The organism is Paenibacillus sp. GCM10028914 (assembly GCF_042666275.1).
Lineage (GTDB): Bacteria > Bacillota > Bacilli > Paenibacillales > Paenibacillaceae > Paenibacillus_AQ.
The window spans coordinates 1-115,343 of record NZ_JBHTFO010000007.1 but is presented as its reverse complement, the minus strand read 5'-3'; the positions used below and the strand labels follow the sequence as shown (position 1 = coordinate 115,343).

Sequence of the window (115,343 nt, the reverse complement as noted above, 5' to 3'; positions counted from 1 at the left end):
TTACGAAAAAAATACAACAGCGGGATTGCTAGAAGCATCATGCCATTCGTAACTTTAAGATCGAAGAAGTAGTGGATCGTGAGCGGAGGTCTTTCATCTTCCGGGAATTCATTCAGTCCGATCACTTTTGTATCAGGCCGATTTCCCGCAAGAATACTCAATGCGTAAGGAATTTTCAAAGCATATTTGATATCATAATTCTCATCCAGCACGCCTCCGAATATAAGAGGTGCTTTCTCCATCGTCTCAAAATGCCATTCCGCTGCAGCCAGCTTCTCCGGCTGATATTTAGCCAAAAACTTTCCAGAAAAATCTCCGATAGCCACCGTGGCCACAGCAAAAACAAACGTTGAAATAACCGTCAGTTTCAGCGCCTTTTTAAAATAAATGTGCTTACTTCCTCTCAACATGCTATAGGCTGCAATGCTCGCAAGCACTGCTGCACTTGTTGTATAGGCGGAAGCCAGCACATGACTAACCTTCGTCGGTGTAGCAGGATTGAACATGGCTACAAACGGATTCACATTCGTAATCATTCCATCCACCAACTCAAAGCCCTGAGGCTGGTTCATAAATGCGTTCAAACTAGTGATGAAAAAAGCTGAAGCTGAGGATGAAATCGCTACGGGGATCAATAATAATAGGTGAGTCATTTTATTTTTGAAACGATCCCAAGTGTACAAGTAAATACCTAAAAATATCGCCTCAATGAAAAATGCGAAGGTTTCCATGAATAGTGGCAAAGCAATTGCTTTACCCGCAACTCTCATGAAGGTTGGCCATAACAGACTGAGCTGCAGTCCAATAGCCGTACCTGTTACAACGCCGACTGCTACTGTAATAACAAACCCTCTAGCCCAGCGACGGGCCATGAGCGTATAGTAATCATCTCCTGTCCGAATACCACGCCATTCCGCCAATGCGAGCATAATAGGAATCCCTACGCCGATTGTAGCGAAAACGATGTGCACAAATAGTGTTAATGCAGTTAGAATCCGACTCATCAAAACAGGATCCAGTGAAGACATAAGGTTCACTCCTTGTTGTTATAAGCTTTATAAGAATCCCTCCAGACTAGCTGAAGTAATGCAGGTAGCGTATACAGGCTTTTATTGTTCCGTAAAGCATGATCACCGCAACGACGAAGCAGACCACTGCCAGCTTTTTCTCCTGTTTAACCGACATATATATACAGCCTCCTTATTCAGGCATTTAAAAGCTTTGAAAATAGTTATAATGATTAGATGAAGACAATATCAGTTTTACAATCCTTTCCTCTTTTTATCCAAGAACCTGCTAAAAAGTTTCCGCTACCTAGGGGTTAAAGTTTGTTCCTGCCTGGAAAAGAGGTACAATAGGTTAGAATGAAGAGGAGGTTAAAATAGATGAAAATTACGTTTATCGAGCCTACCCCGAGTCCGAACTCTATGAAGCTTCATCTGGATGAGTCACTCGAACCCGGGATTCGCAAAACATATACGACCGAGAATGAACGTTCCGCACCTGCATGGATTCGTGAGCTTTTACATATCCCTGGCGTGAAGAGCGTGTTCCACACCGCTGATTTTATTGCTCTTGACCGTAAAGGAAATGCCGATTGGCCTTCGATCCTTGGAGAAGTCCAGGAAAAATTCGGCCAACAGGGTCTACAGACAGGACTCGAAGACACCGTTAATGAAGGATCGGGTTTCGGAGAGGCTGAGGTATTTGTGCAGCAGTTTCGGGGCATTCCGATGCAAATTCGTGTAAAAGGAAATGGCCAGGAAGAGCGCATCGCTCTCTCCTCCCGATTCACTCAAGCTGTAACCGAAGTAGCGTCTGCCACACTGATCAAGGAACGGAAATTGAAAGACTACGGTGTACGTTACGGTGAGCTTGCTGATGTTGCGCGTGAGGTGGAACAGGAAATTGAAGCTGCATATCCGCAGGAGCGTTTGGACAAGGTCGTAGCACAGGCTATCGCCCATGGTGCGGGAGAAGAGGAATTTGTGGAGCAACGCGGCAAACGGACAGACGAGGAAATAAAAGCGGCGCTCGAAAATCCAGACTGGCGCGTAAGATATGCAGCTTTTGAACTCTTGGAGCCAAAAGAAGAACATATCTCAATTATTCGCACCGCTTTGAAAGATCCAAAAATGCAGATTAGACGTCTAGCTGTTGTCTATCTGGGAGATCTCAAAACACCAGAAGCAATGGAGCTTCTATATGAAGCCATGCGCGATGACACACCTGCTGTGCGCAGAACAGCTGGAGATACATTGTCCGATATTGGTGACGCAGCAGCTACACCTGTTATGATTGAGACACTGAAGGATAGCAGTAAGCTCGTTCGCTGGCGCGCCGCACGATTCCTGTATGAAGTCGGTACTGAGGATGCTCGACCTGCTCTTGAGGAAGCCGCACAAGATCCTGAGTTTGAAGTTAGTCTACAGGCCAGAATGGCGCTCGAGAGAATCGAGTCAGGTGAAGAAGCTGCAGGAACCGTATGGCAGCAGATGGCCAAACGTTCAAAGAATTAACACAGAATGTAATATATAACCATTGATCCTGTTGCAGATTGTGCTTTATACTAAGGTCTCTTCCAAATATAAAATAAAATAATTCAGATAGCCTCATCATTCCACGATGAGGTAGAGGTTGCGAATGTGATCAGTAAACGTGCTTAGGTGAAGAGACACCGATTGAGGCACGATTGAAAGGCACCTTCGCCGAAGTAGGCGTTATGCTCTTGTAACGCCCGCTGGGTCCGCTCCCGAAAGGGACGGAACTGTCACGGGAATTCTTCCCGTGTTGTGCTATCTTCATGGGGGTTGATGCGGTATACCTAGAGCCGCAGGTAATAACCTGCGGCTCTTTCTATGTTTCTTTGCCTTTTTGGGTATATTCAAGATAGAAGGAGTGTTCAACATGAGACCTAAGAAAGCACCTGCTACTTCTCTAAAGCCCAGTCTTAAAGCACGTCATATGACGATGATCGCCCTGGGTGGCTCGATCGGAACTGGCCTGTTCCTTGCAAGTGGAGGCGCCATCGCCTCAGCTGGACCAGGAGGAGCTCTGATCGCATATGCGGCGGTGGGAGTGATGGTATATTTCCTGATGACAAGTCTTGGCGAGCTCGCTACTTATCTGCCGGACTCCGGATCTTTCAGCACGTATGCAACGCGCTTTGTTAGCCCTGCCTTCGGCTTTGCTGTCGGCTGGAACTTCTGGTACAACTGGGCTGTAACGATTGCTGCTGAGCTTGCAGCCGCGACCGTAATTATTAAATTCTGGTTCCCGGATAGCCCGTCCTTCTTATGGAGCCTTCTATTCCTTGCTATCATGTTCGGCCTGAATTTCTTGTCAGCTAAGGGATACGGGGAATCGGAATACTGGTTTGCCATGATTAAAATAGTAACCGTCATCCTCTTCCTCATAGTCGGTGTTTCGATGATCTTCGGAATTCTTGGTGGTGAAGCAGTCGGCTTTACGAACTTCAATATGGACGGCGGTTCGGTGCATGGCGGATTCTTTGCTCTAGTTGGTGTGTTTATGGCCGCAGGTTTCTCATTCCAAGGTACGGAGCTGATCGGTGTAGCCGCTGGAGAAAGCGAAAATCCGCGGCAGAACGTTCCTCGGGCAATTCGCCAAGTATTCTGGCGTATTTTAATCTTTTATATTTTTGCGATCCTTGTCATCGGCTTGCTTATTCCTTATACGGATCCAAGTTTGCTTCAGTCCGGCGTGAATAATATTGGGGTCAGCCCGTTTACGTTGGTCTTTGAAAAAGCCGGGCTTGCTTTTGCCGCTTCCGTTATGAACGCAGTTATTCTGAGCTCGGTTCTATCAGCAGGTAACTCGGGTATGTATGCCTCCACACGTGTCTTGTACGCGATGGCCAAGCAAGGTATGGCACCAAAATGGCTGAGCCGTCTCAACAGCCGCGGCGTTCCAATAAACGCCTTGTTAGTGACCTCTGCGGTAGGGATGCTCGCATTTCTTGCTTCCTTTTTCGGTGATGGGGTTGTCTACATCTGGCTACTGAACGCATCTGGAATGTGCGGATTTATCAACTGGCTTGCGATTGCGGTTAGCCATTACCGTTTCCGCAAAGCTTATATTGCACAAGGGCATGATCTGAAAGATCTGCCATTTCGGGCTCGCTGGTTCCCGTTTGGTCCTCTCTTTGCGTTCATACTCTGTCTGATTGCAATTATCGGACAAGGTGATTTTAGTGGAGAAACGGATTGGTACACGCTGATCGCAACATACTTCAGTATCCCGCTCTTCCTATCGATCTGGTTCGGTTACCGTCTATTTAAGAAAAGCCGAATTGTTCCTCTTAAAGAATGTGATCTGAGTACAATAAAATAAAATACTTGTTTGAATTCGAGGAGTAGACATAAACAAGGGATGTTCTAAAGGCTTATCACCTTCAGAACATCCCTTTTCGTTTTACCATGAAATATGAACCTTCAAATCATCCGTGTCATCTAAAAGACTGTGATAGTATTGAATCGCACCCACACCTGATTTACGTTGAAGATTTTGCAGCACAACCAACAAGTCCGCTTCTTTCCCATCAAACCGGAATAAAAGTTCCGACTTGCCTGCTTTGTTCGCTGACTTTACCCTTCCTTGTAAATCACTATATGTTCTTACGATTCCTTCTTTCTCGTATAAATGATATTCCAGTTCATTCATCAGCTTCTTGTAGAGTCCAGCTTTACTTGATCCCTCTGAAACTAATGTCTTCAAGGTATTCCGGTATAACGTATTCGCCTGGGGATATGACTTGATCCACGTATGGTCTTTACCCATCTGGGCATCATTCTTAAGGTAATACGCATAGGATACCTCTCCGTCCCGGTTAGGAACCGGATCATTCCATGTCGTATCCAGGTGATACCATTTCCCATCAACAAGAACGAGATTCCAAGCATGCAACTGTCCCTGAGGATTTCCCTCAGCGTAAGCTGTTCCTTCAACGATTTTATTCTGGATTCCCGCTTCTTTCAGGAGCTTATATGTCAGCAATGAGTAACCCTGACATACTGTGCTTCCTGAGCTTAATCCATCATAGGCTGTATATTTCTGAAGTGACGTATCATATTTCAGATTCAAAATCACCCAATCGTTGATGACCTTAACTTTCTCGTGATCGTTCATTCCTGGCTTCAATATATCCTTCAAAATCGCCTTTACCTTGTGATTAACATATGCGGTCTGCTCCGCAGACTCACGGTATGTTAGGCGAATCGTAACATCGGCGGAGCTTGATGTTCCGCGATAATCATAGCTATAACTTGCAATCGTGTAGTGAATATACGGATCGCTATCCATCGTCTGGTCCAGCGCTTCCTTAAGCTGTGTCTTTAGTTCCTTTGTCTGGCCCTGATACACAAAACGAACGGTCGACTCCCTGTTATTCATCGCTGCGAGCAGCTTCTGCTGAATCCCATTAACGGATTTCACAACCTCTTTATTAGAACTAGCATATCCATCAATGATTTCAAGCGGTTCAGGAACTGCGGCTACGGTTACCGCTAATGTCCCAACCAGCAGCAGCTTCATAAATGACGACCGACTTAGTTTCATTCGGTACACCCGCCCTTCGTCTTCCACACTCGTTTACATATATTGTATCATATTACCTTTGGGCCGGAAGCTTCTAGTTTTGTCGACCAAGTACGAAATAAGGATAGCGCCAGCAATTCTTTACCACATGTTATCGTTCATGAACGAATCGCTTTTACCTACTAAAGCCGACAATCCTAGAAGTACTTCAGCAGCCTCTGCACGAGTAACCACCCGCTCAGGCATGAATTTTCCGTCAATCGCAGGAAGTAATCCTAGTTTCATCGTGATTAAAGCCGCTCCCTTGTTGACAATAGAAGCCGAATCACTAATACCTGGTACTTCCCCACTCTTTGTGATTGTTTCTCCCAACTTCTCATATTTCAACATCTGAGTCAGCATTAAAGCCAGCTCATCCCGGGTTAGCTTACGTTCTGTACTGAAAGAAGCATCCGGTTCAAATGGGAGCCAGTTCCGAGACAGCAGACTCTGAACTGCATTGTAATATTTACTTTCTGGTAGCAGACTGCCGTAAGGCTCCGTATTGCCTCCAAAATTTTGATCAAGAGATGGACTCAGCGCTCTAGCAACAAACAAGTACCAATCCCCCGTCGTGATGTCCTGATCCGGCAGTATCTTTAGATCTGCATCCGGAAGCATGACACGATACTCCACCATTTTATCAAGGGCAGCCTTAGATTTATGTCCCACTGTATCATTCGCTGGAATAACTTCCTTACCGATATAATCGGATGGTACTGTATTACGCCACTTTCCTGTTGTAGCATCCAGTGGTAATACAATTCCATAGAGTTGATAATCATTATCTTTGCGTACTGGAGAATACACTAATTTCGTGAAAAACTCAGCAGATCCACCACTCGACGAATAACCACCGTACTGAGCGAATTTAAGTTTCAACTCCGTGTCCTTTAAGAACGCTGCTTTTGCTTCTTCTGCCGAAATCACCGGTTTGCTGTTTAGCGGCAGTTCGGAGAAATCCACAAATGAAGAATTATAGTATTGTTTCACCTTGCCATCCGTACCGATTGAAATAGAAAGAGTTTCACCTAAGATCGATATTTCTCCTGCGTAGCGGGAAAATGAGAAATCAAAATTCTGATAAGGTGTATTCTCTCTTGGCTCCGTAACATTCACGAGCTTCCATTCCTTCGTAGCATTGGGAGCTAACTTAGAAATGGTGCTGAATGCAATTTGTTCCGCATCCTTCTTCGATATGCTGGTCGTTGAAGGTTTATTCTGACTTTCGCCCCTACCATAATAGTATTGATACTGGTTATACATGTGAATTTTCCCGGTCGTGGCATCGACCTCTACCGAAATATCCATGCCAGCATTCGAAGCAGTGTCATTCCAATTGATATTCCACACTTTGGATTCCTTGTCATTCCAACGCTGACCTAATCGCTTCTGGACGGCCTTGTACCCCTTCGGGATCTCTATCTGAGACTCTACCCACTTCGCTGCTTCATCTCCGCTTGCCAAGGATTTAGAAGACGGCGTAAATACATCCTTGCTTGCAGGGATTACAATGGGCTCGAATTGCTTCTCTTTAACCGGTTCACCTGTATAGTCAAGAATGCTGCCGGTGTTAGCATCGATGGCTAAATTAGATTTATTATTCGGAACATATCCTAGAAAATAAGGACCCTTGGTTACTCCAAACTGTATGGAAGGAATATAGGAAAGCTCTGCTACAAAAGCATCCTCATACTGCTTCCTCGCTGCTTCTGCCGATATTTTAGCTTCAGAAGATGGTGTTGAGGCTGCATATTGCTGTCTGTTAAACGAAGTCACATTCCCCTGATGATCCATACTCAGCCTGATTTGGTCTGCATCAGATGGAATGCCATTAACCGTTACATTGTAATAGAAGTCATATGATAGCGGGCTGAATAGAGTCTTCTCCATTCCTATGTATTGTTTGTTTTCAGACAAGTCATTTACATTGACGCTCTTTATGTTTTGCTTGATCCAGTTCAGTGCTTTCTGTGAAGCAGCTTCTCGGCTAATTTCCGGACCCGCATCCCCTCCCGAAAGTAATAATACATAACGTGGAAGATAGACAGATACAATCTCGCCCGTTATTGCATTTACAGAACCGCTAAACCCGTAACTGCTGTTTCCTCTTTTAAGAGTGAACTGCAACTCCCATACTTTCACGCCAGTGCTTACATTATTCAGTTCGGTGAATTCAGCATTGTCCACGGTCGCTTTCTTCAATTGTGGGAACAATCTCTTAATGTTCTCTTCCGCCTGGACGGAAGAAATTTTGGCTCCATCCGGAATCTCCGACCTTATTTTCTCTGATGTTTGCTCTGCAGCATTGCTTGTGGATACACTCTCAGTGGCACTCATCGTGTTTGTATCCCCCCATACGGGTTGAGCAAGACACAGCATCGCTGTTACGGCACATACAGTAGATTTCATCTGAATTGATTTCTTAGAATTTCTTTTCAATTCTATATCGCTCCCTTCACATGGTTGGAACCGTACCATGCTCTTACATGCAGCGGTGTATTCTACATCGAAAGAGGTTCAGTGCAGCAAGATCATAACAGCTCTCCAATAATAGGAACGGTTTTAAGGGTCGTTTGGTTACGCCCTGTTCCTAACATATTTTTCTAAGTTCAAAGGAACTCATAGCGTGTCACTTTATTTCTTATGTTTGTAATCTCGGAATAATGACCTGTTTGTCCAAACAAGCGAAAACATTCAATAGAAAAACGCCGCCCCTTACACAGGGACAGCGTTTATAACAGTTTATCATTATTAATCTAATTAACCACGAAATTCAGCTAATTGACTGTTCAATTGCTCGGTTGCACCGTAAACATTTTGATATAGCGGAAACAGTTTGTCGTAAATGGCTGCTGCTTCCGGATTCGGCTTATATGTTTGCGCTGGACGCAAGAATGCGGACGCGCATTCCTGCAGACTTGGAAACCATCCACAGCCGTATGCTGCCAGCATAGCAGCGCCCATTGCCGGACCTTGCTCGCTTTCAAGCTTAATAATCTCAGCATTAAAAATATCAGCCTGCATTTGAAGCCAGTTCTCGTTCTTCGCGCCACCACCGATTGAAATAACCTTATCAATCTTTGTTCCCGAGGCCCGTAGAATATCTATCGATTCCCGAAGTGAGAAGGTAATTCCTTCAAGGACTGCCCGGGCAAAGTGAGACAGCTTATGACCTGCATCCATACCGATGAAACTGCCTCGGATGTTGGCGTCCGGATGCGGAGTACGTTCGCCCACGATATACGGAGTGAATAACAATCCACCGCTTCCTGCCGGTATTTCGCCAACTCCACCGAGCAACTCGTCAAAAGACACGCCGGGAGCGAACGTTTTCTTAAACCATTCGAGACTGTATCCAGCAGCTAAGGTTACCCCCATAATATAATAGGCATCTTGCTGGCCATGATTAAAAAAGTGAACCTTACCTTCAAAATCAACCTCTGTGCGTTCCTCGTAGGAAAGCACAACTCCAGATGTCCCTATGCTGCACATTGTCTGACCTTCGGCAAGAATGCCTGCTCCAATCGCTCCGCACGCATTGTCAGCTCCGCCTGCAAACACTTTCGTCTCAGGCAACAGACCGGACTGCTCTGCAATCTCTGGAAGCAGCACGCCACATAGATCGAACGACTCAACGAGGGGAGGACATAAGGTGTGAGGCAATTGGAAGGCATCTAAAATTTCGGTACTCCAATGTTTACCCGCTACATCCAGCAGCAAAGTTCCCGCTGCATCGGAATAATCCATCGCATACTCCCCGGTCAGCCGGTAGCGTACATAGTCTTTTGGCAAAAGAAACTTCGCTGCTTGATCCAGCACATCAGGTTCAAATTCCTGAACCCATAAAATCTTGGGTAACGTAAACCCTTCCAAGGCCCGGTTGCGAGCGATGCGAAGCAGATCATCACCCAATGTGTCCTCAATCCGGCGGCACTGGGCCGTTGTCCGGGTATCATTCCACAGAATAGCAGGTCGAAGTGCTGCTCCCTCTTCATTTACAAGCACCAAACCGTGCATTTGCCCAGAGAAACTCATTCCTTCTACAGCAGACGGCTCAATCGCTGTCTCTTCCATTAATCGCTTCAAGGACAGCAGCGTTTTCTCTACCCAGTCCTCAGGGCGCTGCTCACTGTAACCTGGCTTTGGCTGGCTCAGCGGATATGCTTCTGAGTGCTCTGCTACCACTTTTCCACTGCGGTCGATCAGAACAGTCTTCACCGCACTTGTGCCAAGATCGACTCCGATTACATAACTCATCACAATTCCTCCTCAGGTTGGTTGCTCCATTTCAGATCAATTGCTCCACAGAAACCATAGGGTGAAACAACTTCACCGGCTGCCCTTTCGGGAGCCGGTGAAGTTTAATTTTCTCACAGATCCTAGATTACCTTAGAGTATCTACTCTCCTTAATCGGCAAGAATGTACTGATTGAGCAATCCTTTAAGCATTTCCTGACGTCCGGATTCATTCTTACGCGGTGTCTCGTTATTCAGCGCATATTCAGCCAAAGAAGCCAGTGTCGCTTTACCATTTACAACATCAGCCCCAATACCTTCCGAGAAGCTGCTGTAACGTTTAGCAATGAAATCTTCGAATACGCGGTCCTCAATTAACTTAGCAGCCACCTTAAGTCCTTTAGCATAAGTGTCCATACCTGCAATATGTGCTAGGAACAGATCCTCAGGCTCGAATGATGGACGGCGTACTTTGGCGTCAAAGTTCACACCACCACGACCCAGTCCCCCATTCATAAGCACTTCGTAAAGTGTCAGTGTCGCGTCGTAAATGTTAACCGGGAACTCATCCGTGTCCCAACCGATCAGCATGTCACCTTGGTTCGCGTCAAGCGATCCGAGCATTCCGTTTAAGCGAGCCACGCGAAGTTCATGTTCGAAAGTATGCCCAGCCAAGGTAGCATGGTTAGCTTCAAGATTCAGCTTGAAGTGTTTGTCGAGACCGTATTTCTGCAAGAAGGCAATCGTCGTAGCTGCATCAAAATCATATTGGTGCTTTGTCGGCTCTTTCGGTTTAGGCTCGATTAGGAATTGAGCATCAAAACCAATCTCCTTCGCATAGTCAACTGCCATATTAAACAAACGGGCCAAGTTGTCCAGCTCAAGTCCCATATCTGTATTCAGCAGTGTTTCATAACCTTCACGGCCTCCCCAGAACACATAGTTCTCAGCACCAAGGCGTTTACCTACTTCCAAGCCTTTCTTCACCTGTGCTGCTGCATGTGCATATACATCGGCATTACAAGTTGTCGCAGCACCGTGCATGTAGCGTGGGTTCGTGAACATGTTAGCTGTGTTCCACAGCAACTTCTTGCCGCTCGACTTCATATGTTCCTCAATCTTGTCAACGATGGTATCGATATTGCTGTAGAATTCACGGAGGTTGTTTCCTTCCGGAGCGATATCTACATCATGGAAACAGAAGTACGGCAGGTTTAATTTATCCATAAATTCAAATCCAGCTTCTACACGAGCTTTAGCCAGATCCATGCCAGAATAGTTACCCCAAGGACGAACCGCAGTATCGGCGCCGAATGGATCGGATCCTCCTGCAGTGAGTGTATGCCAGTAAGCCATTGCGAAGCGTAGATGCTCTTCCATCGTTTTACCAGCTACAACTTCTTTCGGATTATAAAACTTAAATGCATACGGATTGGTAGATTTACTTCCTTCAAATTCGATCTTATTCACGTTGTTAAAATAGGCCATGAGATAATCCTCCCTATTCCTAATAATCAAAGTATGTGTAACGCTTACAACGTTATCGTAGCATATGAATATAACTTTGTCTATTGGTTAAACTAAGTCTGTTAAAATATATTGAATCTGTGAATATACACTGATCTTTTTAGCAGAAGACTCGCTTTTTCACTAGTTGCAATTTTCGTTTCTTCCGCCTAGACTATGAGCATATCTAACGTTCTATATAACTTTGAAGGATGGGTTTATCTTGGGAAATATCACTGGTGATCAAGCACTGGTTAAGAAAATAAATACATCAATTATTCTGAACACCATTATAAGGTTCGCTCCTCTGTCCCGCGCCAAGTTATCCGAATTGACAGGACTCAATAAAGCAACCGTATCTAATCTTGTGCAAGAACTCGTCGACAATCATCTAGTACAAGAAATCGGGCCCGGAGAATCAAGCGGCGGCCGCAAGCCTCGAATGCTGCTCTTTAATGGCAAAGCCGGTTATGCGGTAGGTGTCGAAATTCGCCTGAAACAAATGGTAGCTGTGCTTACAGATCTCGAAGGAAGCATCGTAGCAGAACAAGAATGCTTGTTAGAGCAGCATGACGTATCATCTGTTCTAAGCAAATTAATCGAAATGACTGAGCAATTAATGGAGCTTGTCCCGACCTCTCACTACCGTATTGTGGGTGTCGGAATCGGCGTACCTGGCATGGTGGACCATAATGGCACTGTTCTGTTTGCGCCAAACTTAGGGTGGGAAATGGTTCCTCTTCAGAAGCTTCTTGAAGATGCAATCGGTGTCCCGGTCACCATTGACAATGAAGCCAACGCAGGTGCTCAGGGCGAGCTTCGCTTCGGGGCGGGGCGCGATGTGCAGCATCTTTTGTACATCAGTGCTGGCAGTGGTATCGGTTCAGGCATCATCATTAATGGAGAGCTATATAAAGGCGCTCGTGGCTATGCAGGGGAAACTGGGCATATGTCCATTGAGGCTGACGGTAAAGTGTGTTCTTGCGGCAACCGCGGGTGCTGGGAACTGTACGCTTCGGAAAAAACGTATGAGTCCTCGTCCACTCCTCTCCCCGCTCGCCGAACATCTGAGCTAGTGAGATATGCGGAACAAGGACATGTTGGAACGATAGATCATTTTTCAGAAATTGGACGCTTTATTGGAATCGGGTTAACAAACCTCGTCAATAGCTTCAACCCGCAATCCGTTGTCATCGGCGGTCCACTGTCTGACGCACGCGAATGGATCGAAAAAACGATGCAGCAGGTTGTATCCCAGCGAACTCTTCCTTATCACCGTGAACGGATGGAGATCCGTTTTGCTGAACTAGGAAGTCGCTCTACCGTTATCGGCGCTGCTTATTTAGCTATTTCGCAATTTCTCGGGCCTGTTCGAGTATCTATGATTGGAAATTGACGTAAATTCGCCTCATTTTTTTAGAAGTACCTAAGGTAATATCCATCTGTTTCCTTTATAATAAATTTCATGTGTGTGATCTATATCACTGTGAGACACGGAAATTTTGTGAAAGATTCGGATAGGAGAGGAACGTCATGACTTATGTGGATACATCAGATATTTCGCCAGAAATGTTTATAATCGTGCTTCTATTTCTCTTAGTCATTGCGCCATTGTTCAGCTTGGCCATTCTACGCCTCTTTCAGGGCAAGAAAAAAGCAGGTCTCACACTCATCGGTGCGGGGATCGGCGTATATGCGATTTTCCAGCTTATCATGGTTATCTTTTTTTGAAGTAGAATTACATATGCATAACCTATAAACTAAATATCTTACACAAAAGGGCTGTCCCAAAAGATCTAAGATCTTGCGGTACAGCCTTTTCTTGCTGCTATGAGTCGTCCTCGCTAAATGGATTTTTCCCTAGATCGATATATGTTAAATTCGTTAACTTACTTAAAAATGAAGGTTTCTCCATTATCATATTGTTGTTCAAGTTTAAAGTACGCAGGTTAACTAAAGATTCCATCTCATCTGGCAACTTTGAAATGGCGGTGTAGCTTATATGGAGATTCTCCAGATTTATAAGATTGCCGACCTCTGGTGGAAGCTGGGTTAGAGATAGGCCCTCTTTCGGAATAACACAAGATGGGTCTGAAATGGAGTGATAGCTTCCACAGCAGATCGTTAAGCTCTTTAAATGGACCATTTTCCCGATATCCGCAGGTATCTCCTCAAGATCTGCCGTATAAATCGTGAGTGCCTCCATCTCCGTTAGTTCAAAGAAAGAACGCGGCAGCTTGCGAATATTTTGCTCGAAAATCACCAGTTCCTTGAGCCCCCGAAGCTGCGAAATCCGATCTGGAATTTCATTAATCCCGTTCATCTCGATGTTAAGTTTGGAGGGCTGATGATATATAGCGTCATCTATAAAAAGCTCAAAATCATCCCTATACTTCGAAAACTGAAAAAAAAGCCCCGGTATCGATTGAGACAGAGCAGTCGCCTCTTCTCCATCCACATTCAGGCCAGCCATACTCTCATGTGCGACATTGTACAGAAAGTCCTGTTCCTGTTCATCCCAAAAACACAGATCTTCCGGAAGATGAGAATTCTGCCATTCAAAGAGACTGTTTGCTACATCCTTTAACAATATCGCTGCTTCTGGACAGCATTTATAAATATAGTACGTTCCTTGGCTGTAAGCTATAGCGTGATCAGGCATCATTTCTCCCATATGGCGCGTCTCGATCAAATAAGGCTCCAATGTGCCCAATGCCTGTTTACCGTTATCCGTAAGGCCCAAACCATGACGTTTCGCCAGCACAAAAAATTTAGATCTTTCCATAGCATAATCAATTAAGCGCCTGTAGGCTTCTCCCTGAACATCGCAATATAAAGGTAGCATTACATCCCCCTCTTCCCCGGCCTAAGCATCGAATTAACTTAAATAATCTATACAGATCCCAATAATTGTAACACGAATGAATTGCTTATTCCCCCACATAAAAAAAGAGCAGCTTCACCCCTTTGAGTAAAGTGCTCTTTCATATTTATTAAGTTGTGCGAAGTAAACGAAGGCCGTTTAGAATAACCAAAATCGTGCTGCCTTCATGACCGATCACGCCCAGCGGGAGTGCAACGCCTTCTAGAAAATTAGCAACGATTAACGTCAGGATAACGGTGATAGCAAAAATCATATTTTGCTTCACAATCCGCTGTGCCTTGCGAGCCAGCTTAACGGTTCCTGCGATCTCCTCGATATTATCATTCATCAATACCGCGTCAGCCACCTCGAGCGCTGTTCCGCTACCGGCTACTCCCATACCAATTCCAACAGTTGCCGTTGCCAAGGCAGGAGCATCATTCACCCCGTCACCAACCATAACGACATGCCCGTACTTCTCGCGGAGATTTTTTAAATGCGTCACTTTATCTTCGGGCAGCAGGTCGGAAAACACCATATCTACGCCTGTTTGTTGAGCTATGACTTGGGCGGTCGCTTTGCGGTCTCCCGTCAGCATTGCTACCTTAATACCAAGCTGTTGAAGACATTTCACGGCTACGGCGGCTTGTGGGCGAATTGCATCCTGCATCGCAATCATTCCGATCACCTGGTCATCCACAAGTACAATCGATACTGTCTTTCCTCCGGATTCAAGTTTCGAACGGATTCTTACCCAATCCGGTTTAGTAACTTCCTCTTTACTCTCTTCTACTGATCGAGACTCTTCATGATCCAGAATATCGCTCTTACCAATCTTCCATCGTTTGCCCTGAACGTCTGCCTGCATCCCCCATCCAGTCAAAGACTGCGCATTCTCAGCGGGTTGATACTCAATCCCTTCCTCAGCAGCTTTACGAACGATCGCGATTGCCAAAGGGTGTTTCGACATACTCTCTACAGATGCACAAATACTAAGGAGTTCCTCTCGTGTTACCCCATCACCATGAATGAAATCGGTAACCACAGGTGATCCAAGCGTCAGCGTTCCCGTCTTATCAAACGCCACAACCGCGGTGCGAGCCATATTCTCGATATGAGCGCCTCCCTTAAACAGCACCCCTTTGCGGGCACGGTTTGAGATAGCAGACAGCATGGCAGGCATGATGGAAGACACAAGTGCACACGGGGAGGCTACAACCAGAAATACCATCGCTTTATAAAAAGAAGTATCCCAATCCCATCCAAGGATCGGTGTCGCTAGGCTGATTAACGCTACCGTAACGAGCACAACTACACGAGCATAAATCGATTCAAAGCGCTTGATGAACCGTTCGGATTCCGGAACTTCGCTTTCCGCTTCCTCAACCAATTTAATAATTTTGGAAAACAATGTAGAGTCCGCGGTTTGCGTTACTTCGATATAAAGAGCGCCTTCTCCATTCAGTGTACCGGCGAACACATCATCACCTACGGTTTTGTCCACAGGAACAGATTCTCCGGTAATTGAAGACTGATTAACGTAAGACCCGCCGCGACAAACCTTTCCATCCGCAGGGATCAATTCACCAGGTTTAACGAGGATAAGGTCGCCAAGCTTCAATGTATCGATGGAAACAGACATGATCTCACCAGCTTCGATGCGGAGTGCGGTCTCCGGCTGAAGTTCCATCAGGGAAGAGATATCCTTACGGCTACGCTGCATCGTGTAACTCTCTAACGCGCCACTAAGTGCAAAGATAAAGATTAGCATAGCGCCTTCGTTCCAATAGCCGATTGTTGCCGCACCTAAAGCCGCAGCAATCATAAGTAAATTCACATCCAAATCGCGTTCTGTTATCAGTGTCTTTACTCCTTCTTTAGCCTTGATCCAGCCCCCTACTGTATAAGACACTACATATAAAATCACCGACAACCATTCAGACCACTGGCTTACCGCCCATGCGGCCAGCATTAGAATACCGCTGCCTATCGCAGCAAGTACCTCTGGATTACGAAGCAAGCTTTGAAGATCCCATTTCCCCGTATAACGAGGTTTTTGGGGGCCAGCCCCATTTTCTATAGACGATACCGAACCAGACCGTACATTGTGTGCCATTTCCATAGCTAATCACCTTCCTACTTGAGAATGAGATCCATTCTTACTACCCTTAAAATGACACATGCTGCCCCGGCTAAGCCGGAGCAGCATGCTAAATGAGAATGAGAATCATTGTTGTCTCAGTACAAATTATTTTCCTTAGAGCAACTTTATACTTATATCATACCCACAAACTTCCTTCTTGTAAACAGAATCGCACCTAATTTTCCACAAAAATTTTTAGAAATCTCACTCCCCTTTTTATTTCATAGCTTGTCCTTCATATTGCAGAAAAAAAGCCCAAGCCACTGTTAAGTCACTTGGACTACATAAAGTTCGATTGAATACAAAACGGTTCACCTTATGAACTTAGGCCTCTCCAGCAGTCGGAAGTCGGCTCAGCATCCATTCTAGGCGCATACCTGCAAGACGTACCGCTGCTAAAGAACTTACTTCACAGCACACCTCTGATATACCGAGACGGTAAACCGTTCTCAAATCAGATACCGTCACTTCTCTGCTCACTCTAATCGCGATATGGGGCTTCACTTGCCAGATACGGAGAACCGTCTCTTCCAAATTGGACTGAAGTAAATCCGGACTGGCCCACTCCGTTATCGGTTCATCCAATTCAATTCTGTTCCTTGCCGTTCTTATAGAACGCCCTTCATCTAAAAAATGTAGTTTATCCGCACTTTCTGTATCCATAACGATAACATCGGCTAATCGAGCAATGTCAGCCGCATCTTTAGGGTCGATCTCGGGATGCAGCAACGCTCCGATTTTCAGATTTACAGATGTCTTTAAATAGGACAGTGTCTGCTTTCCTACTTCTTCTATAAAATCCTGTGCCTCTGTAAAGTCTGCAGAATCCTGCGGCCAAAGAGCAAGCAGTTCCAGCCTGCATTCCAGCCCTTCTTCATGACATCTGAATACCGCACGATACAACGATTCAAGCTGTATATCCTGTATGTCATGCCTTGCTTGCGGACTGCATGTTGCTGCTGTGTCCCACACAAGACTAATCGAACATAAGGCTCCGTTAGCTGCTTGGAGAACTGACACCCATTCCTCGGTCCAGAGTGAGATTAGACGAAAACGATAATGCTGCTTATCCATTTCGTCCTGACTTTCAAGCCAGTCATGATAAATCTTTTTCAAACGTGAATTTGTATAAAGTATGGCTTCTCCTCGCATCAGACCGATTCCTTGAGCTCCTCGTCTCATTCCTACAGCAGCTTGCTCAGAGCTATTCGCCTGCATTAGTACTTTTAAATTCCGTTTTTCATCACTCCATTGAAGCAGCCGCTGAAGTGAAGACTGATCTTTTCCAGAAACCTCTTTTTTTCGTACGAGTTCCTCTATATCCTCGGGGGAAGCCAGCAACAATAAAGCTTCTTCGTGAGTTACACCACCGGTAACTGCTAGTTCACCTAACAAATCTTTACCCGCGGTATTTCCAGCTGGTCGTTCCCGATCACTTCTGAACATGTCATATAAACGCTTCCCCAATTCAGTGCCATTTCCCCGTTTCGCCTCGGTCATGATTAATATTCTACCCCTTTTCACTTGAACTGGTGGTTCTGTCACCTTACCTACAGATTATTAAGCACAACATGGAAATATACAGCTTGACGTCGTTTTAAATACAAAAAAAGCCTCCTGAGACTAAATCCTCAGGAGGCTTTACAGATCATATAAATGAGAGCAATCTTACTTCTGACTTGCAGCCAAAGCCTGCTCCAAATCATACAAAATATCGTCAATAGACTCCGTTCCAACAGAAATACGCAGAAGCTCCGGATTTACACCAGCTGCAAATTGCTCTTCCTCCGTTAACTGCTGATGCGTCGTGCTTGCAGGATGAATGATCAATGATTTCGAATCACCCACATTAGCAAGGTGAGAGAACAGCTTTACATTCTCAATCACTTTACGGCCCGCTTCTGTTCCGCCCTTGATTCCGAATGTCAAAATAGCTCCCTGACCCTTAGGCAAGTATTTCTGTGCCAACTCATAGGATGGGTGGCTAGGCAAGCCTGCATAACTTACCCACTCTACTGCATCATGATTCTCTAAATATTCTGCTACCTTAAGTGCGTTCTGGCTATGCCGTTCAACACGAAGATGCAATGTTTCTAGGCCTTGCAGCAGCAACCATGAGTTAAATGGAGAAATAGACGCGCCAATATCACGGAGCAGCTGCACACGTGCTTTAATAATATAAGCTATAGGCCCAACGGCTTCTGTATATACCACACCATGATAGCTCGGATCCGGTTCAGTCAGACCCGGGAATTTCCCGCTTGCCGCCCAGTCAAATTTACCGCCGTCCACAATTACGCCGCCAATCGAAGTACCATGACCACCGATGAATTTCGTAGCGGAGTGGACAACGATATCTGCTCCATGCTCAATTGGACGAAGTAAATACGGGCTTGGGAATGTGTTATCAACGATAAGAGGAATTCCGTTCTCATGAGCAATCGCAGCCACAGCTTCTACATCAAGTACGTTTCCTTGCGGGTTGCCAATCGTCTCAGCGAACAAAGCTTTTGTCTTATCATTAATGTATTTACGGAAATTATTCGGGTCTGTTGAATCAACAAAATGGACCTTGATGCCCAGCTTAGCAAGTGTGTTAGAAAACAAATTATATGTACCACCGTATAAGCTTGAGGAGGAAACAATCTCATCGCCTGCGCCCGCAATATTTAGAATTGAGAACGTAATCGCAGCTTGGCCTGAGGCTGTAGCTAATGCGCCTGCTCCACCTTCCAGCGCAGCGATGCGCTGTTCAAACACATCTGTTGTTGGATTCATAATTCGAGTGTAAATATTGCCGAATTCTTTGAGCGAGAACAGATTAGCCGCGTGCTCACTATCCCTAAATCCATAAGATGTCGTTTGGTAAAGTGGTACAGCACGGGACATGGTGGTCGGATCGATCTCCTGTCCAGCGTGTACGGCTAACGTTTCAATAGAAAGTTTGCGTTCTTCTGACATTATTGTTTCCTCCCTTTTCTTCCGATGGAAAATTTATGACTTCATAATTCCCCCCATTTTCTCATACTTTCCATCGTTTGAAAAGGGTTATTCCTATTACATTTATCGGAATTAATTAACTGATAAAAATTCGCTCTTCTACCCAGTTGCTAGGCCTATTCTTCAACCCATTTTCCCCAACCGTAACCCGCTTCCGGAGAAGTGTCCTCTGGCATCCCCGGTAATATTAAACCGCCATCAATTCGCAGATTGATACCTGTAATATAGGATGCTGCATCAGAGCTTAACCAAGCAATGGCCTCACCGATATCGGATGGTGTCCCAATACGACCTAGCGGTATTTTAGAACCTAGTGGCTCATCTTCCGCATTTTGATTCAGGCGGTTCACGGTAGCACCGGGTGCTACACAATTAACACGGATTCCATAAGGTGCCCATTCCAGTGCTAATGACTGTGCCGAACGAATTAACGCAGCTTTCATTCCGCCGTATACACTGTCCTTTGGATAGGCTCTCTCCCCACGAGATGAGGTAATAAAGATGATATTACCAGGGTTCTTATGATCGATCATCTCTCGAGCCGTATATTTACTGAGCAGCATCGGAGCCCTATAATCCAGATTAATCGCCATATCTATATTGTCTTCTTCCATCTCCGTGAGGAGTGCATGGTTTCCGATGCCTGCATTGTTGACAAGAAGATCAATTCGCCCCATTTCTTTCATCGTCTGTTTCACCACATCTTCCGCTTCTCCCCTGACTGTTAAATCACTCTGGATGATGAGCGGAGCTTTTCCATAGGTATGGGTAATATCCTCTTCCACAACTCTAATGTCCTCTTCACTGGAATGATAAGTCAATGCCAACCGGTAACCTTTCTGGGCCAGCACTTTAGCGACTCCCCTGCCAATACCAATACCTGCTCCAGTTACTATCGCTACCTTCTCGTTCTCTTGATTTCCGACTGTTCCCATGATGCGTTCGCTCCCTTCAGGTTATCAATATAAGCGGGCTTTATATCCGTTTCTTACCCGAAGGAGAAGCCGGTGATAGAGCTTTCTATAAAAATGTACTTTGTCACATGGCCAAACTTATTCTGATTCTCCCCATCAGTGCTTCCCTCATCATGGAGTTTCTGTTGCTAGACGCTATGAGTACGAATCATTCCTTCCATCGCTGTTGTACTCCAATTTCCTGAACTTGTTAGCCTAAAGTAGAAATTGGAGTACAAAGGCGACCGCATCGCTTGTCCGGAAACGCTTCGTCCCCTCCGCTGCTTCGTGCATATTCATCTTGAAGACAGGAACTCCATAAAGTCTGTCTTTGACCTTTTTGGTATAAAATAAAGAAGAGGCTGTCCCTAGTTGTAGAAAATCTACTTTTGTGACAGCCTCTTCTTATTAAGCTCTTTGGGCGAGGGCTTCCATATGAACAAAAAAGGTATCCTCCAAGGTCGGTTCCTTCTCTATATATTCTGGGCCAGGGGCAGTACTTCCCATTCTCCTCACTCTAACGCCGTGCGGCAGCATTCTAAAGTGAATAATGCTTCTCTCCGGAATGGTTTCAAATACCTGCATACTGACCTCTCCTTCCCATACCCTCATGGGGATAGACAGCTTCCAAGCCTGAGGCGAACCATTGTAACGAATGCGTCCCCTATGGATCCATACGACCGTGTCTGTTGCATCCTCCCACTCATTCAGCTCATGAGCTGCAACAATAACCATTCGGCCTTTGGCATAACGCGTTAGGTAAGCTATTAAAAACTTTCGCTCTTCCGCATCCATTCCATTCAAGGGTTCATCCAGAAATAAAAAGGACGGGGAAGCTAGCAGAGCCTGAACCACTGCAATTCTTCTCTGAACCCCTTGAGATAGATTCTTAACCTTGGTGCGTCGGTGTACTTCCAAGCGAAAATCCATCATAAGACGGTCTATCATTTCAGAAGAATAGACACCCTTCATCTCTGCCAAATAGGTTAGTAGCTTTCCTACTTTCATATCACCATACAATTCAATATCGGCCGGTACATACCCAATCTGGCTGCGAACGAGCGGTAGATGATCCGCTGCCTTACGTCCTTTGTACAAGATTGTTCCTTCATCTGGAGCTTGAAGTGTCGTCAACATTTCCATAAGCGTCGTTTTGCCGGCTCCATTCGAACCGACGATCAGATTCAATCCCGTATTAAACCTGGTTTTTTCGATCTCCAACCGATATGTGCCTGCTTGCCGTACAAGTCCCTCAATACTAATCATGAGCAGTTCTCCGCGGGGTATGATCTCTGCGACTGTACCCATAGGAGGAGATCAGCAGAGCAGCTCCAACTAGGAGAATGACCGCATCTACTGGTGTTTTAGCCATGTAAGACACTCCATAAGCACTAATCTGTCCTTGAAGTAAAATCCAAATGCCATATACCAAAATAGCAGACAGCATAGACGCAGCCAGGCCCTTTCGGAACATCATGTACATCGCTGCACCGCCCGTCATTAGCAAGACACTCATCCATTCAAGAACAAAAGGTCCAAACAAAAAATCGGAAGACTCCGCATTCATGGCCCGTATTCCAAGCACTAGCGTACTCAGCAAAGCCATACCAACGACGATACCCGTTACCATCAGTAAGCGGCTGTACAGCACAAGTGCCGGCGGATAAGGAGTAATCGTCTCTACTGCCCTCATTCCACGATCCCAAGTCCGGCTGCTGAACAGCATCGATGCAATCAGAAGCAGCGGAGTGATCAGTGGAAAGATTCCTCCTGGAATCCCCCCAATCCGATCTAACGGGTACTCGGGATTGACCAGCAAAGTGAGCATACAGAATACAGCCGCACTTGCGAGCAGGATGGACTTCTGATTGAGACGAAGCTGACTCCGAAGCAGCTGCCTCAATGAGGGGGGATCCACCTGAGGGTTAAAATCGAGCTTGGGAGGCGCAGCCTCGTGCTTGAGCTGGTCAAACTCTCCCTGAAGTGACGCGATCAGCTGTGCGGTTTCACGTGGGAACGGTGGTGGTGAAACTGCACGAGTAAGATGTTCTCTTAGCTCTTCTTCCAGTCTTCGTAATTCATTATCGAAAGAACGATCCATGGGAATACACCTCACTTTCCTTTTCTTTAACTTTCCGGTCACGTTCACTTCCAGAATTCACACGAGAACCATTCGGCGGTCCACTTGCACAAGCCGTTACAACTGGGGCATAGGAATCTTTTAACGTCATTATTTTTTTTAGCTTTCGAAGTCCATTGTATAGATGTGTCTTCACGGTGCTCAGGGGGAGATCAAGCAGTTCAGATATTTCTTGGAGCTTCATATCATGAAAGAAACGCAAAGATATAATGTTCTGCTGGACAGTCGGAAGCATCTCCAGTGAAGCAGCTATTTCCTGCGTCGTCTCCTGTCTTTCCAGCATTTCATCCGCACCAACTGAAGGGTCCGGTCGTTCAGGAAACTCTTCACCAGCCAGACCCTCTGAACGGTAAGCTGAACTCTTCCAGTAATCTTTGCACTGGTTAAGCGCCACTCGATAGAGCCAAGATCTGACATGCTCTAAAGCTCCATGCTGCCTGAGATGACGAATCATTCGAACAAAGGTTTCCTGAACGATGTCCTGAGCTTTCTGGCGATCCTGAAGTTGATTCGATATATAGCTGAGTAACGGACCGTGATAACGTGTGACCAGCAGCTCGAAAGCTTCCTGATCACCGGCTGCCATCCTTTCAGACAACTCCTGATCGGAAATCATACTTCTCCCCCTTTCCATATATTTGTCATAGATCATTTACTTTATTGTCCAGACTGGCTGCTCCCCATGACTCTATCCCATTCCTGCAGCCATTCTTTATAAGAAATCGGTCTTTCCTTCAAGTAAACATTCTCCCGTTGACCTGGCTGGTTGATGCCCTGATTATAAAAATGAACCAGCAGCTCCTTCACCTGCTGTTCTTTTCCGTTCGCTAGAGCATTTGAAACTTGCTTCCGCATTTGAATCCCGATCCCTCTCGGATCATAGTCTGTATCTTTCATGGACAATAATTGAACAGATCTTGCCCATCCATACTGATCTAAAATCTCCTTGTCACTTAACCCGTTCGTTTCACGGTAATATAAGTACCAAAACAAACTGCTAATTCTACCTCGAACATCTTTCTCTGCTTCATCTTCTGATGAATACATGACAAATCCTTCTTGACTGCCGAACAGCATGGCATTCATCCATTCAGCGATACCATAGTAATTATTATAATTCTCTGAGGTTAAGAGCAAACCAGCCCCATCGTACCAATTTCGACTCGCTAAGCTATCCACATTCGTTTCAAAATATAAAACGTGTGAAAACTTAGGCTTGAACTCTGGGATCCATTTTTTGAAATAATCATACTTCTCTTTTAGGGCTATCAGCATTTGTTCCCCGTATTCCCGGTTATAAGGTGTTGAAACCAGTGTAACAGGTATACCTTCATGCCTTAACTCAATCCAATCCCTGCTGCCCATAAGCGAGAATCCCATTATTTCTTTTCCTTCAAAACGCTGATACCTTGCCTTGCGTTCCAGCTCTGGTATTCCCGAATAAAGCGGATTCTCATACCCCTCTACTGTAAGTTTCACCTCTGCAGGCGGGAAATACATCCCGTTAAACCAATAGCCTAGATAGAACTGATTCGAGACATCAGAATTCTTCACATATACATGTTGATGACCTGGAAGCGGATACCACGCGATATGTCTAGGGAGATTGACTTCGGTTCCGACACTGAAAGCAGGATATTTCTCGTTATTATAATCCTTTAGAAATTCCATCATCTTGCCGCTATAGTCCAGCTCGATCTGAAGATCGCCGCTAGCTTCACTAGGAATCTCTATATTTAAGTGATCGCCTTGTCGCTGATACGGCGTATGGACTCCTTGAATGAGTACTTGTCTCATCTGAAAACTCCGATGAAGTGTAAGCGGAAAGGATGATTTACCCTTCCACTCATCTGCAGGAATGTCCAGCTTGGCCGTTAGATGCAGCACGTCATTCTTGTTTCTTTTTAAAGTAATGTCATATTTGGAGACTGTGAATACAGGCTCCTCAGAAAAAGGGGTTTCTGATGGACGAACTGTAGGATCATTATCTATCTCACGAATATTTGCATAACGCTCCTGCCACAGTGATCCGTAAGGAATAAATGCTGTGACAGCAAGAACTGCAGCTCCCACCGCTGCCAGCCAGCACATTTTGATGTTCATCGTAGGCCGGGTTCGGTTTAATAATAGAAGACTAACCAAAAACATGAGCAATGTGAATGCCAGTACAAACAACCGGGATATCCCTTGCTCTTCTTTAATCAGTTCATAACCCCAGCTCTCATAACTAAGCGAATTCGTAGATACAAAAAACTGACTTAGATGAAAGGTTTTAAGTGGATATAATCCCATAGCTTGAATAAGGAAAATATCCATAAAAAAGGTGCCGAACATCCAAGCACAAAAACCAATCAGGTACACAACCCGATTCGGTATACAGACTGCAAGCAGCATTGCCAGCGCAAAAGTAACCAAATAGGATACTTCCGCCTGAACCGCTATATTCATCGTATGCCGCAAGACGATGCTTCCCTCAACACCATACCCTACGGAAACTACATAAAAGATAATCGAAGTCGACAGTGTAAACAGCGACATATATAGGATTCCCACAACATATTTAGATGACAACAGCATGCCGAAGGAAACCGGTAAACTTCTATTCCACTCGTAAGATGAACGGCGGATATCTCTACGGACCGCTAAAATACCGAGCAACATCGCAAGTCCAAGCGTAATCGTGTGGGCGATAGTATGATATTCATACAGCCTACGGTATTTTGGTTCTGCATATTCTCCGATCCCCAAGGCAAACAACAAGAATATAACGCCATATATGATGGGAAATAGTGCAAATAACGGGTTTCCTAAAATAAGACGAAGCTCAAATTCACACTGCTTTAGCCATTTATTCATCCCGTTCCCTCCGCAGCAGTGCCAAATAGCCATCCTCTAGAGTCGGTTCTACCTGAACCGCTCCATAAATTGGCGCTGTTTCTCCTGTCATTCTGCAAATGATCCCTTCGGGTACCGTGCGGGTCGAGACAACGAGAGCCGGATCTAACGCTGCAAATTGAACTTGATTTAATACCGCTTCCCATACATATCCTTCTCCACAGGCTTGCAGCTCTGCCAAGTCCCCTGTCATGAGCAGACACCCCTGATTCATGACAGCTACCTTACGGCAGTTGCTCTCGATATCAGCCACAATATGAGTAGACAGCAGCACCGTCCGGTTCATGCTGAATCGAGTTAGCAGATTACGGAAGCGTACCCGCTCCTGTGGATCCAGTCCTGCCGTTGGCTCATCTACGATGAGGACATCCGGGGAGCCGAGCAGAGCCTGGGCAATACCGATACGCTGCTTCATTCCTCCGGAGTATGTGCGAACCTTTTTATCTGCTTTTTCCTGTAAATTGACCATCTCCAAAAGCCTTGAAATCTCCTTACGGCGCGCCGCTTTATCTGTAATTCCTTTCATTACACCAACATAATCAAGATAGTCACGTCCTGTCATCTGCGGGTAAATATGAAAATGCTGAGGTAGATATCCAACCATTCTTCGAATTTCTTCAGATCTCCCAAGTGAAATCCCGTTGATTGTCACTTGCCCAGAAGTAGGTGCAAGAAGTGCAGCTAAAATACGCATCAACGTGGATTTACCCGCGCCATTTGGCCCAAGCAACCCGGTCATACCTTTATCAAATGTCAGTGAAACGTCCAGTAGCGCCCAAGCGCCTTTTCGGTAGGTTTTGGATAGATGTTCAATCGTAATCATGTACTATGCCCTTTCATACCTTCAAATATATAAAATAAGTCCGCGCGGTTCTTAATATGAAAACGAATCGGATCATAAAAAAGTTTGCATTAATAACTTTAGCAAAAATGAACTTACTTAGTTAGATAAAATTCCGAAATTTCTCTCCACCTATATTTTCCATATGGAGATTACCAGATTAATTATTCATCCGGTGAATTAATCGAATACAAAAAAAGGATTGAGAGTTGGCAATAAGCTGTACTTTCAATCCTTTTTAGTATGGTTACTATTCGATTATTAACGGTGCTCCTCATACTTATTAGCTCGGCTGATGGTTTGGATGGTCTGGATTTCTTGAGGTGTCAGCGGTTCTACTTCTCCTGCAGCGGCATTATGCCGAAGCTGATCTACTGAGCTTGCACCAGGAATAACGCACGCAACTGCTGGATGCGATAGAGCATAGCGGATCGCTGTATGAGACAGATTGCGAGCGGATTTGAATTCCTTATGCAATTGTCTCGTCACGCCAAGCAGCTCACCTTTTGAATAGTCGAGATATCCCTTTTCGGCCTTCTCTTCACTTCGATCACTCAAGATCCCTTTAGCTATGGGCCCCCGCGCGATAACCGAAATCCCCTGCTCCGCAAGGAGTGGCAGAATTTCCTCTTCTGGCCGCCGATCAAGAATACTGTACTGCATCATGACACTGACGATACCAGACCGCTTTACATACTCCCTAATTACATTCGGACGAATGGATGATATGCCATAATGGCGAATCCATCCTTCTTGCTTCAATTCTTCAAATGCTTCAATCGTCTCGTCAATCGGATCATCTATCGTCCCACCGTGCAGTTGGTATAAATCGATATAATCGGTTCCAAGACGTCTCATACTATCTTTGGCTGCTGACTTGATGTATTCCTTCGATGGATCCCATACCCATCCCTCTTGCCCTGGTATACGGCGATTTCCTACTTTCGTTGCAAGAACAACCTCTTTCCTGCGTCCCTTCATGGCTTTACCAACTAGCTCTTCATTCACTCCTGCATCATAAAGATCAGCGGTATCGATTAAATTAATCCCCTGCTCAAGTGCTTCTTGGATGAGACGGACGGCCTGTCTCTCTTCGGTGCCTAATGACATGCAACCTAGCCCAATTTCGCCAACATACAAATCCGATGATCCGACCTGATTTTTCTTCATTTGTATTTCCTCCTGTCTCATTGTATTTACGGTTTTTTAGTTATAACAAAATATCAATCCATATTTTCACCGCTGTCACAGCAATCAGAACGACAAGCGCGTAGCGAAGTATCTTAATATTCATCCTCCGGCTTAGATAAGTTCCGAGCGGAGCGCCTAATAGGCTGCCAACCACCGCGAATACTGCCGGCCACAACGGGATACCTCCAGCTGCAATTTTCCCCGCCACGCCCCCAACAGCTGACAAAAAGACTATTGCAAGCGAAGAGGCAATCGTAATTCTTGTTGGAATTTTGAGAAGAGTCAGCATAATCGGAATTAGGATAAATGCGCCTCCCGCCCCAACAATACCAGACACGATACCTACCAAGAAGGCACTGGCAACTGCTAAGAAGACGTTATACATCACTTCGGAAACCTGCTTATTCTCGGATGAAGCTTTCGTAGGTATGATCATCAAGAATACAGCTATGACTGCTAAAATGCCGTATATCATATTAATCGCTTCACTGTTCAGATATAGGGAAGACACGCTGCCGATCAAGCTGCCGACCAAAGTTCCTAGGCCCATCTGAAGGACCAGCTTTTTATGTACGAGAGAAGTTCCTCCTTTGGAATTCAAGCGGTTAGATATCATACCTGAAAGAGAAGCGAAAAATACCTGCAGCATGCTGATAGAAGCAACCTCTTTTGGCGTAAAGCCTGTAAAGCCCAACCATTCTGGTACATACAGCAAAAGAGGAAAGTTAATGATGGCTCCCCCTATGCCAAGAAGCCCGGAAAAAAATGAACCGATAAAACCAATGAAAATCATTACGATGTACTCTAGAACCACGCTGACCGATCTCCATTCGTTATATTTCTATATATTTATAAAATCATAAAATAGGAAACCCTAATACTGTACTAACCAAAAATTATAGATTATAATAAAACCAAGTAAATACATCGGAAAAACTGGAGGTGCTTATTCAATTGTTTAACAAGTTAAAATCCTTGTTCCAAGACAGATGCCCTGAATGTGAACAAAAGCTTGTTTCGCATTATGACCATATGTCGCTGACAAAGCACTGTCCCGATCATCACTATACCGAAGAAACCTATACTCATCTTGGCGTCACGATCGTATATAAGAATGATCCAAAGGATAACTAACCTGAATCGATTATTAAATAGATGCATTTCCTATCGTATCATAATTCCGGGACTGTCTGGTCCTCATTCTCAAGTTCATCTTCAAAAATCGGGGTGTCTCATGGTCCGTTGACCAGGGACACCTCATTTGGTGTTAATGCTTGAAATACTACAAGCCTTTTTGGGTAATGATTACTGATATAACTATTTTGCACTGGAGGAAGGTGTAGATATAATGAAGCATCCACTGGAAGACCTATCGGAGTGGTTAAAATCTCATACCAATCAAACGATTATGATCCAAAAACGTGAGCAAGATGATCTGGACGAAGTCCGCCTGTTGCTCGAGTTTATCGGATACCAAAATGGAGATAATGATTCCGTTGACGACTATCTCGCCTGCAAAGCGCTTCTGCTTCACGGAAGTGGTGTGATTGTTACAGACAAACAAGAAGCTCCACTCCCAGATAGTACGTTTACAATCCCTGTCGATAACCTGTCACAAGTGAAGGTAGAAGACAATCAGGTTACAATGGAAAATGGACGAGGCTCTTACACCATCTCAGTTCAGTAGATAATTTAGTTTCACATGCAGAAAAAACAAAACAGCCGAGGACCGCAGGTACTGTACCTTGCGATTCTGGCTGTTTTATTTAGATATATCTCGAATACCTTTTTGAAGTTAACGTGATCAGACAGCGCGTTCCAAAATCATAACCCCATGGCCTGAAATCGTCACCTCTCCTGATATCTTCTGCCCAGTAAGCAGTTCTGTTTGAGACTCGTCACCCACATGAACGATCACTTCATCGGCATTATGATTCAGAACAAACAGATAAGAAATATCGTTCTTCACACGCTCTGAAACCTCAACACCTGCAGGCGTCTCCAAGATTGGTGTTATTCCTTTCTCTGCACACAGATGACCGAGGAAGCCTTTCAGAAATTCCGAATCTGGACTGCTGGCAACATAATAGGCCTGACCCTCCCCGAACTGGTTTCGGGTAAGAACCGGAGTGCCTTTATAGAAATCAGAGCTGTATTCCGCAAGCACCTCCGCTGTCTCTGCATGGATAACATCACACAATATGCCGCATGGGTATCCGCCGTGGAGTTCACCCAAATCTTGCGTCAGCACCATTTCATTAAATTGCCCCGGATACAAGGCATCGATCTCTTCCGCCCAAATCCCAAGCACATTCCTCAGTTCACCCGGATATCCGCCGAGGGTAACAATGTCATTCTCATTGACGATCCCACTGAAAAAGGTAGTGACAAACTTGCCCCCACGAGCCACAAACTCCTCCACTCGCTTCGAAAAGCCCGGCTTCACCATATACATTACAGGAGCAATGACAAGATCATAGCTGCTTAAGTCCTCTTCGACGCTAATTACATCTACTCCAATATTTTGCTGGTACAGCGCATCGTAATATTTATGAATTTCGTCGACATAATTAAGTGCGACGCTTGGACCGCTTGAAAGTTCAAGCGCCCAGCGATTTTCCCAGTCATACATGATCGCAACCTTCGCATGAACCCGTGAATCCAGAATCCGGTCACCGAGCTCCTGAAGTTCCCTCCCAAGCTCAGCACATTCCCGGAATACACGTGTATTTTCATGTCCAACATGTTCAATGACAGCCCCGTGGTATTTCTCACAGGCTCCAATGGAACGCCGTAGTTGAAAGAACATAACCGTGTCGGCACCGTGGGCAACAGCCTGGTAGCTCCACAACCGCATGACTCCTGGCCGCTTCAGAGCATTATAAGCTTGCCAGTTCTGCTGGCTTGGAGTTTGTTCCATCAACATAAACGGCTGTCCACTCTTCAGGCCTCTCATCAAATCATGCGTCATAGACGTGTAACTCACTGGAGTGTCGAGAGATGGGTAATTATCCCATGAAACAACATCCATTTCTTTAGCCCAATCAAAATAATTCAGTTCCGGATAAAAGCCCATCAGGTTGGTTGTAACCGGAATATCAGGCGTACGTTTCTTAAGCTCATCATGTTCCAGCTTGTAGCATTCCAGCAAACTATCTGACTGAAAGCGGCGGTAATCCAAAGAAATCCCCTGAAAGTTCGTCCGGTTACCACCCCACTCTTCACTCAAAGCGTTCGGTACTACGATATCTTCCCAATCATAAAATGTATGCCCCCAGAAGCGGGTATTCCAAGCTTTATTGACAGCATCCAGTGTTCCATATCGTTCTTGAAGCCATGTTCGGAACGCAGCAGCACAATTATCGCAATAACAGTAACCGCCATACTCATTGGACACATGCCAGATGAGGAGCGCAGGATGATCCTTATAACGCTCAGCCAGCTTACCCGCCATGATATGGGCGTACTTTCGATATGCCTCACTGTTGGGACAGGAGTTATGGCGTCCACCGAATTTCCGCTTACGTCCATCATAATCCACCCTCAGAATGTCCGGATACTTCCGCGCCATCCAAGCCGGATGTGCAGCTGTACTTGTTGCAAGGCATACCTTGACCCCGTTCCGGTCCAAGCGGTCCATGGTTTCATCGAGCCATGCAAAATCATAGGTATTCTCATCAGGCTGGTTCAGCGCCCAGGAGAACACATTAATGGTCGCCACATCGATGCCCGCAAGCTTAAACATGCGGTCATCCTCTTCCCATACCTTTTCATCCCACTGTTCGGGATTATAATCTCCGCCGTACCACATCTTAGGCAATTTATCATTAATCAATCTGTTCACTCCCTTATAAATAAAAGGGCCTGCATAATGCCGGCCCCATTTATTTGTTTTAGTTATTCCACAGCTCAACCCGTTTGCGTACGAGTTCCGTATATTCTTGCTCCATTTTCTCAGCACCTGCATCATTCAATTCTTGAATGAAACTGTCATACAGTGCGTCAAACTTGGCTGGATCCGTAAGAATAATTTCCGGAATCCGTTTGCGTACGATTTCTTCTATTTTTTTGTAAGTGATGTTGATGTTGGAGTCAGATGGAACCGGAATATTATATGCCGCGCCCCATGGCTTTTCCTTGAACTCATCTTCTTTTGGCCACAAGTCCTTCCACATCTCCACATTGTATGCAGCTAATGTTTCTTTCGCAGAAGGAGTATAGTTTTCTGTGATTTGTTCCGGGTAGTTCGTTGTGAAGTAGTTGCCTGTTGAATCCTTCACACTGTCACCATAGCGTGGGAACACGGCTAGATAAAGACCGATCCCTGTTTCTTTGGTGAAGTTCGCGTTGTCATTGATCTTACGATCCTGAACTTCTGCTGGAATTACGCGTTTACCGTCTACTATATTGTAATGCTCGCCCTCAATACCCCAGTTCATGAGGATTTGGCCTTCTTCGGAAGCCAGATAATCCAGAAACTTGATGATTCGAACCGGATCCTTCGCCGATGTTGATATGCCTACGCCATAGCCTGCACTGTAGCCTGAGCTTTGGAAAGCTGCATCTTTCGTTGTTTCATCAAGCTGGATCGGGAATCTCGCATAAGTACGGTTTTCTTTACCTGCGGTACGAAGTGCGTTTGTCGCATTACCAAAACCCCACTCCTGGTCAATGATGCCAAGTACACGGCCAGAAGAGATTTTCGCTTCATATTGGTCTGTCTTCTGTACAAACGACTCTTTATCGAGAAGTCCAGTAGCATTCATATGGTTCAGCCAGCGGAAATACTCTTTCTCTTCCGGACGCTTGTAGTGCAGCATCGCTTCTGTTGTTTCCTGATCAATATAGTACTCACCGTCATCCGATGCACCCGTAGCGCCAAAGGCAGGATTCGTTACGGAGATCATAATTCTCCATCCGTCTGCATTTAGCGTAAGCGGAACGGTTGGCTGACCGTCAATTTTAGGGTTTTTCTCATAGTACGTTTTCAGCGCATTTTCATAATCTGTTACCGTTTTCAATTCAGGATATCCAAGTTCTTTCAGAACTTCATGCTGGATTTGGAAGGTACCTCCAGCATCGAACGCGCTATGCCCAACAGCATTCAATGTAGGAAGAACGTAGATCGCTTCATCTTCATTGCTCCATTTCAACCGGTTCATATATTCGCCATACACCTTTTTAATATTGGGTGCGTGCTCTTCGATTAGATCTGTTAAATCAATAAATCCTCCTGCGTCAACAAACAAGTTCGCATCGCCCTTTGCAAATACGAGATCTGGGTATTCACCGCTCGCTACAAGAAGTGGAAGCTTCTGGTTCGATCCGTCTACCGCAAATTCCGCTTGAAGCGTGATGCCTGTTTTCTCAGTAACCTTCTTACCTACAGTATCCTGCATATTGTTCCAGCTAGCGTTAGAATCCGCACTGTAGAAAGAAATCGTCATTGGTGAAACGCTGTCTGGTTCTTTCGGCGTGTCTGTCCCCTGTACCTCTTCTTTACCGTTACCGCAAGCTGCCAGAACCATGGTTGCAAGCATGGTGATGACAAGCAGCGCCGAAGCTCTCTTCTTATGTTTCATTTGAGTTACCCCCTTATTTTGTATTCAAGATCATCTATTTGTATAACAGGCTCGCCTGTTGATACCGATAATTAGCTTTTTACAGCACCCAAGGTCATGCCTTTGACAAAATACTTTTGCAGGAATGGATATACCAGCAGGATTGGAACCGTTACAACGATCGTAATCGCCATTTTGATGGATTCTGGCGACACCTTCTTGATCTGCTCCGCCATATTCTGGCCAGCTGCCATGCCCCCACCCGTACCCTGTGTTGTGCTCTGCAACACTTTCATCAGCTCATACTGCAATGTCGTCAGGTGTGGCGACAAACCGTTATACAGATACGTATCAAACCATGAGTTCCACTGTCCAACAGCTAGGAATAACGCAATCGTTGCTAGAACGGGGCTGCAGAGCGGAAGAATGACTTTGTAATAAATCTTGAAATCATTGGCCCCGTCAAGCTTGGCTGATTCCTGCAATGAGTATGGAAGACCATCGATAAAGGAGCGAATAACGAATACGTTAAAGGCACTTACCATACCTGGAATTACATACACGAGAAAGGTGTTCATCATGTGCAAATCCCGGATAAGGATGAACACAGGGATCATACCGCCAGAAAAGTACATCGTCAGAGCCAGAAATACCGACATGAACCTTCTGCCCTGAAAATCCACCCGGCTAAGCACATAGCCGAGCATTGTGCCGCTTATGAGTCCTAACAATGTTCCGACAGCTGTCCGGAGTAAGGTGATTTTCGCACCAGTCAGGAGTCCTTTATATTTAAAAATCTGAACATAGTTCTCAAAAGTGAACTCCCGTGGCCAGATGTATATCCCACCGCGAACGGTATCTACTGAATCATTCAAGGAGATCGCCAAGACGTTCAGGAAAGGATACAGCGTAACGAGCATGACCAGCGTCATAAATGTATAGTTCGCTATATCAAACACCCTGTCGGAGAGCGTAGGTCTAAATGCTTTGGATCGAGCCATGTTGTAACCCCCCTCTTACATAATGGATTGCTTCGTGAATTTTTTGAATGCACCGTTCGCAATAAAGAGTAGAATGATACTGACGATGGAGTTGAACATCCCGATAGCGGTACCGAAAGAATAACGTCCCATCCCAAGACCATAATTCAGCGCATAAAGATCTAAAACTTGCGAATAATCAACGACAAGTGGATTGCCAAGCAGGAACTGCTTCTCGAAGCCGATACTGATCAGATGACCGATGGACATGATCAGCAAGATTGCAATGGTTGGTGCTATGCTCGGCAGCGTAATGTTCCAGATCTGGCGAATTCGGCTGGCGCCATCTACACGCGCGGCTTCATACTGCTCCTGATCAATCCCCGAAATGGCTGCCAGATAAATGATTGCACTCCAGCCCATCTCTTTCCATATATCGGCACTTGTTACGATATACCAGAACCAATTCCCCTTCGTCATGAACTGAATCGGCTGATCAATGAAACCCAGCGACATCAGCAGCTGATTAACTGCTCCTCCGTCAACAGATAGCATTTTGGTTACGATCCCGGCAACAACAACCCAGGACACAAAGTGAGGAAGATAGGAAATCGTTTGAACTGTTCTTTTGAACACGCTTCCACGAAGTTCATTTATAAGAACCGCGAATAGAATAGGTATGGTGAATCCAACAATCAGTCCCATGAAACTCATGGCGAGTGTATTACGCATAACCAAATAAAATTTCTCATCGGTAAATAGTGTGATAAAGTGATCGAAACCTACCCATTTTTGCTCAAAGATTCCTTTGCCGGGTTTGTAATTTTGAAATGCCATTAGCCAACCCCAGACAGGCAGGTAATTAAAAACAAATACAATAATGATGAAAGGAATTGACATTGCATATAGGACTTTCTGATCCTTGAACGTTGCCCAGAACCCTCTTTTTCTCTTTGCGGCAGGTTGGATGCTCTTACCTCTGTTTGTTACCGCTTTCAAACCAACCACTCCTCTCTTGTATATCTTGATGATAAAGCAAGTAGAACAGAGGGAGTACCCAAAGGATTGGTTCAAATTTCATGTAATAATTAGACATTTATGCGGGAGCTCAACTGGCAAAATAAAAAAAAGACGCGTACATACGCGTCTGAGCATGTTATGTTTCCAACTCTTTGCGATAGTTCGTTGGTGAGGTGCCGACGTATTTCTTGAATTTGCTATGGAAATAATCCACGTTCGTATAACCGACCTTTTCGGCTACCTGATACACCTTCATTCCTTGTTTCAAAAAATCTTTCGCTTTATCGATCCGCACCTTATCGAGATAAGTATTAAAATATTCTCCCGTCGTGTTTTTGAACATCTTCCCCAAATAAGCACTATTATAATTAAATACAGAGGCCAATGTTTCCAGCTTCATATTCTCACTGTAGTTTCGATGTATCAAATCGATAATTCGCTTTATCTCCTGATCACGCCCGCCTTTTCCGGCTTGCCACATCAACTCTTCAAGAAACTGAACAACATGATCAAATAAATCATATACATTGCGCTGACGATATACGGCAGCAATGCGATCAGAGGATTCCTTAATTTTAATATGAAGCTCGGGATGATATTTCGATAGCTTGCCATGCACCCCCGTGAGCAGTTCCATGAATGCATTCTTGATCCTCTCTTCTGTAAACCCACCCTGTATCATTGCACCTAGTACGGGTTCAACAAGTGTTCTAAGAACACTGTCATTGCCAACATCCACAGCATAGTACAGCTGATCTGTGAACAGTTCAGGACTAAATACAGGCTCATTATGTAGATCCATACCTTCGCCAAATTGTACCGTTTTATGGGATAATAGCTCACCAGAGCGATAGTAAAAGCGCTGCCTGATCAGATCACGAGCTGATCGATAGGATGCTGTTATACGCTCTATCCCATGAACATGTAATCCCACAGCAGAAGTAATAGTTACGCCCACCTCACTAGCTGCTTGTTCCAGCTCAAGGTACAGCTCCTGACGTCCCCTCTCCGTATGTACCCGAACAGGGAGCAGAACCCCCAGATATGAATTCTTAGAGAACACCACACCTCTGCCTTTTTCCTCGAATATTTCTGTCAGCTTTCGCTTCATGGCCATATCCGGCTCCTGACCGGCTTCATCTGAGCGGTGAATATAAACCAGCAGAACCTGATAATAATCCCATACCAGGCCTAGGCGCTCAGCGCTCTGAAGCTTCCCCTCATCAACCCCACCTTCCGTAATAAGTGCATGAATCCATTGTTCACGACTTCCTTCTACATTGATTTGGCTAAATGTATTCATCTCCTGCTCTTGCTCAATCTTTTCCTTTACCTGAACTAGATAATCCGCTAATTCCGCTTCATCCACCGGTTTCAGCAAGTAGCCGTCAACTCGGTGAGAAATCGCTTTTTTGGCATACTCAAAGTCTGCATAGCCGCTTAAAATCAGCAGATGAATGTTGTAATCCACTTCCCGGATAGCCTCAATAAGCTGCAGGCCATCCATACCAGGCATCCGAATATCAACAATCATCACATCTGGCGTATGAAGCCTGTGTTTCTCCAGAGCCTCATTTCCATTCGCAGCGGTGTCCACAATCTGAAATCCAAGCTCATTCCAAGGAACTATACTTTTTAAACCTTCGCGGAGCTTAGGCTCGTCATCAACGATCAGTACTTTGATCATCCATTTCCCCTCCTGTTGGAATACTGAATTCAATGATTGTTCCAATACCTGTTTCACTGTTGATACGCAGGCCATGTTCCGCTCCGTATGACAGCTGCAGACGAACGTGGACGTTCCGAAGCCCGATTCGTCCTCCCTCTTTCTCATCCGATTCCATTAAAAAGCCCCGTATTTGCTGAAGTCTATCCGGGGTTATCCCGGCCCCATTATCAGAAACAGATATTATAATTTGATCCTTATCCGTAGTCACCTTAACCCGAATCGTAGTACTCTCCTGCTTATGATCCATCCCGTGAATAACCGCATTCTCCACAAGCGGCTGAATAATCAGCGGCGGAATTGGCACTAGTTTCGCTTTCTCGTCAACATCAAGCTCAAATATAAGCCGATCCTCATATCTGAATTGTTGAATATCTAAATAACACTGAATCATTTCAATTTCCTTCTCGATCGTAATCTTACCGCTCCCAATCTCCAGATTACTGCGCATCAATTTCCCTAGCATCCGGACTACGTTGGCGATTTCGGTCTCTCCCTTCAAATGCGCCTCCATCCGGATCGATTCCAAAGCATTAAATAAAAAGTGCGGGTTAATTTGGCTTGCCATCATCTTAAATTTGATTTCATTCTGTTTCTGCTCCATCATCCTCTTTTGGAGGTTGGATTCCTGTACCTCATTCATAAGAACGTTCACATTACGGACCATGGAATTAAACTGCCTAGATAACTGACCAATCTCATCCTTGCCATCGATCTCCATCGTGACTCCTAAATTTCCCGTGCCCACCTTAGTGATATGCTTACTAAGACGAAGCAGCCGATTCGATATCAGAGCGGAGAAGCTGTATATTAGCAGTACAGCAAGAATCAGACTAATGATAATAACGGTCATTGCCAGCTTATTAATACGGTTTGCATCCTTCATAATACTATCGATCGAGAATATAGAAATAATTCTAAGACCTTCCGTGCTCACCTCTGGTTTAAGCGGCTCAATTAACACTTTGGTGGCTTCGTTATCGATGACGGACTCGAAGGTTCCACTTCGTTCATAGACGACGCCGTCGTTATCATGAATATCAGCCAGTGTCCTTCCATACAGTTCGGAGCGATTTGACGCTACAATATTGTTCTTGCTGTCAACAAGGATCGTGTCAAAGGTTTCTTGGCTAAGGATCGTATTAAGCAGTCTCCCATTTACATTAATCACCAACACCCCTCGGTTTTCCTTACCTCCAAGGTCAACCCCTTTAACGACACTAAGATATTTCTTATGATCACGTTCATCCTCGATATAATCCCAGCGGTACAAACCAATATTGTCTATCGCTATTTGGTACCATTCCGTCTGCTTGATATCCTTCTCGGGAAAGATAAATTCCCAGTTATTGAGCATGGTCTCATTCTCACTATAAAAACGAATGTTTGATATTTCCTTGTACATTTGTATCGCCTGCCGCAAATCCGGATAATCCTGATACGCACGAACTACATCATACACAGTTTCATATTGATGATTCGACAAGGTTTTGAGTCGTTCATCATAAGACAATCGATAGGATAGATCATCCGCTACGTTCACTACCTCCATGGTCCGCTTCTTCACACGCTCTACATTCTGATAAGCCTGCTCAAGAGCATTGTCAAAGGCAAATCGCCTGAGCTCGCCTGTTAGGAAAATCCCCACGATAGATACAGGCACAAAGACAACGACAACAAAAGATAATATTAATTTATTGCGAATTTTCATATTATTTATGACCTGAATAAAAAAGGACATCATAGCAGCAGCCCGCTCCCGTCTTCCTGCAATAGCGACAAAAGAAGTAAACGTTTACAAATAAATTTATATGTGATTAGCGCTAGTTTCCCTTCCTTCTATCGGTAATAGCTCTATATGCCGCTTTACTTGATTATATATCAAGCATCCAATACCTGTAATAACCTAATGAAATGTGAAATAAGCCCGGCTCTCGCAGTTTTTTGCGAGTCCGGGCTTATTCCTTATTCAGTTCTGGAAATAAAGCATACCGTTATGCCTGTAAAGTTATCGTAAAGGACAACTGCTGCTGAGATCCTGCTGAAACCTCAACTACACCTTTAGACTCGCTAATATCTGCTCCCTCAACAGAAGCAATATCACCCATGCCATAAAGTTTCACAGCGAACGCCTTTCCGCTGCCTTCGGCTTGGAATGTAATGCGATTGCCTTCACGTGCTGCACTTACCACAAGGTCAGCTTCACCTTTCATATTCCTTACCGTTGTTACAGCTTCCTTTCCATCCTCGAGTGAGTACAAACCTAGCTTTACACCATCCGCAAAGTCATAGTCCGGCCGAGTATCAACACTACCAATTGCTATAAAGGAATTATCACGAACGAAGAGCGGTAAACTCATGAAATCATACTTTTCCTTCCGCCATGTTCCACCTTGAACTATCTCTCCGGAGAGTAGATGCGTCCAACGTCCGTGAGGTAAATAGTAGGTGACCTCACCTTTCTCGCTCAACACTGGCGCAACTAGAATAGAATCACCGAGCATATATTGGCGGTCCAGCAGTTCTACAGCCGGATCATCCGGGAATTCGAGCAGCATGACACGCATGCTTGGAACCCCTAGCTCGGACGCTTGAACCGCTGTATTGAACAGGTACGGCATCAGGCTGCATTTTAATTTTGTGAAGAATCGGGTAACGTCAACAGCTTCCTCATCGTATGCCCAAGGCACCCGATACGAGGTGCTTCCATGCAGACGGCTGTGACTGGACAGTAGTCCGAAGGCAAGCCAGCGTTTGAATACATGTGCTGGTGCGGTATTTTCGAACCCGCCGATATCATGGCTCCAGAAGCCAAATCCCCCAAGGCCGAGAGACAAACCTCCACGCAGACTTTCAGCCATAGATTCATAATCAGCGTAGCAGTCTCCGCCCCAGTGAACTGGGAATTGCTGTCCTCCCACCGTAGCTGAGCGTGCGAATACCGCTGCCTCATTCTTGCCGAACTTCTCTATCAGAACATCAAAGACCACTTTATTGTATAGCTGCGTATAGTAGTTGTGCATTTTATGAGGATCGGAACCATCGAAGTAAACCACATCCGTTGGGATGCGCTCGCCGAAGTCCGTCTTAAAGCTATCCACACCCATATCAGCCAGATCACGCAGATACCCTGCAAACCACTCGCAAGCCTCCGGATTAGTGAAGTCGACAAGTGCCATCCCTGGCTGCCACATATTCCACTGCCATACATCACCGTTTTCTTTTTTGACAAAGTAACCGTTAGCCACGCCTTCCTCAAACAGACGAGAGCGCTGGGCAATGTACGGATTAATCCATACGCAGATTTTTAGCCCCTTGTCTTTCAAACGCTGCAGCATGCCTTCTGGATCCGGGAATGTTTGAGCATCCCACTGAAAATCAGTCCATTGGAAACCCTTCATCCAGAAGCAGTCAAAGTGAAACACATGCAGCGGAATATCCCGTTCAATCATACCATCCACAAAAGAATTCACCGTTGCTTCATCATACTCGGTTGTAAATGAAGTCGATAGCCAGAGACCAAAAGTCCATGCTGGTGGAAGTGCTGGTTTACCCGTTAGGGACGTGTATTTCTCCAGTACGCCCTTCGGATCCGGGCCATCAATGATGAAATATTCCAACGATTCTCCGGAAACGCTAAACTGCACCTTTTTCACTTTCTCTGATGCAACTTCAAATGAAACCAGATCCGGCTGATTTACAAATACGCCGTACCCTTTATTCGTAATGTAAAACGGAATATTCTTGTACGCCTGCTCGGAGCTCGTGCCTCCGTCCGCGTTCCAAATATCTACGACCTGACCGTTCTTCACAAAAGGCGTGAAGCGTTCGCCTAGGCCATACACCCACTCACCAACACCGAGATCAAGCTCCTCACGCATATACGCTTTCCCACCGTCTTCAACGACATGAGCGATTGATTTTGGGCCGCTGCCCGTAATGCGTTCGTCTCCACGGTAGAAATGAACGGACCACTCTGGGCCTTTTCGGATGACGACACTCAAGTTGCCGCTGCGAAGCACAGCTTCTTGATCATTTTCTTCAATAATAACGTGATCGCCTTCGTTTTTGCTCAGCTCAAAAGCCGGTCCCCGATCTCTTACACCAGCATAATGGATAAGCTTAACACCGATCACTCCAGGAGCCGGGGATTTAAACTGTACCGTGATCAGCTGTGTGTTGATCATCATTCCTCTGTTTAAAATCGGCGTAGTCGAAGCGTATGCCGTTAAGGTATTTTCTTTCACAGTAAAATCATAAGCCTGCACTGCACCTGAAACAGAGAACCCTTCTCGAATCATCCAGTTGCCATCCGTGAATTTCATTTATAGCACCACCATTCAAGTAGTTTTAGCATTGATTTGTAAGCGTTATAATGTCATTATAATGATATAAAACATTTAAAACTAACAGTATTCGGTTTATTTATAGCACTATTATGATGCAAACGATAAGGATGCCTTTTTGAATAGGAGCTGGTAGAGGCGATGGATCAAAGTATACGTCTTTCTCTGAAAGAGCGACAAATGCATGGAGATGAAAGCTTTCCTTTCGGAGCCTACTGGTATGATTTTGCGCCGGGTGCGCATGTCGTAGATACTCACTGGCATAAAGAATGCGAGATATTCACAGTGCTGGACGGAGAGGTTCTATTCCAGATCGATACCGAATACATTTCGCTGAAAGCCGGGGACTCCTTATTTATTGACGGGGGTGACATTCATACAGGCCATGCCAAGGGAAGCCAGGGATGTCGCTTTTGTGCGTTGGTCTTTGATGCAGGAATGCTGACAAGTGCTAATTACGACCTCATTCAGGACCAACTTGTGCTGCCCTTTCAGGAACGGAAAGCTACCCTTCCGCGGTTGATTTCCCCTGAATATCATGGAGAGCTGTCCGCGCATATTTCAGAGATGATATCTCTCAGCACAACCCGTCCACCGGGATACGAAGCTGCGATTAAAGGGCATCTGTTTCTGATGCTGTCCAAGGCTGCTGCAGGTGGATTATTGTGCAACCGTAGCCGTACCGATTCTGCAGATATGTCACGGACTGAGCGGCTGAAAAAAGTGATTGCCTACATTCAAACTCACTACCCTCAACCGATCCGGCTTAGTGAGCTTGCTGATCTAATCCCGATGAGCGAAGGTCAGTTCTCCCGATTCTTCAAGTCTATGACCGGTCAGACGCCAGTCGATTATATGAATTCATACCGGGTTCGTCAGGCTGTGGAACTACTCCGCCAGCCAGAATACAAAATATCCGACATCGCCATGGATGTCGGTTTCGGACATATTAGTTATTTTGTTCGAGTATTTCGTAAATTTATGAATTGCACGCCGTCTGAGTTCCGTAAGAAATTATAAATTCGGAGAACAATTTTAAATTCATTAGCTACTCCATGCCCACTTTTAACTTTCTCTCTCCACACCTCCTCTCAAAAATGTTAAACTGGAATAAGATCAATTTTCAGTTCAGGGCCATCACATTTGGCCAGACAAGGAAATATCCGATATCGTAGGACTTTCCCATTATTAAGTTAATGCAAAAAGGTGCCGCTTAACTAAGCGCAGCACCTCTCAATAAATCAGTCTATGTTTAGTCTTCTACCTTTTGATACATACGGGAAAATGGACACGCTGGCAGTGAATTGTCACTGTCACGTAAAAAATATTGTTTCCACTCATAGTTGTCTTCCGCTCCATACAGCTTCAAATCTGGATGCGGGGGTACGGGATCATAGGCGCATAATCGTTTTCGAATCATCTGTTTGGTCTTCTCTGCCTGTAAAGTTGCTGCGTTGAAATTTTCCAAAACCCAACGTGGTGTAAAAGCCAGTACCATATAAGGAAAGCTTCTGCTCCGGCGCAGCTTATGTGCCGGTGTTCCACAATATACGAAATATGGCTCGCCATCATAACAGTACTCCCAAAGATGATCCGATGGGTCACTTGGTAGATGAGTTGGCCAGGGTTTACGATCCATCTCCGTTGTCCGGCTAAGAAGGGACCAGAATAATCGCTCGTAATACTCCACGCCGTCATTATGTTCAGGCTGGGTATCAGCTTGAATAAATACGACAAGTGATGTGTAAGAACCGATTGTTCTCGCATTCTCACCAAAACTGTGCAAAAGATAAGCTAATTTCTCCGCCGCATCTTTCTCTTCTGCATTTTGGACAAATCCGTACCTCAGATGATTTAAGACATACCCTTGAACTGCCGGAATACAAGGGAATCTTGATCCCCGGTCTGTCATCTTTAACGTCCATTTATGAATAGCGTCCAGCTGCCATTGTTTATGGTTCTCAGGTGCTTGTATGATATCATCAATCTTTAATGGCTTAAGCATGAGCAGCCCTCCTCTTCTTATCAGATTATAAAAACAAAGAAGAATGGGTGACTGTCCGGTGTCATTTTACAAAAATTTATAGTATATCTTGTTGTTTAGGTCTCTATATTCAGAATAACGTTTCATTAAACTCTTACTTTCTGCTATCTTAATTAGAGATACTTTATAGTCATTTAAATTGTTTAACTTATTTAACTTGTATATCTGGGCTACGCCCTTAATTACCATAGAGAGGAATTCTTCTACATTATGTCTAAACCCCTTTTAACAGAAAAGATTCAAACGGTCCCTGCTAAAAAGCCGAAACCATCATCGCCGCCCGTTCGCGTATTTGCACTAGGAGGTCTCGGAGAGATCGGCAAGAATATGTACGGCGTTGAATTCAGAAATGAAATTATTATTATTGATGCCGGTCTCAAGTTTCCGGACGCTGAGATGAGCGGCGTTGATTATATCATTCCAGATATCCGCTACCTCATTGAGAATAAAAACAAGATCAAAGGACTTTTCCTTACCCATGGTCACGAAGATCATATTGGAGCTATCCCCTATGTTCTGCGTCAGATTCAAATGCCGATTTACGGCGGACCTTTAACAATCGGTCTTGTACGTGCCAAGTTGGAAGAGCATCGTCTACTGGATCAAAGTGATTTGCGAGTTTTCCATGAAAGTGAAATGATATCTTTCAAACATCTTTCGGTCCATTTCTTCCGGACGACTCACAGTATTCCCGATGCTTACGGCATTGTAGTGGAAACACCTTACGGTCCAATTGTTCATACAGGTGACTTCAAATTTGATTTCACACCACAGGATCGACCTGCTGATTTGCACAAAATCATGAGCATCGGCCAACGAGGCGTTCTCGCGTTGCTGGCAGACAGCACAAATAGTGAGCGCGAAGGATTCACGCCTTCAGAGCGAACCGTGGGTGAATCTATATTAAAACAGTTTCAAGAGTGTCCTGGCCGGATTCTATTCGCCACCTTCGCCTCCAACGTTCATCGTCTGCAACAGGTTGTAGATGCTGCGATTCAGACCAATCGTAAGATTGCCATCGTTGGCCGGAGTATGGAAAAAGTATTCTTAATCGGACAAGAGCTAGGGTATATCCGTGTACCTGATGGAATGATCATTGACGTTAAGGCGGTTAATCGATACCGTGATGAGCAAGTACTCATAATATGCACAGGTAGTCAGGGAGAGCCCAATGCAGCACTCACCCGAATTGCTTCTGGAGCTCATCGTTCCATCCAGATCCATCCGGACGATACCGTGATCTTCTCATCTTCACCAATTCCAGGTAATACTCAGAATGTCAATCGCAGTATTGACTTATTGATGAAGGCTGGTGCAGAGGTACGCTACGGTTCCATTCTTGATATCCATACGTCAGGTCATGGTTGCCGGGAAGATTTGAAGTTAATGCTCAGCAGCTTGCGTCCCAAGTATTTCATGCCTATTCACGGCGAATATCGGATGATGCTCAATCACCGTCAACTGGCTATTCAAGTTGGAGTGAAAGAGAACAACATTTATCTGTTGAATATTGGGAACACCTTGTCCTTGTTCCGTAACGGAGCACGTAAAGGCCGCAACATCCCATCTGGAGATGTATATATCAACAATGGCGAGCTTCGCATGCATGAAAAAGAACTTCTGGAAGAACGTGTTCAGCTTGCGCATGACGGTGTAGTTATTGTCGCAATAACGGTTAACCCTGAAACTCGCAAGCTGCTGGCAGGGCCTGAGCTAATTACTCGCGGCTTTGTATATATGCAGGATTCTAAACCGTTGCTGCGCCGTGCCGAAGCTATGCTTCGTAAGCAGCTTAACAAGACTGGTGAGCAGCGGGAATTTGATCTAGCAGCATGGGAGCAAATTACAACCTCCTCATTGACCCGCTATTTCAAAAGAGAACTTGGACGCAGTCCATATATCATGCCTTCGATCATGGAAGTGTAAGAGCTAAATACAAGTAAAAAACACCATCGTCCCTTTAAAAGGCCGATGGTGTTTTTTTGTGAAAAATACATGGTGAAGTTCAATTCGCATTGGAATTCGCTAGTCTGTTAGCTCTCGGCCTTTCGTCTCCTTGCCTAGGAACATAACACCCAACGCACCAATCAATATCGTTATGAAGAACATTACAAATATAGCTTCAATACTCGTCCCATTTCCTTTCAGGATCCCAACCAAAATCGGCGCTATGACCCCGCCGATCCGTCCAAAGGATGTTGCGATTCCAACACCCGTGGAGCGAAGACGTGTCGGATACAATTCCGGACTATAGGCGTACAAGCCACCCCACGCACCCAGATTAAAGAAGGAAAGGCTAATGCCCGCAGCCAGCAACATAAAGGTGGATTCAGCATAGCCGAACCATACAGCACTTAGCGCTGTAAACACCAGATAAGTTATCAACACAAACTTACGCCCAAACTTCTCTATAAAATAAGCTGCTGTGAAATAGCCCGGCAATTGAGCGAGTGTCATAATTAGCACATACTGAAAGCTTTGGACCAAGCTAAATCCTTTGCCCACCATGACCGTTGGTAACCAGAGAAACATTCCGTAGTAAGAAAAAACAACTGTAAACCAAAGCAGCCATAGCATAATGGTCGTTTTACGATGCTCTATCGACCATACCGACTTGAGTCGCTGAATGAAGGTCAACTTAGGAGCTTTCTTCTGCTTTAGATAACGGGGAGAATCTTCAATGGCTCGGCGCAAGTACAGAGCATAAAACGCAGGCAGAGCTCCAATAACAAATGCCATCCTCCAACCGTATTCCGGAATAACAAAAAAGGCAATCAGTGCCGACAGAATCCATCCTACTGCCCAGAAGCTCTCAAGTAGAACGACAGCTCTTCCACGTTCTTCTACAGGCATACTCTCCGACACTAGGGTCGAGGCTACAGGAAGTTCTCCTCCCAACCCAACTCCAGCGATAAAACGGAAAACACACAGCATTGCAAAACCTCCCGCAAGCGCGGATAACCCGCTAGCCGCTGAAAAAATAAGCAACGTCCATAATAATATATTTTTCCTCCCATACTTATCCGCAAAAAAACCTGCAAGTGCTGCACCGAATACCATCCCAATGGAAGTCGTACTGGTCAACCATCCAACCTGCTGCGAACTAAGTGACCACTCTGATTTTAGGGCGGCTACAACAAATGAAATTATACCAACATCCATGGCATCAAACATCCAGCTTAGTCCCGCACTGAAGAGCAATTTACGCTTTTTGGGATCCTTCATCAATTGAGTACGGCTCAAGAATAGCCCTCCTTATTTCTCTATCTTTCTATATTTAGGTATAAGGGCACATCTGGTCAAGTAAATTATGACATTCTATGTTCCGGTTTCCTCATGGCTTCTTTGTTCTAGAGGTAGTGTCACTTTTATCATCGTTCCTTCGTTGGGCTTACTGAACACATCCACATGACCGTAGTGATTCTCGATCATCTTCTTACTAATCATAAATCCCAGGCCTGTCCCCTTTTCCTTCGTTGTATAAAAAGGCTCGCCAAGCCGGGATAATATCGCTTCAGGAATTCCGCATCCCTCATCAATAAACATGATGACAAGCTGGTTCTCACTACTGTATTCCATATGAATCATTAGCTTCCCGCCATCCGGCATAGATTCAACCGCATTCTTTATAAAGTTAATGAATACTTGCTTCATTTGATTTTCAACACAATACACATAAGCAGGACCAAGTTCTATTGTTGTTAAAATTTCCACATTGTTGAGGATTGCCTGTGTATTGAGCAGCGTAATAACCTGTTCAAGAAGAATTCGTATATCTTTCTTTTCGTATTTAATGCTTTGAGGCTTGGCTAATATCAGCAGTTCACCAAGTATCAGATCAATTCGTTCAATTTCAGAAGAGATAATGTCAAAATACTCCTCTTTACTTCCTAAGCCTGAACGCATAAGCTGAACAAAGCCCTTGATCGATGTCATCGGATTTCTAATTTCATGAGCAATACCCGCTGCAAGTTGTCCAGCCACTGAAAGCTTTTCCGATTGGATCATTAATTCTTCTGCGTAAGTGTCTGCTCTTTTCTGTGCGGTTAGATCGATCATATATACAACAAATCCAGCAAGTCTTCCATCGTCATTCTTTACACCCGACAAGGTACAAGAAACCCACAATGCATGGCCCAATTTATGAAGCAGTTTCAGTTCAGCTTGATATGTAGTTTGATCGCCCTCAAACAAATCGCTGAAATTATTATAAACTAACGAAGCATCGTCTGGATGAATCCACTCATGAATAGAATGGTACGTAAGGTCATCTTCTTGACACCCTAGTAATATACATATGGCGGGGTTAACCTTTATGATCTGTCCTTCGGAATCCACAAATACCGTTCCGATCGGTGCTCTTTCTATGGCCTGTACCATGATATGACTGCTCAGGCCTTGGTCAATTGACATTGTCTGATGCTCCCCCAATCCTTGCTGAACAATTATTGTTCATAACAATTCTAGGAATGGAATCTGTTCTCCTTCTATAGGCGGGCTATAGCCGAGCATTTTATCATAAACCGTCGTAAAATTTCTTCTATTCAACTTAATTGTCTACTTATACGGAAAGTACTTTTCAAATAAGTATGCTAATATCTGAATTGAAAGAAATTGGTTTTTTTTAACTTGAATAGGAGACTATTTTCGTTTATTGTGAAAGAAGCAAGCATATATTGAAAGTATAGGTATGACCGTTAACAAAGGAGTTTGCGAGTATGTATACGGAACAAAATATTTGGATCGTGCTTACGGGCACGGGAACCTGGTTCAGCAGGATGATCCAATGCTTTACAAATGCCCCGCTGAATCACGCATCTATCGCGTTTGATTCCGATCTGCATGAAGTTTACAGCTTTGGTCGTAAACAAGCGAACAACCCGTTCAATGGTGGACTAGTCCGCGAGAATCTGAGAGCCCCTTTCTTCTACACTTCAGATTGTGCTATCTACCGCTGTAGTGTAAGCTCAGAGGATTACCAACGTATGTACAACCTGGTTAAAGAAATGATGCGAGACCAAGATCGTTACAAGTATAACCTTCTTGGACTGCTCGGTATTTTATTTAGAGTTCACATTGATCGTGACAATGCCTATTTCTGTTCTCATTTCGTCGCCACTGTCTTTGAAAGAGCCGGACTTCATCCGGTTAATAAGCCGCCTCACCTCGTCACGCCAGAAGACTTCACTAATTCTACACATTTGAATGAAATCTATTGTGGGCCCCTTCACCGTTATTTAACGGATATGTTAAACTCATCGCTATCCTCCACCCCGGTCTTTCATCCTGTACCAGACGCGAAAGATAGAGGAAAGATATTTCGAATTGAAAACACAGGTTAGCTTAATAAAGTTGCATCATGCATTCATCATAGGTTCATGTTTAACAGGAGAAGTTGCTGATTAGGCTCTCTCCTGTTTTTCTTATATAAAAAAGCAGCTTAGCGCGAGCTAGCTGCTTCATTGATTTATATAAACAGTACACTTACCTCTTTATTTATGCCGATGGGGTTTGCTGATCCGGAATCGTGGATTCCAGTGCAGGTTGATCGGTCTCAGGCTGAATAGCCTCATTCCGTTTACGCTTTCGTCTCCGGTTCCAGTAAAGACCCAATAGAAGTAATGGAACAGCAATAATGAAAATGTACAGAGATACATTCTTCACCATACCCTCAGCTGCATTACCGTATAAGTAAAACAATATTCCTACTACATAAAATTTAGTTGCTCTGCCTATCGCAGCGTATCCCATCAATCGCCATAATGGAAAATTCAAACAGCCAGATAAAATCGTAAATACCTTAAACGGAATAGGTGTAAACGAGCCAACCAGTATGGCAGCCTCTCCGTTCTTTTGAAATCTGTCTGTAGCAGCATCGATCCACTCTTTTTTCAAGATTTTGTACAGTACCGATTTGCCCAAAAGTTTACCGATAAGATAACCGATCGGTGTGCCGAGCAAACAACCGATAAAACCTGTCGTAGCCAACCATAAAGCTGACGTTGGATGAAGCATGCTTAAAGATACTTGTAGAAAGAATGCAGGAATCGGAAAAATCACAGCATCCAAAAATGCATGAATAAACAATCCCCATGGACCAAACTTCATTAGAAAATCCATTACGTCCTGAAACATATCCCAACCCCTAAACATTTTCTCCAGTCCCCAGAAGACCCTTATTTAGAATTATATCACAATATGATGAATCAAAGCGCCTAACATCTCCAATACGCATGAATCAAGAGGACGCTACGCGTACGAATCATTCCTACGATCGCTCTTGCCCCCGAATTTCCTAACTATATTCATTGCAGAAGAAATTCGGGGACAAAGGCGAACGCTCTCGCTTCTCCGGAAACGCTTCGTCCTCTCCGCTCGAGAAGCTACGGAGTAAGAAAGAAAACTATCCTTCCAGCGTTTAGCCTAGTGAGTAAAATAAACAGACCGCCCAAGGATAATCCCTGAGCGGTCTACATACGAATAATCTTCTATTGGCTTGAACTACAATGTGCTGCGATGAGCGGAGTGCCGTGTAGGGCCAACAAATTCATTTAATTTGAATCCATTAGCGATAGCCTGAGTGATGAAAGCCTTAGCTTGTTCTACCGACTCTCTCACTGTAAGTCCTTTAGCCAGACCAGCTGTTACCGCAGCAGACGAAGTGCAGCCTGCTCCGTGAGTGTACGCCGTAACAACTGCATCCGCTTCAAACCACTCGAAGTTAGTACCATCATACAGCAGGTCCATCGCCTTGCCCTCTTGAAGTTTACCTCTGTCTTTAATCAGAACATTCTTAGCTCCCTTGCTGTGGATCACAGCTGCAGCTTCTTGCATTTGGTCTAGTGTTTTGATTGGGCCAGACTTCGCAAGCTGAGAAGCCTCGAATAAATTCGGCGTTACAAGATCCGCACGAGGCAGAAGGAATTCGATCATTGCTTCTGTATTTTCAGGCTGAAGCACTTCATCGGTGCCCTTACATACCATTACAGGATCAATAACAACCCGTTTCAAGTTGTAACGATCGATATATTGGGAGACAAGCTCTATAATTTCAACAGAACCCAGCATTCCCGTCTTCATCGCATCAAAACCGATGCCTTCAATCACCGTCTTAAGCTGAGATTCCACTACGTCCAGTGCTACCGGAAATACTTGGTGATTCCATGTTTTGGGCTCCATGCATACAATGGTTGTGAGTGCAGTCATACCATAAACATCGAATTCCTGAAATGTCTTCAAATCCGCTTGAATACCAGCGCCGCCACTCGTATCTGAACCGGCTACCGTCAATGCTTTTTTTATCGTCATGTCTATTGTCCCTTCATACGTAAAATTGATTCTATTATAAATATTTTTACGTTTGGAATCTATAATTACATGTTCAAAAAATAAAAGTACTTTTTAAACAACCCAATATGGAAGCGTTAGGCATCCTGATCTGTAAGAATCAACGGGCCATCCTTGGTAATCGCAAGCGTGTGCTCATATTGTGCGGACAGCTTCCCATCAATCGTTCTGGCAGTCCAACCATCAGCGTCGATCTTGACGCCATATTTACCGACATTTAGCATCGGCTCAATTGTTATAACCATGCCTTCCTTCAGACGAGGCCCGCGATGTGGAGGTCCATAATGAGGAACCTGTGGATCTTCGTGCATCTCCTGACCGATCGCATGACCTACAAATTGCCGTACTACCGATAAATTCTCCGATTCCGCATAGGATTGAATCGCATGTGAAATATCACCGATACGGTTGCCGATGACCGCCTGTTCAATACCGAGATAAAGTGCCTTTTTCGTTACATCCAACAGATGCTGCGCTTCTTCGGATATATTTCCGACAGCATATGACCATGCGGAATCCGCCAACCAGCCGTCCAATTTAACAACCATATCAATCGTTACGATATCCCCGTCCTTTAGAGGAACATCATTAGGAAAGCCATGACAAATAACATCGTTCACGGATGCACATGTCGCAAAAGGATATCCATGATACCCTTTTTGCTCTGGATGTGCCCCGTGCTCTGCAAGAAATTTCTCAACAAACCGATCGATTTCAAGTGTTGTAATTCCTGGCTTAATCATTCCGGCGATTTGCTTATGACATTCTGCTAACAGCTTTCCAGCCTCATTCATTTTTGCAATTTGTTCTGGTGTCTTGATGATAATCATCCCTGCACTCCCTATTCTCTTTGTTCTCGTACAAAAGTCTAAAAAGCCTTATAGGCCAAGTATGCTCTGAACAGGCACTTGCCTATCCTGAAACATCGGCCAATAAGGCTGGTTCACTAATAACAAGGTATTACCTGATATTAATATTCTACTCCTGTATGAGAGCAACCACAATAAGCACATAACTATAATAAATATTTCTTTATATCTATAATCCTATTTATTAGGACTCCAATTGCTTCTGTTCAGCCTGCGTCATCTCACTCTTATCCTTCGAGAGGATCCAACCGAGAACCGCAATCAAGACGAGCACTCCCCAGAATGTCAGTTTCCAGCCCGTGCTCTTCGGGAAGCTCTTCTCAAGCACTGCGATCTCAGGATGTGCAAGCGTGTATACGGCAAGTTTAATACCAACCCATCCGACAATCAGGAATGCCGCAGTTTCAAGACCAGGCTTACGCTCTAGTAATTTAACGAAATACGTAGCTGCGAAACGCATAATGATAAGACCAATAATACCACCGGCAAAAATAACGAGGAACTGTCCGCCGTCCATTCCACCGATTTGTGGCAACCCGGTTGCCGGCAAGGTCAATGCAAGTGCAACTGCTGCCAGAATTGCATCTACTGCAAACGCGATATCTGCAAGTTCTACTTTAAGTACGGTAACCCAGAATTTTTCTTCCTTTTTCTTAGCTTCTTTCATATGAACTTGCTTCTTAACAAACAATTGTTTTACGATGTGATTCACACTGATATAAAGCAAGTAGACAGCACCAATAGCTTGAACATACCAAACATCTGCCAAATACGAGATGATAAACAGGGAAGCAAATCGGAACACAAATGCACCAGCCAATCCGTAAAACAATGCCTTCTTCCGCTGTTTCTCGGGGAGATGCTTAACCATAATTGACATAACCAATGCATTATCGGCTGCAAGAATCCCCTCCAAACCGATTAACACCAATAAAACCCATGCGTACTCTAGCAACAATCCCGTATCCAATAGCATTCTTCCCTTCTCTTAATATGATCCGATCATTTCGATGAAAGGGAAAAAAAATACCCTTATCCCGATAGTCGGCGATAAAGGTATTTACCCATAGATTTATGAGATAAACGATACCTTTACCGTTAAACGGCAAAGGTCTCGCAAACAACTTTCGTTGCCAATAAAGCCGGAGACACGAATGTCACGTAATGACGACTTTACTGTAGAGCTACTCCCCTTTACTAATTAGGAGCATTATAACACGCCTTTGGTAAACATGCCAAGGGAAACCATACAAAATTTAAATATTTTTTAACGGTTCCTTCTCCTTCTAAGGACATAAAGCATTATACCTATAATCGTCACAACAACTATAAGGATGAGTGCTGCCAAAATTAGTCGCATCCCCCTGCTGTTATCCTCGGTGCTTCCGGTTTCAGGGTTTTGTATGGGTTCGCTAAGCTTGATCTGATCGGAAGGTGCATACCCTTTTCCAAGTGCAGCAAGCTCTTTGCCGGCATTCGATATAGGCTTTGTTCCCTCACACATTCCCGTCTAAAGCCGTTCGGGATCACCTCTATTTCTATGACGCTTGTGACCTTCCATTTGTTACCTTAATTTTCAAAATAATTAAACCTAGCCAAACAGACCGCCAGGATCATCTCCTGACGGTCTGTTGCCGGTTGTACGTATGGCACACCTTATTTATATTTCGGCAACCAATCACCATGAGCCTCGATAAGATCGTCGCAAAGCGACGTAATGTCATCTAACGAGAGCTCAGCTGATGTATGTGGATCAAGCATCGCAGCATGATAGATATGTTCCTTCTTGCCGGTAAGTGCCGCTTCAATCGTGAGCAGTTGGGTATTGATATTCGTCCGGTTCAGCGCTGCCAGCTGTGGAGGCAAGTCGCCCACATATGTTGGTGTAACGCCTGAAGAGTCTACCAGACACGGTACCTCGACACATGCTTCCTTCGGCAGATTCGTGATCAGACCCGTGTTCATGACATTACCACCGATTTTGAAAGGAACATTCGTCTCGATCGCCTCCATAATGTAGGACGCGTATTCTTTGGAGCGCGTATGCTCAATACTTTGGCTTTCAAACAATTTCCCGCGCATTTCCTTCCAGCCATTGATCTGATTCACACAACGACGTGGATATTCATCCAGCGGGATGTTGAACTTCTCGATCAATTCAGGATAGCTGCGCTTAATGAAATATGGATGGTACTCTGCGTTATGCTCCGAGGACTCAGTCACGTAGTAACCAAAGCGAAGCATCAGCTCAAAACGGACCATATCATGATGTTTCTCTTTTTGCTTCAGCGCTGCACGGCGTTTTATTTCCGGATACAGGTCGACTCCGTCTTTTTTCACTTCAAGCAGCCATGCCATATGGTTAATTCCAGCGATTTTGGATTCTACTCCTGTCTTATCCATGTCCAGCGCGTTAAACAGTTCGGACACGCAGTGCTGAACGCTGTGACACAGTCCCACGGTATTTACGCCACCAGCAGTATTCATTACATTCGTTAAAACCGCCATCGGATTCGTGTAATTGAGGAACAAGGCATCCGGACATACTTCCTGAATATCGCGAGCAAAATCAAGCATCACAGGGATCGTGCGCAGATTACGGAATATCCCTCCGATACCGACTGTATCTGCGATGGTTTGGCGTAAACCATATTTTTTAGGGATTTCAAAGTCTGTAATCGTACAAGGATCATATCCGCCGACCTGAATAGCATTAATGACATATTTAGCACCTTTCAGCGCTTCTTTCCGATCCGAATACGACTTAATAACACAGGTGCTGCCCAGCGTGCCTTTGATGCTGTTAAGCAAACGCTCTGAATCTTGAAGACGCTCCGAATCGATATCAAACAACGCAAGTTCAAAACCTTGCAATGCGGGTGTTGTCATGACGTCGCCGAGTACATTTTTAACAAATACAGTGCTGCCTGCACCAATAAACGTGATTTTAGACATGAATAATTCCTCCTAAGATTGTGGCCTAAAGCTTGAAATAACTATAACTTTTCTCTGGCCTAAAGAACATGGAGAAACCCAAGCATTACATGTCATAATCCCATTTATGAATCCGATTTCACGAAAGTATCTGGATATTTCACATAGAATAATATATTCATATGTCGTTCAATATTCTAGCAGTCTCCCCTATTATTCTTTATCGTAAAGATGGACCCGTTCCGACAAAAAATCTGCCAGATGAACGGCTTCGACAGAATCCTGAACTCCAGCACGTTCAATACCCCATTTCATTTGAAGCAGGCATCCCGGATTTGAGGTTATAACTACCTCTGCGTGTGTATCTTTCACATTATCCATCTTATGGTCTAGTAGATTCATCGACATCTCAGGCTGTGTCATATTGTAGATCCCTGCTGAGCCGCAGCAGACTTCCGCTCCCTGGAGTTCACAAAGACTAACAGCGCCGAGCTGTCCAATCAATTCCCGCGGCTGTCCCTGAACATGCATCACATTCCGCAGATGACAGGAATCCTGATAGGTCACCTTCAACGGAGGCTTCTTAGAGCCTTCATCATCTATAGTTGTAAGTGGACGACCGATATCTCTGAGCAACTCTGAAATATCCTTGACCTGCCCTGCGAATCGGATGGCCTGACTCCGCTGGTCCATATCAGCCGCTTCTTTCATTAAATGATCATATTCCTTCAGCAGCGCTCCACATCCTCCCGCGTTACTCGCGATATGGTCTACGCCCGCTTCCCGAAATGCAATAAGATTCTGAGCGGCCAAATCCCGCGCATCATCCATCTCTCCCGCATGAGCATGCAGCGCCCCGCAGCAACCTTGGCTTTCCGGTATCGCCACTTCGAAACCTGCCTGTCTAAGCAGACGGACTGTATTCACATTCGTCTCAGCAAACATTACATCCATAATGCAGCCGCGGAACATGCCAACCCGTGCCACCTTTTCGCCTACTGGTGGAATGATCAGTAAATCGAATCCAGAGAGACTTTTCTCTGTCCGAACAGGGAACCCCGCCTTTTTCCAAAGAGCTGTTAGGCCATCTCCGTGAACCGAAGGCAGTATTTGTTCCAGCTGTCTAAGATGCTCTGGGAACATCTTCATTGCGCCAGATGAACGGGCAAATTTCTGAAGTCCTGACTTCTGATAAAACTTCAGTGTCTTTCCCATAAACTTCAACCGGCCCTTATGTGGAAATATCCCTTGCAGAAACGTCTTTCGGACAAGCTTCACAGGTAGAGAATATGCCTTCTCTTTCGCAATTGCTTCGCGCGTCTGTTCGATAAGCTGCCCGTATTTCACGTCGGAAGGACATGCAGGCTCACAGGCACGACAGCCGAGACACAAATCCATCTGATGCTGAAAGCTTTCGTCTGGTTCCATAATCCCGTCTACGACCGCTTTCATGAGAGCAATCCGTCCTCGCGGTGAAGCCGCCTCAAGACCGGTCTCGAGAAATGTAGGACAGGCCATCTGACAAAAGCCACAGCGCATACAGTTGGTCAGCTGCTCTTCATCCAGCGTCAGCTTCATGCGCTGCGCAAGCGCACCGTGTGATCTTTCCATTCCAGTCATTCCCTTCATACTCCAGATAACTTAGGCTGATCCTGCACCACAATCCGTTTTCGCGTCTCGGCAAACATCTTACCGGGGTTCATAATACCGGCCGGGTCAATGGCATCCTTAATCCGTTTCATCATATCCAGCCCCGCTGCGCCAACCTTCCACTCCAGATATGGTGCTTTTACAATACCGACACCATGCTCGCCTGTAATCGTACCTCCCAGTGCGATGGCAACTTCAAATATTTCTGCAAAAGCTTGCTCTACCCGGTGAATCTCCTCTGGATTTCTTGCATCCGTCATCGCGGTGGGATGGAGATTTCCGTCTCCTGCATGACCAAACGTGCAGATCTGCACATTATATTTCTGAGCTATGCGCTGAACTTCAAGTACCATATCCGCGATCTTTGACCGCGGAACAGTCGCATCCTCAAGGATCGTTGTCGGACGAAGACGGGACAGTGCCGCGAGCGCGCTCCGCCTGGCCTCCATCACTTTAGCCCCTTCTTCCGGCGAAGCAGCGATCTTCATCTGTGTTGCTCCAGATTCATAACATATGGCTTCTATTCGTTTCAGATCGCGTTCTACGTCCTCTTCACTACCGTCCTGTTCAATCGCAAGCATGGCTTTTGCGTGTACCGGAAGACCAATCTTCGCAAAATCCTCTACGACCTGAAGTGTTGGTTGATCCATGAATTCCAAGGTGCACGGAAAAATATGATTAGCAATAATATTCGACACTGTACGTGCCGCCGCATAAATATCATCATACATGGCAACCATCGCTCGTCGATAAGGCGGCTTCGGAATCAGCTTTACCGTGGCCTCCGTCAATATGGCCAGCGTGCCTCCTGATCCGACAAGCAGCCTTGTCAGATCATAACCAGCTGCATCTTTGACAAGCTTCCCACCTGTTCGCATAATACTTCCATCCGGCAATACAGCTTCCAAGCCCAGCACATAGTCCTTCGTAGTCCCATACTTCAGCCCGCGTAAACCACCCGCTCCAAGTGCAATATTCCCCCCCATGGTACAGATGATCATGCTGCTCGGATCTGGTGGGTAGAACAAACCTGCACGTTCCACCGTTTGATGGAATTGCTTCGTATTCAGCCCTGTCTGAAAGGTAGCGGTCAGATTGTCCCTATCAATCTCAAGCAGCTTATTCATTCGAGTCATAACGACGATGAGGCCACCTTGAAGTGGGACTGTCCCTCCGCACAGATTACTTCCAGCGCCCCTTCCAACAATCGGAATCTGATTGGCGGCACATATTTTCACAATATCGGAAACTTCCTGCGTACTTGCTGGAAAAATAACACCATCAGGCATCGACTGATATAGAGGCGTAGCATCATAGCTATAAGAGACGAGACTTTCGGCGTCGTCTTTCAACCATTTTTCACCCACTACAGCAGCTAATTGTTCCCGTACAGGTTGCTTTAACAAGATTATTCACCCTCTCTTTCGTGAAACTTCCCGAGCTTCTCCTAGCTTCCTTTATGGAAAAGCCAGTTTCCCCATCACTGTTGGGCGCTGTGCACCTGTCGCGGCAGGTAAATTATTCGGGATACCATGCATGAAGTCGTTACCAAGCACTGCAAAAATTACAGCTTCCTTCGCATCATCATGAAAACCAAGCTGTGCCGAGGTCATGATCTTCTGCTCTGGCAGCATCGCGGCGAGAATCCGAAGCAGCTCAGCATTATGGGCCCCGCCGCCGGAAACGATAACTTCCTGAATCTCACATACCGGAAACACATATCTTTTGTAGCTATCTACGATGGAATGAGCAGTAAAGGCTGTGGCAGTCGCTACCGTATCCGCGTCAGATAGATTGCGCACTCTAGCCTTCTCCAAGTACCAAGCCGCATACGCTTTTCCGAACAACTCCCTGCCTGTCGACTTGGGAGGCACCGTTTGAAAATAGACATGTGACATCATTTCGGCAACCAATCCTTCATCGGCCTTTCCCTGAGCTGCCCATCGTCCTCCCTCGTCATATGTCAGACGCCCTTCTGACAAGACCTGGACCGTTTCATCCATCACCATATTTCCTGGTCCGGTGTCAAAAGCGAGAACTTCAGTAGCGTCTGCACCTGCAGGAATGGCCGAGCAGTTCCCAATCCCGCCTATATTTTGAAGCAGCCTTCCTATATGCTCATGACGAAATAGAATAAAATCACCATATGGAGCTAGCGGTGCACCTTGTCCACCAACAGCCATATCTGCAGTCCTGAAATCACCCACGACCATTTTTCCCGTATGCTTGGCGATAACTGAAAGATCTCCGATTTGAAGTGAAGAAGGAACAGAATACGGATTCCCAGCTTCCCCTTCAGGGATATGCCATATCGTTTGTCCGTGGGAACTGATGAAATGAATATCATCCATCGAAAGACCCGCTTCTCTAACAGCCTCAGTAGCCGCGTCAGCGAAACGTGCTCCCAAATAGGCATTCATGCTGCATACTCCGCTACTACTGGAATGCCCTTCGCTGCACAGTTCTTTCAATTTCCCTCTAATCGAGGAATCATAAGGTATATTGTAGTAGTGGAGAAGTTCCACCTGTGACTGCAATCCGCTGCCGGTAATCCTTACGACCGCTGCATCAATCCCATCAAGCGAGGTCCCTGACATGAGTCCTACGACGATAACCGGCGTATTATTCTCCGGGCTGAACTGTATCATGGATGTCCCTCCCTACATAAATGATATCGCTTTCAAAAAGGCAAGATTGTGTTTATTATAGAGTGTATGAAATAATATTTCAATTGATTATTATATTTTTAAAATTTTATTTTACATGATTTTGTTTATATCCTATACTAAAAATGGAAAGTGAAGTGATAAGCGATGGAATTATTTATAGGTGTTGATGGAGGCGGTACAAAAACAGAAGCAGTTGTCATAAACAATCGTGGTAAGGTATTGTCTCGATATTCTGGCAGCTCCACCAATCCGTATGTTGTCACTTTTGATGGAGCTATGCTGGAGCTCATGAGTGTGCTAGATAAAGTCATCAAACCACTCGCCTCACCCATACCCGAAGCTACAATCAAAAGCATTTGTCTAGGTATGTCAGGAGTGAACACCACGGAAGAGAAAGACAATGTCATCTCCTCTCTACGTGCTTATCAGGAACAACGTGGTCTTTCATTCCCGATTTCTATGACGAACGAAGCCATCATATCATTAATGGCATCCTTGGGACGCGAATATGGCATTCTCGTCATTTCAGGTACCGGATCAAATACGTATGGAATTACGAAAAAAGGGGAGCAATATCGCGTCGGCGGTTGGGGACATATTCTCGGCGATGAAGGAAGCGGTTACCAGATTGGACTTCTTAGCCTAAAGACTGTTATCAAAAGCCTGGAAGGCATGCTGCCTCCTACCTCAATGACGAAGCGTATTACAGATGCCTATGATTTTGAACATATCTCAGAACTGAAAGCTTATGTCTATAAATCTTCCATAGGAAGAAGTGATATTGCAGCATTTGCCCGTTATTGTGTGGAAGCCGCGAAAGACGGTGATGTTGTGGCCCATAATATTTTACGGGATCAAGCGAGAGAACTTGCAGAGACGACAATCGCACTGATTGGGCGGCACCCCGAGCTTAGAGAGACAGAAGTGGTGTGCACAGGATCGATCTTCAAACACTCCGCCGTATTCCAAGATTGTTTCCGAGAATTTCTGTTAAGCCGCTTTCCAGACTTGTCATTTCCTCTGGGAAGGAAAGATCTTAATCCAGCCGATGGCGCAGCTTTATTAGCTAGAAAACGATACGCAGTCGATAATTAGTGGTCTAAAGGTATCCTTACTTCGTTATTCCCTCAAAAAAAGAGCATCACATAGACTAAAATGAATAGCTGTTATAGCTTCATCCTGGACTATGGGTGCTCTGTTAGATATTTTTTTATAAACCAACCTGCTCTTCACTCCACAACCATAATCGTTTCGCAAGCTGGGGATCGGCAGCTCGTGCCGAAGTCTTTGCTGGTTTACACTTGATATAATATTCTCCTGTCACCGTCTCCACCTCTGGGCTTGACGCTAAATAAATGGCTGTACGTGCGCCTTCCAGCGGAGTTTGGAAAAAGGGGCTCAGCAGCCTATAAACATTCTTCCCGAATCCACTCTTCCTGTCCACTCCCAAGCTCGTACGCACCGCCCCCGGATGAACCGCATTTACCGTCACCGGACTGTTGTTTAACCTCGTAGCAAGTTCCTTCGTAAATAGAATGTTAGCCAGCTTCGACTGCGCATATCCTTTTGCCACATTAAATCTTCTTGTTAACTGAGGATCTTCAAAATAAATACGACCTACTTTATGTGCCCCAGACGATAAATTCACGATTCGGCCTTGCCGTGCATGAAACAAAAGTTCCAGCAGTTCATGAGTGAGTAAAAAATGTCCTAAATGATTCACGCCCATCATCGCTTCAAATCCATCAGCTGTCGTCTCCCGTTTCACCGTAACAACGCCTGCATTATTCAAGAGTACGTCCAGACTGCCGTATTTCTCTTTAAAAGCCACAGCAAAGCTTCTTATGCTGGCCAGGGAGCCGAGATCACAGTTCATCAGCTCAATATCCGTGCTCCCGCTTTCTTTTCTTGCCTGCTCCAAGGCAGTTTCTCCTCTTGCCTGATTACGACAAAGCATAATGACATGAGCACCAAGACGGGCCAGTTCTATCGTTGAAGCAAGACCCATACCGGAGTTCGCACCTGTTACAATGACGATCTTTCCTGACATATCGTTCATCTTGCTAGCCTCCTTTATCCTCTATGTTAAACTAAACGGCTGTAGATAAGAATGAAAGTCTGTGCTGCCAAACCATCGTCGTATTCGAAATCTAAAACGAGCTCTGCCATTTCAATAAGAACTGGCAAAGCTCGTTGACATTTTCGATCCATCCGGTTGTTAAAACTAAACTCCAGCTTCATTTAATGCAAGAATAATAGCTGTCAGACCAAAACATAGATTCAGCAGGCAAAGAAAGATAAGCGTCTGCTTCTGATTTAGCCCTGTCGCAAGCAGTCTGTAATGCGCCTGAGACGCATCTGCTTGATAAATCGGCTTCGACTGGCGTAGTCTACGGAAGACTACGATAATGTTGTCGAAAATCGGTACCCCTAGAGCAAAGATCGGAACGATCAAAGAGACAAGCGTAGCTCCCTTAAAGGCTCCATCTAACGCGATGATCCCCAGGATAAAACCAAGGAATGTCGCTCCTGCATCTCCCATGAACACTCTAGCTGGTGGTTTGTTATAACGCAGATATCCAAGCGCCGCACCTACCAAGATAACAGCAAGAAGTGCAGAGTCCCCTCTTCCGAGCGTCAAAGCAACAACGAAGAGCGTTCCTCCTGAAATAGCAGAGAGTCCTCCAGCCAGGCCATCGATACCGTCTGAGAAATTAATGACCGTGGTAACACCGAATATCCACATAATCGTTAGAAGCAGCTGCAACCATTCCGGTAAGTTAATATATTGACCATTAAATGGATTATTAAATCCTTCAAACGCAATACCTGAACTGTACACAATAATAGCGGCGAACACTTGAACGATCAGTTTCGGCAGTGAAGCTAGTTCCTTACCGTGTGTTTTGTACCAATCATCCACAAGGCCAATTCCTAAGATGAGCACACTGCCAAGAAAAATCCCGACAGTTTCCTTCGTTATAGAACCGATAAACAGAAAATATGAAATAAAAAACCCGAGAAAAATGGCGATGCCTGCGGTAAGTGGAATAGGTTCGCGATGAATTTTCCTTTCACTGTCAGGTCTCGGCTTATCCACAAAATCGATCTTAATTGCAAGCTTCCGAAAAGGTGGAATAAGCAGTAACACGAGCACAATAGAAACGACAAATGCTGCTACAAAAAGCATAATTCCCTCCCAGAACTGAATGAAATATGGAGAATCTTGCAATCACAGTATATGTCTTTCTACGTAATCTAGCAATATATCAAAGTACATATGCCAAAATAATATAAAAGTAGACACCAAAAAAAAGGGGCCTCCATCAGCCCCTTCCGAACTTGCGCTATGATTTGCTTTTGTTAACCGCAAGTCCGATGATCATAACAATAAGTGCCAGCAAAGCAATCAGCTGATCGATAGTCATAGCCGCCGCCTCCCTTGAAAGCAGAATGGCTCTTTCGCGGCTCTCTCTCCCAACATGTACTGCTTTACTCACGTTTCCCCATTAACAATATATGTGGGTATCATAGGTATTATGATCAGCAATTCACATCAAAAAGACTGTCCACCAGAAGTTGGAGGACAGTCCTATGATTATAAGCTTATTATTCCGTTACAAGGTCATGCACCAGCACAGGAGCTTCTGCATGATCTGAGATACGGATGCTTGCATACAGTTTTTCTTTTACGTCTTCCACGTTTTCACGGTTGGCATGAATCGTTATCAGGGAATCACCCTTTTTCACCGTATCGCCAATCTTCTTATTCAACATCAGACCGACGGCCAGATCGATCTCAGACTCCTTCGTAGCACGTCCCGCTCCAAGCAGCATGGCGGCTGTTCCGATTTCATCAGCAACGAGCTCGGCAACCACTCCGTCTTCACGTGCTGGCAACTCGATTTTATACTTCGCCTGAGGCAGTTTTTCAGGATTATCCACAACCGATGCGTCTCCGCCCTGATTCGCAATGAACTCCTTAAACTTCTCCAAAGCCTTTCCATTGCGCATAACTTCTTTCAACATCTCTTCTGCTTCTTCTAGCGATTTTGCTTTATTCGCCAAGAATACCATTTGTCTTCCAAGTGCAAGACACAACTCTTCCAAGTCCTTCGGTCCTTCACCACGAAGCGTATCAATGGCTTCCTTCACTTCAAGGGAGTTACCGATTGCTTCACCAAGTGGCTGGCTCATGTCCGAAATAACCGCCATGGTCTTACGGCCAACATTGTTACCGATGCTAACCATTGCATGTGCCAGTTCCTTCGCATCTTCCACGGTTTTCATAAATGCGCCTGCACCTGTCTTAACGTCAAGTACGATAGCATCCGAGCCGGCAGCAATCTTCTTACTCATGATAGAGCTTGCGATCAGCGGGATTGAATCTACGGTAGCCGTAACGTCGCGAAGTGCGTACAGCTTCTTGTCAGCAGGTGTCAGGTTGCCAGTCTGCCCAATCACTGCAATCTTATGTTTATTCACAAGGTTAACAAACTCATCTTTGCTGATTTCCACATGAAATCCTGCAATGGATTCCAGCTTATCGATCGTTCCGCCTGTGTGACCAAGACCTCGTCCAGACATCTTCGCCACCGGAATATCTAGAGCAGCTACAAGTGGAGCGAGCACGAGTGTCGTAGTATCACCAACACCACCCGTAGAGTGTTTATCGACCTTAACGCCTTCGATAGCAGACAAGTCGATCGTTTCACCGGAATTAACCATAGCCATCGTAAGATCTGCACGTTCACGATCCGTCATGTCTTTGAAAAAGATGGCCATACTCATTGCGCTGACCTGATAATCAGGAATATCACCTTTTGTGTATCCATCAATAAAGAAATTGATTTCTTCTGTCGTCAATTCCTTCCCGTCACGCTTCTTCGCAATCAAATCAACCATTCTCATCGCACATGCTCCTCACTGTTTGTTCATTGTTGAATAAGAGGGATAATTCCAGTAAACTTCAGCGTTATATTGAAATCGCTGTATCCAAAGCTACTTCCATCATGTCGTTAAAGGACGTTTGACGCTCTTCAGAAGTCGTTTCTTCCCCTGTCAGGAGATGGTCACTCACTGTCAGAATCGTCAATGCTCTTACACCTTTTCTAGCTGCAATCGTATAAAGAGCCGTTGTTTCCATCTCTACGCCCAAAACACCATGTTCCATCAGTCTCTGAACAGCTGATTTATCTTCACGATAAAATACATCAGAAGTAAATATGTTACCTACATGCAGGTTCAAGCCTTTTTCTACACCCCGATCATAAGCTGCCTTGAGCAGTGGGAAGCTTGCGATTGGTGAGAAATCATATCCAAGGAAATGGTGACGGTTCATGGCAGAGTCCGTACAAGCCGCCTGTGCCAAAATCACATCACGAACATGTACATGCTCCTGCATCGCGCCGCATGTACCCACACGGAACAGATTTTTCACACCATACTCAGATATCAACTCATTGACATAAATACCGATTGAAGGAACACCCATTCCCGATCCCTGAACAGAGATTCGCTTTCCTTTATATGTTCCTGTAAAGCCATACATGCCCCTTACTTCGTTATAGCAAATAACGTCTTCTAGGTAGGTATCCGCAATAAATTTGGCACGAAGCGGATCTCCTGGCAACAGTATCGATTCAGCAATATCCCCTGGTTTCGCTCCAATATGTGTACTCATGATTCATTCCCCCACATTCTGATATTATTTCAGATCACTTAAAAAGCTCGTACCATACTTAGGTAATGTCACACCAAAGTTGTCGGCTACGGTTGCTCCTATATCAGCAAATGTCTTCCGAACAGGCAGCTCCCTACCTTCATCAAAGCGTGGTGAATATATAAGAAGAGGTACATATTCACGAGTGTGGTCCGTTCCTTTATAAGTAGGATCATTACCATGATCTGCAGTGATGATCAGCAGGTCATCCTCAGTCATTTTAGCAAATACCTCAGGTAAACGTGCATCATATTCCTCCAAGGCTTGACCGTATCCTTTCGGGTTACGACGATGTCCGTAAACAGCATCGAAATCAACAAGATTCAGAAAGCTTAGACCTTTAAACGATTTGTCCATCGTCTCAATAAGCTTGTCCATACCGTCCATATTGGACACGGTTCGAATTCCTTCGGTAATTCCTTCACCATCATAAATATCGAAGATCTTGCCGAGTGCAATGACATCGAGCCCAGCGTCTTTCAGTTCATTCATCGTTGTTCGCCCAAATGGCTTCAAGGCATAGTCGTGACGATTCGCCGTACGCTTAAACTGTCCTACTTCGCCTACGAAAGGACGAGCGATGATACGACCTAGCATATAAGGATCTTCAAGGGTGATCTTACGACAAAATTCACAGATTTCATAAAGCTCTTTCAAAGGCACAACATCTTCGTGTGCAGCAATTTGAAGGACCGAATCTGCAGAAGTGTACACAATGAGCGCACCTGTCTTTACATGCTCTTCACCAAGCTCCTCAATGATCTCTGTACCACTGGCCGGCTTGTTACCTATTACCTTCCGCCCTGTCTTCTCTTCAATACGGGTAATGAGCTCATCTGGGAAGCCCTCCGGGAACACCCGGAAGGGCGTATCAATATATAGCCCCATGATCTCCCAATGACCTGTCATCGTATCTTTACCATTAGATGCTTCCTGCATTTTCGTAAAGTAAGCACGTGGTTTCTCAGCAACGGGCACACCTTCAATTTCACGGATATTAGATAAGCCCAGTGCAGACATATTAGGCATGTTCAAACCGCCGCATTCTCGAGCGATATGTCCAAGCGTATCACTTCCTATATCATCAAAAGCAGCTGCATCCGGCGCTTCGCCGATACCTACGGAGTCTAGCACGATCAGGTGAATCCGTTTAAACTGTTCCATGTTCTCGTCCCCCGTCTTAATAGATTACGTCTCTCACATACTCCCTGTTCATCTGCTGCAGGAGCATTCTTGTTACAGGAACAATCCTGCAATGGTCGCAGACAGTACACTGACCAAGGTTGCACCATACAGCAATTTAAGTCCAAAACGAGCTACCACGTTTCCTTGCTTCTCATTCAAGCCTTTCACCGCACCCGATATGATACCGATTGAGGAGAAGTTCGCGAATGATACAAGGAATACAGACACGATACCAATTGTACGATCAGACATCTCTTTATAGTTAGCCAGATCCAGCATGGCAACAAACTCGTTGGATACAAGCTTCGTAGCCATAATACTACCAGCATCAACCGCTTCTTTCCAAGGTACACCCATAACAAAGGCGAATGGAGCAAAGATAAACCCGAGCATTTGTTGGAATGAAATTCCGAATATCGCATCGAAAATTCCATTGATCAACGCGATCAAAGCTACGAAACCAAGTAGCATTGCAGCAACTGTAATGGCTACCTTGAATCCGTCCATAATGTATTCTCCAAGCATTTCGAAGAAAGACTGCTTCTCTTCTTCTTGAACTTCAAGAATATCCTCTTCCGCCGGAACCGTGTACGGATTCACGATGGATGCGATGATAAATCCACCAAACAGGTTAAGCACAAGTGCTGTTACAACATATCTCGGCTCAATCATCGTCATATATGCACCGACGATGGACATCGAGACCGTAGACATCGCAGAAGCACATAAGGTGTACATCCGGTGTTTTGGAATAAGCGCGATCTGCTTCTTTACAGATATGAAAACTTCAGATTGTCCCAAAATAGCGGATGCAACTGCGTTATACGATTCAAGCTTACCCATACCATTTATTTTACTCAGTACAATCCCAATATATCTCACAATAATTGGGAGTACTTTGATGTACTGTAGAATCCCAATCAATGCGGAAATGAACACAATCGGAAGCAGTACGGTCAAGAAAAACGGTCCTGCTCCTTCATTTGCTATGCCGCCAAATACAAATTCAATACCTTCTCCAGCATAAGCTAAGAGGGATTCAAATGTAGTTGCTATCCCTTTAACCAGGAATTCACCAATCGTGGTGTTTAGCAGCGCGAAGCACAGAATCATCTGTAGCACAATCATAATGAGAATCGGACGGTAACGAATGTTACGCTTGTCATTACTGATTAGATACGCCATTCCGAATACAACAAGTAAACCCAATATCGCGATTAAATATTTCATGTTATGTTCCCCCGCTGATGAGCAATTTTGAAATTCACAAGCTATTTGTTATGACCTAATTCATGCTCGCCTACATTGCATCTTTTGTACAACTATTCAACGGTCGATACTTTATCCATATCTTCCGCTTGAAAAGCCCCTGGTAACAACTGAGCCATTGTCCATTCTTGCGTGTTACCATGTAGATTCGTTAAATAAATCTTGGTCTCATGATCGCAAAATTCGGCAAGCACCTGTCGGCAAGCACCACACGGAGAGACTGGTCCTTCCGTGTCTGCTACCACTGCAATGGCATCGATTTTTTGATGCCCCTCGGATACCGCTTTGAAAATCGCAGTACGTTCAGCACAGTTGGTAAGCCCATAAGACGCGTTCTCAATATTACATCCCCGGTACACCTTTCCCCCTGTACGAATTGCAGCTCCAACCTGAAACTTGGAATAAGGAACGTATGCCTGCTTCCTCGCTTCGATTGCTTCTTGAATCAACTCGTCTTTCATTGCTAGTCCTCCTTCTACAGTTGGATTAATAAGATGATGTTGATTGTCCACCTTCCATGATTTTCACACCTGAACTTGCGCCAATTCGGTTAGCTCCTGCTTCAACCATGGCATTCATGTCTTCCAGACTACGAACTCCGCCAGAAGCCTTCACACCAGTTTTATCCCCGACTGTCTTACGCATCAGTGCTACATCTGCTGGGGTTGCTCCGCCAGTTGAGAAGCCTGTTGATGTTTTAACAAAATCAGCACCTGCTTTTACAGATAGTTCACATGCGCGAACTTTCTCTTCATCGCTGAGCAAGCATGTCTCAATAATGACCTTTACCAGCGCCTTACCAGCAGCAGCATCAACAACCGCTTTAATATCATTGAATACCAATTCATCATTATTATCTTTCAACGCACCAATATTAATAACCATATCCACTTCGGTAGCTCCGTTTGCGATAGCATCCTTGGTTTCAAAAGCTTTAACTGCTGATGTCGTTGCTCCCAGAGGAAAACCAATTACAGTGCAGACTTTAACGGGTGTACCTGCAAGCTGTTCTGCCGCATAAGAAACCCAAGTTGGATTAATACATACCGATGCAAATTCATACTTCTTAGCTTCTTCAATCAGCTTCGTAATTTCCTGTTTAACTGCATCTGCTTTTAGAATCGTGTGATCTATCATTTTTGCCATACTCATTAGTTCAACACTCCTTAATTTGTCCTTATTAAAAGCGCTATCATTCGATTAATATCAATTTATCGGGAACATCATATCATAGCCTTGAACATATGTAAAACAGTTGTTGAAATTTTGTTCAAAGACGTTTTATGTCAATGACACTCCTCATTGTTAGCTATAAGAGTATTTATCATTCATGAATAATTTTGGGATCTAAAACTTCTTATATTAACGACTTTACCCTAGTGGTTAAAATATAAACATTTCTCCATAAACGCAAAAAAGACATCTCTTGATATCGCGGCAATTTCCAAAGATGACTTCTTCATCTTCAATAACTTCCGCTCAGAGCTGTCTAATATGCTACTCTAATGATACATATTTCACCTGATAAATAATTAATCTAATAATGCTTGGGCCGTAAACTGATCGGTCACCAATACATTGGCATATCTTCCAATCAATGCAGCCTTAATCGCATCGATCTTTCGCTGTCCTCCTGCGACTAAAATCGATTTATCCTTGTGTTTAAGATCTTCAAGATCGATGCCGATGGTGCGGTTATTGATATCCTCACTGCATATATTTCCTTGTGCATCGAAAAATCGGGAACAAATATCTCCAGCACCCTGCTGCTGAAGAAGCTTCTGCTCATCACTGCTTAGATACCCAAGACGGAACAGAAGCGAATCCTCTTTCACGGTTCCTACAGTGAATACAGCGATATTGGCCTGCTTGCCCAATTGGATGATGCGCTGAATATGCCGGTCTTTCTCAACCATCTCTTTAACGACAACACTGTCAAAAATAACGGGGAGCGGCAAATATCTCGCTATGGTTTGATATGCATCAGCAAACAAATTTACAATCTCTGCAGCATAGGTATTTACATGCGAGTGACTTACGCCGCCCTTGAGCTGAACTACTTCGACGCCTTTAACCGACTTGGATTGAAGCTGCAGTGCGACAGCATGCATCGTCGTGCCCCATGTCACGCCGATAATATCTGCATCCTGTACGGTTTCATGGAGATATTCTGCTGTTTTTTTGCTGATATGCTTCTGAATTTCACTGTATTCGTTGATGGGACTGTAGCACACTAAGACTCGATCCAAGTTGTAACGCTGCTTGATTCGTTCGCCTAAAGCATCATGGTCTTCGAGCGGATCCACAATACTTATTCGAACATATCCCTGTTCTTTCGCATGCTGAAGTAACCGGGAAACCGTAGGCCGGGAAACACCGAGTTTTGTTGCAATATCCTGTTGACTGTAATCGAGCATATAATATAATCTTGAAACTTCAATACTTAGACGTTGTTTGTCATTATCCATGATCCAACCTACTTTATATCGTAATCATCCATCAATAAGAATTGAGAATTGGATACATTATACAAGAAGGAGTTATTTTATGAAAACAGAAAAAGAAAAAATGTTACACGGTGAACTGTATAATGCTGCTGACACTGAATTAGTAAATGATAGATTGAATGCACGAAAATTAACGAGGCTATACAATCAAACACTAGAAACTGCCGAGATCCAAAGAGCTGCACTATTAAAGGAACTGTTCGGTTCTACTGGGCAGCACCTATATGTTGAACCTACATTTCGCTGCGATTATGGATACAACATACATGTAGGAGAGAACTTCTATGCCAACTTTGATTGTGTATTTTTAGATGTTTGTGAAATCCGAATCGGAGATAACTGCTTTATCGCACCGGGGGTACATATCTACACAGCAACCCATCCACTGGATCCGTCTGAAAGAACATCCGGAGTAGAATTCGGAAAACCCGTAACGATTGGTCACAATGTATGGATTGGCGGTAGAGCCGTTATAAACCCTGGAGTAACCATTGGTAACAATGTTGTTATCGCCTCTGGTGCTGTCGTAACCAAGGATGTACCTGATGATGTCGTAGTCGGCGGAAATCCCGCTAAAATAATTAAAAAAATCGAAGTATAACCTCCCCTCATCCAAAAGTATTATTTTTGTATTGCACATTTTATAAAGCCGTGTTATCCTAATAATCTTTCCTATAGATTTGGAATATGTTTATAACTTTGTGTATACATAAATTTTCGTCTACGGTTTATCCACAATTCCAGCAATAAACCTCTAGTTATTCCTTGGAATTCTCATAAATTGGAGGTTTATTTGCTGTTTCAAATAGAGTTATCCCAAATCTGTTCACAAGCTCTGTATAACTTCATAAAAGTCAATCATTTTTTTCATTGCAGAACGTCTAATCTGTTCATAACTTTATGGAAATTTCGCATTTTGAAAACAGTTATGCACATATCCACCTTGCCCGTTCTTTGTCATATGTAAATTGCAACCGGAAATCATACAGGTGATCTCCGGTATTCAGGCATATTTGTTTCATCGTGATCTAGACAATCAGCTCTTCCGTATTCCCCTGAGTCATTAATTCCACCCATGCAATATACAAGCCTAACAAAGCTGTAATAACTACGAGAAGTGCGGTGTAGAAGGATATTACCTTCAATTTAGAGGTCGATGGCCTTCTATCGTTGCTAATTGACTTTACCTTAACTTTGCTCAAGTGATCATCCTCCTTCTAAGCAGGCCCTGTATCATACTATGATTATCTATTGGTTATGTTTACTAAATTGTATACTGTCCCATTCATCCACATGTGAATAAAAAAACACGCTGGATTTATTATTCCAGCGTGTATTCCTATGGATAACCTCCAAACTACTCACAATCAGGGGATAACCTGTGTATGAAACCGTTTGAAACTGTTACTTTCTTCCGTAATCCGCCTTAATTTCTCCCCAGCTCTTGGTCTGCCACTTCAACACCTTATTTTCATACGTATTCGTTCGAAGCCAATGTTCTGCACGATCTACCAAATCCCATATTTCCTTCGTTGAAGCATCCCGTACAAGAGTGGAGACCACCTTCTTCTCTCTTACCCATTTCAAAGCGTTCATTGAATCACTATATACGGTCTTTGTGCTGCCGATCTTTTTGAGATGAGCAAGCGCATGAACAATGGCGAGAAACTCTCCTAGGTTGTTTGTTCCCTTCTGAATCGGACCACATGAAAATATAATGTCTCCTGTCTGCGTGTCTACTCCCTTATATTCAACAGGACCAGGATTACCGCGTGTTCCAACATCGACAGAGATACTATCATAATCGATTTCGCCCGGGTCCACTTCTGCAACCGACTTACTTCTCTTCGATTTTGCTGCAGTTCCCGCTTGGCTTTTAGACTGCTGTCCTCCAAAAAAACTTTTCCATCCTTGAGCATAAGCCTTCTCAGCCTCTGCCTTCGATTCAAACGATTTAAATTTTGCTCCCGTATATTGATTCACCTGAAGCTGACATTCGCCCCAGTTTGTATAAATTCCAGGCTCTTTTCCTACCCAAACCACATAATACTTTTGCTTGCCCATAAAGTCCCTCCACCCTCTAAAGACTAATCTCTCTTGCGTACTATAGCAGTAGTCTTTGAGAAGTTCAAACCCGTAAATAAATTAGTATGCTGGGAGTTCTCTTTAAATATATAATTGATTTTTTCGAAATAAGGCAATAAAAAAAGCGCCATCGTCTCCGATCCGCTTTTTATGTTTATTCTTTTGCAATTGTTCTTGTTTTGTCGGCAATATTCTTACATGCTGTGATAAAGCACCGTAATCATCGTTTGTCTTCCGCAGATTCGCAGCACACCAGTTGCCGGCACGTTCGGCTTTGCGAATGGCCTTCTGAGTTTTGGTACGAGCCATCGTTCTTCACACTCCTTTATGGGTTTACCCTTCTTATTTTACAGTATAAACCCAACATATGGAACGTATGAGTTACGATTATCTGCGTCCTTCCGTAAGTCTTACCCAGAACCCGCCTTTAAAACTTTTAGGCTCATGAGAGATGATAAAGGCACCCGGAGATAGTTGCTTTAATGTATCCATCAATCGTCTTTCATTATTTCTTTTTACGAGCACTTGGAGTACAAGACGCTTACCATCTTTGCCGTCTGCCGTCCATGAAGTGACACCATAGCCCTTTTCACGCAGTTTAGCAGGCAGCTCCATTTCTAGCGAATCCACAATAACCTGAACAACGAGGTATCCAAGAGCCAAATACTCTTCGATACGGCTTCCTAAATAAACCCCTAACCCAAAACCGAGACAGTAGGCAGCCATATTAATAGGATTGTCCACATTTTGCAAAACTAGATTCAAGCCTACCAGATACACAAATACCTCAATCATCGCCAGGATGGAAGCAAGTCCTCTTCTCCCCTTGATCATCAAGATTAGACGAAGTGTAAAGATAGAGACATAAACGACATTAATTCCGATTATGGATGCAATCAATGTAAATGAGATCATCTTATTTTTATCTTCATCTCCTTAGTACAAACAAAGAGGTTCCTTCATCTATATATAACCAGATTAGCATTCCAATACACAAAATTACTCAAAGGAAAGCGATCATTCTTCTGATCGACGCAAGTTAAATAGAATATCCATCTTCTTCACTTTCTAAAAACATGCTTTTTTTAGGCTCTTTATATATGGTCGAGGGGTCCCCAAAGACAAGTCTAGAAATAATTAGAGAAACCTCTTCCGGACTCTCTTTCATTCCTGTATCCAACCAATGTTGTATCACTCCAAGCTGTGCCGATATAGCGTATGCTGAAAGGTATCCGAGGGGGACGATTAGATCCTCTTCTTTCAGATGCAATAATATACCCTCAGCCATAATGTCACGCATGACACTCTTAAGTTTTACATGAAAAGCCGGATCTCCTTTTGCTCCCAAAATAACGGTCATAAATTCCGCATTCTCCTGAAGATATTCAAACAGTTCTGTAACAACAGGTATCGGTTCATTCATAAAGTCGAACCTCGGTATATCCTCTCGCTTTAATAGCTTCTTCTTGCTTTTGGTTTGTCTGATCCCTTCCATAATTTCTTCTTCACTTTGCTCAAGTAGATCGTACTTATCCCGATAATGCAAATAAAATGTACCTCTATTAATATCGGCTCTTGTCGTTAGATCGCTTACCGTAATTTCATCAAACGTTTTTTCTTTCATTAATGCAGTCAATGCATCACGTAAAGCTTTTTTTGTTCTAACAATTCTTCGATCAACGTTCTCTTTCATTTTTCTCACCCCTTATCATATGTAAAAATTTAAATATTAGACACCATAACGTTTACTTGTTCAGAATGTAACAATTCTGCTCTAATTGTTTATTGCAATGATGAATATGTGTAATTATAATAGACTTCATGACTTTTAATAAACAAGATGTTTATTAACATAGTATCTTTACGTATCATTTCCGAGAAATGATGTTAAAAACATGGAAGCGTCGTGAGTGAAGGAGGGGTGAATAACGCCTTCCAATTTTTGTTTACTTTTATCGAATCACTGGAGGAGAAATTATGGAAAATACGAATGGTCGATCTAGAACCTCGACCTCGCCTTTTGGCATCATTGCTATTCTTTTGACGGGAGCATTTGTTGCTCTCTTAAGTAACACCCTGCTAAATATTGCACTGCCTTCGATCATGAAGGAATTTAATATTCAGAGTGCATCCACTGTACAGTGGCTTACAACAGGCTACATGCTGGTGAACGGTGTCATGATTCCGTCTACTGCATTTCTGATTCAACGCTTTTCTGTCAGACATTTGTTCTTAACCGCCATAAGCTTGTTTACTCTAGGTACTATGCTCGGTGGATTCGCTCCATCGTTCCCAATACTATTAACTGGTCGTATGGTGCAAGCGTCCGGCGCTGCAATTATGATGCCGCTGCTCATGAACGTGATGCTGACCAGCTTCCCAATTGAGAAGCGTGGTGGTGCTATGGGGATGTTTGGTCTGGTTATGATCTTTGCCCCAGCGATCGGCCCAACACTTTCAGGCTGGATTATCGAACACTATGTATGGAATATGCTCTTCCACATCATTTGGCCAATTGCCATCGTGGTTCTGATTCTTGCATTCTTCAAGCTCAAAGATAAGAAAGAGAAAGTTGCAATCAATGTGGATTCCCTCTCGATCCTCCTATCTAGTATCGGATTCGGTGGTATTTTGTACGGCTTTAGTACTGCCGGTAATACCGATAAAGGCGGCTGGAGCAACTCAGAGGTGTATATCACGCTTGGTATCGGTTTGATTGCGCTAGTCTGGTTTATTCTTCGTCAATTTAAATTAAAGCAACCAATGCTTGATTTCCGAGTCTATAAATATCCTATGTTTGCCTTATCTTCAGTCATTTCTGTTGCGGTAAACATGGCGATGTTCTCAGCGATGCTGCTTATGCCGATCTATCTACAATCCATCCGCGGCATTTCACCTATGGATTCAGGGTTACTTATGCTACCCGGTGCTATTGTTATGGGTATTATGTCGCCAATTACCGGTAAGCTATTCGATAAGTTTGGTCCCAAAATACTTAGTATGGTCGGGTTAACTATTACCGTTGTAACGTCATACTTCTTTAGCCAATTGTCACTTGAAACATCGTACAACACGCTGATTCTTATGTATACCTTCCGGATGTTCGGAATGTCCATGGTTATGATGCCGATCATGACCAACGGCTTGAACCAACTTCCAATGCGTTATACACCTCATGGTACAGCCATGAACAGCACGTTGAACCAAGTGTCTGGTGCAATCGGTACGGCACTGCTTGTCACTGTAATGTCTACTCGCACGCAGACACATATTGAAAATATGATGGAATCAGCAATGGCAAAACTAACGAGCAAACCTTCTGCGGAAGAGCTTGCTACGCTTAAGCAGCAAGTGATCGCGCAAGGTACAATTGAAGGGATTAACGATTCCTTCCTCGTATCGGTTTGCATCATTGTAGTGGCATTTGTTCTTGCCCTGTTCATCAAGCGTGCGAAGCCTGCTGTGGACAAAGATGCAGACAAGGCTCCTACTGTCCAAAAAGCATAACCTTAGCTTTTCTTGAGGCTCCTGATCATTCAGGAGCCTTTTTATATTATCACACGAAAGAAGCGGCCTCATCCCGCTTCGTACTGCAGGTAGAGACCGCTCCGATCTTTCAATATATTTCGGAAATATGGTTACGCACGTTCCTGCTCAATAACCTTCAGCATGCTTGAAATATTCCCGATATGCATAGCCTCATGAATCAACGTAAAGTTAACCATTTCTCCGGCTGTTTCAAAGTGCATCTTACCCAAATCAATCGGCTGTTTCAGCGGCTGCTCAAGGGCGCTTGCCGATAAACCTGCCAAACGCTCAAGCTGGCCTGAAATATTCTGAATCAATTCTTCCTTCGTAGGAGGAGTTATTGTCCAGTCCGCAGGCTTCGTTCCCGTATTAAACAACCCGATATAGGATTCAGGAAGCTCAAAATCGTATGGAACCGAAATCGAAAGGAACTGATTCAAACTTACCACAATATGACCTACATGCCAGCGGATGGTGTTGTTAAACTGCGCAGGTTGAATATCGAATAATTCCTCCGGTATAGACTGAATTTTCTGTAATGCCATCTGATGCACTAATTTAGCTGTGTTTAAGATATCTTGAGACATCAATATTCCTCCATTCAAAAAATAATTTATATGAGTAATACATCAGTTTAACGCCTTCATCTTCAAACTGCAAATTCTCTACGGAAAAGAGCCAAGCGAAGATAAGATATTAATCTTTTCCTCACTTGGCTCTCACCAATCACATAAAATATTAAACTAATTAATTAAAGTGCTTTATCATCCACACTGTTCAACCAGTTCTCAATATCTCCAACAACAGAAGCTACTGTACCATCCTCAAATGGAGATGTAAGTCCTGCATATTTCACCAATTCAACAAACGACTTGCTACCGCCAACTTGGCATAATTTTAGGTAATCAGCCCAAGCCGCTTCGTAATTCTCATGCAAGCGAACCCAGAACTGGAAGGCGCAAATTTGAGCCAATGTGTAATCAATATAGTAGAACGGCGATTTGAAAATATGTCCTTGTCTTTGCCAGAAACCGCCATTCTCTAAGTATTCATTACCCGCAAAATCACGATGCGGCAAGTATTTTCGCTCAATTTCACGCCATGCCGCTTTACGTTCAGCCGGTGTTGCATCCGGATTCTCGTACACAAAATGCTGGAATTCATCGACTGACACGCCGTAAGGAATGAACTCAAGGCCGGATGACAGATGACTGAATTTATACTTGTCTGCATCTTCTTTAAAGAAGAGGTCCATCCAAGGCCAAGTGAAGAACTCCATACTCATGGAATGAATTTCACAGGCTTCATAGGTAGGAAAATGATACTCCGGCACATCGAGACCACGGCTTTCGTACACTTGGAACGCGTGACCGGCCTCGTGCGTGAGTACGTCAATGTCCCCGGAAGTTCCGTTAAAGTTAGAGAAAATAAACGGTGCTCGGTAATCCGGTATATACGTACAGTATCCACCAGCCTGCTTGCCTTTCTTGCTCACCAGATCCATCAGTTCATTGTCTACCATAAAGGTAAAGAACTCATTCATCTCCGGCGACAATTCGCTGTACATTTTTTTGCCGTTCTCTACGATCCATTCTGGATCACCTTTCGGCGTCGCATTTCCGGATTTGAATGTAAATCCCTCATCGTAGAACAACAGGTCATCAACGCCAATACGGCTGCGTTGGCGCTCCTTCAGCTTCGAGGCAATAGGTACGATGTAATCTTGTACCTGTTGTCTGAAATTAGCGACCATATCTGCGTTATAATCGGTACGAGCCATACGAGCATATCCTAGCTCAACAAAATTGTTATATCCAAGTTTTTTTGCGATTTTGGTCCGTACTTTAACCAGGTCATCATAAATTCGATCAAAATCCGCCTCATGCTCAGCCATGAATTGATAACGTGCTGTAAACGCACGCTGACGCACTTCCCGGTCTGTGGACAATTCATAAGGAGTCAACTGGGAAAGCGTAAGCTCTTCGCCATCAAAAGGAATCTTGGCAGAAGCAATCAACTGGTTGTACTCTGTTGCCAACTTATTCTCAAGCTGTAAGTCCTCAATCACTTCTGGACTGAAAGTATTAAGCGATAATTCTGCCAGAGCGAACAGCTGACGTCCCCATTTCGCTTCTAGCTCTGAACGGAACTTAGAATGAACAAGAGCACGATAATAATCAGTTATGTATTCCTGGATCACTGGTTCTGCTTCATCCATAAAGTCCTGTTCAGCCTTATAGAACTGATCGTTCGTATCAATCGAATGACGGATGCTGGCCAAGGTCGATTGGGTATCCACATTTTGACGCAACTGATTGATGGCTGACATAACCTCATCTTGTTCTTCGAACGTAGACGCTGCTTCAAACTGTTGAAGCAACTCTTTAAACCGCTGTTCAATTTCCTTCATGTCCGGACGCTTATACGGATATTCAGTAAACTTCATATATAGACCATCCTTTCTAGTTATAGAGTATATCTATTATACTAGAAACGATAATTATTAATACCATAAATTTCAATTATTCGGTTGTCGCAATGATCAATTATCGTGTCTTTGAATCTATCAATTCTTCTAATAGACCAGCAATATGGTCAGCTCCCTTTTCTAAATCAGAGCTGTCAAATGTCAGCCAGGCGTGGCGCTCATTCATATCGAATGATTGCTCCAACCATCCGGAAAGACCTCTTCCTCTTCGATCCACCTCCACAAGAACAGACAATCCATCTCGCTCCAGATGCATGATCAACTCAAGCTCCTTTACGCGGTGAGCAAATTCTCTCCCCGGGTAAAATTCAATTTCTTGCACAAAAGGTATTCCTCTGCCCAGGCGTGAATGATACTCACAGGTTGCTTCTTTAAATCGGAAACCCAGCTTTGACACTGCATCAAAAACAACCGCTGCATATGGATGTGGAGTAACTTCAATAAAATCTCGATCCTTAGGATCAATCGCATTCTCAATATCTAGGCCTGTGCGCAGCCACACGGGTTGTCTGGAAAGTGTAAGGGGTGTCTCCAGTGGTAAAGGAAACTCGAATGGAATCTCTAGCTTCTCCCCCGGTTGAACAATCAGTTTATCCGATGCTCTGATTTTAGCCAAAGTGAAGGATTCTGAATACTTCTTATCGTTACTTTCTCTAGTGTATTCTGTCATCAGCTTAATGTAGATTTTATCCACATTCTGCTCTACATTTCCACCTGTAATATGAATAACTCCTCTTATATCTTCACCGGGATAATACGCTGACTTCTCGAGACGTGTATCGACTTGAACAGCTCCAATTCCTACACTAGCAAGTATCTTATTAAAAAAAGACAACCCAACTCCCCCTTGTTATTCAAGATATTGAAGTATACGCATCCTACTATCTAAGGTTTCATGTGAATTAAAATAAAAAAAGACACGGATTTGTTGTCCGTGTCTTTTTCGGAAAGCTGTTTTTTTATTGTAGAATTATGTTAAAAATCATTTTGCTGTATGCTTCTTAACCGCAGGTATAATTTCAGTTGCAATCAATTCAATATTCTTCATGATTTTCTCAAACGGCAAGCCGCCAAAATCAATTTCTGCTAAAAACCGCTGTTGTCCGTACAGCTCATGTTGGTATAACATCTTCTCGATAATTTGCTGCGGACTGCCCACCATTAATGCATCACGATAGTCGGTGGACTGCGTAAACTGCTGTTTTGGATAACCGCTGCCTTTCAATGCAGCCATACCTGAGTTGATATGTGGATAATATTCACGCAGGGCATCTTGTGAGTTCTGCGCAGTATAGAATAAGCTTGATGTCGCAATCGGTAAAGTGGAAGGATCAAATCCTCCTAATGATGCTGCTTCTCGGTATGCATCCACTGAACGTTTAAAATTAATCGCTGGACCACCAAGCGTCGTTAACATCATCGGAACCCCTGCATAACCTGCCTTGATCGCACTAGCCGGTGGGCCTCCGACTGCCCTCCAGATCGGTATTTTTCCACTTTGAGGCTGTGGAAGAATGGTTGCATTTTTAAGTGGTGCACGGAACTGGCCTTCCCACGTTACACTCTCTTCCTCATTCAGTTTAATTAACAGGTCCATTTTCTCTTCGAACAGTTCTTCATAATCACGCACATCATAACCGAGTAAGCTGTAAGCGCCAATCCGCGAGCCACGACCAGCAACGATCTCAGCACGACCTCTGGAGATCAGATCCAGTGTTGCAAAATCCTCATATACACGTACCGGATCGGATGTGCTGAGCACGGTTGCTGAGCTTGCAATCTTAATATGGTTCGTCGCTTGAGCAATTGCACCGAGAATGACCGTGTGTGCCTGTGTTGTAAAATGCTCCTGATGGCTCTCACCTACAGCATACACATCAAGTCCCGCTTCATCAGCTAGCTTGCCGGCCTCAATAATTTCATGGATACGCTGTTCTGCGCTTATCCGTTTTCCCGTAAACGGATCAATTAAATGCTCTCCGATCGAATACAGACCAAACTCTATTCCTTTATGGGTATCAATGCGATATTGTTCCATGCTACATCTCTCCCTATTAATCTAATGGTGTAAGTCCTGCTTCTATTTCTTCGCGTCTATCCTCCAGGAATGGTGGTAGATCAAGTTCTATTCCAAGCGATTCGACACTTGAATCTGCCGTAAATCCAGGTCCATCCGTGGCGATCTCAAATAAAATACCATTAGACTCACGGAAATATAGGCTTTTAAAATAATAGCGGTCAACGATTCCCGAAGAGCTGAGACCTCTAGCTTTAATAGCCTCATCCCAGAATGTGAGCTCCTCATCATTCTTCACGCGGATTGCCAGATGATGAATACTTCCCCGACCGGGTCTTTCACGTGGACCATCTTTCTGTTTCACCAATATCTCACCAAGAACCTCTCCGCTGACGGACTGATAAATCGCTTCTTCTTCAGAACGAGATACTTCGGTATACCCAAACATATCCTTTAGCGTCTTAGCCATTGTATCTATACTTCGTACGGTCATTTCGACGGTTCCCATGCCTAGGATGCGATACTCTTTAGGAACGACAGAATCTTCCCAAGCTTCCCAATATTCCGGTATATCTGCACCCTGATTATTAATTAATATGAGCCGCAGACCTTCTGGATCTTCAAATGGAAGTGCTTCTCTGCCTGCATAGGTTGTAATGTCTTCATGTTTCACGTTTAATGCCACGAACCGTTCCTTCCAATAATCTAAACTTTGCAAGGAAGGAACCAGCAGTCCGATCCCCGTGATCGCATTCGTACCACGAACGGTACTTCCTACGATTGGCATTTCAAAGAATGATAGTTCTGTACCTGCGCTCCCCGTCAAATCTCCATAGAATAAATGATACATGGAAGGGTCATCCTGGTTGACGGTCTTCTTCACTCGGCGCAAGCCAAGTACCTCTCGATAGAATTGATTGTTAAGCTGGGCGTTTTTTGTAATCATTGAAATATGGTGATGTCCTGGAATTTGATGCATATGAATTCCTCCTCATTTTATAACTTGATTAATCAAGTGATGTTGTAAAAAATTTTTGTAGCCCTATCCATTTCATGTACTCGTGAATGAAGCAGCAATAGTTTCTATGAAATGGATTCAGGCGGTATCTCTTTTTTCTCACTATGCTTATGAACACGTGTCATTAAGGTATATAATGTCTTCTTCTCTTCATCCGTCAATACATCATCAAAGAATGAGGATTGGAACGCTAACTGTTCAGGCATAGCTTTCTCTAAGATGGCTGTTCCTTGTGCAGTTAAAGAAATCGTCTTCGTCTTCCAATCTTGCTTCCGTTCTATATACCCTTCCTTCTCAAGACGGGCGAGCATGCGTGATATTCCACCTTGTGTTACGGTTACTTTCTCAGCAAGCTCCATTTGTGTTAATGGCTGATACACATGAATCTGCGCAAGTACATCGAATTGTGCTGTTGTAAGATCAAATCGCTTTAGGAACTCATTCGACATCTGGTTACTCTGGTTCGTGAAACGCATCAATCGCAGCCAGATTAATGAGCCAATCGTATTATTCTGCATTGCATTTTCCCTCCCCAGTGTTGTTGTTAAGATCACTTTACCACTCAAGTGATAAAAAAGCAAGTTAATAATCGAGTCCTAGACGAATCCTTAGAGCCTATTTCCACTTTGAACGGGTTACAAGAATTAGAGATTTCTAATCGATTCCCTACAAAAGAATACGCAAGGTTATCCGTATCTCTTCCTCATACGGTGTGTGAAAAATTTGAGCCATACGTTTCTTTATCACAAACTATTTATGGTAACGATGTTATGGTCGTAGGTAAACGGAAACCTCTCCTAAACTCAACGCACGATAAACTTAAGCTTGAAAAATACGAAGAGCAGTTTAAAGCACTTCAGAACACATTCAGATAATAGCTTTCCCCATATAAAGCGCCGTGATCCAAATAATGATGGCAGATACTTTATTTAATAGGTCTAGAAATCTTCCTGTGGTGTCCAGTCTTCTTATCATCCGCCCTGTTACACATAATCCATGAAACCAACACCAGGATACAAGAATGCATGTGAGTGTGAAGATTACTTTATTTACTCCCTCATATATAAGAGAGACCGAACCAATAACTCCGATTGTGTCCAGAATGGCATGCGGGTTTAATAATGAAACGGATAACGTGAATACTACCTGTTTTCGGACAGTCATCTGGAGCGCCTGATTATCTGATTGTATATTGGACTTGGCAAACCAAGTCTGAAACCCCATATACGTTAAGAAGAGAACGCCGATGATCAACATTGCAAGACGCAGCCAATCGTACTGCATCACGATGACCGAAACACCCAGAACAGCAAGTAGAATAAGTGCGGTATCACATATCGCAGCCGTGAGCGCTGCAGGCCATGCTTTTTTGAAGGATGGCTGAATCGCTCCCTGATTAAAAATAAACACATTCTGTACCCCAAGCGGCAATATCAACCCTAGTGCCAATAGTAGTCCATGAAAAAATGGTTCCATACGATGCCCCCTTATGTTTAGTTCAGTATAATGAAATAGACTAAGGAATTGATCATCCAATAGACGCTCCACTAACCCAACCAATTTCTGAATCAATACTGACACGGAAGGACTTTTTCTCGTATGTATATCGATTGGAAACCAGACCGTTCATCCAACCAATCACTGCACCAGCAGATTGTAGATTGGATGCAGCAACACATTATCCGGGGTGATTGGCCGGTTGGAACAAGGCTTCCATCCCAGCGCATACTTGCAGACACTTTTGATGTAAACCGGAGCACGATTATCTCAGCCATCGATGAGTTAATCGCAGACGGATTGCTCGAAACGAAAGCTGGATCCGGCACTTTTGTCTCTAATAACACATGGAATGTGCTTATCTCTACTAAACGTCTTGACTGGAAGAACTATGTACAGAGCGGCATTCATGAGCCTAATCTGACAACCATTCAGGACATTAATCATTATGAAACGGATCCTCATATGATCCGCTTAGGAACGGGCGAGCTCTCCCCATCCCTCTTGCCTACCCATCTAATCGAAGCAACTTTTCATACCACATCGTTTAAAACCCTCTCCTTAGGCTACTCCGAGCCTAAAGGAGATAAGCGGCTTCGCCAGTATATATGCGACTATTTGCAGACTAAGGGGATCACGACAAGCATCAGTTCCATCATGATCGTATCAGGCGGGCTGCAAGCACTCCAACTGATAGCCGTTGGCTTACTTCAGAAGGGATCCATGATACTTCATGAGTCCCCCTCCTATATAAATTCGGTTCACCCTTTTCAATCGGCGGGCATGCATTTAGTTGGCTTACCGAATCAAGGTCAGGAACGAATTCCTGAACAGATCAAACGAATCCACAAGAAACAGAAAGCATCACTCTTTTATACGATTCCAACATTCAACAATCCAACCAATACGACTTGGACGCATGAAGAACGATTAGAGCTTTTATCCATATGCCAACAAGAACAGATCCCAATTATAGAAGACGATGTATACAGTGATTTATGGTTCGACCAAGAACCCCCGAGATCGTTGAAATCGCTCGATACAGAGGGCCTTGTTCTTTACATTGGGAGCATGTCCAAAACATTAAGCCCTGGCTTACGTATTGGATGGATTAACGGTCCCGTGACCGTTATTGACCGATTAGCAGATATTAAAATGCAAACCGACTATGGTTCCAGTGCGCTTTCTCAGCACCTTGTGGCCGAATGGTTAGCGAGTGGACAATATGCTCAGCATGTAGCGTGGCTACGGCATAAGCTTAGAGAACGTAGAGACTTTACCCTATCTCTTCTCAATCAGCATTTTAAAGGCATAGCCGAATGGGACGTTCCACAAGGCGGATTTTACATCTGGTTAAAATTAAATAAACCTATAGTGAATCGATACCTTTTTCAACAAGCGATAAAAGAAAACATACTGATTAATCCGGGCTTCATATATGAACCTCAGAACAATTCACACCTTCGAGTCTCATACTCCTATGCCTCGAAGGAACAATTAGCTTATGGTATTGAAACCTTGGCAAAGATAATTCAAAAGTAAAAAATCTTAGCCTTAAAATCGTTAGTTAATTCTCTTAATAAAATTCATCTCTTTATCTAAGTACCTTAATAAAAGAAATCGCTAAATCCACCGAAATAAAGAATGGCTTCACCCTTAGTAATAAAGGGCGAAGCCATTTCTTTTTTCATATTCACTGACTTTATATTATTTGCTCCATAATGCTATCAATAGAAAGAGAGCTCGTAATAATTCTATTAGAATATGGTTGTTCCTTTTCAATGTGATACATACGAAGTGCATCCGTATCTTTCAAAATATGACCTGTCAAGATGCAAGCCACGGTTTCATCTTTATCGATTACCTTTTGCTGTATTAACTTTTTGACCCCTGCCACAGTCGCAGCTGAAGCAGGTTCACAACCAATACCAGATGCATCGATAACTGCCTTAGCATTTAAAATTTCGTCATCTGTGACAGACATTGCTACTCCATTGGTCTTTTGGAGCGTACGCATGGCCTTGCGCCAACTTGGAGGATCTCCAATATTAAGAGCAGAGGCCAAAGTGTAAGGATGTGGTTCTGGTTCAAGTACATTTTTTTGAGCAGTTATCATCTTATAGAAAGGACTGGCTCCATCGGCCTGAATAACCGCAACACGTGGCAGTTTATCAATAAAACCCAAGGCAAACAGATCAGACAACCCTTTTCCTAAAGCCGATACATTACTTAACGCTCCTCCAGGTACCACAATCCAATCAGGCAGCTCCCAATTCAGGTCTTGAGCAAGTTCATAAACAATACTTTTTTGACCTTCAATCCGAAAAGGATTGATCGAATTACAGATATATAAACCGAGTGATTCACTGCTTTCTTCCAAAAATTTAATTCCATTATCATATGTACCTTCAAAGGAAAAAATATTTGCACCATACGCTAAGGTCTGCAACACTTTATTCAAAGAAATATTTTTATCTGGTACAAATACATAGGATTTTTGTTGTGCGATGGCTGCATACATGGCTAATGAAGAAGAGGTGTTTCCTGTCGAAGTACAAGTAAATCTGCTATACCCTAATGATTTACCATGTGTAACCGCAACGGTCATGCCATTATCCTTAAATGAACCACTGGGATTTTCACTTTGTGCCTTTATCCATACTGATCTTGCCCCCACATACTGCTCTATCGTTTCAGGACTGTAAAGTCCGGTATTCCCTTCATATTTAGAAACAACTAGTTCATCTTCAACCTCTGGAAAAATGAGTTCTTTATATCTCCATACACCACTAGCATATATCGATCTACGATCAGATAACCGCTGTTGAAAAAGTTGCTTTAGTTTGTCTGTATCGACCGAACTAAAATCTTGTTGGATATCCAGCATTCCATTACAGAAACATGTGTAACGAAATTCGGTAAACACCTTATTACAATTTATGCAGATATATTTCATATTTTTTCGATAAACTACGTTCGTCTATCTTATCCTCCTCTATTTTCTCCGACTTGGTTTGCTCCCATGCTTCCTCTATATGCAGATTGGTCTTACAAAAAAAGTAAATGATTTTCCACTATATTACACTAAAATGATCCAGTTTGATAGAATGTTATATATATTTTAATTAAAGAAAATAGCGGTCTGTTCGTTAAATCCTTCTAAAGAAGAATGGCTTCACCCCATAGTAATAAAGGGCGAAGCCATTCGAAGAATTTCTAATATATTCGTCTTCACTTCATTTTAAAAATGGTACTCTCAATCCACTCCCGTTTCCCTATCTCCTATTATTTCTTCACTCTTGAGATCGTCATTCCATCACCAATTGGAATAAGAAGCGATTCTAACTTCGGATGGTTCGCTACGGTCTCATTGAACTTCTTCATTAATTCCGTATATCGTTTAGGATTCGCATCTTGATCAGCGACACTACCCCCAGCAAGTACATTATCTGTAACGATGATTGCCCCCGGTTCTGCAAGCTCAATGCAATATCTCAAGTAATTTTCATAATTACCTTTGTCAGCATCAATAAAGAAAAAATCAAATCTCTTCTGATCTTTAGTCAGATTTTCAAGACTTTGCAGGGCCTCTCCCGTCATATATGATACTTGATCGCCAAAGCCTGCCTTGGCTAGATTGGTATATGCTAACTTCGCGTATCTCTCCTCTAATTCAAGAGAAGTTAAATGTCCTTCTTTACCGAATCCTCTGGCAAGACAAATCCCGCTGTACCCTCCAAGTGCACCAATCTCCAGAACATCTTTAGCTTCTGAAATGGATACCAGCATGGTTAGAAGTTTTCCGGCGGATGAAGATACCGAAATAGAGGGCATTCCGTTTTCTTCAATGGACGTAATAACTCCCTCCAAGATCGCATCTTGATTCGAAAACACAGAATCGATATACCCATTAATTTGTTTCATTAATATCGTTTCCCATCTCATCATGCTCGGAAGGCTGTTTACGCTTCAAAATGATATCATCTGCATTTTCATCACTACCGGGTATTTCCGTCACTTCATTCTCATGTATTTCAAATAATTGAGTAAATTCGCTGATTACCATATCAATTGCCTTTAACTCACCGACAAGAATCGGCTGAATAGACTGAAACTCTGGTTTTTCTAGTTGCTGCATAATGGTTAAACGCTTAAGCGTCAACCGCTCTAAAAAAGCAATTGCTCTTCCTCGACGAAAAGTCTTAGCTCCACGTTCGTGCGATCCCCCTCTTCCTTTATGACGTTCTCCACGATGATGTCCCTCTTTCTTAAATTCCTTAAATTCCTTAAATTTTTCATCTCTCATTTTATCTCTCACCTTTCGTTGTATGCATTTGTATACACTTCGTTGTACTTAATGGTATACATACGTATACAAAATGTCAACAGAAATTTCAAATAATAACCAATAGGTACTGCCAATATCACAATGAAGCTGTTGAGATAAAGTAGAAAAACCGAGCACATTCAGAAAATATCCTGACTGTGCTCGGCCTTCATTATGCCTTTTGAATTATTTTGTTATCTTCTATCTCATATACTTTATCCGCTACGCTCTCCAGCAGACGAACATCGTGAGTAATGAATTAGTGCTCCAAAGAATCGATAAACTTTTCGCTATCCATTGCTGCCATAGCCCCACTTCCAGCTGCTGTAATGGCTTGACGATAGCGGCTATCCTGTACATCTCCACATGCAAATACACCTGGGATATTCGTCAAAGATGTTCCTGGAACTGTAACAATATAGCCGTTTGCATCTGTTTCAATTTGGCCCTCTAAAAAACCAGTGTTCGGACGATGACCAATAGCTACAAAGACACCATCTGCATGAAGCATTCCAACTTCGCCGGAAATATTGTCTCGTACTTTCAGTCCCGTTACGCCACTCTGTTCTGCAACAACTTCAAGAGGTGTCTTGTTAAGTGCCCAATCAATTTTAGTATTCGAACGAGCTCGATCTTGCATAATTTTTGAAGCTCGTAATTCATCTCTACGATGGACTACAGTAACTTTAGAGGCAAATCGTGTTAAGAAGTTGGCTTCTTCCAACGCGGTATCGCCACCACCAACAACAATCACTTCTCTATTCCTAAAGAAAAAACCATCACAAGTGGCACAAGCACTTACTCCACGTCCTACATTATCCATTTCACCAGGTATACCTAAATACTTTGCACTGGCACCCGTTGAGATGATCAGCGTCTCCGCAACAAGTTCACCTTTATCCTGCACTTGAAGTCTAAACGGTCGTTCCTTCAGATCTATACTATCTACCCACCCGGTCATAAATGTAGCTCCAAAACGTTCCGCTTGTTTTCGCATATTATCCATTAGCTCAGGACCCATAATACCGTCAGGAAATCCTGGATAATTCTCAACTTCCGTTGTTGTAGTGAGCTGTCCGCCTGGCTCAGGTCCTTCAATGACGAGAGGACTCATGTTTGCACGAGCCAAGTAGATCGCTGCTGTTAGTCCTGCTGGACCCGTTCCAACAATTACGGATTTATACATATTCTCTCCCCCAGTCTTGACTGTATTTACAGTAGAAAACTACATTGATATAATTATTATATTCAATTGATTAATTGAATTATAACGAATGGCTGTATTTTCGTCAATACCAGGTCCCTTAACCGAAATGGCTATCACTTGACTAAACTTAGGTACATGTTAAAATTCCATTATTCAATTGAGTAACCTTAATCTAGTTATGGAATGATAATGTAACATTTGAATAGATAGAGGAAATAATATCGGATACGATCTGCGACACTTTAACTTATAAAAAGAATCGAGGTTGATAAGCATGGAGGATATTCTAAACTCTGCGAAGCTTTTTAAAGAAGATCTTTACAAGCAATTGGCTAGAATCGGAAAATGTTTGTCTAGTGATAAACGTCTTGAAATCTTGAATATTTTAACCAATGGTCCTAAAACTGTAGAAAAAATAGCTACCTGCACAGATATGAATATTGCGAATGTATCCCGTCATCTTCAAATTCTACTGGATGCAAAGCTTGTTAAATTCACAAAAAAAGGGACCTTTATGATCTACTCTTTAGCTGATCCTGAAATCATTGATTTTCTTTCATCCTTATGGCGAATCAGTGAAAAGCAACTTCCAGATATCAATAAAATGAAAGATGATTTCATGAATAACCTTGATGATGTTCATACACTTACGATGGATGAAGTTATGGAAAAACTAAATAATTCCTCCATGGTTCTGATTGATCTGCGCCCTAAAGAAGAGTTTGAAATCGAGCATATTAAAGGAGCCATTTCAATTCCGATGGAGGAATTAGATGTTCTAATGCGGGAATTACCAAAAGACTCAGAGATTATCGCTTATTGCAGAGGTCCACTATGTATATATTCAGCACTTGCTGCACAAAAATTGCAGTCTGAAGGGTTCACCGCTTATCGGATGGTGGAAGGCTTGAATGAATGGCAGGAGCACTTCCAATGAGAATGATTAACATAAGAAAGACCCGATAGAAGCCACTTTCAAAGTGTCCCTCTTTCGGGTCTTTCTTTTATCTAAATATTAATTTACAAGGCTTAGAATTTTATCTTTAAGAGCTTGCTTCTGAGTAACTCCCACCAATGTCTCAGCTAGTTTACCATCTTTAAATAACAGTAATGTAGGAATGCTTCTAATTCCATATTGAGTAGCTATTTCTGATTCTTCGTCAACGTTAACTGTAGCAAGTGTTGCTTGTGCCCCTAGCTCATCCGCTAATTCATGTACAATTGGAAGCTGGATCCGGCAAGGTCCACACCAAGATGCCCAAAAATCAACTAAAGTCACTCCATCTTTAATGTTTGATTCAAACGTCTGTTTTGTTAAAGCTACTGCTGCCATAATAAAAACCTCCCCTTCAATACTATTCAATTGATTAATTGAATTATAATGAGTAATTATATTTTAGTCAAGCCTGTTTTGTTATGCTCCAAAGCGTGAAAAGCAAAAAAACATCCGTCCGCTCATTTAGAAGCGAATGGATGTTTATAATAAACATCCCTAGTCGCTACCACGATCATAAATATCCATTTCCACTCCTAAATTTTTCACAAACAAAACACCACAATATATCCCAGTGTTAGCGACTTTATTGACAAAATAGATAAATCCCAAATATCATAATATAATGAAAGTGATAATGATTATCATTACCTTATAATATTAAAGTTTCGAGAGGGGATTATATCAGTAATGAAGAAACATCTAAGTTCAACCAGATTACTCAGTTTCATCATGGTTATTATTGTAGCCATTGGATTATCTGGATGTGGTTCTGATACAAGTAAAGAGTCTGAGACTAATTCAAATAAAGAATCAAGTGACTTTACGGCTGCTACGATTGAAACAAAATTCGGTAAAATAGAGATTAACAAAGAGCCTACACGGATTGTCGCCCTTGGCTGGGGTGACGCAGAAACAGCTTTAGCACTTGGAGTAGAACCTGTTGGTGCTAGTGACTGGCTTGCTTTTGGTGGTGAAGGTGTGGGTCCATGGTTAAAAGGCGCTTATAAGACTGCACCGACCATTCTCGGAACGATGGAACTCGATTATGAGCAAATTGCCTCACTAGAGCCAGACTTAATCTTAGATGTTAGATCTTCCGGGGATCAAGAACGTTACAACCGCCTTTCTGAAATTGCGACAACCGTCGGTGTTCCTGAAGGTGGCGATAATTACTTGACCACTTACCAACAACAGGTTCAAATCATCGCAAAAGCCCTTGGCAAGGAAGCAGAAGGAGAACAGTTACTGAAAGATATTGATACTGCTTTTGAAAAGGCAAAACAAGAATATCCGCAATTTGCTGACAAAACAGTTGCTGTAGGGGCATACACATCTGAAGGTTGGGGAGCATATGTAAATGGTGATGCTCGTGTTGATTTTATGACCAAGCTAGGATTTAAAAATAAAGAGGAAATTGAACAACAAGCAAACGGTGCTTTCTATGTACAAGTAGCAGACGAGCAATTAGAGCTCTTTGATGCTGATTTAACCGTCGTTATCCCGATTTGGGTGGACACAGCAGAAATAACGGACAATCCTCTTTATCAAAAAATCCCTTCAGTTACTGAGGGAAGATCAGTAATTATTGACGGTGACTATGCAGATGCCTTCTCAGCAGGTACTGCACCAGCCTTACTATGGGCAGTTGAACAATTGCCATCTATGTTTAATAAAGCCTTAGAAGGCGGGGAGTGAGATTATTGACAGCAAGTAAGCAGTCAAATGGTGAATCAAAAAAAGTAACAGAAAAAAAACCAATTACTGCCTTACGATTGCAACGGATAATCGGATTAGTCTTCGCCTTATTCCTTTTAGTGGTGGTTGTCTTCCTAAGTCTCATGATTGGATCTAAACCACTGTCCATTGGTACAGTATGGGAAGCTTTATTCTCTTCTCCTACAAATAGCTATGACTATACAATTATTCATGAGTCTCGATTACCTCGAACCATTATCGCCCTTGCTGTTGGACCGGCCTTTGGTCTAGCAGGGGCTGTGATTCAGGCTCTAACACGTAATCCATTAGCTGACCCTGGCATTCTTGGAGTGAATGCAGGGGCAGCTTTTGCTGTTGCATTGGCTGTAGGCGTTTTTTCTATTACATCGATGTCGAGCTATATATGGTTTGCACTCGCTGGGGCTCTTATTACCACCATTGCCATATATTTTATCGGTGCCGGTGCAGGCAAGAAATCGCCAACACCGGAACAAATCACTCTGGCTGGGGTGGCATTGGCTGCAGCATTGAACGGAATAACAACTGCTTTATCTTTAATAGATAGCCGAGCATTTGCTGGAATGTTGAGCTGGAGAGTTGGTTCCATAGCAAGAAAAGGTCTGGAGGATCTCTGGACGATTACCCCATTTCTCGTTGTAGGTGCAATATTAGCTTTTATAATTGCTCCAGCATTAAATGCTATTGCATATGGTGACGATCGCGCCTCCTCTCTTGGCGTCAATGTAAACTTAACTCGGATACTTGGTCTTATTTCCATCACACTATTAGCGGGCGGTGCAACGGCTATTGCGGGCCCTATTGTTTTTCTCGGTTTAATGGTTCCCCACCTTGTGAGGTGGTTTATCGGTCCAAATCAACCATGGATATTTCTCTATTCCGTAGTCCTGGCCCCAATGATTTTACTTCTATCTGATATTATTGGGAGGGTCGTCATGTCTCCAGCTGAGGTTCCGGTCGGAATCATCACAGGATTTGTCGGTGCCCCTATTCTACTCATCCTTATGAGGCGGCGAAAAGTGATTGGTTTATAATGACGGAACTACGATTTAACAGTAAAAGGAGTGCATTTCATGGGGCGCATTGATTTTGGCAGAAAATATTTGCAGCTAAAAGGTCCCGTTAAGTTGCGTTTAGATGTCAGAAGCATGGTTGTTACTGCCATTGTTCTCGCAGCTGTACTAGCCATCGCCTTATTTGCTCTTATGGTTGGAACACTTAAATTAAGTGCTCCAGAAGTATTTTCTGCACTTTTTGGTGAATTGACAGGAATTAAGCGAACGGTTGTCATGGAATGGCGATTGCCGAGGATACTAGCCGCTATTGTTTTTGGAGCAGGTTTAGCGATAAGCGGATCGATTTTTCAATCCATTACCCGAAACCCTTTGGGATCACCTGACATCCTTGGGTTTACTTCAGGCTCGTATACAGGAGCCTTGATCGTGATGCTAGTCTTCAAGTCGATGTCCTTTTCTACGATCGCCATGGGGGCACTGATAGGAGGATTTGCAACAGCACTTGTCATTTATTTATTTGCATTTCGCCAAGGCACTCAGGGATTTCGATTGATTATTGTCGGTATTGCCATTTCGACCATTCTAGGCAGTGTCAATTCCATGCTGCTTCTTCAAAGTCAATCTGAGGTTGCATTAACGGCTGGTGCTTGGGGAGTAGGTTCACTTAATGGAATCACTTGGGAGCATACCCTTCCAGCTATCCTCGCTGTATGTGTGCTGATTATTTTTGCAATGGGTATGAATCGCCCTCTCCGTGAAATGGAGCTCGGCAGAGATGTTGCCAAGTCACATGGTGTCCGTTTCGAAGGGTCGCAATTGTTATTGCTTGTGATTGCTGTGGCCATCACTGCATCTGCAACAGCCATAATGGGACCCATTACCTTTGTAGCATTAGCTGCTCCACAAATCGCCATACGTTTTACAAAAACGTCAGAAAGTCTTGCTCCTTCGGCGGCTGTCGGTGCTTTTATTTTATTAAGTGCTGATGTGTTGGCACAGAGAATGATTCCTGGAATGATTCTCCCTGTAGGTGTACTGACATTATCTGTTGGGGGCTTGTATTTGGTTTGGTTATTGTTTCGTCAAGCACGTTCTACCGCATAAAGACAAAACTGCGGACTTTTGTTATTCCTATTTTGAAAGAGGTTGTCATTCATATGGTTAAAACAAACTCAGACATTCAAAACCAAACGATCTCACAAAAACGTTCCAGGCTCGGAGTTGAAAATGTTACTACCCAATACGACCATCGAGTGATTTCCCAAAATCTCTCGATTGAGATACCGGACCAATCCTTTACGGTCATTATCGGGCCAAATGCATGTGGGAAGTCTACTCTTTTACGTACCCTTTCCAATCTGATTAAGCCTACAGCAGGTCATGTGTTATTGGATGGAAAAAAAATAAGTTCCTATAAATCAAAGGAAGTGGCGAAAAAGCTCGGTCTTCTGCCACAATCATCAACTGCTCCTGATGGGATTACTGTTGCAAACTTGATAGCACATGGACGTTATCCTTATCAAAACCTTTTTCATCAATGGACGGAGGCAGATGAGGATGCTGTAGTTAAAGCAATGGAGTTGACCAATACAACGGAGCTTGCTGGCCGCTTCGTAGATGAGCTGTCGGGAGGCCAGCGCCAACGGGTGTGGGTCGCTATGGTGCTTGCCCAACAAACCCCCTTGCTTCTGTTAGATGAGCCGACCACTTACCTGGATATTGCCCACCAAATCGATCTACTTGAATTGTTTACAGATCTCAATGAACAAGGACATACACTAGTGGCTGTACTCCATGATTTGAATCATGCTGCCCGCTATGCTACCCATCTCATTGCCATGAAAGCAGGCAAAATTATCGCCCAAGGAAGACCATCCGACATTGTCACCGAAGAACTGATCGAAGAGGTGTTCGGCTTAAAGTGTAAGGTCATCGAGGACCCTGTCACCCATACACCGCTTATCGTCCCGCTCGGTCGGGAGAGATCTAAATAGGAAGTAAAATAAAAAAAGAGAATTTCACTTTTACAGAATATCTAAACTCTAGTTGCTAACGCAAAAACACCTCTAAGATCGACTCCATGTTCTCATGACATGGTTATTCTCTCTTAAAGGTGCTTTTTTTGATTTGCCTTACATTTTGGGTCAGTTCTTAGACTACTTGAATTAGAAAGAGACTTTACTGCTTGCTAGGGAAACCATGTCTCTTCGCACTCCAAGCGATAATCAAAGCAATAAGTAGCAGGATCAATAACGCGCCTGGAAAGGATTGAACTCCACTCCGCTCTAGCAACGCGCCACCAACAATTCCTCCGCCAGCGATAGCCAGATTCCATACTGTGGTGTTTATCGGCATAGCGATATCCACGCCTTCTTCACCGCTTGCATTAGCTTGGGCAGTTTGCAGCAGTGTCGCAGCACCGCCGAAGGTTAGTCCCCATAACGCAACTACCGTATAAACAATCGGTGCTGATGTGCTGCCTACCCATAGGGCAACGGACACAAGCGCAAAGCCAATTAGACTCATCAATACAAGAACGCGTAGCAAACGATCAATTAACAGTCCGACAATCCAAATGGAGATAAGTGCGGCTATTCCGAAGACCAGCAAGACAAGATCGACACGCTCTGAGAGTCCGATTGGCTCGAGAAAAGGTGAGATATATGTGTATAAGATATTGTGTGCTAGCATCCAGGTAAACACCACTATAAGAATTGAGCGTAAGCCGGGCATAACAAACACTTCCCTAACGGTCATTCTTTGATTTGAACTTTGCCCTGAATAATCTGGAACTTTCCATAGCACCCAACCAATTAAGACTAGAGTAAGAAGAGACATAAGTCCAAAAACGGCACGCCAACCAATCAAGTCACCGAGCATGGTGCCGAGCGGTACTCCGAACGTAAGAGCAATCGGAGTCCCCACCATCGCAACTGCCAAGGCACGTCCTTTCAAGGCTTCTGGCACCATCCGGCGTGCGTAACCGGCGAGCATTCCCCATGCAGCTCCAGCAGCCATGCCAGCGAAGAAACGAGCAATGAGTGTCAAGACATAACTGGCCGACAGGGCGGTTACGGTGTTAAATACCAAGAATACCGCAATGATGGCGAGTAACAGCGGTCGGCGCCTAAACCCGCTTGTAAACATGGCGAACGGAATTGCGGCTACTATGGAACCAATCGCATAAGATGTTACCAGTTGACCAGCCAACCCCTTAGAAATATTTAGCCCTTCCCCTATTAATGGGAGTAACCCCGCCGGGATCGTTTCAGTAAGAATGCAGATGAATCCTGTCATAGCAAGCGCCAGAAGAGCAAACCAGGGAAGCTTAACAGAAGCGTCAGCAGATTGAAGTTTACCCGCGGATGAAAGTTCGGACATTTTTTATTTTCTCCTTAAAATGTATTAAAAGCTCAGAATTATTATTTTTGCATAACCCTTTATCGTTTAGATTTAAATCCATATTTTTTCGCTTTAAATGCAACGATCAGAGCCAAAACCAAGATAATAAAGCCTACCCACGGGAATGAATTCACCCCTGCAGCATTCAATAATATTCCGCCTACGGCACCTCCACAAGCAATTGCAAAATTCCATGTCGTTGAACTTAACGACAATGCTATATCTACGGCCTCTTCATGGACGGCTTCGGCAACTGATGTCTGTAACAAAGATGCCGCACCACCAAATACAAATCCCCACAGAATAATAGCAATATAGATGCCAACTGGGAGGCTGCTACTGAAAGCGAATAAAAGAGTAACTAAAATAAATGCCACTAAACTCCCAAGTACTAAAGGACGTGAGTAACGATCGATTAACCTACCAATTAAAAATGTACTCACGATCGAAGCTATACCATATATAAGCAATAAGAATTCTATTTTATTGATGCCAAATGAAGAAAGTAATGGAGAAATATAAGTGTAAAGTATATTGTGAGCGGTCATCCAAGCCAGAACAACAAACAATATAGGACGTACTCCAGGTGTTCTAAATACTTTCATAACCGAAACTGAGTTTTTAGCAGACTGACCTGGGAAATCAGGTAATTTCCATAAAATCCATCCTATTAACGCAGCAGCGACTAAGGACACCGCTCCAAATAAACTGCGCCAACCAATAAGAGAACTAAGAAATGTTCCGAGAGGCAAACCAAAGGTCAATGCAATGGGAATCCCCATCATAGCGATCGACACGGCACGGCCTTTCAGTTCATCTGATACCATACGTCTCGCATACCCTGTAAGCATCCCCCACACAACACCTGCCGCTACACCTGCAAAAAAGCGAGCAATCAGCGTTAATATATAGATAGATGATATGGCCGTGATCGTATTAAAAACAAAGAAAGTGCCAACAGTCAGTAATAGAAGCGATCGACGTCTCCAATTTCGAGTAGCTGTGATGATCGGGACAGCACCTAGTACTGAACCGATCGCATAAACCGTGGTCAATTGACCCGCCATACTTTGTGATACACCGAGCCCTTGGCTTAATTGAGGCAGCAAACCGGCCGGCAGAATCTCTGATAGCAACGCGAGAAAACCTGTCATTGCCAAGGCTAGCAGTCCCGCTATTGGAAGTCGTTTGGCAGCATTTGCATTTGTGTTCATTTTCTTCCCCCTAAATACTTTTTCAGAACGAATATTAATATAAGATTATTGCTTCTCTAGACGGATCAAATCGAATGTATTTCCAGCTTTTCGTCAAACCAGATTAATGTACGATGCCACGCATCCTGAGCTGCTGCGGGATGATAGCTCTGCCGCTCATTACAGAAGAAACCGTGGTCGGCTTCTGGATAATAAACAATTGTATGATCGTTGTTAGACGCATTTAATGCTTGATCCACTTGCTCGACGACTTCTTTCGGAATCCCTCGATCCATTCCTCCAAAGAAGCCTAGTACAGGCACCTTGATCTGATTCGTTCTCTTCACTGGGGCAACCGGAAATTTAGGATTTTGAGAAGTCAGTCCTCCACCATAATAGACAACAGACGATTTAATTCTGTCGGAGAAATGGCTGGCAGTAAGGTAAGAAAGCATGCCTCCCATACAGTAACCGATGACACCAACTCTTGTTTCGTCTGCACCTTCCAGATCGGCAATATAGTCGAGAGATGCCTGAATGTCACCCATCGTTCTCTCTTCAGTCAGCGGTTCTCGGGCATTGGCTGTTGCCGGATATTCCGTATAGCCGAAGGTTTGCCACACCCCCGTGCGATAATACAAATCGGGTGACACGACAACATAGCCTTGTGCGGCAAAACGACGGGCTACATCCTGAATGTGACTGTTCACGCCAAATGCTTCTTGAATTAAAAGAATGACAGGGAGATTCGATTTTGAAACTCCTTTTGGCCTGACGATGAACAAGGGAATTTCTGCTGGAGAGCCGTCAGCGGGATCCCGCTTGGCGAAGACTTTGTCTGTTACTACTTCTGTAGGTAATAGCATGAACAACACACTCCTTTTTTCTGTGGTACCTTACTTTAATTGTGAAAGGGTATTGAAATCTTCATCGCTGAGCGTAATACCGGCTGCTGCAATATTCTCCTCCAAATGCGAGAGGATCGAAGTCCCCGGAATTGGCAGCATAACGGATGAACGTTTTAACAGCCAGGCAAGCGCGAGTTGAGCGGGCTTCGCATTCAGTCGCACAGCCATTTCATCAAGCGGACTTCCCTCACGTGCAAGCGCGCCCGTCGCCAGTGGAAACCAAGGAATGAAGGCGATGCCCTTCGCTTCTGCGTATTCGAGTACCGGCTCCGAATCACGTTTCACCAGGTTATACAAGTTTTGCACGGAAGAGATCGGCGTGATTTTCTCCGCTGCTTTCAACTGGTCCACCGTAACTTCACTAAGACCGATATGGCGTATTTTCCCCTCTTCCTTCAGATATACAAGCTCGCCAAGCTGTTCTTCGAGCGGCACTTTGGGATCGATTCGATGCAGCTGCATCAGGTCGATATACTCGAGACCAAGATACCGCAGGCTTAGTTCGACCTGTTGACGTAAGTATTCAGGACGTCCAACTGGGCGCCAGTCATCCGGTCCGGAACGAGTTAACCCCACTTTTGTAGCGATCACGAGATCTTCCCTATACGGATGAAGAGCATGCTTGATCAATGGTTCGGTGACGTGGGGGCCATAGGAATCAGCGGTGTCGATAAATGTAACCCCAAGCTCTACCGCTCGCTGCAAAACGCTTCGTGCCCCTTCCGGATCGGCGGGCTCTCCCCATATTCCAGGTCCAGTCAATTGCATCGTCCCATAGCCTAACCGATTGACCTGAAGATCCTTTCCTATTTTCAATTTACCGGAAGCTGCTGCCGTAATTTGTTGCTCAGACATATCATTTCCTCCCTTGGAAGTAGGTAAATTCGTTTATCAGTTAGATACTTGTCAAAGTATCTCATTGAGATTTATTTTTGTCAAGTTTTTCTATAAATTTAAATTGGTTAACAATGTACAGCTACACTCTAATGTTGCAGTGTCCTCAAGCAAACATAAAAAACCCCTCATGATCTCATGAGGGGCTAGTTGAATATTCATATCGAATTCAATCGGCGTATTTCATTCCATTCGCAAGGATTTCCGAGAGTTTATCCAGATAGGCACGAAGCGTATCGGATTGCAGAACAAGATTTTTAAACTTACCGTCGCGAATGACATAGATTAACCCTGCCGTCTCCAGCTCTTTAATATGGTGAGACATGGTCGGTGCGCTTACATTATGGGTACTTTGAAGTGTGCTGCAGGCAAGAGGGACTTGGGAAGCGCCGATTTCTTTTAGCATCTGGTATCGTCTCGGCTCGGCAAGAGCGCGGGAAATTAACGTGAACTGATGATCTGATAGTTTAGTCAACTGATGATCTGATAATTCAGCCATGAAAACTTCGCTCCTTTCTTGTGATTTCGTCTGACGAAAGGCTGACACAATTATACCATATTTCAAACTTTCCAAACATCGATATCACCATCGGCGCTTCCTTGCTAGTTTTTATTCGTTCGCTCTCCGTTACTTTACATACTCTTCTTTTAATATAGAATAATGTACGCTATCTGTTAGGACACCTTTTACCATATGGTTTCTACGACGGGTACCTTCATATGTCATACCTAAGCGATTCAATACTTTCCCCGAAGCACTATTCCTAACATCATATTCGGCAAATACTCGCTCTAAATCTAGTGTATTAAAGGCTAAATCAAGGATTAAATTCCCCGCTTCTGTCATATAGCCTTTACCCCAAAAATGCCTATTTAATGTATAACCCAGTTCTCCACTTTTATTGTATTCATGTACTCTGAACTCGATCGTTCCAATCATTTTGTTGCATTCTTTTAACAAGATTGCATATTTACCTATAGGTTCTTTCATGAAATAGTTAGCTATTAAGTTCTTTGTTTGATTTATATCTGTATGCTGGGCATAAATGAACCGCGTAGTTTCCTCATCAGATGTATATTCATACATATCCTCAGCATCATCAAGTAAAACAGGACGTAATATGATACGCTCACTTTCCATCTGACTGTGCTTAACCATCAAAAAGTTAATATTCTTCATTTTGCACCCCCATTATTTGACTTGTGGATTATGATAGCATACCACAACCAATTCACCCCATTAATAACCAATTCAGATTTTATATTAGATCCTAATAGAGATTAGTGTTTCCGCTGAAGGATTACTACTCCCCCGTTTCAATCTCATTCATTTGTCAACTAACCCATTTCTAGTATCAAAATGTATCCTACCCCACAAAAATGTTCCGTTCATACAAAAAAGTGCGTACTTTTCACCAATTAGGAAGGATGATAACCTTACATATAGAACGATCGATCCACAATTAAATGAGTGACACGATCGTTAAAAAATCAAAGGTGAGGTGCGAAGAAATGCAGGAATATGAACTTACTTTGAAAGATAAGAAAATCGTTTGGGGAGAAACCATAGATATTGAGCGGCTCATTGACAACAAACCAGTTGACTCCTTCCGACAAGGCGTAAACACGAACATGGATTGGAATTTGCCTGCAGGTATATATCGAGCAAAAGAGATTGTTATCGAACTTGATAAAATGCTTGAGGCAATGCTAGTTCAGTTGGGCGAACCAGTGAACAGCGATCCAACAGTACTCTTAGATAGCCTGCTAGCCAATTTAGCGATTTCCGGGCGCTTGTCTTCTTTGCCTTTAAAATCATTGGAACTTGAAGATCATGCCGGTATAGAGATTAGAGATCAAGCGGTGCATATCGGAGAACAATTGGTAAGCTGGGCCAGAGAGATCAATGCTGAGAAAAAGACATTGGCTGAGTACGGGTCAGAAACGCTTAGTGAACTGGAATTTCGAAGCCACTGTTATGGTCATCCGCTGACTCCGGAAGCCACTGCTCAGGTTTGGGGACCATTCGGCGGACCAAGGATCATGCAGATTTATAATGAATACTTACACCAATTCGTTTTACTGCGGGATGCCTTGTTGCCATTTGCCAATTGGGAAGAGGTTCCATTTGAAGTCAAGGAATATGAGGAATTCAAAGGATTACGGTTTCTTGAGCCATCCCGAGAAGTATTCTTAACGCAACTGTTCAAGAAAAAATTGACACATAAATCGATCATCCAGTATGCACAAAGTGTGGTTAGTTCAGGACTCGAAAAGGTCGGTTACGGCTTCCAATATCGTTTAGGTACCGTTTTGCCAGCTGGTCTGGGTGATTCTGCCCGTACGGCATCCCGCTATCTCCTGAGATGGCATCCCGTACAAACGATACAGGTAGAAGATGCAGAAGGTTTGGCTGCAGTCTCCTTCGATTATGAATATGAAGATTATTATTCCGCCCCCCGTACAGAGGCAGGAAAAGGAACACCGGCAGACGACAAATTGTTTCCTGACTATGGGGAGGTCTACAATGAACCCTCTATTGCCCGGTTGCTGCCAAATACCAGTACAGATCGAACGACCCTGCAGTTCAGTTTGGAGATGAAAGGCAGCGAGTTTACAGTAGATCTTGGTCAGCTTTTTAGGGGACAGCGCTTTTTATATCGGCCACAAAGAAGAAGCAATGCCGGGAGCGAATTTATAAAGCGAGAATATATCAGCTGGCACCCTGCTGAAGACATTCTCTCACATTCCGGATTGGTCACCAATGTAGATGGCATCCATTTCATTCCGACTGGCAAAAATGAACTTGTTCTACGGGTTTTACTAGGCAAACTCTATCCTGAAAATGTAGTTTTATTGGACAAAGGAGATCAGGAGGAACTGGAAGCGGCTTATGTTTCCGGCAAAGGCTTCGGTACGCAATTTTTAGTGCTGTAAGTCGTTACATGAAATCCACAGTCTATTTTGGATAGAAAGGGCGAATCTATATTGACCAGACAACAAAAGTTTTTGACTTTGAATCTATTTTTAATGACCTTTATTCTGGGGACCAGTGAGTTTTTGATGGTCGGATTATTATCTGAAGTTGCTACAGATATGAAAATTGCCATATCGACTGCAGGCTTTCTGGTGACGGCTTTTGCGCTTACCTTTGCTATAGGTACCCCGGTCTTCACGGCATTATTCAGCCGATTTTCCAAGTTGCCGCTCATCCTTGTCTTGCTCAGTATATTTATACTTGGGAATATCGTCACCGCTTTATCAGGATCGTATGCTCTGCTTCTGGTGTCCAGAATAATCACAGCCGTGGTTACCGGCGTCTTGATTGCACTCGCAATGTCAGTAGCAAGTGAAGTCATGCCTCCAGAAAAAAGAGGACCCGTCATCTCCATCATCTTTACTGGTTTCACAGTGGCGAGTGTCCTTGGCGTACCTCTTGGTACTTTTATCGGACAATGGGGTGGTTGGCATTTGGCTTACTGGTTTACCACATTACTAGGAATCATTTCTTTGATCACAAGCATCGCAACCATTCCTAGAGGACTAAAAGGTACACACAGTTCACTCACAAAACAACTCAGATTACTCGCTTACCCCAGAATTGTGCTTGCTTTCGCCATTATGATGTTAAGTATAGCAGCTACTTATAGCGTCTATACGTATTTAGCTCCTTTGCTTCAGGATGTGCTCTTTGTTCCAGCACGTTATATTAGCCTCATCTTTTTGCTGTATGGTGTTGTATCTATCTTCAGCACGTTAATCGGAGGAAAGCTGGCTGTCGGTGACGGGATGAGAAAAATCCGCTATGTGCTTCTGGCTCAAGCCGTCATTCTAGTGTCACTTTATTTCACTTCAGGTTCTCTTATTGGGGGACTCGTCAGCATCTCATTCATGGCTCTCGTTGTCTATCTTATGAACTCAACGATGCAGCTGTACTTTATTGATTTTGCCGATGAGCATGTTCCCGAAGCAAGAGACTTGGCTGCATCCTTAACCTCCGTTGCCAATAATGTTGGCATTGCGATCGGATCCGCTTTAGGTGGATTTGTCACTACGAACATGAAACTCATTGATCTTTCCTGGTCTGGAGGAATTGTGGCTGTACTCGCAGCAGTGCTGGCATGGATCAACTATCGTTTGAAGCAAGGAGCTGTCCGTACGACTAAAGAGAACAATGTACTGCACGAACAATTCGAAGGAAATTTATAATTAAGACATATAAAGCAGGAGGTACTTTGAAAAGTACCTCCTGCATTTCGAGTATCGTAAGCAAACTTGATCGGGCAAAGTTTAATGGTAAATAGATAGAATGTTGTTTTTATGCATTCTTGTGATTAATGTACAATACTTCATCGGGAAAGTTTTCGATATAGGTGGTTCCAAAATCGCATAACATTGTGAGCATGGGGGCCAGTTGTTCTCCTAGCTGAGACAAGCAATATTCCACTTTTGGCGGTGAAACTGGGTAAACCTTGCGAATAATAAGCCCATCGCTTTCCAGCATTCTTAGCTGCATCGTAAGCATGCGTTGGGTTGCTTCAGGAAGTTCCCGTCGCAGTTCATTATACCGTACTGGACCTTTGGCTAAGTGGTTTAAAATGGATATTTTCCATTTCCCACTGATTAAGCCGAGTACAATTTCTGAGGTACAGCGATATTCCTTGTCTCTAAAGTTTATCATCTGTCGACACATCCCTTATAGAAAGATTGTGTATAAGTAGTTATCTCTCTTATGCCAATATGAATTATAGATCACTCATTCCATATATTATGTTCAAACCACTTCATCTTGTCAAGGACTTCTGGATCGATTAGTATAAAATTAGTAAAGGAGGTCATCTTATGCCACGAACGGGACGCCCACGTACATTTAATCGTGACGAGGCGCTTGCCGCCGCCATGATTCTTTTCTGGGAATATGGCTTTGAATCCACTTCACTGTCTCAGTTAAAGGCCGCGATGGGAGATATATCATCCGCAAGTTTTTACGCAGCGTTTAAGTCAAAAGAAGATCTGTTCCGTGAAGTGATTGATCGGTATATCACGATGTATGGACATGCTTCAGAAACTTTCAGGAATACAAACATATCATCGAGAGCAGCCATAGAATCGGGACTGCTAGAAGCAGCTCGGTTCCAGACAGAGAACACTCACCCTTTAGGTTGTCTTTTGGTTTTGTCCACAGTTAACTGTTCGCCTGAGCAACAACATGTCCAAGACCTTTTGTCAAAGGAAAGAAAAAGGGTTCGCGGCTGGATCAAAGAGTGTATAGAAAGAGCCGTAGCCAATGGGGAGTTGCCAGAATCCACGGATATCTCTATGGTGGTTACGTTATTTGAAACATTTTTACGAGGGATTTCTACACAAGCTCGTGACGGCGTTCCATACGAGGAAATTGCTGCTGCCATAACTCATTTGATGAGCGTATGGGATTCGTTATCGGTTGAACACGGTATTCGGGAGAATTGATTGCGCGAAACAAAAAAAGCCGAGCAAATTCCAGGAAATAATCCTGGATCTGCTCGGCTTTGATATGAGTTTAATTATTTTGATACGAGTTTAACTTGCTGCTGGAGGACTTTATTTGCTTTGCACAAATAATTGTCTACACTCTCTCCCGCTTACTCCACTGTCACGCTCTTCGCCAAGTTACGTGGCTTATCCACATCAAGACCAAGCGCAAGTGAAGCATAGTAAGCCAGAAGCTGCAATGGAACAACAGACAATGCTGCAGTTAGGATCGGCAGTGTCTTCGGAATTGCAAAAGCTTGGTCTACAGACTTCAAGAGGTTCACAACATGCTCTTCATGCGTGATAACCATTACGTCAGCGCCTCGTGCTTTCACTTCCTTGATGTTGCTCACTGTCTTCTCAAGTACATCTTCCTGTGTCGCCAAAGCAATTACAGGAATACCCTCTTCAATTAGGGCAAGTGTTCCGTGCTTCAATTCACCTGCAGCGTATGCTTCAGAGTGGATATAAGAGATCTCTTTCAGTTTAAGCGATCCTTCTTGAGCAACGGCAAAATCTTGACCACGACCGATAAAGAACAAGTGCTCATGCTTGGAGATTTGTTCTGCATAATCTTTAATCGCTTCTGTGTTAGCCAGCATGGACTCTACTTGCTCTGGCAAAGCTTCCATTGCTGCCAAGATCTCAGCTGCAGTATCTTCTGTAACTGTACCGCGAACTTGAGCCAGATACAGTCCAAGCAAATAAAATGCGATCAATTGAGATGAATAAGCTTTAGTGGATGCTACTGCGATCTCTGGACCTGCCAATGTTCCAAGCACACTATCTGCTTCACGAGCGATTGAGCTGCCCACAACGTTAGTAACTGCGAGTACATGTGCACCATTGCTCTTCGCCTCACGCAGTGCAGCCAGGGTATCAGCTGTCTCACCAGATTGGCTGACAACAATAACAAGCGTTTCAGGAGTTACGATTGGTGAACGGTAACGATACTCGGAAGCTACGTCATTCTCAACTGGAATACGAACCAGAGATTCAATAACATTACGACCGATCAGACCTGCATGGTATGCTGTACCACAAGCAACAATTTGTACGTTGCGAATATTCGCAATCTGCTCATTCGTCAGCTTCAGTTCAGGCATAATTACCTTGCGTCCACTTTCATCCACACGTCCGAGCATCGTATCACGGTATGCTTTTGGCTGTTCATGAATCTCCTTCAGCATGAAGTGATCGAAACCGCCTTTTTCTGCTGTTACAGCATCCCAGTCGACACGAATCATTTCCCGAGAAATAAAGTTCCCCTCGATTGTCATCAGTTCGACAGCATTTGCAGTAAGAACAGCCATCTCTCCGTCATTCAGAATATACACATCACGTGTATATTTCAAAATCGCCGGAATATCAGAACCGATGAAGTTCTCTCCATCACCAAGACCGATAATCAGTGGGCTCGCTTGACGCACAGCAACCAATTTATCAGGCTCATACTCAGTCAGTACACCAAGAGCAAACGCACCTCTCATGTAGGTAATAGCTTTCTGTACCGCTTTAACGATATCTCCGTCATACTCACGAGCAACGAGGTGGGAAATAACCTCTGTATCTGTCTCAGACACAAAATGATGACCTTGCTCGATCAACTCTTCCTTTAGCTCCAAGTAGTTCTCCACAATACCGTTGTGGACTACCGAGAATTTCTGGCTGTTATCTGTATGCGGATGGGAGTTCACATCAGACGGTTTACCGTGAGTAGCCCAGCGAGTATGTCCAATCCCTGCTGTACCCACAAGTGGAGCTCCCTCCAGCTTGGATTCCAGGTTGGCAAGACGTCCTTTTGCTTTTGCTACACGCAGACCTTCGCTTGTAAACACGGCAATTCCCGCAGAGTCGTAACCACGATACTCCAGCTTTTTCAATCCATCGATCAACACCGATTGAGTTTTCTGATTTCCAATATATCCGACAATACCACACATAGTATAATTCCTCCGTTTTTTCCATATATGATCGTGTGGAAATAACGCGGCGCACCTGTGCAGCATTTTCAGAAAAAGAATGATTCATATTCAGTTTTCAACGTACAAAATATCAACGATCTATATATTTCGATTGAATCATGAATGCACTCTTCTTCCGCCGCATAGACCACGTTATCCGCACACTCATGGTTTATTTTAGTATAATGGCACCTATCGGTACGTTGTATGAACGGTCGCCCACTCATTTTCCGATCCGACTTACGGTTGGTGCTGATTACCGGGAGGCCCCCGCCGAACATTTCGAACACCTCCACCTCGTCAGCTTGCTCTCTGCCGATGGCCGTCTATGAAAATCTCTTTCACAGGCTCTGGCCGTTCCCGCGCAGTCTCAAGCTCTGGCGCTTGTGTAACTTTCAGTAACCTCACGATCCTCACTCTCTATCTTGAATGACATTTCTTATTATATTCATGTGACACAGCTTTGGCAACTGGACTCCTCACCCATTACTGGACATGCCTACCCTTATAAAAACCCCATAACCAAAGCCGGTGAAACCTTCTTTTTAGTCCCACCGGCCCACGTGGAGCTTAGCCCTAACTACCTTTAAAATTGCAACTAGCGACTTACGCCAATTCCCGCTTCACGACATCTGCAAGCTGTTCCACATAGCGATCCAGCTCATCTTTGTCCGGACCTTCTGCCATGACACGAATTAATGACTCCGTTCCTGAAGGGCGAACCAATACACGACCATTATCGCCAAGCAGCTGCTCAACTTCAGCAATTGCAGCTTCGATCTGTGCATTCCCTTCATATTTGCTCTTATCGCCAACACGAACATTCACAAGCACCTGTGGATATTTCCGCATGCTGCATTTCAAGTCACTCAGACGTTTACCAGAGGAAACAATGGTATCCACAAGCTGAATACCTGTAAGGATGCCATCACCGGTTGTATTGTAATCCAGGAAAATAACATGCCCAGACTGCTCGCCACCGAGATTATATCCACCACGGCGCATTTCTTCCATAACATAACGGTCACCAACCGCAGTCTTAGCCGTTTTCAGCTTCAAATTATCACAAGCTTTGTAAAATCCGATGTTACTCATAACCGTAGATACAATCGTACCTTCCTTCAACTTGCCTGCACGATTCATAGCTTCGCCGCAGATGCACAGAATGAAGTCTCCGTCCACTTCTTCTCCTGTATGATCGATTGCAATAAGTCGATCCGCATCACCATCAAATGCCAGACCAAGATCTGCATTGTGACGAATCACTTCTTCTTTCAATTGTTCTGGATGCGTTGATCCACACTGTTCATTAATGTTCAGACCGTTCGGTTCTGCTCCAATGGCAATAACCTCTGCACCAAGCTCACGGAACAATTTAGGAGCAAGCTCATAAGCGGCACCGTTAGCGCAATCCAACACAATTTTCAGTCCGTCAAAACGGTTGCTGATCGTTGTTTTAAGATACTCCAAGTATTTATATTTAGATTCGTTATCTACAATCACTTCACCGAGATCTTTACCTACCGGACGAGGAAGTTCATCAATTTCGGCATCCATCAGTTCTTCGATTTTCAGTTCCGTCTCATCCGTCAGCTTAAAACCATCGCCTCCGAAGAACTTAATTCCGTTATCCTCAACCGGATTATGAGAAGCAGAAATCATAACACCAGCATCTGCTTGAAGCAGTCTTGTAATATACGCAACAGCAGGCGTTGATACAATGCCTAGGCGAATAACATGTGCGCCAATGGATAAAAGTCCAGCTACCAGAGAAGATTCCAGCATGGCTCCTGATACACGCGTATCCATACCGATTACAACGGTTGGTTTCTCTTTATCTCCTGTGAGGACATAGCCTCCGCAACGTCCAATACTATAAGCCAATTCGGCAGTCAGCTCTTTATTCGCAACTCCTCTGACACCATCTGTTCCAAAATATTTCCCCATGCTACGCTATCTCCTTTTGTCTAATCATCATATTGTTATTCATCTGTTGGTGGATCAATACTGAGGCTTGACGGAGTTCCCTCTTCAACTCCTTCAACCGAAGGAGGTGTTGTTGGAGGATGATCCGTATTATCATCACTCGTTTGATCATCATTTTCGTTTGACTCATTGTTGTCGGTACCCGAGTTGTTACCTGTTCCAGGCTTATCTTGGGGTACTTCCGGTTTTTCCTGATTCGTTCCCTCATCCGGATTCGTAGTCGGTGTGCTATTTGCCGGTTTATCGTTTTCTGTTAATTCCACTTTTACAACAAGCCGCTTCTGATCCACCCGATTGATAAAATTCGGCAGGGTAACCTGAAGCGGTATTTCATGCACGCCAGCTTTCAAACCGGCTGCATTGGCGACCAATCCAATATCTGTAGGCTGCAGACTATTGAGCAGATCGGGTGCTCCCGTCAAAGCGATCGACATCGTTTGGTTTTTGGGTTCCGTTATTTTCCCACTCATTCCTGAGGGAACTCCCTTAAGAGTTACAGGTATTCCATCCACCACTCTCTCACCATGAGAAACGGCGGTAATCTCAACCTGTATGGAGCTAGGCTCGATTTTCTCAAAACCTTCTGGCGGCGTCAAGTCGGCCGTTAGAACCGTTATTCCAGACTTCCTTACATTTGATAAATTGATCGTGACTCCTGTATAGGTCTTTGCTCCTGCCAGTACCTCTTTACTTCCGTACAATTTAACCTCTTTTGTTTTCGAGTTCACCTTAGAAAGAACTAGATCATCAGGTAAACTGCCTGTATACTCAAGTTCAAGTGGAACCGTAACAAAAGAAGCTTCTATTGGAATTTCTGCAGCGACGGTGGAAGGTTCTATAATGGCATCTCCCATCACTTTCCCTTCCGTATCATATGCTGCAAGTTTCACCTTTTTTTCCACAATATTTTCATTAGCCCCATCCAGATCAACAATTCCTTTTACCTCAGCCAAGCGAGTAAGCTCTGATTCTGGAAGAGTAACATTAACGGTGCCTGGTTCTATGGTCACTGGTGTACCTACCCTGTAATCCGTGGCAGGCTCTCCTTTAGTCCCGATAATTACGTTAACAGCTTTAGTTACACGCTTTTCTACCGTTACCGTCGCTACTGACGGATTGACAGAGACTAGTTCCACACCACTGGGTTTATCAACACTCAGGGGCAAAGTAAAGGTTCCTGGTTCTTTAATATTACTTAAATCCAACCTCACCTTATACTCATCGGCAAAAATAGTTGTGATATCCGAACGTCGGCCTCTGACCTCCAGATCTACACGGTCAACACTAATGCCTGTTAGCGAATATACACTGTCATCAAAGCCATATGTTTGGATTTTGACATCCTCAATCGTTTTAGTATCAATAATTGTGGTCGGTGGAGTACTATCACCGCTGTCCATATGAACCATTCCCCACAACAATATACTGACAGCAAGAGCTATAAGTTTGGTTGTCATATTATTTTTTAGCCACTTATCCATTCTTTCCGTCTCCCTTCCGTTTCCAGAAGAATGAACGTTTCTCTTTAGTGGATGCGGCAGGTCGCAATTCTTCATACATTTTAGAGATGAGGGATTCTTCCTTAATATCACGTACGACGTGTCCATTAATTGCAAGTGAAACTTGTCCTGTTTCCTCAGATACAACCACAGAGATCGCGTCTCCTACCTCACTGATTCCGATTGCTGCCCGGTGACGAGTTCCAAGCTCTTTACTAATAAACGGATTTTCTGACAACGGCAAATAACATCCAGCCGCAGCAATCTGATTGTTTTGCACGATAACCGCACCATCATGAAGCGGTGTATTAGGAATAAATATGTTTATAATCAATTCGGAACTAATTACGGAACGCATCGGTATGCCGGATTCCACGAATTCATTCAATCCGGTTGTCCGCTCAAATACGATCAATGCACCGATCTTTCGTCTCGATAAATAGTTCACGGCCTTAATGGTTTCTGCAATTAATTTATTTGTTTCCTCATCCATATCTGCTGTTCTTCCAAACAGTTTTCCCCGTCCCAGTTGCTCGAGTCCTCGTCTTAATTCTGGCTGGAATATAATGAAGATTGCCAGTACACCAAATGTGAAAATCTGATTCATCAGCCATTTCAGGGTATAAAGATCAAACCAGGTACTAAGCGCCCAGATGATCACCAACACGAGGATCCCTTTAAGCAGTTGTACAGCTCGGGTACCGCGAACAAGCAGTATCAGATGATAAATAATATAGGTAACGATAAGTATATCGATTATATTCTTAATGGACTCTTGCCAATTTAAGTCCGTAAAATACTCCATACTGCAACCCCCGTCATCCCTTAATAACGCCTGCGATTTTATATGTAGTATGTGCTCTACACTATCTAGGTTATAACGTTAAACCACACGATGCAAGTCGAGCACCCTTTTTTCGTAAAAAAATAACAAAAAATCACAAAAAGGCGCCTTTTTTCTAAAGAAAAGAGGCGCCGTAATTCATCAAGGTGCAAATTTCATCTTAGCGGTAAGCGACATCGGAAAAGAGATTCGTAATCTTGTACCAAATCCAATCCATTGCTTTATCAATATCCTTCACTTGTCCGGATATATGTGCCGTAGAGGCTTGAAAAAGCTCTCCGTCGATGACGGTTAAGTTCCCTTGAACCTGTCCGAAAACTTGTGCCTTTCCGTTCTCCACAGTTATATCACCTGTAATGATCTGATCCTGTGGAATAATAACTGTCTTGCCTTCGATAACAAGTTTATCAAGTTCACTGCCTTTTACGATCAGTTGGCTCTCCTGGTTCCATAAACTTACGGTACTAAAGAGCATTACAACCAGGAACAAAGCTGCTGCCGTAATTGCCGGATGATGCTTTATCCAGGTAATCCAAACCTTTTGTTTCTTTTGCTTAGGTAGCATTCCCATAATGCGGTCCGTCAAATCGTCGGAAGGCCCTGTATCATGGTGTGTCAAGGAAAACAAAAGCATATCCGTCTGTTCCAGTTCCTCGAACCTGTTCCGGCACTCAACACATTGCAGCAAATGGGATTTAAGTTCCAGCTGCTGCAATTTGGACAAATCATTGTCCAAATAATCGTGCATCAAAGAGACGGCCAATTTGCAATCCATATGAGCCAGTCCTTTCGTTCAATCTCTTTGCTGGGTCCACTCCCCATTAGGGTCATAAGACTTGCTTATTGTTCAATACGAACCGGAAGCGGTGATGTTTCATAATTTTTAAAAAAACTATAATTTATATTCCAGTTTTTTACGTAAATACTCCCGCCCACGGTGAACTCTCGTCTTGATTGTTGTTACAGGTAAATCAAGTACATCACTAATCTCCTGAAGTGACATGTCCTGAATATATCGCAAAATCATAATCGTTTTGTATTTTGCAGGAAGGGACTCGATCGCCTGATGAATAATCCGCTGCGTTTCCGATAACAACATCTCAGACTCCGGTGTACGGTCATCGCTAGGTATCATCGAATAACCGTCCATTCCCTCTTGATCATTCATATCTGCATCAAGTGAGTAGGACGGCTTGCGCTTTCGCAGCCGATCTATACAAAGGTTAGTCCCGATCCGGTAGATCCAAGTCGAAAACTTCTGATTCTCATCGTAACGATCCAGATTCTTATATACCCGTAAGAACGTCTCCTGAACAATATCCTCGGCCTCATGCCGGTTATTAAGCATCCGGTATGCTAAATGAAAAATTTTATCTTTATAAAGTTCTACAATTTCAGCAAACGCTCGCTGATCCCCTTTACGGGCAAGCTTCGCCAATCTTACATCCAAATTGTCCACCATAATTCCCCCAGAATGGTCTGATGGGTAACGTCTAAAGTGTTAAAAGCATCATTAAAATGGTAATTCAACTTTTTCTAAAATGCAACACAATTCGAAAAACAATGCGTTTCCGCAATCGATAAATTTAAATTCAAAACTTATCTTTTCGAAACGACCACCTATCACTGTAAGAAATAAAAAAAGCGAGGCTCCGTAGGGAACCTCGCCTTAGACTATCCCTTATCTTTATTTATTTCATAAAAATAATCAACCTGTATTCCGAAGTCCTGCAGCGATACCATTGATGGTCAGCAACACTTCACGCAGCAAATCAGGATCGTCTTCACCCTTTTCACGCAGGTCACGCAGCTCATTCAAAAGCTGCACCTGTAAATAGCTCAGAGGGTCAACATACGGATTGCGGAGTCTAATCGATTCCTGCAGTACCGGTTGGTTATCCAGAATTTCCTGTTGTCCTGTGATTTTGAGGACCATTTCCTTAGTAAGCTTGAACTCCTCTTTGATTAATCCGAATATCCGCTCACGAGCAACATCGTTTTTCGTCATAAGTGAATATTCCTTTGCAATGATCAAATCCGCTTTTGCCATGGCCATTTGCAAAGTATCAATCATGGATGTAAAGAATGGGTAATTAACATACATGTCTTGAAGCGTCTTAAGGTTATCCTCATTGCCTTGATAGAAGCTCTGTAAGCCCGTCCCTGCCGCGTACCACGCAGGAAGTAAATAACGACTCTGAGTCCAAGCAAACACCCAAGGGATGGCGCGTAGGTCCTCAAAACGGTCACTGTTCTTACGTTTGGAAGGACGAGATCCGATGTTCAGTTCTCCAACTTCAGGCAGCGGTGTAGATTCTTTAAAGAAGCTCAAGAAATCCGGATCACGGAAGATAAGATCTTGGTACTTCTTCTGTGAGACTGCTGAAATATTTGCGGAAATCTCTTCCCACTCTTTCTCCTGTGTATTCTCCTGTGGAGTCCGAGCATTAATGGAAGCACGAATCAACGCAGATGTTGCTTGATCCAAGCTACGATAAGCAATGCCTTTAAGAGAATAACGTGAAGAGATCACTTCTCCTTGTTCCGTAATCTTGATGCCGCCGGCAATTGTATTTGCAGGTTGCGCCATAATACTACGGTTTAGCGGCATGCCGCCGCGTCCAAGTGAACCACCGCGACCATGGAAATACTTCAGCTTAATGCCATACTCGTTACCAACAGCCGTAATATCTTTCATAGCTACTTGGAGTTCCCAGTTGGCTGTTACAGCTCCACCATCTTTATTACTATCGGAATAACCTAACATGATCTCCTGAAGATCATTCATCGCTCTCAGACCCTCACGGTAAATCGGAAGGTTGAATAGACGACGCATAATTGCTGGAGCTGCGTGTAGGTCCTCGATTGTCTCAAACAATGGAACAGCTTGAAGGGTTGCAACCACTTTTCCATCGTTATCTTTACTGAACAATCCAACTTCTTTCGCGAACACCATCACTTCCATAATGTCGCTCGCGCCTTCTGCCATACTGATCAGATAACTCGATACACAGTTAACTCCAAACTCCTTCTGAGCCCGGTATACAGTACGGAATACCTCTAAGCACTCCTCAGTACTGTCACTGTACTCCTGATAAGGTGTTGTAAGTGGACGTGGATCGTTAAGCAGCTTGTTCAGAAGTTCAATCTTATCTTCTTCCTCAAGTTCAGAATAATTCGAAACCACGTTCATTTTCGCCAAAATCTCAGCCATCGCATTTTCATGCTCTTGACTGTGCTGACGGATATCCAGTGTAGCTGTGTGGAACCCGAATAATTCAGCCTGGCGAATTAATTTCTTAATATATGTGTCAGCTACATAGTCGGCATAATGATGTCTTAAACTACGATCAATAATCTGTAAGTCTTCAATAAACTCTTCCGGTGATTGATAACGTTCTTTTCCAGTCATTTCGCTATCCAGCACATGGGCCATTTTAGCTATCATGTAGGCAAGCTTAATCCGATAAGGCTCTTTCTCATTGTGCCAAATTTCCATCTTCTTCAGTGTAACATTCTCACGATCAGTGCAGATGGACTGCTTCAATTCATCAGACACATTAACAATCGTAGCACTGAAGCTTAGATTTTTCATGAGCCCTGTTAATATATGTTGGTACTCCCGGATAGCAAGTTTACGCTGCATCTCAAGCGTCTTCCAAGTAACGTCTGCTGTTACTGAAGGGTTACCGTCACGATCGCCACCGATCCATGAGCCAAAACGAAGATATGTCGGTACATGCCAATCAGAACCGGGATAATACTTACTTAAGCAGCGCTCAAGCTCTTGATAAACTTCTGGCAAAATGTGAAACAGCGTTTCATGAAAATAATACATCCCATTGCGAACCTCATCGAGCACCGTTGGTTTGCGATCGCGCAGTTCATCGGTCTGCCATAGTGTAATGACTTCGTTAAGTAGCTTTTCGCGAAGTTGCTCTCTTTCACGGAAAGTAAGCGTTGGGTTATCAAGTAGCATAACATCTTCGGAAATTCTTTTGTGGATATCGAGAATGGCACGACGCATCGCCTCTGTTGGATGTGCTGTCATTACTAGCTCCAAGGAGAGACTTTCAAGAATTTCTTGAACTTCTTCATACGTAAAATTCCGCTCTTTCAAATCCCGGACTGCACTTTCAATGGATCCTGGTTGTACACTCTCACCCGCAGAACGTTCATAGTCACGTTTCCGACGAATTCGGTGATTCTGCTCTGCGATGTTAACCAATTGAAAATAAATTGCAAAAGCTCTGATCACTTGATGCCGATTGTCTGGATCAAGCGTGCTGACAATCCTTTTAAAATCTGCGAATAATTCAGGCAAAAATACGGAACGTAACGATTTGCTAGTTTCACGAATTTTCTCAACTATATCTAAAAGTTCATTGCCTCCTTGATGGACAAGAACTTCACCGAGAATATTCCCTAAAAAACGTACATCACGCCGCAGCAGATTATTAGAACTGCTCTTTGCGGTTACAGTAAGTTCAGTCATGCTACTCCTCCCATCTAAACCCGTACTAAAAGTTTATCTTTTTTATACCTTCCTATTATCATACAATAAATGCGGACGAAAATCTTTACTTTCCAACCGAAAAAATTCGCCAAATCGACAAAACAGTAGGGTTTTACCGAGAAATTTCTTTGGTATAATCCTTATCTTTCCAATGTTTGAGCCTTAGTAGTTACATCCTTTAGCACACTACCACTTCGCAGAGTTAGGACTTCAAGATGTAAAAAAAACATCACACTCGGTGATGTCTACTTTATGTATGGAGCGGGTGATGGGAATCGAACCCACGCTACCAGCTTGGAAGGCTGGAGTTCTACCATTGAACTACACCCGCAGATGTAACAATCGGGATGACACGATTTGAACATGCGACCCCCTGGTCCCAAACCAGGTGCTCTACCAAGCTGAGCTACATCCCGTTACATATGAAGAATAAAAAGTGGCGCGCCCTGAGAGATTCGAACTCCCGGCCTTTTGATTCGTAGTCAAACGCTCTATCCAGCTGAGCTAAGGGCGCAAATATGGAGCGGACGACGGGAATCGAACCCGCGACCCTCGCCTTGGCAAGGCGATGCTCTACCGCTGAGCCACGTCCGCAAAAACATGGTGCGCGTGAAGGGACTCGAACCCCCACGTCGTGAAACGCTAGATCCTAAGTCTAGTGCGTCTGCCAATTCCGCCACACGCGCACAAGGCAAAACTAATGGTGAGCCATGAAGGACTCGAACCTTCGACACCCTGATTAAAAGTCAGGTGCTCTACCAACTGAGCTAATGGCTCAAACAATGGCTGGGGATATAGGATTCGAACCTATGCATGACGGAGTCAAAGTCCGTTGCCTTACCGCTTGGCTAATCCCCATTAACGATGTACTGAATTCTATCTTGTCCTATCATTTATTAGAACATGTGATGATGTTTATGGTGGAGGCTAACGGGATCGAACCGCTGACCCTCTGCTTGTAAGGCAGATGCTCTCCCAGCTGAGCTAAGCCTCCATATTGTTATGTTAAAAGTTAAAATGGTGACCCGTAGGGGATTCGAACCCCTGTTACCTCCGTGAAAGGGAGGTGTCTTAACCCCTTGACCAACGGGCCGCGCGTTCTCGAAATGGAGCTTCCAACCGGGATCGAACCGGTGACCTCATCCTTACCATGGATGCACTCTACCTACTGAGCTATGGAAGCAAGTGGCTCCCCGAACAGGACTCGAACCTGTGACAACTCGATTAACAGTCGAGTGCTCTACCAACTGAGCTATCAGGGAATATTATCCGCTTGGCGACGTCCTACTCTCCCGGGACCCTTCGGTCCAAGTACCATCGGCGCTGGAAGGCTTAACGGTCGTGTTCGGTATGGGTACGCGTGGAACCCTTCCGCTATCGCCACCAAACGGTCAAGTGTTTGATCACTTGAAAACTAGATACGAAACAAACTTTGCGAATTTACATTTGTCTCTGAAGTACTCCTTCGATGCAAAGCGTAACGCTTCCGAAGTGAGTTTTCTTTCAGAAAACTTTTA

98 protein-coding genes, 11 tRNA genes, 1 rRNA gene and 1 riboswitch (1 of these 111 running past the window's edge) are annotated in these 115,343 nt (G+C 44.0%); of the genes, 20 read left to right on the top strand and 90 right to left on the bottom strand.

Annotated elements, in window-relative coordinates; translation table 11 throughout:
* Positions 1-1,028, bottom strand: partial view of a cytochrome ubiquinol oxidase subunit I gene (locus tag ACFQV5_RS06235; protein ID WP_379244714.1) — the 5' portion only. Its footprint begins 325 nt before the window's first position; 1,028 of the gene's 1,353 nt are visible here — the first part of the coding sequence; its start codon is at positions 1,026-1,028; its stop codon lies off the left edge, out of view.
* A gap of 357 nt (positions 1,029-1,385) precedes the next feature.
* On the opposite strand from ACFQV5_RS06235, the gene ACFQV5_RS06230 reads away from it, so the two are divergent.
* Entirely contained in the window at positions 1,386-2,519 is a 1,134-nt protein-coding gene (locus tag ACFQV5_RS06230) for a virulence factor (protein ID WP_379244712.1), read from the top strand.
* 104 nt (positions 2,520-2,623) lie between these two features.
* Positions 2,624-2,806, top strand: a riboswitch (Lysine riboswitch).
* Between the two features lie 101 nt (positions 2,807-2,907).
* On the top strand, positions 2,908-4,353 hold the full coding sequence (locus ACFQV5_RS06225) for an amino acid permease (protein ID WP_379244710.1): 1,446 nt from the start codon (positions 2,908-2,910) through the stop codon (positions 4,351-4,353).
* 81 nt (positions 4,354-4,434) lie between these two features.
* Here the strand turns inward: ACFQV5_RS06225 and ACFQV5_RS06220 are convergent, their stop codons facing one another.
* From ACFQV5_RS06220 to xylA, 4 genes are all read right to left on the bottom strand, one after another.
* Entirely contained in the window at positions 4,435-5,577 is a 1,143-nt protein-coding gene (locus ACFQV5_RS06220) for a transglutaminase domain-containing protein (protein WP_379244708.1), read from the bottom strand.
* A gap of 120 nt (positions 5,578-5,697) precedes the next feature.
* Complete coding sequence (locus tag ACFQV5_RS06215) at positions 5,698-8,037, bottom strand: YcdB/YcdC domain-containing protein (RefSeq protein WP_379244706.1); 2,340 nt, start codon at positions 8,035-8,037, stop codon at positions 5,698-5,700.
* 321 nt (positions 8,038-8,358) lie between these two features.
* Positions 8,359-9,855, bottom strand: a complete 1,497-nt coding sequence (gene xylB, locus ACFQV5_RS06210) for a xylulokinase (RefSeq protein ID WP_379244704.1) — start codon at positions 9,853-9,855, stop codon at positions 8,359-8,361.
* 150 nt (positions 9,856-10,005) lie between these two features.
* Entirely contained in the window at positions 10,006-11,322 is a 1,317-nt protein-coding gene (xylA, locus tag ACFQV5_RS06205; protein WP_379244702.1) for a xylose isomerase, read from the bottom strand.
* Between the two features lie 241 nt (positions 11,323-11,563).
* Between xylA and ACFQV5_RS06200 the strand changes: the two genes are divergently transcribed.
* Both ACFQV5_RS06200 and ACFQV5_RS06195 read left to right on the top strand, forming a co-directional pair.
* On the top strand, positions 11,564-12,736 hold the full coding sequence (locus tag ACFQV5_RS06200; RefSeq protein WP_379244700.1) for an ROK family protein: 1,173 nt from the start codon (positions 11,564-11,566) through the stop codon (positions 12,734-12,736).
* 137 nt (positions 12,737-12,873) lie between these two features.
* Entirely contained in the window at positions 12,874-13,071 is a 198-nt protein-coding gene (locus tag ACFQV5_RS06195) for a hypothetical protein (RefSeq protein ID WP_379244698.1), read from the top strand.
* Positions 13,072-13,168: 97 nt separating this feature from the next.
* Here the strand turns inward: ACFQV5_RS06195 and ACFQV5_RS06190 are convergent, their stop codons facing one another.
* The 12 genes from ACFQV5_RS06190 to ACFQV5_RS06135 all read right to left on the bottom strand — a co-directional run bounded on the left by ACFQV5_RS06190 (position 13,169) and on the right by ACFQV5_RS06135 (position 28,159).
* On the bottom strand, positions 13,169-14,185 hold the full coding sequence (locus ACFQV5_RS06190) for a leucine-rich repeat domain-containing protein (RefSeq protein ID WP_379244696.1): 1,017 nt from the start codon (positions 14,183-14,185) through the stop codon (positions 13,169-13,171).
* A gap of 148 nt (positions 14,186-14,333) precedes the next feature.
* Positions 14,334-16,325, bottom strand: coding sequence for a heavy metal translocating P-type ATPase (locus ACFQV5_RS06185; protein WP_379244694.1), 1,992 nt, complete (start codon positions 16,323-16,325; stop codon positions 14,334-14,336).
* A 345-nt stretch (positions 16,326-16,670) separates the two neighbouring features.
* Positions 16,671-17,846 carry a putative PEP-binding protein gene (locus ACFQV5_RS06180; RefSeq protein ID WP_379244692.1) on the bottom strand — a complete coding sequence of 392 codons (1,176 nt, stop codon included), beginning with the start codon at positions 17,844-17,846 and terminating at the stop codon, positions 16,671-16,673.
* Between the two features lie 168 nt (positions 17,847-18,014).
* Positions 18,015-19,307: a homocysteine synthase gene (locus ACFQV5_RS06175; RefSeq protein WP_379244690.1), complete on the bottom strand. Its 1,293-nt coding sequence runs from the start codon at positions 19,305-19,307 to the stop codon at positions 18,015-18,017.
* A 155-nt stretch (positions 19,308-19,462) separates the two neighbouring features.
* Positions 19,463-20,281: an SDR family NAD(P)-dependent oxidoreductase gene (locus ACFQV5_RS06170; protein WP_379244688.1), complete on the bottom strand. Its 819-nt coding sequence runs from the start codon at positions 20,279-20,281 to the stop codon at positions 19,463-19,465.
* Positions 20,282-20,707: 426 nt separating this feature from the next.
* Positions 20,708-21,565, bottom strand: coding sequence for an ATP-binding cassette domain-containing protein (locus ACFQV5_RS06165; RefSeq protein ID WP_379244686.1), 858 nt, complete (start codon positions 21,563-21,565; stop codon positions 20,708-20,710).
* On the bottom strand, positions 21,558-22,400 hold the full coding sequence (locus ACFQV5_RS06160) for a hypothetical protein (protein ID WP_379244684.1): 843 nt from the start codon (positions 22,398-22,400) through the stop codon (positions 21,558-21,560). Before ACFQV5_RS06160 ends, ACFQV5_RS06165 begins: the two co-directional genes overlap by 8 nt.
* Positions 22,381-23,055, bottom strand: a complete 675-nt coding sequence (locus ACFQV5_RS06155) for an RNA polymerase sigma factor (RefSeq protein WP_379244682.1) — start codon at positions 23,053-23,055, stop codon at positions 22,381-22,383. Before ACFQV5_RS06155 ends, ACFQV5_RS06160 begins: the two co-directional genes overlap by 20 nt.
* Positions 23,056-23,096: 41 nt before the next feature.
* Positions 23,097-25,295, bottom strand: coding sequence for an ABC transporter permease (locus ACFQV5_RS06150; protein ID WP_379244680.1), 2,199 nt, complete (start codon positions 25,293-25,295; stop codon positions 23,097-23,099).
* Positions 25,288-26,157: an ABC transporter ATP-binding protein gene (locus ACFQV5_RS06145; RefSeq protein ID WP_379244678.1), complete on the bottom strand. Its 870-nt coding sequence runs from the start codon at positions 26,155-26,157 to the stop codon at positions 25,288-25,290. Before ACFQV5_RS06145 ends, ACFQV5_RS06150 begins: the two co-directional genes overlap by 8 nt.
* Before the next feature lie 279 nt (positions 26,158-26,436).
* Positions 26,437-27,345: an aldo/keto reductase gene (locus ACFQV5_RS06140; RefSeq protein WP_379244676.1), complete on the bottom strand. Its 909-nt coding sequence runs from the start codon at positions 27,343-27,345 to the stop codon at positions 26,437-26,439.
* A 40-nt stretch (positions 27,346-27,385) separates the two neighbouring features.
* On the bottom strand, positions 27,386-28,159 hold the full coding sequence (locus ACFQV5_RS06135) for a sulfite exporter TauE/SafE family protein (RefSeq protein ID WP_379244833.1): 774 nt from the start codon (positions 28,157-28,159) through the stop codon (positions 27,386-27,388).
* 555 nt (positions 28,160-28,714) lie between these two features.
* On the opposite strand from ACFQV5_RS06135, the gene ymzB reads away from it, so the two are divergent.
* On the top strand, positions 28,715-29,053 hold the full coding sequence (ymzB, locus tag ACFQV5_RS06130; protein WP_379244674.1) for a protein YmzB: 339 nt from the start codon (positions 28,715-28,717) through the stop codon (positions 29,051-29,053).
* Positions 29,054-29,170: 117 nt separating this feature from the next.
* Here ymzB and ACFQV5_RS06125 read toward each other — a convergent pair whose 3' ends face one another.
* From ACFQV5_RS06125 to yicI, 7 genes are all read right to left on the bottom strand, one after another.
* Entirely contained in the window at positions 29,171-31,201 is a 2,031-nt protein-coding gene (locus ACFQV5_RS06125) for a beta-galactosidase (RefSeq protein WP_379244831.1), read from the bottom strand.
* Between the two features lie 58 nt (positions 31,202-31,259).
* Positions 31,260-32,948 carry an ABC transporter substrate-binding protein gene (locus ACFQV5_RS06120; RefSeq protein WP_379244672.1) on the bottom strand — a complete coding sequence of 563 codons (1,689 nt, stop codon included), beginning with the start codon at positions 32,946-32,948 and terminating at the stop codon, positions 31,260-31,262.
* A 71-nt stretch (positions 32,949-33,019) separates the two neighbouring features.
* On the bottom strand, positions 33,020-33,928 hold the full coding sequence (locus ACFQV5_RS06115) for a carbohydrate ABC transporter permease (RefSeq protein WP_379244670.1): 909 nt from the start codon (positions 33,926-33,928) through the stop codon (positions 33,020-33,022).
* A gap of 15 nt (positions 33,929-33,943) precedes the next feature.
* Positions 33,944-34,906: an ABC transporter permease gene (locus ACFQV5_RS06110; RefSeq protein WP_379244668.1), complete on the bottom strand. Its 963-nt coding sequence runs from the start codon at positions 34,904-34,906 to the stop codon at positions 33,944-33,946.
* Positions 34,907-35,063: 157 nt separating this feature from the next.
* Positions 35,064-36,614, bottom strand: coding sequence for a response regulator (locus ACFQV5_RS06105; RefSeq protein ID WP_379244666.1), 1,551 nt, complete (start codon positions 36,612-36,614; stop codon positions 35,064-35,066).
* Positions 36,592-38,397 (bottom strand): cache domain-containing sensor histidine kinase, encoded by a 1,806-nt coding sequence (locus ACFQV5_RS06100; protein WP_379244664.1) that lies wholly within the window; start codon positions 38,395-38,397, stop codon positions 36,592-36,594. Before ACFQV5_RS06100 ends, ACFQV5_RS06105 begins: the two co-directional genes overlap by 23 nt.
* Positions 38,398-38,647: 250 nt before the next feature.
* Positions 38,648-40,978 carry an alpha-xylosidase gene (gene yicI, locus ACFQV5_RS06095; protein WP_379244662.1) on the bottom strand — a complete coding sequence of 777 codons (2,331 nt, stop codon included), beginning with the start codon at positions 40,976-40,978 and terminating at the stop codon, positions 38,648-38,650.
* Between the two features lie 162 nt (positions 40,979-41,140).
* Between yicI and ACFQV5_RS06090 the strand changes: the two genes are divergently transcribed.
* Positions 41,141-42,019, top strand: a complete 879-nt coding sequence (locus ACFQV5_RS06090; protein ID WP_379244660.1) for a helix-turn-helix transcriptional regulator — start codon at positions 41,141-41,143, stop codon at positions 42,017-42,019.
* Positions 42,020-42,251: 232 nt separating this feature from the next.
* Here ACFQV5_RS06090 and ACFQV5_RS06085 read toward each other — a convergent pair whose 3' ends face one another.
* Entirely contained in the window at positions 42,252-43,004 is a 753-nt protein-coding gene (locus ACFQV5_RS06085; RefSeq protein ID WP_379244658.1) for a YqcI/YcgG family protein, read from the bottom strand.
* A gap of 249 nt (positions 43,005-43,253) precedes the next feature.
* Between ACFQV5_RS06085 and rnjA the strand changes: the two genes are divergently transcribed.
* Entirely contained in the window at positions 43,254-44,969 is a 1,716-nt protein-coding gene (gene rnjA / locus ACFQV5_RS06080) for a ribonuclease J1 (protein WP_379244656.1), read from the top strand.
* A gap of 99 nt (positions 44,970-45,068) precedes the next feature.
* Here rnjA and ACFQV5_RS06075 read toward each other — a convergent pair whose 3' ends face one another.
* Positions 45,069-46,268 (bottom strand): MFS transporter, encoded by a 1,200-nt coding sequence (locus tag ACFQV5_RS06075; RefSeq protein ID WP_379244829.1) that lies wholly within the window; start codon positions 46,266-46,268, stop codon positions 45,069-45,071.
* 93 nt (positions 46,269-46,361) lie between these two features.
* Positions 46,362-47,456: an ATP-binding protein gene (locus tag ACFQV5_RS06070; protein WP_379244654.1), complete on the bottom strand. Its 1,095-nt coding sequence runs from the start codon at positions 47,454-47,456 to the stop codon at positions 46,362-46,364.
* 305 nt (positions 47,457-47,761) lie between these two features.
* Between ACFQV5_RS06070 and ACFQV5_RS06065 the strand changes: the two genes are divergently transcribed.
* Complete coding sequence (locus tag ACFQV5_RS06065; protein ID WP_379244652.1) at positions 47,762-48,385, top strand: hypothetical protein; 624 nt, start codon at positions 47,762-47,764, stop codon at positions 48,383-48,385.
* A gap of 154 nt (positions 48,386-48,539) precedes the next feature.
* Here the strand turns inward: ACFQV5_RS06065 and ACFQV5_RS06060 are convergent, their stop codons facing one another.
* The 9 genes from ACFQV5_RS06060 to ACFQV5_RS06020 all read right to left on the bottom strand — a co-directional run bounded on the left by ACFQV5_RS06060 (position 48,540) and on the right by ACFQV5_RS06020 (position 58,491).
* Positions 48,540-49,178, bottom strand: a complete 639-nt coding sequence (locus ACFQV5_RS06060) for a YqaA family protein (RefSeq protein WP_379244650.1) — start codon at positions 49,176-49,178, stop codon at positions 48,540-48,542.
* Positions 49,179-49,544: 366 nt separating this feature from the next.
* Positions 49,545-50,351: a pyridoxine/pyridoxal/pyridoxamine kinase gene (gene pdxK / locus ACFQV5_RS06055; protein WP_379244648.1), complete on the bottom strand. Its 807-nt coding sequence runs from the start codon at positions 50,349-50,351 to the stop codon at positions 49,545-49,547.
* 116 nt (positions 50,352-50,467) lie between these two features.
* Positions 50,468-51,220: a type I methionyl aminopeptidase gene (gene map, locus ACFQV5_RS06050; RefSeq protein ID WP_379244646.1), complete on the bottom strand. Its 753-nt coding sequence runs from the start codon at positions 51,218-51,220 to the stop codon at positions 50,468-50,470.
* Positions 51,221-51,443: 223 nt separating this feature from the next.
* A complete protein-coding gene (locus ACFQV5_RS06045) occupies positions 51,444-52,229 on the bottom strand; it encodes a TerC family protein (protein WP_379244827.1) in 786 nt (261 codons plus the stop codon).
* A 297-nt stretch (positions 52,230-52,526) separates the two neighbouring features.
* Complete coding sequence (locus ACFQV5_RS06040; protein ID WP_379244644.1) at positions 52,527-52,763, bottom strand: hypothetical protein; 237 nt, start codon at positions 52,761-52,763, stop codon at positions 52,527-52,529.
* A 152-nt stretch (positions 52,764-52,915) separates the two neighbouring features.
* Positions 52,916-54,214, bottom strand: coding sequence for an alpha-glucosidase/alpha-galactosidase (gene melA / locus ACFQV5_RS06035; protein WP_379244642.1), 1,299 nt, complete (start codon positions 54,212-54,214; stop codon positions 52,916-52,918).
* Positions 54,215-54,406: 192 nt separating this feature from the next.
* A complete protein-coding gene (locus ACFQV5_RS06030; protein WP_379244825.1) occupies positions 54,407-55,804 on the bottom strand; it encodes a (Fe-S)-binding protein in 1,398 nt (465 codons plus the stop codon).
* Positions 55,805-55,818: 14 nt separating this feature from the next.
* Positions 55,819-57,249: an FAD-binding oxidoreductase gene (locus ACFQV5_RS06025; RefSeq protein ID WP_379244640.1), complete on the bottom strand. Its 1,431-nt coding sequence runs from the start codon at positions 57,247-57,249 to the stop codon at positions 55,819-55,821.
* A 51-nt stretch (positions 57,250-57,300) separates the two neighbouring features.
* The gene (locus ACFQV5_RS06020; protein ID WP_379244638.1) at positions 57,301-58,491 is read right to left on the bottom strand and encodes an anhydro-N-acetylmuramic acid kinase; all 1,191 of its coding nucleotides are present in this window, start codon (positions 58,489-58,491) and stop codon (positions 57,301-57,303) included.
* Positions 58,492-58,656: 165 nt separating this feature from the next.
* Between ACFQV5_RS06020 and ACFQV5_RS06015 the strand changes: the two genes are divergently transcribed.
* Entirely contained in the window at positions 58,657-59,607 is a 951-nt protein-coding gene (locus ACFQV5_RS06015) for an N-acetylglucosamine kinase (RefSeq protein WP_379244636.1), read from the top strand.
* Between the two features lie 115 nt (positions 59,608-59,722).
* Here the strand turns inward: ACFQV5_RS06015 and ACFQV5_RS06010 are convergent, their stop codons facing one another.
* The 11 genes from ACFQV5_RS06010 to ACFQV5_RS05960 all read right to left on the bottom strand — a co-directional run bounded on the left by ACFQV5_RS06010 (position 59,723) and on the right by ACFQV5_RS05960 (position 69,156).
* On the bottom strand, positions 59,723-60,562 hold the full coding sequence (locus ACFQV5_RS06010; RefSeq protein ID WP_379244823.1) for an SDR family oxidoreductase: 840 nt from the start codon (positions 60,560-60,562) through the stop codon (positions 59,723-59,725).
* A gap of 35 nt (positions 60,563-60,597) precedes the next feature.
* Complete coding sequence (locus ACFQV5_RS06005; RefSeq protein WP_379244634.1) at positions 60,598-60,723, bottom strand: hypothetical protein; 126 nt, start codon at positions 60,721-60,723, stop codon at positions 60,598-60,600.
* A gap of 13 nt (positions 60,724-60,736) precedes the next feature.
* Positions 60,737-61,702 carry an MraY family glycosyltransferase gene (locus ACFQV5_RS06000; protein WP_379244632.1) on the bottom strand — a complete coding sequence of 322 codons (966 nt, stop codon included), beginning with the start codon at positions 61,700-61,702 and terminating at the stop codon, positions 60,737-60,739.
* Positions 61,703-61,859: 157 nt separating this feature from the next.
* A complete protein-coding gene (locus tag ACFQV5_RS05995; RefSeq protein WP_379244630.1) occupies positions 61,860-62,012 on the bottom strand; it encodes a hypothetical protein in 153 nt (50 codons plus the stop codon).
* Between the two features lie 109 nt (positions 62,013-62,121).
* The gene (locus ACFQV5_RS05990; protein WP_379244628.1) at positions 62,122-63,423 is read right to left on the bottom strand and encodes a pyrimidine-nucleoside phosphorylase; all 1,302 of its coding nucleotides are present in this window, start codon (positions 63,421-63,423) and stop codon (positions 62,122-62,124) included.
* A gap of 64 nt (positions 63,424-63,487) precedes the next feature.
* The gene (gene deoD / locus ACFQV5_RS05985) at positions 63,488-64,195 is read right to left on the bottom strand and encodes a purine-nucleoside phosphorylase (RefSeq protein ID WP_379244626.1); all 708 of its coding nucleotides are present in this window, start codon (positions 64,193-64,195) and stop codon (positions 63,488-63,490) included.
* Positions 64,196-64,219: 24 nt separating this feature from the next.
* Complete coding sequence (deoB, locus tag ACFQV5_RS05980; RefSeq protein WP_379244624.1) at positions 64,220-65,398, bottom strand: phosphopentomutase; 1,179 nt, start codon at positions 65,396-65,398, stop codon at positions 64,220-64,222.
* A gap of 72 nt (positions 65,399-65,470) precedes the next feature.
* Entirely contained in the window at positions 65,471-66,649 is a 1,179-nt protein-coding gene (locus tag ACFQV5_RS05975; protein ID WP_379244622.1) for a NupC/NupG family nucleoside CNT transporter, read from the bottom strand.
* 92 nt (positions 66,650-66,741) lie between these two features.
* The gene (locus ACFQV5_RS05970) at positions 66,742-67,149 is read right to left on the bottom strand and encodes a cytidine deaminase (protein WP_379244620.1); all 408 of its coding nucleotides are present in this window, start codon (positions 67,147-67,149) and stop codon (positions 66,742-66,744) included.
* 25 nt (positions 67,150-67,174) lie between these two features.
* Positions 67,175-67,840: a deoxyribose-phosphate aldolase gene (gene deoC / locus ACFQV5_RS05965; protein WP_379244618.1), complete on the bottom strand. Its 666-nt coding sequence runs from the start codon at positions 67,838-67,840 to the stop codon at positions 67,175-67,177.
* A 380-nt stretch (positions 67,841-68,220) separates the two neighbouring features.
* Positions 68,221-69,156: a DNA-binding transcriptional repressor DeoR gene (locus tag ACFQV5_RS05960; RefSeq protein WP_379244616.1), complete on the bottom strand. Its 936-nt coding sequence runs from the start codon at positions 69,154-69,156 to the stop codon at positions 68,221-68,223.
* A 79-nt stretch (positions 69,157-69,235) separates the two neighbouring features.
* Here ACFQV5_RS05960 and maa point away from each other — a divergent pair, with 79 nt between their 5' ends.
* Positions 69,236-69,796, top strand: a complete 561-nt coding sequence (gene maa / locus ACFQV5_RS05955) for a maltose O-acetyltransferase (RefSeq protein WP_379244614.1) — start codon at positions 69,236-69,238, stop codon at positions 69,794-69,796.
* A gap of 427 nt (positions 69,797-70,223) precedes the next feature.
* Here the strand turns inward: maa and ACFQV5_RS05950 are convergent, their stop codons facing one another.
* The 5 genes from ACFQV5_RS05950 to ACFQV5_RS05930 all read right to left on the bottom strand — a co-directional run bounded on the left by ACFQV5_RS05950 (position 70,224) and on the right by ACFQV5_RS05930 (position 72,973).
* Positions 70,224-70,397, bottom strand: a complete 174-nt coding sequence (locus ACFQV5_RS05950) for a hypothetical protein (protein WP_379244612.1) — start codon at positions 70,395-70,397, stop codon at positions 70,224-70,226.
* A gap of 202 nt (positions 70,398-70,599) precedes the next feature.
* The gene (gene rnhA, locus ACFQV5_RS05945; protein ID WP_379244610.1) at positions 70,600-71,259 is read right to left on the bottom strand and encodes a ribonuclease H; all 660 of its coding nucleotides are present in this window, start codon (positions 71,257-71,259) and stop codon (positions 70,600-70,602) included.
* A 102-nt stretch (positions 71,260-71,361) separates the two neighbouring features.
* Entirely contained in the window at positions 71,362-71,589 is a 228-nt protein-coding gene (locus tag ACFQV5_RS05940) for a hypothetical protein (protein ID WP_379244608.1), read from the bottom strand.
* A 78-nt stretch (positions 71,590-71,667) separates the two neighbouring features.
* Positions 71,668-72,195: a DUF2179 domain-containing protein gene (locus tag ACFQV5_RS05935; RefSeq protein WP_379244606.1), complete on the bottom strand. Its 528-nt coding sequence runs from the start codon at positions 72,193-72,195 to the stop codon at positions 71,668-71,670.
* Positions 72,196-72,319: 124 nt separating this feature from the next.
* Positions 72,320-72,973, bottom strand: coding sequence for a TetR/AcrR family transcriptional regulator (locus tag ACFQV5_RS05930; RefSeq protein ID WP_379244604.1), 654 nt, complete (start codon positions 72,971-72,973; stop codon positions 72,320-72,322).
* Between the two features lie 284 nt (positions 72,974-73,257).
* Between ACFQV5_RS05930 and ACFQV5_RS05925 the strand changes: the two genes are divergently transcribed.
* A complete protein-coding gene (locus ACFQV5_RS05925) occupies positions 73,258-74,787 on the top strand; it encodes a DHA2 family efflux MFS transporter permease subunit (protein WP_379244602.1) in 1,530 nt (509 codons plus the stop codon).
* 131 nt (positions 74,788-74,918) lie between these two features.
* Here the strand turns inward: ACFQV5_RS05925 and ACFQV5_RS05920 are convergent, their stop codons facing one another.
* The 7 genes from ACFQV5_RS05920 to ACFQV5_RS05890 all read right to left on the bottom strand — a co-directional run bounded on the left by ACFQV5_RS05920 (position 74,919) and on the right by ACFQV5_RS05890 (position 81,807).
* Complete coding sequence (locus ACFQV5_RS05920; RefSeq protein WP_379244600.1) at positions 74,919-75,395, bottom strand: DinB family protein; 477 nt, start codon at positions 75,393-75,395, stop codon at positions 74,919-74,921.
* Positions 75,396-75,559: 164 nt separating this feature from the next.
* Positions 75,560-77,254, bottom strand: coding sequence for a M3 family oligoendopeptidase (locus ACFQV5_RS05915; RefSeq protein WP_379244598.1), 1,695 nt, complete (start codon positions 77,252-77,254; stop codon positions 75,560-75,562).
* Between the two features lie 100 nt (positions 77,255-77,354).
* On the bottom strand, positions 77,355-78,131 hold the full coding sequence (locus ACFQV5_RS05910; RefSeq protein ID WP_379244596.1) for a sporulation protein: 777 nt from the start codon (positions 78,129-78,131) through the stop codon (positions 77,355-77,357).
* A 147-nt stretch (positions 78,132-78,278) separates the two neighbouring features.
* Positions 78,279-79,334, bottom strand: a complete 1,056-nt coding sequence (locus ACFQV5_RS05905) for an LLM class flavin-dependent oxidoreductase (RefSeq protein WP_379244594.1) — start codon at positions 79,332-79,334, stop codon at positions 78,279-78,281.
* A gap of 16 nt (positions 79,335-79,350) precedes the next feature.
* Positions 79,351-80,292, bottom strand: a complete 942-nt coding sequence (locus tag ACFQV5_RS05900) for a ring-cleaving dioxygenase (protein WP_379244592.1) — start codon at positions 80,290-80,292, stop codon at positions 79,351-79,353.
* Positions 80,293-80,396: 104 nt separating this feature from the next.
* Complete coding sequence (locus ACFQV5_RS05895) at positions 80,397-80,849, bottom strand: MarR family winged helix-turn-helix transcriptional regulator (protein WP_379244590.1); 453 nt, start codon at positions 80,847-80,849, stop codon at positions 80,397-80,399.
* A 349-nt stretch (positions 80,850-81,198) separates the two neighbouring features.
* A complete protein-coding gene (locus tag ACFQV5_RS05890; protein WP_379244588.1) occupies positions 81,199-81,807 on the bottom strand; it encodes a LysE/ArgO family amino acid transporter in 609 nt (202 codons plus the stop codon).
* A gap of 123 nt (positions 81,808-81,930) precedes the next feature.
* Between ACFQV5_RS05890 and ACFQV5_RS05885 the strand changes: the two genes are divergently transcribed.
* Positions 81,931-83,370, top strand: coding sequence for an aminotransferase-like domain-containing protein (locus ACFQV5_RS05885; protein WP_379244586.1), 1,440 nt, complete (start codon positions 81,931-81,933; stop codon positions 83,368-83,370).
* A 160-nt stretch (positions 83,371-83,530) separates the two neighbouring features.
* Here ACFQV5_RS05885 and thrC read toward each other — a convergent pair whose 3' ends face one another.
* The 4 genes from thrC to trxB form a co-directional block, all read right to left on the bottom strand.
* A complete protein-coding gene (gene thrC, locus ACFQV5_RS05880; protein ID WP_379244584.1) occupies positions 83,531-84,784 on the bottom strand; it encodes a threonine synthase in 1,254 nt (417 codons plus the stop codon).
* Between the two features lie 329 nt (positions 84,785-85,113).
* Positions 85,114-85,752: an O-methyltransferase gene (locus ACFQV5_RS05875; protein ID WP_379244582.1), complete on the bottom strand. Its 639-nt coding sequence runs from the start codon at positions 85,750-85,752 to the stop codon at positions 85,114-85,116.
* Complete coding sequence (locus ACFQV5_RS05870; RefSeq protein ID WP_379244579.1) at positions 85,739-86,134, bottom strand: hypothetical protein; 396 nt, start codon at positions 86,132-86,134, stop codon at positions 85,739-85,741. Before ACFQV5_RS05870 ends, ACFQV5_RS05875 begins: the two co-directional genes overlap by 14 nt.
* Positions 86,135-86,414: 280 nt before the next feature.
* Positions 86,415-87,341: a thioredoxin-disulfide reductase gene (gene trxB / locus ACFQV5_RS05865; protein WP_379244577.1), complete on the bottom strand. Its 927-nt coding sequence runs from the start codon at positions 87,339-87,341 to the stop codon at positions 86,415-86,417.
* 295 nt (positions 87,342-87,636) lie between these two features.
* On the opposite strand from trxB, the gene ACFQV5_RS05860 reads away from it, so the two are divergent.
* Positions 87,637-88,299 (top strand): ArsR/SmtB family transcription factor, encoded by a 663-nt coding sequence (locus ACFQV5_RS05860; RefSeq protein WP_379244575.1) that lies wholly within the window; start codon positions 87,637-87,639, stop codon positions 88,297-88,299.
* A 78-nt stretch (positions 88,300-88,377) separates the two neighbouring features.
* Here the strand turns inward: ACFQV5_RS05860 and trxA are convergent, their stop codons facing one another.
* Positions 88,378-88,695 (bottom strand): thioredoxin, encoded by a 318-nt coding sequence (trxA, locus tag ACFQV5_RS05855; RefSeq protein WP_379244573.1) that lies wholly within the window; start codon positions 88,693-88,695, stop codon positions 88,378-88,380.
* A 351-nt stretch (positions 88,696-89,046) separates the two neighbouring features.
* Here trxA and ACFQV5_RS05850 point away from each other — a divergent pair, with 351 nt between their 5' ends.
* The 4 genes from ACFQV5_RS05850 to ACFQV5_RS05835 are packed head-to-tail and all read left to right on the top strand — an operon-like array spanning position 89,047 to position 93,103.
* On the top strand, positions 89,047-90,054 hold the full coding sequence (locus ACFQV5_RS05850; protein WP_379244570.1) for an iron-siderophore ABC transporter substrate-binding protein: 1,008 nt from the start codon (positions 89,047-89,049) through the stop codon (positions 90,052-90,054).
* Positions 90,055-90,059: 5 nt separating this feature from the next.
* On the top strand, positions 90,060-91,127 hold the full coding sequence (locus ACFQV5_RS05845) for a FecCD family ABC transporter permease (RefSeq protein WP_379244568.1): 1,068 nt from the start codon (positions 90,060-90,062) through the stop codon (positions 91,125-91,127).
* A gap of 39 nt (positions 91,128-91,166) precedes the next feature.
* Positions 91,167-92,213: a FecCD family ABC transporter permease gene (locus ACFQV5_RS05840; protein WP_379244566.1), complete on the top strand. Its 1,047-nt coding sequence runs from the start codon at positions 91,167-91,169 to the stop codon at positions 92,211-92,213.
* A 53-nt stretch (positions 92,214-92,266) separates the two neighbouring features.
* Positions 92,267-93,103 (top strand): ABC transporter ATP-binding protein, encoded by an 837-nt coding sequence (locus tag ACFQV5_RS05835; protein ID WP_379244564.1) that lies wholly within the window; start codon positions 92,267-92,269, stop codon positions 93,101-93,103.
* A 184-nt stretch (positions 93,104-93,287) separates the two neighbouring features.
* Here ACFQV5_RS05835 and ACFQV5_RS05830 read toward each other — a convergent pair whose 3' ends face one another.
* From ACFQV5_RS05830 to ACFQV5_RS05805, 6 genes are all read right to left on the bottom strand, one after another.
* Positions 93,288-94,490 carry an MFS transporter gene (locus tag ACFQV5_RS05830; protein WP_379244562.1) on the bottom strand — a complete coding sequence of 401 codons (1,203 nt, stop codon included), beginning with the start codon at positions 94,488-94,490 and terminating at the stop codon, positions 93,288-93,290.
* Positions 94,491-94,549: 59 nt separating this feature from the next.
* Positions 94,550-95,725, bottom strand: coding sequence for an MFS transporter (locus ACFQV5_RS05825; protein ID WP_379244560.1), 1,176 nt, complete (start codon positions 95,723-95,725; stop codon positions 94,550-94,552).
* A gap of 65 nt (positions 95,726-95,790) precedes the next feature.
* Positions 95,791-96,570 carry a dienelactone hydrolase family protein gene (locus ACFQV5_RS05820; RefSeq protein WP_379244558.1) on the bottom strand — a complete coding sequence of 260 codons (780 nt, stop codon included), beginning with the start codon at positions 96,568-96,570 and terminating at the stop codon, positions 95,791-95,793.
* Between the two features lie 30 nt (positions 96,571-96,600).
* A complete protein-coding gene (locus tag ACFQV5_RS05815; protein WP_379244556.1) occupies positions 96,601-97,467 on the bottom strand; it encodes an aldo/keto reductase in 867 nt (288 codons plus the stop codon).
* A gap of 208 nt (positions 97,468-97,675) precedes the next feature.
* Positions 97,676-98,005 (bottom strand): ArsR/SmtB family transcription factor, encoded by a 330-nt coding sequence (locus ACFQV5_RS05810; protein ID WP_379244554.1) that lies wholly within the window; start codon positions 98,003-98,005, stop codon positions 97,676-97,678.
* A 129-nt stretch (positions 98,006-98,134) separates the two neighbouring features.
* Positions 98,135-98,686: a GNAT family N-acetyltransferase gene (locus tag ACFQV5_RS05805; RefSeq protein ID WP_379244552.1), complete on the bottom strand. Its 552-nt coding sequence runs from the start codon at positions 98,684-98,686 to the stop codon at positions 98,135-98,137.
* A 287-nt stretch (positions 98,687-98,973) separates the two neighbouring features.
* Between ACFQV5_RS05805 and ACFQV5_RS05800 the strand changes: the two genes are divergently transcribed.
* Both ACFQV5_RS05800 and ACFQV5_RS05795 read left to right on the top strand, forming a co-directional pair.
* On the top strand, positions 98,974-100,443 hold the full coding sequence (locus ACFQV5_RS05800; protein ID WP_379244550.1) for a hypothetical protein: 1,470 nt from the start codon (positions 98,974-98,976) through the stop codon (positions 100,441-100,443).
* 51 nt (positions 100,444-100,494) lie between these two features.
* Positions 100,495-101,715, top strand: a complete 1,221-nt coding sequence (locus ACFQV5_RS05795) for an MFS transporter (RefSeq protein ID WP_379244548.1) — start codon at positions 100,495-100,497, stop codon at positions 101,713-101,715.
* A gap of 109 nt (positions 101,716-101,824) precedes the next feature.
* Here ACFQV5_RS05795 and ACFQV5_RS05790 read toward each other — a convergent pair whose 3' ends face one another.
* Positions 101,825-102,187, bottom strand: coding sequence for a winged helix-turn-helix transcriptional regulator (locus ACFQV5_RS05790; protein ID WP_379244546.1), 363 nt, complete (start codon positions 102,185-102,187; stop codon positions 101,825-101,827).
* A 161-nt stretch (positions 102,188-102,348) separates the two neighbouring features.
* On the opposite strand from ACFQV5_RS05790, the gene ACFQV5_RS05785 reads away from it, so the two are divergent.
* Entirely contained in the window at positions 102,349-102,975 is a 627-nt protein-coding gene (locus tag ACFQV5_RS05785) for a TetR/AcrR family transcriptional regulator (RefSeq protein WP_379244544.1), read from the top strand.
* A 152-nt stretch (positions 102,976-103,127) separates the two neighbouring features.
* Here ACFQV5_RS05785 and glmS read toward each other — a convergent pair whose 3' ends face one another.
* The 19 genes from glmS to rrf all read right to left on the bottom strand — a co-directional run bounded on the left by glmS (position 103,128) and on the right by rrf (position 115,214).
* Positions 103,128-104,960, bottom strand: a complete 1,833-nt coding sequence (gene glmS / locus ACFQV5_RS05780; RefSeq protein WP_379244542.1) for a glutamine--fructose-6-phosphate transaminase (isomerizing) — start codon at positions 104,958-104,960, stop codon at positions 103,128-103,130.
* Between the two features lie 627 nt (positions 104,961-105,587).
* Positions 105,588-106,928 carry a phosphoglucosamine mutase gene (gene glmM / locus ACFQV5_RS05775; RefSeq protein ID WP_379244540.1) on the bottom strand — a complete coding sequence of 447 codons (1,341 nt, stop codon included), beginning with the start codon at positions 106,926-106,928 and terminating at the stop codon, positions 105,588-105,590.
* 35 nt (positions 106,929-106,963) lie between these two features.
* Complete coding sequence (locus tag ACFQV5_RS05770) at positions 106,964-108,448, bottom strand: CdaR family protein (protein ID WP_379244538.1); 1,485 nt, start codon at positions 108,446-108,448, stop codon at positions 106,964-106,966.
* Positions 108,441-109,271 carry a diadenylate cyclase CdaA gene (gene cdaA, locus ACFQV5_RS05765; RefSeq protein WP_379244536.1) on the bottom strand — a complete coding sequence of 277 codons (831 nt, stop codon included), beginning with the start codon at positions 109,269-109,271 and terminating at the stop codon, positions 108,441-108,443. The genes ACFQV5_RS05770 and cdaA overlap by 8 nt, the downstream gene beginning before the upstream one ends.
* Before the next feature lie 199 nt (positions 109,272-109,470).
* Positions 109,471-110,085 (bottom strand): zf-HC2 domain-containing protein, encoded by a 615-nt coding sequence (locus ACFQV5_RS05760; RefSeq protein ID WP_379244534.1) that lies wholly within the window; start codon positions 110,083-110,085, stop codon positions 109,471-109,473.
* 117 nt (positions 110,086-110,202) lie between these two features.
* The gene (gene sigW, locus ACFQV5_RS05755) at positions 110,203-110,772 is read right to left on the bottom strand and encodes an RNA polymerase sigma factor SigW (RefSeq protein WP_379244532.1); all 570 of its coding nucleotides are present in this window, start codon (positions 110,770-110,772) and stop codon (positions 110,203-110,205) included.
* A gap of 246 nt (positions 110,773-111,018) precedes the next feature.
* The gene (ppc, locus tag ACFQV5_RS05750; RefSeq protein WP_379244530.1) at positions 111,019-113,805 is read right to left on the bottom strand and encodes a phosphoenolpyruvate carboxylase; all 2,787 of its coding nucleotides are present in this window, start codon (positions 113,803-113,805) and stop codon (positions 111,019-111,021) included.
* A 278-nt stretch (positions 113,806-114,083) separates the two neighbouring features.
* Positions 114,084-114,157: transfer RNA gene (locus ACFQV5_RS05745), tRNA-Gly, on the bottom strand.
* Positions 114,158-114,168: 11 nt separating this feature from the next.
* A tRNA-Pro gene (locus ACFQV5_RS05740) sits at positions 114,169-114,242 on the bottom strand.
* 21 nt (positions 114,243-114,263) lie between these two features.
* Positions 114,264-114,340, bottom strand: a tRNA-Arg gene (locus ACFQV5_RS05735).
* A 5-nt stretch (positions 114,341-114,345) separates the two neighbouring features.
* A tRNA-Gly gene (locus tag ACFQV5_RS05730) sits at positions 114,346-114,420 on the bottom strand.
* Positions 114,421-114,427: 7 nt separating this feature from the next.
* Positions 114,428-114,512, bottom strand: a tRNA-Leu gene (locus ACFQV5_RS05725).
* A gap of 15 nt (positions 114,513-114,527) precedes the next feature.
* Positions 114,528-114,603: transfer RNA gene (locus tag ACFQV5_RS05720), tRNA-Lys, on the bottom strand.
* A gap of 6 nt (positions 114,604-114,609) precedes the next feature.
* Positions 114,610-114,684, bottom strand: a tRNA-Gln gene (locus ACFQV5_RS05715).
* Between the two features lie 60 nt (positions 114,685-114,744).
* Positions 114,745-114,820: transfer RNA gene (locus ACFQV5_RS05710), tRNA-Val, on the bottom strand.
* Positions 114,821-114,844: 24 nt separating this feature from the next.
* A tRNA-Glu gene (locus ACFQV5_RS05705) sits at positions 114,845-114,919 on the bottom strand.
* Positions 114,920-114,933: 14 nt separating this feature from the next.
* Positions 114,934-115,009: transfer RNA gene (locus tag ACFQV5_RS05700), tRNA-Thr, on the bottom strand.
* Positions 115,010-115,012: 3 nt separating this feature from the next.
* A tRNA-Asn gene (locus ACFQV5_RS05695) sits at positions 115,013-115,088 on the bottom strand.
* 9 nt (positions 115,089-115,097) lie between these two features.
* Positions 115,098-115,214: ribosomal RNA gene (gene rrf, locus ACFQV5_RS05690) — 5S ribosomal RNA — on the bottom strand.
* Between the last annotated feature and the right edge of the window lie 129 nt (positions 115,215-115,343).

Bases quoted from the DNA above. Each gene is read 5' to 3' on its own strand.
- ACFQV5_RS05840 (WP_379244566.1), top strand. From the start codon at position 91,167: ATGGGGCGCATTGATTTTGGCAGAAAATATTTGCAGCTAAAAGGTCCC.
- ACFQV5_RS05830 (WP_379244562.1), bottom strand. From the start codon at position 94,490: ATGTCCGAACTTTCATCCGCGGGTAAACTTCAATCTGCTGACGCTTCT.
- ACFQV5_RS05850 (WP_379244570.1), top strand. From the start codon at position 89,047: ATGAAGAAACATCTAAGTTCAACCAGATTACTCAGTTTCATCATGGTT.
- ACFQV5_RS06015 (WP_379244636.1), top strand. From the start codon at position 58,657: ATGGAATTATTTATAGGTGTTGATGGAGGCGGTACAAAAACAGAAGCA.
- ACFQV5_RS06170 (WP_379244688.1), bottom strand. From the start codon at position 20,281: ATGGGAACAGTCGGAAATCAAGAGAACGAGAAGGTAGCGATAGTAACT.
- ACFQV5_RS06230 (WP_379244712.1), top strand. From the start codon at position 1,386: ATGAAAATTACGTTTATCGAGCCTACCCCGAGTCCGAACTCTATGAAG.
- ACFQV5_RS06150 (WP_379244680.1), bottom strand. From the start codon at position 25,295: ATGAATAAATGGCTAAAGCAGTGTGAATTTGAGCTTCGTCTTATTTTA.
- ACFQV5_RS06195 (WP_379244698.1), top strand. From the start codon at position 12,874: ATGACTTATGTGGATACATCAGATATTTCGCCAGAAATGTTTATAATC.
- melA (WP_379244642.1), bottom strand. From the start codon at position 54,214: ATGTCTAAAATCACGTTTATTGGTGCAGGCAGCACTGTATTTGTTAAA.
- ACFQV5_RS05925 (WP_379244602.1), top strand. From the start codon at position 73,258: ATGGAAAATACGAATGGTCGATCTAGAACCTCGACCTCGCCTTTTGGC.
- rnhA (WP_379244610.1), bottom strand. From the start codon at position 71,259: ATGGGCAAGCAAAAGTATTATGTGGTTTGGGTAGGAAAAGAGCCTGGA.
- ACFQV5_RS05870 (WP_379244579.1), bottom strand. From the start codon at position 86,134: ATGAGAGATGAAAAATTTAAGGAATTTAAGGAATTTAAGAAAGAGGGA.
- ACFQV5_RS06225 (WP_379244710.1), top strand. From the start codon at position 2,908: ATGAGACCTAAGAAAGCACCTGCTACTTCTCTAAAGCCCAGTCTTAAA.
- ACFQV5_RS05920 (WP_379244600.1), bottom strand. From the start codon at position 75,395: ATGTCTCAAGATATCTTAAACACAGCTAAATTAGTGCATCAGATGGCA.
- glmS (WP_379244542.1), bottom strand. From the start codon at position 104,960: ATGTGTGGTATTGTCGGATATATTGGAAATCAGAAAACTCAATCGGTG.
- ACFQV5_RS05805 (WP_379244552.1), bottom strand. From the start codon at position 98,686: ATGAAGAATATTAACTTTTTGATGGTTAAGCACAGTCAGATGGAAAGT.
- ACFQV5_RS05940 (WP_379244608.1), bottom strand. From the start codon at position 71,589: ATGGCTCGTACCAAAACTCAGAAGGCCATTCGCAAAGCCGAACGTGCC.
- map (WP_379244646.1), bottom strand. From the start codon at position 51,220: ATGATTATCATCAAGACACCAGAACAAATTGCAAAAATGAATGAGGCT.
- ACFQV5_RS05970 (WP_379244620.1), bottom strand. From the start codon at position 67,149: ATGAAAGACGAGTTGATTCAAGAAGCAATCGAAGCGAGGAAGCAGGCA.
- ACFQV5_RS05770 (WP_379244538.1), bottom strand. From the start codon at position 108,448: ATGGATAAGTGGCTAAAAAATAATATGACAACCAAACTTATAGCTCTT.
- ACFQV5_RS06040 (WP_379244644.1), bottom strand. From the start codon at position 52,763: ATGTGTGAGGGAACAAAGCCTATATCGAATGCCGGCAAAGAGCTTGCT.
- ACFQV5_RS05960 (WP_379244616.1), bottom strand. From the start codon at position 69,156: ATGGATAATGACAAACAACGTCTAAGTATTGAAGTTTCAAGATTATAT.
- ACFQV5_RS06020 (WP_379244638.1), bottom strand. From the start codon at position 58,491: ATGATACAGTTCAGCCCGGAGAATAATACGCCGGTTATCGTCGTAGGA.
- sigW (WP_379244532.1), bottom strand. From the start codon at position 110,772: ATGGTGGACAATTTGGATGTAAGATTGGCGAAGCTTGCCCGTAAAGGG.
- maa (WP_379244614.1), top strand. From the start codon at position 69,236: ATGAAAACAGAAAAAGAAAAAATGTTACACGGTGAACTGTATAATGCT.
- thrC (WP_379244584.1), bottom strand. From the start codon at position 84,784: ATGAAATATATCTGCATAAATTGTAATAAGGTGTTTACCGAATTTCGT.
- ACFQV5_RS05875 (WP_379244582.1), bottom strand. From the start codon at position 85,752: ATGAAACAAATTAATGGGTATATCGATTCTGTGTTTTCGAATCAAGAT.
- ACFQV5_RS06140 (WP_379244676.1), bottom strand. From the start codon at position 27,345: ATGAAGAAAAATCAGGTCGGATCATCGGATTTGTATGTTGGCGAAATT.
- ACFQV5_RS05975 (WP_379244622.1), bottom strand. From the start codon at position 66,649: ATGAAATATTTAATCGCGATATTGGGTTTACTTGTTGTATTCGGAATG.
- ACFQV5_RS06180 (WP_379244692.1), bottom strand. From the start codon at position 17,846: ATGACCGAGGCGAAACGGGGAAATGGCACTGAATTGGGGAAGCGTTTA.
- cdaA (WP_379244536.1), bottom strand. From the start codon at position 109,271: ATGGAGTATTTTACGGACTTAAATTGGCAAGAGTCCATTAAGAATATA.
- ACFQV5_RS05885 (WP_379244586.1), top strand. From the start codon at position 81,931: ATGTATATCGATTGGAAACCAGACCGTTCATCCAACCAATCACTGCAC.
- ACFQV5_RS05915 (WP_379244598.1), bottom strand. From the start codon at position 77,254: ATGAAGTTTACTGAATATCCGTATAAGCGTCCGGACATGAAGGAAATT.
- yicI (WP_379244662.1), bottom strand. From the start codon at position 40,978: ATGAAATTCACGGATGGCAACTGGATGATTCGAGAAGGGTTCTCTGTT.
- ACFQV5_RS06175 (WP_379244690.1), bottom strand. From the start codon at position 19,307: ATGTCAGAAGAACGCAAACTTTCTATTGAAACGTTAGCCGTACACGCT.
- ACFQV5_RS06090 (WP_379244660.1), top strand. From the start codon at position 41,141: ATGGATCAAAGTATACGTCTTTCTCTGAAAGAGCGACAAATGCATGGA.
- ACFQV5_RS06100 (WP_379244664.1), bottom strand. From the start codon at position 38,397: ATGATGTCCTTTTTTATTCAGGTCATAAATAATATGAAAATTCGCAAT.
- ACFQV5_RS05815 (WP_379244556.1), bottom strand. From the start codon at position 97,467: ATGTCTGAGCAACAAATTACGGCAGCAGCTTCCGGTAAATTGAAAATA.
- ppc (WP_379244530.1), bottom strand. From the start codon at position 113,805: ATGACTGAACTTACTGTAACCGCAAAGAGCAGTTCTAATAATCTGCTG.
- ACFQV5_RS06060 (WP_379244650.1), bottom strand. From the start codon at position 49,178: ATGTTTCAGGACGTAATGGATTTTCTAATGAAGTTTGGTCCATGGGGA.
- ACFQV5_RS05860 (WP_379244575.1), top strand. From the start codon at position 87,637: ATGGAGGATATTCTAAACTCTGCGAAGCTTTTTAAAGAAGATCTTTAC.
- ymzB (WP_379244674.1), top strand. From the start codon at position 28,715: ATGAAGCATCCACTGGAAGACCTATCGGAGTGGTTAAAATCTCATACC.
- ACFQV5_RS05820 (WP_379244558.1), bottom strand. From the start codon at position 96,570: ATGCTATTACCTACAGAAGTAGTAACAGACAAAGTCTTCGCCAAGCGG.
- ACFQV5_RS05935 (WP_379244606.1), bottom strand. From the start codon at position 72,195: ATGATCTCATTTACATTGATTGCATCCATAATCGGAATTAATGTCGTT.
- ACFQV5_RS06075 (WP_379244829.1), bottom strand. From the start codon at position 46,268: ATGAAGGATCCCAAAAAGCGTAAATTGCTCTTCAGTGCGGGACTAAGC.
- ACFQV5_RS05890 (WP_379244588.1), bottom strand. From the start codon at position 81,807: ATGGAACCATTTTTTCATGGACTACTATTGGCACTAGGGTTGATATTG.
- glmM (WP_379244540.1), bottom strand. From the start codon at position 106,928: ATGGGGAAATATTTTGGAACAGATGGTGTCAGAGGAGTTGCGAATAAA.
- deoD (WP_379244626.1), bottom strand. From the start codon at position 64,195: ATGAGTACACATATTGGAGCGAAACCAGGGGATATTGCTGAATCGATA.
- ACFQV5_RS05900 (WP_379244592.1), bottom strand. From the start codon at position 80,292: ATGCATCAAATTCCAGGACATCACCATATTTCAATGATTACAAAAAAC.
- ACFQV5_RS06000 (WP_379244632.1), bottom strand. From the start codon at position 61,702: ATGCTTTTTGTAGCAGCATTTGTCGTTTCTATTGTGCTCGTGTTACTG.
- ACFQV5_RS06135 (WP_379244833.1), bottom strand. From the start codon at position 28,159: ATGATTTTCATTGGTTTTATCGGTTCATTTTTTTCCGGGCTTCTTGGC.
- ACFQV5_RS05760 (WP_379244534.1), bottom strand. From the start codon at position 110,085: ATGGATTGCAAATTGGCCGTCTCTTTGATGCACGATTATTTGGACAAT.
- ACFQV5_RS06005 (WP_379244634.1), bottom strand. From the start codon at position 60,723: ATGGATCGAAAATGTCAACGAGCTTTGCCAGTTCTTATTGAAATGGCA.
- deoB (WP_379244624.1), bottom strand. From the start codon at position 65,398: ATGGAACAGTTTAAACGGATTCACCTGATCGTGCTAGACTCCGTAGGT.
- ACFQV5_RS05800 (WP_379244550.1), top strand. From the start codon at position 98,974: ATGAGTGACACGATCGTTAAAAAATCAAAGGTGAGGTGCGAAGAAATG.
- trxA (WP_379244573.1), bottom strand. From the start codon at position 88,695: ATGGCAGCAGTAGCTTTAACAAAACAGACGTTTGAATCAAACATTAAA.
- ACFQV5_RS05825 (WP_379244560.1), bottom strand. From the start codon at position 95,725: ATGAACACAAATGCAAATGCTGCCAAACGACTTCCAATAGCGGGACTG.
- xylA (WP_379244702.1), bottom strand. From the start codon at position 11,322: ATGGCCTATTTTAACAACGTGAATAAGATCGAATTTGAAGGAAGTAAA.
- rnjA (WP_379244656.1), top strand. From the start codon at position 43,254: ATGTCTAAACCCCTTTTAACAGAAAAGATTCAAACGGTCCCTGCTAAA.
- ACFQV5_RS06010 (WP_379244823.1), bottom strand. From the start codon at position 60,562: ATGTCAGGAAAGATCGTCATTGTAACAGGTGCGAACTCCGGTATGGGT.
- ACFQV5_RS05930 (WP_379244604.1), bottom strand. From the start codon at position 72,973: ATGAAAGAGAACGTTGATCGAAGAATTGTTAGAACAAAAAAAGCTTTA.
- ACFQV5_RS05905 (WP_379244594.1), bottom strand. From the start codon at position 79,334: ATGGAACAATATCGCATTGATACCCATAAAGGAATAGAGTTTGGTCTG.
- deoC (WP_379244618.1), bottom strand. From the start codon at position 67,840: ATGAGTATGGCAAAAATGATAGATCACACGATTCTAAAAGCAGATGCA.
- ACFQV5_RS06160 (WP_379244684.1), bottom strand. From the start codon at position 22,400: ATGGATCGTTCTTTCGATAATGAATTACGAAGACTGGAAGAAGAGCTA.
- ACFQV5_RS06220 (WP_379244708.1), bottom strand. From the start codon at position 5,577: ATGAAACTAAGTCGGTCGTCATTTATGAAGCTGCTGCTGGTTGGGACA.
- pdxK (WP_379244648.1), bottom strand. From the start codon at position 50,351: ATGACGATAAAAAAAGCATTGACGGTAGCCGGTTCAGATACGAGTGGC.
- ACFQV5_RS06105 (WP_379244666.1), bottom strand. From the start codon at position 36,614: ATGATCAAAGTACTGATCGTTGATGACGAGCCTAAGCTCCGCGAAGGT.
- ACFQV5_RS05895 (WP_379244590.1), bottom strand. From the start codon at position 80,849: ATGCAGAATAATACGATTGGCTCATTAATCTGGCTGCGATTGATGCGT.
- ACFQV5_RS05990 (WP_379244628.1), bottom strand. From the start codon at position 63,423: ATGAGAATGGTTGATTTGATTGCGAAGAAGCGTGACGGGAAGGAATTG.
- ACFQV5_RS06155 (WP_379244682.1), bottom strand. From the start codon at position 23,055: ATGATTTCCGATCAGGAGTTGTCTGAAAGGATGGCAGCCGGTGATCAG.
- ACFQV5_RS06070 (WP_379244654.1), bottom strand. From the start codon at position 47,456: ATGTCAATTGACCAAGGCCTGAGCAGTCATATCATGGTACAGGCCATA.
- ACFQV5_RS06185 (WP_379244694.1), bottom strand. From the start codon at position 16,325: ATGGAAATGGCACACAATGTACGGTCTGGTTCGGTATCGTCTATAGAA.
- trxB (WP_379244577.1), bottom strand. From the start codon at position 87,341: ATGTATAAATCCGTAATTGTTGGAACGGGTCCAGCAGGACTAACAGCA.
- ACFQV5_RS06030 (WP_379244825.1), bottom strand. From the start codon at position 55,804: ATGGAAAGATCACACGGTGCGCTTGCGCAGCGCATGAAGCTGACGCTG.
- ACFQV5_RS06065 (WP_379244652.1), top strand. From the start codon at position 47,762: ATGTATACGGAACAAAATATTTGGATCGTGCTTACGGGCACGGGAACC.
- ACFQV5_RS06085 (WP_379244658.1), bottom strand. From the start codon at position 43,004: ATGCTTAAGCCATTAAAGATTGATGATATCATACAAGCACCTGAGAAC.
- ACFQV5_RS05785 (WP_379244544.1), top strand. From the start codon at position 102,349: ATGCCACGAACGGGACGCCCACGTACATTTAATCGTGACGAGGCGCTT.
- ACFQV5_RS05835 (WP_379244564.1), top strand. From the start codon at position 92,267: ATGGTTAAAACAAACTCAGACATTCAAAACCAAACGATCTCACAAAAA.
- ACFQV5_RS05810 (WP_379244554.1), bottom strand. From the start codon at position 98,005: ATGGCTGAATTATCAGATCATCAGTTGACTAAACTATCAGATCATCAG.
- ACFQV5_RS06115 (WP_379244670.1), bottom strand. From the start codon at position 33,928: ATGGCTCGATCCAAAGCATTTAGACCTACGCTCTCCGACAGGGTGTTT.
- ACFQV5_RS06120 (WP_379244672.1), bottom strand. From the start codon at position 32,948: ATGAAACATAAGAAGAGAGCTTCGGCGCTGCTTGTCATCACCATGCTT.
- ACFQV5_RS06145 (WP_379244678.1), bottom strand. From the start codon at position 26,157: ATGATTACGATTGAACATCTATCCAAAACCTACCGAAAAGGCGCTTGG.
- ACFQV5_RS06190 (WP_379244696.1), bottom strand. From the start codon at position 14,185: ATGCTACCTTTATATTGCGATGTTCAGGGAGAAGCCTACAGGCGCTTA.
- ACFQV5_RS06165 (WP_379244686.1), bottom strand. From the start codon at position 21,565: ATGATTAGTATTGAGGGACTTGTACGGCAAGCAGGCACATATCGGTTG.
- xylB (WP_379244704.1), bottom strand. From the start codon at position 9,855: ATGAGTTATGTAATCGGAGTCGATCTTGGCACAAGTGCGGTGAAGACT.
- ACFQV5_RS05790 (WP_379244546.1), bottom strand. From the start codon at position 102,187: ATGATAAACTTTAGAGACAAGGAATATCGCTGTACCTCAGAAATTGTA.